111 protein-coding genes (1 of these 111 cut by a window edge) are annotated in these 110850 nt (G+C 62.0%); 56 read left to right on the top strand and 55 right to left on the bottom strand.

Going from position 1 to position 110850, the window contains the following annotated elements; translation table 11 throughout:
* A protein-coding gene (locus ABVN20_RS14525) for a DUF4105 domain-containing protein (RefSeq protein ID WP_368556416.1) crosses the window boundary here: on the top strand, window positions 1-1920 show its 3' portion. The gene continues 42 nt to the left of window position 1, outside the view; the window shows 1920 of its 1962 coding nt (coding positions 43-1962); its start codon lies beyond the left edge, outside the window; it ends in the stop codon at window positions 1918-1920.
* 52 nt (window positions 1921-1972) lie between these two features.
* Here the strand turns inward: ABVN20_RS14525 and ABVN20_RS14520 are convergent, their stop codons facing one another.
* From ABVN20_RS14520 to trpB, 3 genes are all read right to left on the bottom strand, one after another.
* Window positions 1973-2416, bottom strand: a complete 444-nt coding sequence (locus ABVN20_RS14520) for an anti-virulence regulator CigR family protein (RefSeq protein ID WP_368556415.1) — start codon at window positions 2414-2416, stop codon at window positions 1973-1975.
* A gap of 121 nt (window positions 2417-2537) precedes the next feature.
* Window positions 2538-3350, bottom strand: a complete 813-nt coding sequence (trpA, locus tag ABVN20_RS14515) for a tryptophan synthase subunit alpha (RefSeq protein WP_368556414.1) — start codon at window positions 3348-3350, stop codon at window positions 2538-2540.
* The gene (gene trpB, locus ABVN20_RS14510; protein ID WP_368556413.1) at window positions 3350-4576 is read right to left on the bottom strand and encodes a tryptophan synthase subunit beta; all 1227 of its coding nucleotides are present in this window, start codon (window positions 4574-4576) and stop codon (window positions 3350-3352) included. The genes trpA and trpB overlap by 1 nt, the downstream gene beginning before the upstream one ends.
* 123 nt (window positions 4577-4699) lie before the next feature.
* On the opposite strand from trpB, the gene ABVN20_RS14505 reads away from it, so the two are divergent.
* Window positions 4700-5593, top strand: a complete 894-nt coding sequence (locus ABVN20_RS14505; RefSeq protein WP_368556412.1) for a LysR family transcriptional regulator — start codon at window positions 4700-4702, stop codon at window positions 5591-5593.
* Here the strand turns inward: ABVN20_RS14505 and ABVN20_RS14500 are convergent.
* The gene (locus ABVN20_RS14500; RefSeq protein ID WP_192307344.1) at window positions 5590-5913 is read right to left on the bottom strand and encodes a YqjD family protein; all 324 of its coding nucleotides are present in this window, start codon (window positions 5911-5913) and stop codon (window positions 5590-5592) included. The two genes, ABVN20_RS14505 and ABVN20_RS14500, sit on opposite strands and share 4 nt — an antisense overlap.
* A 155-nt stretch (window positions 5914-6068) precedes the next feature.
* On the opposite strand from ABVN20_RS14500, the gene ABVN20_RS14495 reads away from it, so the two are divergent.
* Window positions 6069-6284 carry a dodecin gene (locus ABVN20_RS14495; RefSeq protein WP_368556411.1) on the top strand — a complete coding sequence of 72 codons (216 nt, stop codon included), beginning with the start codon at window positions 6069-6071 and terminating at the stop codon, window positions 6282-6284.
* Window positions 6285-6406: 122 nt separating this feature from the next.
* Window positions 6407-6631: a DUF1161 domain-containing protein gene (locus tag ABVN20_RS14490; protein WP_368556410.1), complete on the top strand. Its 225-nt coding sequence runs from the start codon at window positions 6407-6409 to the stop codon at window positions 6629-6631.
* 176 nt (window positions 6632-6807) lie between these two features.
* Here the strand turns inward: ABVN20_RS14490 and ABVN20_RS14485 are convergent, their stop codons facing one another.
* Window positions 6808-7809, bottom strand: a complete 1002-nt coding sequence (locus ABVN20_RS14485; RefSeq protein WP_368556409.1) for an LLM class flavin-dependent oxidoreductase — start codon at window positions 7807-7809, stop codon at window positions 6808-6810.
* Between the two features lie 238 nt (window positions 7810-8047).
* Between ABVN20_RS14485 and ABVN20_RS14480 the strand changes: the two genes are divergently transcribed.
* Window positions 8048-8479, top strand: coding sequence for an OsmC family protein (locus tag ABVN20_RS14480; RefSeq protein WP_368556408.1), 432 nt, complete (start codon window positions 8048-8050; stop codon window positions 8477-8479).
* 139 nt (window positions 8480-8618) lie between these two features.
* Entirely contained in the window at window positions 8619-8858 is a 240-nt protein-coding gene (locus ABVN20_RS14475) for a DUF1161 domain-containing protein (RefSeq protein WP_368556407.1), read from the top strand.
* A gap of 6 nt (window positions 8859-8864) precedes the next feature.
* On the opposite strand, the gene ABVN20_RS14470 is transcribed toward ABVN20_RS14475, so the two are convergent.
* Both ABVN20_RS14470 and ABVN20_RS14465 read right to left on the bottom strand, forming a co-directional pair.
* Window positions 8865-9284, bottom strand: coding sequence for a hypothetical protein (locus ABVN20_RS14470; RefSeq protein WP_368556406.1), 420 nt, complete (start codon window positions 9282-9284; stop codon window positions 8865-8867).
* Between the two features lie 40 nt (window positions 9285-9324).
* Window positions 9325-9747: a hypothetical protein gene (locus tag ABVN20_RS14465; protein ID WP_368556405.1), complete on the bottom strand. Its 423-nt coding sequence runs from the start codon at window positions 9745-9747 to the stop codon at window positions 9325-9327.
* A 60-nt stretch (window positions 9748-9807) separates the two neighbouring features.
* Between ABVN20_RS14465 and ABVN20_RS14460 the strand changes: the two genes are divergently transcribed.
* The gene (locus ABVN20_RS14460) at window positions 9808-10902 is read left to right on the top strand and encodes an aminopeptidase (RefSeq protein ID WP_368556404.1); all 1095 of its coding nucleotides are present in this window, start codon (window positions 9808-9810) and stop codon (window positions 10900-10902) included.
* 91 nt (window positions 10903-10993) lie between these two features.
* Here ABVN20_RS14460 and ABVN20_RS14455 read toward each other — a convergent pair whose 3' ends face one another.
* Window positions 10994-11644, bottom strand: coding sequence for an HAD family hydrolase (locus ABVN20_RS14455; protein ID WP_368556403.1), 651 nt, complete (start codon window positions 11642-11644; stop codon window positions 10994-10996).
* A 27-nt stretch (window positions 11645-11671) separates the two neighbouring features.
* On the bottom strand, window positions 11672-12217 hold the full coding sequence (locus ABVN20_RS14450) for a gamma carbonic anhydrase family protein (RefSeq protein ID WP_368556402.1): 546 nt from the start codon (window positions 12215-12217) through the stop codon (window positions 11672-11674).
* Between the two features lie 62 nt (window positions 12218-12279).
* On the opposite strand from ABVN20_RS14450, the gene prlC reads away from it, so the two are divergent.
* Window positions 12280-14358 carry an oligopeptidase A gene (gene prlC / locus ABVN20_RS14445; RefSeq protein ID WP_368556401.1) on the top strand — a complete coding sequence of 693 codons (2079 nt, stop codon included), beginning with the start codon at window positions 12280-12282 and terminating at the stop codon, window positions 14356-14358.
* Window positions 14355-14642 (top strand): YheV family putative zinc ribbon protein, encoded by a 288-nt coding sequence (locus ABVN20_RS14440; protein WP_368556400.1) that lies wholly within the window; start codon window positions 14355-14357, stop codon window positions 14640-14642. The genes prlC and ABVN20_RS14440 overlap by 4 nt, the downstream gene beginning before the upstream one ends.
* 45 nt (window positions 14643-14687) lie before the next feature.
* On the opposite strand, the gene ABVN20_RS14435 is transcribed toward ABVN20_RS14440, so the two are convergent.
* Both ABVN20_RS14435 and ABVN20_RS14430 read right to left on the bottom strand, forming a co-directional pair.
* Window positions 14688-15329 carry a tyrosine-protein phosphatase gene (locus tag ABVN20_RS14435; RefSeq protein ID WP_368556399.1) on the bottom strand — a complete coding sequence of 214 codons (642 nt, stop codon included), beginning with the start codon at window positions 15327-15329 and terminating at the stop codon, window positions 14688-14690.
* A 157-nt stretch (window positions 15330-15486) separates the two neighbouring features.
* Window positions 15487-15792 (bottom strand): hypothetical protein, encoded by a 306-nt coding sequence (locus ABVN20_RS14430; RefSeq protein WP_368556398.1) that lies wholly within the window; start codon window positions 15790-15792, stop codon window positions 15487-15489.
* Between the two features lie 222 nt (window positions 15793-16014).
* On the opposite strand from ABVN20_RS14430, the gene ABVN20_RS14425 reads away from it, so the two are divergent.
* From ABVN20_RS14425 to ABVN20_RS14415, 3 genes are all read left to right on the top strand, one after another.
* Window positions 16015-17073 carry a PA0069 family radical SAM protein gene (locus tag ABVN20_RS14425; protein WP_368556397.1) on the top strand — a complete coding sequence of 353 codons (1059 nt, stop codon included), beginning with the start codon at window positions 16015-16017 and terminating at the stop codon, window positions 17071-17073.
* Window positions 17074-17316: 243 nt separating this feature from the next.
* Window positions 17317-18048, top strand: a complete 732-nt coding sequence (locus ABVN20_RS14420) for a carbonic anhydrase (RefSeq protein ID WP_368556396.1) — start codon at window positions 17317-17319, stop codon at window positions 18046-18048.
* Window positions 18049-18139: 91 nt separating this feature from the next.
* The gene (locus tag ABVN20_RS14415; RefSeq protein WP_368556395.1) at window positions 18140-19666 is read left to right on the top strand and encodes a SulP family inorganic anion transporter; all 1527 of its coding nucleotides are present in this window, start codon (window positions 18140-18142) and stop codon (window positions 19664-19666) included.
* Between the two features lie 122 nt (window positions 19667-19788).
* Here ABVN20_RS14415 and ABVN20_RS14410 read toward each other — a convergent pair whose 3' ends face one another.
* Window positions 19789-20439 (bottom strand): hypothetical protein, encoded by a 651-nt coding sequence (locus tag ABVN20_RS14410; protein ID WP_368556394.1) that lies wholly within the window; start codon window positions 20437-20439, stop codon window positions 19789-19791.
* 371 nt (window positions 20440-20810) lie between these two features.
* On the opposite strand from ABVN20_RS14410, the gene coxB reads away from it, so the two are divergent.
* The 4 genes from coxB (at window position 20811) to ABVN20_RS14390 (ending at window position 25189) form a co-directional block, all read left to right on the top strand.
* The gene (coxB, locus tag ABVN20_RS14405; RefSeq protein ID WP_368556393.1) at window positions 20811-21938 is read left to right on the top strand and encodes a cytochrome c oxidase subunit II; all 1128 of its coding nucleotides are present in this window, start codon (window positions 20811-20813) and stop codon (window positions 21936-21938) included.
* Between the two features lie 82 nt (window positions 21939-22020).
* Window positions 22021-23607, top strand: a complete 1587-nt coding sequence (gene ctaD / locus ABVN20_RS14400; RefSeq protein ID WP_368556392.1) for a cytochrome c oxidase subunit I — start codon at window positions 22021-22023, stop codon at window positions 23605-23607.
* A 117-nt stretch (window positions 23608-23724) separates the two neighbouring features.
* Window positions 23725-24276 carry a cytochrome c oxidase assembly protein gene (locus tag ABVN20_RS14395; protein ID WP_368556391.1) on the top strand — a complete coding sequence of 184 codons (552 nt, stop codon included), beginning with the start codon at window positions 23725-23727 and terminating at the stop codon, window positions 24274-24276.
* A 25-nt stretch (window positions 24277-24301) separates the two neighbouring features.
* Entirely contained in the window at window positions 24302-25189 is an 888-nt protein-coding gene (locus ABVN20_RS14390) for a cytochrome c oxidase subunit 3 (protein ID WP_368556390.1), read from the top strand.
* Between the two features lie 64 nt (window positions 25190-25253).
* Here the strand turns inward: ABVN20_RS14390 and ABVN20_RS14385 are convergent, their stop codons facing one another.
* Entirely contained in the window at window positions 25254-25457 is a 204-nt protein-coding gene (locus ABVN20_RS14385; RefSeq protein ID WP_368556389.1) for a twin transmembrane helix small protein, read from the bottom strand.
* A gap of 71 nt (window positions 25458-25528) precedes the next feature.
* Between ABVN20_RS14385 and ABVN20_RS14380 the strand changes: the two genes are divergently transcribed.
* Genes ABVN20_RS14380 through ABVN20_RS14360 form a run of 5 tightly spaced genes read left to right on the top strand, consistent with a single transcriptional unit; the run spans window position 25529 to window position 29437 of the window.
* On the top strand, window positions 25529-26269 hold the full coding sequence (locus tag ABVN20_RS14380; RefSeq protein ID WP_368556388.1) for an SURF1 family protein: 741 nt from the start codon (window positions 25529-25531) through the stop codon (window positions 26267-26269).
* A complete protein-coding gene (locus tag ABVN20_RS14375) occupies window positions 26235-26828 on the top strand; it encodes a hypothetical protein (protein ID WP_368556387.1) in 594 nt (197 codons plus the stop codon). Before ABVN20_RS14380 ends, ABVN20_RS14375 begins: the two co-directional genes overlap by 35 nt.
* Before the next feature lie 10 nt (window positions 26829-26838).
* The gene (locus tag ABVN20_RS14370) at window positions 26839-27918 is read left to right on the top strand and encodes a heme A synthase (RefSeq protein WP_368556386.1); all 1080 of its coding nucleotides are present in this window, start codon (window positions 26839-26841) and stop codon (window positions 27916-27918) included.
* Window positions 27906-28805, top strand: coding sequence for a heme o synthase (gene cyoE, locus ABVN20_RS14365; protein WP_368556385.1), 900 nt, complete (start codon window positions 27906-27908; stop codon window positions 28803-28805). Before ABVN20_RS14370 ends, cyoE begins: the two co-directional genes overlap by 13 nt.
* Window positions 28802-29437: an SCO family protein gene (locus tag ABVN20_RS14360; protein ID WP_368556384.1), complete on the top strand. Its 636-nt coding sequence runs from the start codon at window positions 28802-28804 to the stop codon at window positions 29435-29437. The genes cyoE and ABVN20_RS14360 overlap by 4 nt, the downstream gene beginning before the upstream one ends.
* 185 nt (window positions 29438-29622) lie before the next feature.
* On the opposite strand, the gene ABVN20_RS14355 is transcribed toward ABVN20_RS14360, so the two are convergent.
* Genes ABVN20_RS14355 through ABVN20_RS14345 form a run of 3 tightly spaced genes read right to left on the bottom strand, consistent with a single transcriptional unit; the run spans window position 29623 to window position 32099 of the window.
* A complete protein-coding gene (locus ABVN20_RS14355) occupies window positions 29623-30393 on the bottom strand; it encodes a MetQ/NlpA family ABC transporter substrate-binding protein (protein ID WP_175375757.1) in 771 nt (256 codons plus the stop codon).
* 24 nt (window positions 30394-30417) lie between these two features.
* Window positions 30418-31092, bottom strand: coding sequence for a methionine ABC transporter permease (locus ABVN20_RS14350; RefSeq protein WP_368556383.1), 675 nt, complete (start codon window positions 31090-31092; stop codon window positions 30418-30420).
* Window positions 31092-32099, bottom strand: coding sequence for a methionine ABC transporter ATP-binding protein (locus ABVN20_RS14345; RefSeq protein ID WP_368556382.1), 1008 nt, complete (start codon window positions 32097-32099; stop codon window positions 31092-31094). Before ABVN20_RS14345 ends, ABVN20_RS14350 begins: the two co-directional genes overlap by 1 nt.
* Window positions 32100-32343: 244 nt before the next feature.
* Between ABVN20_RS14345 and katE the strand changes: the two genes are divergently transcribed.
* Entirely contained in the window at window positions 32344-34482 is a 2139-nt protein-coding gene (gene katE, locus ABVN20_RS14340; protein ID WP_368556381.1) for a catalase HPII, read from the top strand.
* A gap of 92 nt (window positions 34483-34574) precedes the next feature.
* Here the strand turns inward: katE and ABVN20_RS14335 are convergent, their stop codons facing one another.
* From ABVN20_RS14335 to zur, 4 genes are read right to left on the bottom strand one after another with little or no spacing between them, the layout of a single operon-like run.
* A complete protein-coding gene (locus ABVN20_RS14335) occupies window positions 34575-35291 on the bottom strand; it encodes a PA5502 family lipoprotein (RefSeq protein ID WP_368556380.1) in 717 nt (238 codons plus the stop codon).
* A gap of 37 nt (window positions 35292-35328) precedes the next feature.
* Window positions 35329-36117 (bottom strand): zinc ABC transporter permease subunit ZnuB, encoded by a 789-nt coding sequence (znuB, locus tag ABVN20_RS14330; RefSeq protein WP_192307312.1) that lies wholly within the window; start codon window positions 36115-36117, stop codon window positions 35329-35331.
* Window positions 36110-36877, bottom strand: a complete 768-nt coding sequence (znuC, locus tag ABVN20_RS14325; RefSeq protein WP_368556379.1) for a zinc ABC transporter ATP-binding protein ZnuC — start codon at window positions 36875-36877, stop codon at window positions 36110-36112. Before znuC ends, znuB begins: the two co-directional genes overlap by 8 nt.
* The gene (gene zur / locus ABVN20_RS14320) at window positions 36877-37359 is read right to left on the bottom strand and encodes a zinc uptake transcriptional repressor Zur (RefSeq protein WP_368556378.1); all 483 of its coding nucleotides are present in this window, start codon (window positions 37357-37359) and stop codon (window positions 36877-36879) included. The genes znuC and zur overlap by 1 nt, the downstream gene beginning before the upstream one ends.
* 66 nt (window positions 37360-37425) lie before the next feature.
* Here zur and ABVN20_RS14315 point away from each other — a divergent pair, with 66 nt between their 5' ends.
* Window positions 37426-38346, top strand: coding sequence for a zinc ABC transporter substrate-binding protein (locus ABVN20_RS14315; RefSeq protein WP_368556377.1), 921 nt, complete (start codon window positions 37426-37428; stop codon window positions 38344-38346).
* Window positions 38347-38472: 126 nt separating this feature from the next.
* On the opposite strand, the gene ABVN20_RS14310 is transcribed toward ABVN20_RS14315, so the two are convergent.
* The 3 genes from ABVN20_RS14310 to ABVN20_RS14300 all read right to left on the bottom strand — a co-directional run bounded on the left by ABVN20_RS14310 (window position 38473) and on the right by ABVN20_RS14300 (window position 40277).
* Window positions 38473-38748 (bottom strand): HU family DNA-binding protein, encoded by a 276-nt coding sequence (locus tag ABVN20_RS14310; protein WP_003213368.1) that lies wholly within the window; start codon window positions 38746-38748, stop codon window positions 38473-38475.
* A gap of 192 nt (window positions 38749-38940) precedes the next feature.
* On the bottom strand, window positions 38941-40089 hold the full coding sequence (locus ABVN20_RS14305) for an NAD(P)/FAD-dependent oxidoreductase (RefSeq protein WP_368556376.1): 1149 nt from the start codon (window positions 40087-40089) through the stop codon (window positions 38941-38943).
* A 20-nt stretch (window positions 40090-40109) separates the two neighbouring features.
* Window positions 40110-40277 carry a rubredoxin gene (locus ABVN20_RS14300; protein WP_186611382.1) on the bottom strand — a complete coding sequence of 56 codons (168 nt, stop codon included), beginning with the start codon at window positions 40275-40277 and terminating at the stop codon, window positions 40110-40112.
* A 201-nt stretch (window positions 40278-40478) separates the two neighbouring features.
* On the opposite strand from ABVN20_RS14300, the gene ABVN20_RS14295 reads away from it, so the two are divergent.
* Window positions 40479-41042, top strand: coding sequence for a chorismate lyase (locus ABVN20_RS14295; RefSeq protein ID WP_368556375.1), 564 nt, complete (start codon window positions 40479-40481; stop codon window positions 41040-41042).
* A complete protein-coding gene (gene ubiA / locus ABVN20_RS14290) occupies window positions 41042-41932 on the top strand; it encodes a 4-hydroxybenzoate octaprenyltransferase (protein WP_368556374.1) in 891 nt (296 codons plus the stop codon). The genes ABVN20_RS14295 and ubiA overlap by 1 nt, the downstream gene beginning before the upstream one ends.
* A 133-nt stretch (window positions 41933-42065) precedes the next feature.
* Here the strand turns inward: ubiA and ABVN20_RS14285 are convergent, their stop codons facing one another.
* Window positions 42066-42452 carry a hypothetical protein gene (locus tag ABVN20_RS14285; protein WP_368556373.1) on the bottom strand — a complete coding sequence of 129 codons (387 nt, stop codon included), beginning with the start codon at window positions 42450-42452 and terminating at the stop codon, window positions 42066-42068.
* A gap of 151 nt (window positions 42453-42603) precedes the next feature.
* Between ABVN20_RS14285 and phoB the strand changes: the two genes are divergently transcribed.
* The 3 genes from phoB (at window position 42604) to ABVN20_RS14270 (ending at window position 46118) form a co-directional block, all read left to right on the top strand.
* Complete coding sequence (gene phoB, locus ABVN20_RS14280) at window positions 42604-43293, top strand: phosphate regulon transcriptional regulator PhoB (protein WP_192307159.1); 690 nt, start codon at window positions 42604-42606, stop codon at window positions 43291-43293.
* Window positions 43294-43368: 75 nt separating this feature from the next.
* The gene (gene phoR / locus ABVN20_RS14275; RefSeq protein WP_368557709.1) at window positions 43369-44655 is read left to right on the top strand and encodes a phosphate regulon sensor histidine kinase PhoR; all 1287 of its coding nucleotides are present in this window, start codon (window positions 43369-43371) and stop codon (window positions 44653-44655) included.
* Window positions 44656-44777: 122 nt separating this feature from the next.
* Window positions 44778-46118 carry a hemolysin family protein gene (locus tag ABVN20_RS14270; RefSeq protein WP_368556372.1) on the top strand — a complete coding sequence of 447 codons (1341 nt, stop codon included), beginning with the start codon at window positions 44778-44780 and terminating at the stop codon, window positions 46116-46118.
* A gap of 54 nt (window positions 46119-46172) precedes the next feature.
* On the opposite strand, the gene ABVN20_RS14265 is transcribed toward ABVN20_RS14270, so the two are convergent.
* The 9 genes from ABVN20_RS14265 to ABVN20_RS14225 form a co-directional block, all read right to left on the bottom strand.
* Window positions 46173-47069: a peptidoglycan DD-metalloendopeptidase family protein gene (locus ABVN20_RS14265; protein WP_368556371.1), complete on the bottom strand. Its 897-nt coding sequence runs from the start codon at window positions 47067-47069 to the stop codon at window positions 46173-46175.
* 190 nt (window positions 47070-47259) lie between these two features.
* On the bottom strand, window positions 47260-48192 hold the full coding sequence (locus ABVN20_RS14260; protein ID WP_368556370.1) for a response regulator: 933 nt from the start codon (window positions 48190-48192) through the stop codon (window positions 47260-47262).
* Window positions 48193-48358: 166 nt separating this feature from the next.
* Entirely contained in the window at window positions 48359-49120 is a 762-nt protein-coding gene (gene phoU / locus ABVN20_RS14255; protein WP_368556369.1) for a phosphate signaling complex protein PhoU, read from the bottom strand.
* Between the two features lie 72 nt (window positions 49121-49192).
* Window positions 49193-50026 carry a phosphate ABC transporter ATP-binding protein PstB gene (pstB, locus tag ABVN20_RS14250; RefSeq protein WP_368556368.1) on the bottom strand — a complete coding sequence of 278 codons (834 nt, stop codon included), beginning with the start codon at window positions 50024-50026 and terminating at the stop codon, window positions 49193-49195.
* 143 nt (window positions 50027-50169) lie between these two features.
* Window positions 50170-51840 carry a phosphate ABC transporter permease PstA gene (pstA, locus tag ABVN20_RS14245; RefSeq protein ID WP_368556367.1) on the bottom strand — a complete coding sequence of 557 codons (1671 nt, stop codon included), beginning with the start codon at window positions 51838-51840 and terminating at the stop codon, window positions 50170-50172.
* A gap of 15 nt (window positions 51841-51855) precedes the next feature.
* Window positions 51856-53889 (bottom strand): ABC transporter permease subunit, encoded by a 2034-nt coding sequence (locus ABVN20_RS14240; protein ID WP_368557708.1) that lies wholly within the window; start codon window positions 53887-53889, stop codon window positions 51856-51858.
* Window positions 53890-54307: 418 nt separating this feature from the next.
* A complete protein-coding gene (locus tag ABVN20_RS14235) occupies window positions 54308-55309 on the bottom strand; it encodes a phosphate ABC transporter substrate-binding protein PstS family protein (protein ID WP_368556366.1) in 1002 nt (333 codons plus the stop codon).
* Window positions 55310-55475: 166 nt separating this feature from the next.
* Entirely contained in the window at window positions 55476-56426 is a 951-nt protein-coding gene (locus ABVN20_RS14230; RefSeq protein ID WP_368556365.1) for a homoserine kinase, read from the bottom strand.
* Between the two features lie 71 nt (window positions 56427-56497).
* Entirely contained in the window at window positions 56498-56788 is a 291-nt protein-coding gene (locus ABVN20_RS14225; protein ID WP_368556364.1) for a DUF2782 domain-containing protein, read from the bottom strand.
* A gap of 74 nt (window positions 56789-56862) precedes the next feature.
* Here ABVN20_RS14225 and polA point away from each other — a divergent pair, with 74 nt between their 5' ends.
* Window positions 56863-59679 carry a DNA polymerase I gene (gene polA, locus ABVN20_RS14220; RefSeq protein ID WP_368556363.1) on the top strand — a complete coding sequence of 939 codons (2817 nt, stop codon included), beginning with the start codon at window positions 56863-56865 and terminating at the stop codon, window positions 59677-59679.
* Between the two features lie 282 nt (window positions 59680-59961).
* On the opposite strand, the gene yihA is transcribed toward polA, so the two are convergent.
* Complete coding sequence (gene yihA, locus ABVN20_RS14215; protein ID WP_368556362.1) at window positions 59962-60606, bottom strand: ribosome biogenesis GTP-binding protein YihA/YsxC; 645 nt, start codon at window positions 60604-60606, stop codon at window positions 59962-59964.
* A gap of 190 nt (window positions 60607-60796) precedes the next feature.
* Here yihA and ABVN20_RS14210 point away from each other — a divergent pair, with 190 nt between their 5' ends.
* The 7 genes from ABVN20_RS14210 to ABVN20_RS14180 all read left to right on the top strand — a co-directional run bounded on the left by ABVN20_RS14210 (window position 60797) and on the right by ABVN20_RS14180 (window position 68121).
* Entirely contained in the window at window positions 60797-61087 is a 291-nt protein-coding gene (locus ABVN20_RS14210; protein WP_368556361.1) for a cytochrome c5 family protein, read from the top strand.
* 46 nt (window positions 61088-61133) lie between these two features.
* Window positions 61134-61745 (top strand): cytochrome c, encoded by a 612-nt coding sequence (locus ABVN20_RS14205; RefSeq protein ID WP_368556360.1) that lies wholly within the window; start codon window positions 61134-61136, stop codon window positions 61743-61745.
* A 199-nt stretch (window positions 61746-61944) separates the two neighbouring features.
* Window positions 61945-62586, top strand: a complete 642-nt coding sequence (gene dsbA, locus ABVN20_RS14200; protein ID WP_368556359.1) for a thiol:disulfide interchange protein DsbA — start codon at window positions 61945-61947, stop codon at window positions 62584-62586.
* A gap of 14 nt (window positions 62587-62600) precedes the next feature.
* Window positions 62601-63479: an endonuclease/exonuclease/phosphatase family protein gene (locus ABVN20_RS14195; RefSeq protein WP_368556358.1), complete on the top strand. Its 879-nt coding sequence runs from the start codon at window positions 62601-62603 to the stop codon at window positions 63477-63479.
* On the top strand, window positions 63476-65545 hold the full coding sequence (locus ABVN20_RS14190; RefSeq protein WP_368556357.1) for a diguanylate cyclase: 2070 nt from the start codon (window positions 63476-63478) through the stop codon (window positions 65543-65545). Before ABVN20_RS14195 ends, ABVN20_RS14190 begins: the two co-directional genes overlap by 4 nt.
* Window positions 65546-65648: 103 nt before the next feature.
* Window positions 65649-66431: an N-acetylmuramoyl-L-alanine amidase gene (locus tag ABVN20_RS14185; protein WP_368556356.1), complete on the top strand. Its 783-nt coding sequence runs from the start codon at window positions 65649-65651 to the stop codon at window positions 66429-66431.
* Between the two features lie 76 nt (window positions 66432-66507).
* Complete coding sequence (locus ABVN20_RS14180; RefSeq protein ID WP_368556355.1) at window positions 66508-68121, top strand: EAL domain-containing protein; 1614 nt, start codon at window positions 66508-66510, stop codon at window positions 68119-68121.
* Between the two features lie 6 nt (window positions 68122-68127).
* Here ABVN20_RS14180 and ABVN20_RS14175 read toward each other — a convergent pair whose 3' ends face one another.
* Both ABVN20_RS14175 and algB read right to left on the bottom strand, forming a co-directional pair.
* Complete coding sequence (locus tag ABVN20_RS14175; protein WP_368556354.1) at window positions 68128-69915, bottom strand: KinB sensor domain-containing domain; 1788 nt, start codon at window positions 69913-69915, stop codon at window positions 68128-68130.
* Between the two features lie 10 nt (window positions 69916-69925).
* A complete protein-coding gene (algB, locus tag ABVN20_RS14170; protein WP_368556353.1) occupies window positions 69926-71272 on the bottom strand; it encodes a sigma-54-dependent response regulator transcription factor AlgB in 1347 nt (448 codons plus the stop codon).
* 433 nt (window positions 71273-71705) lie between these two features.
* Here algB and ABVN20_RS14165 point away from each other — a divergent pair, with 433 nt between their 5' ends.
* From ABVN20_RS14165 to ABVN20_RS14145, 5 genes are all read left to right on the top strand, one after another.
* The gene (locus ABVN20_RS14165) at window positions 71706-71996 is read left to right on the top strand and encodes a hypothetical protein (RefSeq protein WP_368556352.1); all 291 of its coding nucleotides are present in this window, start codon (window positions 71706-71708) and stop codon (window positions 71994-71996) included.
* A 72-nt stretch (window positions 71997-72068) separates the two neighbouring features.
* On the top strand, window positions 72069-72233 hold the full coding sequence (locus tag ABVN20_RS14160) for a DUF1328 domain-containing protein (RefSeq protein WP_003177151.1): 165 nt from the start codon (window positions 72069-72071) through the stop codon (window positions 72231-72233).
* A gap of 2 nt (window positions 72234-72235) precedes the next feature.
* Window positions 72236-72700 (top strand): inhibitor of vertebrate lysozyme family protein, encoded by a 465-nt coding sequence (locus tag ABVN20_RS14155; protein ID WP_368556351.1) that lies wholly within the window; start codon window positions 72236-72238, stop codon window positions 72698-72700.
* A gap of 705 nt (window positions 72701-73405) precedes the next feature.
* A complete protein-coding gene (gene gltP / locus ABVN20_RS14150) occupies window positions 73406-74737 on the top strand; it encodes a glutamate/aspartate:proton symporter GltP (protein ID WP_368556350.1) in 1332 nt (443 codons plus the stop codon).
* Window positions 74738-74951: 214 nt separating this feature from the next.
* Complete coding sequence (locus tag ABVN20_RS14145) at window positions 74952-76181, top strand: nucleoside recognition domain-containing protein (RefSeq protein ID WP_368556349.1); 1230 nt, start codon at window positions 74952-74954, stop codon at window positions 76179-76181.
* Between the two features lie 139 nt (window positions 76182-76320).
* Here ABVN20_RS14145 and ABVN20_RS14140 read toward each other — a convergent pair whose 3' ends face one another.
* From ABVN20_RS14140 to ABVN20_RS14100, 9 genes are all read right to left on the bottom strand, one after another.
* Entirely contained in the window at window positions 76321-76944 is a 624-nt protein-coding gene (locus ABVN20_RS14140; RefSeq protein ID WP_368556348.1) for an ABC-type transport auxiliary lipoprotein family protein, read from the bottom strand.
* Window positions 76941-77879, bottom strand: coding sequence for an MlaD family protein (locus tag ABVN20_RS14135; RefSeq protein WP_368556347.1), 939 nt, complete (start codon window positions 77877-77879; stop codon window positions 76941-76943). Before ABVN20_RS14135 ends, ABVN20_RS14140 begins: the two co-directional genes overlap by 4 nt.
* Window position 77880: 1 nt before the next feature.
* Window positions 77881-78684 (bottom strand): ABC transporter ATP-binding protein, encoded by an 804-nt coding sequence (locus ABVN20_RS14130; RefSeq protein WP_368556346.1) that lies wholly within the window; start codon window positions 78682-78684, stop codon window positions 77881-77883.
* Window positions 78681-79829 carry an MlaE family lipid ABC transporter permease subunit gene (locus tag ABVN20_RS14125; protein WP_368556345.1) on the bottom strand — a complete coding sequence of 383 codons (1149 nt, stop codon included), beginning with the start codon at window positions 79827-79829 and terminating at the stop codon, window positions 78681-78683. Before ABVN20_RS14125 ends, ABVN20_RS14130 begins: the two co-directional genes overlap by 4 nt.
* A 55-nt stretch (window positions 79830-79884) precedes the next feature.
* The gene (locus ABVN20_RS14120; RefSeq protein ID WP_368556344.1) at window positions 79885-80913 is read right to left on the bottom strand and encodes a DUF5924 family protein; all 1029 of its coding nucleotides are present in this window, start codon (window positions 80911-80913) and stop codon (window positions 79885-79887) included.
* Window positions 80914-80997: 84 nt separating this feature from the next.
* Window positions 80998-82386: a M16 family metallopeptidase gene (locus ABVN20_RS14115; RefSeq protein ID WP_368556343.1), complete on the bottom strand. Its 1389-nt coding sequence runs from the start codon at window positions 82384-82386 to the stop codon at window positions 80998-81000.
* Between the two features lie 173 nt (window positions 82387-82559).
* Window positions 82560-84218, bottom strand: a complete 1659-nt coding sequence (locus tag ABVN20_RS14110; RefSeq protein ID WP_368556342.1) for a Na/Pi cotransporter family protein — start codon at window positions 84216-84218, stop codon at window positions 82560-82562.
* Between the two features lie 271 nt (window positions 84219-84489).
* Window positions 84490-85254: a TerC family protein gene (locus tag ABVN20_RS14105; protein WP_368556341.1), complete on the bottom strand. Its 765-nt coding sequence runs from the start codon at window positions 85252-85254 to the stop codon at window positions 84490-84492.
* An 84-nt stretch (window positions 85255-85338) separates the two neighbouring features.
* Entirely contained in the window at window positions 85339-86646 is a 1308-nt protein-coding gene (locus ABVN20_RS14100; RefSeq protein ID WP_368556340.1) for a CitMHS family transporter, read from the bottom strand.
* Window positions 86647-87041: 395 nt separating this feature from the next.
* Here ABVN20_RS14100 and ABVN20_RS14095 point away from each other — a divergent pair, with 395 nt between their 5' ends.
* Window positions 87042-87443, top strand: a complete 402-nt coding sequence (locus ABVN20_RS14095) for a GFA family protein (RefSeq protein WP_368556339.1) — start codon at window positions 87042-87044, stop codon at window positions 87441-87443.
* Here the strand turns inward: ABVN20_RS14095 and ABVN20_RS14090 are convergent, their stop codons facing one another.
* A complete protein-coding gene (locus ABVN20_RS14090; RefSeq protein ID WP_368556338.1) occupies window positions 87444-87770 on the bottom strand; it encodes a DOPA 4,5-dioxygenase family protein in 327 nt (108 codons plus the stop codon).
* Window positions 87771-87854: 84 nt separating this feature from the next.
* Here ABVN20_RS14090 and ABVN20_RS14085 point away from each other — a divergent pair, with 84 nt between their 5' ends.
* Window positions 87855-88526, top strand: a complete 672-nt coding sequence (locus ABVN20_RS14085; protein ID WP_368556337.1) for an NAD(P)-dependent oxidoreductase — start codon at window positions 87855-87857, stop codon at window positions 88524-88526.
* On the opposite strand, the gene ABVN20_RS14080 is transcribed toward ABVN20_RS14085, so the two are convergent.
* On the bottom strand, window positions 88513-89463 hold the full coding sequence (locus ABVN20_RS14080; RefSeq protein ID WP_368556336.1) for a LysR family transcriptional regulator: 951 nt from the start codon (window positions 89461-89463) through the stop codon (window positions 88513-88515). The genes ABVN20_RS14085 and ABVN20_RS14080 overlap by 14 nt on opposite strands.
* Window positions 89464-89577: 114 nt before the next feature.
* Here ABVN20_RS14080 and betC point away from each other — a divergent pair, with 114 nt between their 5' ends.
* From betC to ABVN20_RS14065, 3 genes are all read left to right on the top strand, one after another.
* Window positions 89578-91092 carry a choline-sulfatase gene (gene betC, locus ABVN20_RS14075; RefSeq protein WP_368556335.1) on the top strand — a complete coding sequence of 505 codons (1515 nt, stop codon included), beginning with the start codon at window positions 89578-89580 and terminating at the stop codon, window positions 91090-91092.
* A 16-nt stretch (window positions 91093-91108) separates the two neighbouring features.
* On the top strand, window positions 91109-92032 hold the full coding sequence (choX, locus tag ABVN20_RS14070; protein WP_368556333.1) for a choline ABC transporter substrate-binding protein: 924 nt from the start codon (window positions 91109-91111) through the stop codon (window positions 92030-92032).
* Window positions 92033-92190: 158 nt separating this feature from the next.
* Window positions 92191-93759: a SulP family inorganic anion transporter gene (locus ABVN20_RS14065; RefSeq protein WP_368556331.1), complete on the top strand. Its 1569-nt coding sequence runs from the start codon at window positions 92191-92193 to the stop codon at window positions 93757-93759.
* A gap of 120 nt (window positions 93760-93879) precedes the next feature.
* Here the strand turns inward: ABVN20_RS14065 and aroE are convergent, their stop codons facing one another.
* Together aroE and hemF are read right to left on the bottom strand one after the other, a co-directional pair.
* Window positions 93880-94701, bottom strand: a complete 822-nt coding sequence (aroE, locus tag ABVN20_RS14060; RefSeq protein WP_368556329.1) for a shikimate dehydrogenase — start codon at window positions 94699-94701, stop codon at window positions 93880-93882.
* 14 nt (window positions 94702-94715) lie between these two features.
* Entirely contained in the window at window positions 94716-95630 is a 915-nt protein-coding gene (gene hemF, locus ABVN20_RS14055; RefSeq protein WP_368556327.1) for an oxygen-dependent coproporphyrinogen oxidase, read from the bottom strand.
* A 180-nt stretch (window positions 95631-95810) separates the two neighbouring features.
* Here hemF and ABVN20_RS14050 point away from each other — a divergent pair, with 180 nt between their 5' ends.
* Window positions 95811-96788, top strand: coding sequence for an NADPH:quinone reductase (locus ABVN20_RS14050; RefSeq protein WP_368556325.1), 978 nt, complete (start codon window positions 95811-95813; stop codon window positions 96786-96788).
* An 81-nt stretch (window positions 96789-96869) separates the two neighbouring features.
* On the opposite strand, the gene ABVN20_RS14045 is transcribed toward ABVN20_RS14050, so the two are convergent.
* The 3 genes from ABVN20_RS14045 to ABVN20_RS14035 all read right to left on the bottom strand — a co-directional run bounded on the left by ABVN20_RS14045 (window position 96870) and on the right by ABVN20_RS14035 (window position 99688).
* Window positions 96870-97427 carry an L-threonylcarbamoyladenylate synthase gene (locus tag ABVN20_RS14045; RefSeq protein ID WP_368556323.1) on the bottom strand — a complete coding sequence of 186 codons (558 nt, stop codon included), beginning with the start codon at window positions 97425-97427 and terminating at the stop codon, window positions 96870-96872.
* 55 nt (window positions 97428-97482) lie between these two features.
* A complete protein-coding gene (dprA, locus tag ABVN20_RS14040; RefSeq protein ID WP_368556322.1) occupies window positions 97483-98583 on the bottom strand; it encodes a DNA-processing protein DprA in 1101 nt (366 codons plus the stop codon).
* Between the two features lie 79 nt (window positions 98584-98662).
* Window positions 98663-99688, bottom strand: a complete 1026-nt coding sequence (locus ABVN20_RS14035) for a LysM peptidoglycan-binding domain-containing protein (protein ID WP_368556321.1) — start codon at window positions 99686-99688, stop codon at window positions 98663-98665.
* A gap of 185 nt (window positions 99689-99873) precedes the next feature.
* On the opposite strand from ABVN20_RS14035, the gene def reads away from it, so the two are divergent.
* The 5 genes from def (at window position 99874) to ABVN20_RS14010 (ending at window position 104558) form a co-directional block, all read left to right on the top strand.
* A complete protein-coding gene (gene def / locus ABVN20_RS14030) occupies window positions 99874-100380 on the top strand; it encodes a peptide deformylase (protein ID WP_192307269.1) in 507 nt (168 codons plus the stop codon).
* Between the two features lie 68 nt (window positions 100381-100448).
* Window positions 100449-101408, top strand: coding sequence for a methionyl-tRNA formyltransferase (gene fmt / locus ABVN20_RS14025; RefSeq protein ID WP_368556320.1), 960 nt, complete (start codon window positions 100449-100451; stop codon window positions 101406-101408).
* Window positions 101405-102715 (top strand): 16S rRNA (cytosine(967)-C(5))-methyltransferase RsmB, encoded by a 1311-nt coding sequence (gene rsmB / locus ABVN20_RS14020; RefSeq protein WP_368556318.1) that lies wholly within the window; start codon window positions 101405-101407, stop codon window positions 102713-102715. The genes fmt and rsmB overlap by 4 nt, the downstream gene beginning before the upstream one ends.
* A 21-nt stretch (window positions 102716-102736) precedes the next feature.
* Window positions 102737-104110: a Trk system potassium transporter TrkA gene (trkA, locus tag ABVN20_RS14015; RefSeq protein ID WP_368556317.1), complete on the top strand. Its 1374-nt coding sequence runs from the start codon at window positions 102737-102739 to the stop codon at window positions 104108-104110.
* A 133-nt stretch (window positions 104111-104243) separates the two neighbouring features.
* Entirely contained in the window at window positions 104244-104558 is a 315-nt protein-coding gene (locus ABVN20_RS14010) for a tetratricopeptide repeat protein (RefSeq protein WP_368556315.1), read from the top strand.
* Here the strand turns inward: ABVN20_RS14010 and ABVN20_RS14005 are convergent, their stop codons facing one another.
* The 3 genes from ABVN20_RS14005 to ABVN20_RS13995 form a co-directional block, all read right to left on the bottom strand.
* A complete protein-coding gene (locus ABVN20_RS14005; RefSeq protein WP_368556314.1) occupies window positions 104559-104798 on the bottom strand; it encodes a PilZ domain-containing protein in 240 nt (79 codons plus the stop codon).
* A 73-nt stretch (window positions 104799-104871) separates the two neighbouring features.
* Window positions 104872-105759: a lysophospholipid acyltransferase gene (locus ABVN20_RS14000; RefSeq protein ID WP_368556312.1), complete on the bottom strand. Its 888-nt coding sequence runs from the start codon at window positions 105757-105759 to the stop codon at window positions 104872-104874.
* 40 nt (window positions 105760-105799) lie between these two features.
* Window positions 105800-106357: a DNA-3-methyladenine glycosylase I gene (locus ABVN20_RS13995; protein WP_368556310.1), complete on the bottom strand. Its 558-nt coding sequence runs from the start codon at window positions 106355-106357 to the stop codon at window positions 105800-105802.
* 81 nt (window positions 106358-106438) lie between these two features.
* Here ABVN20_RS13995 and glyQ point away from each other — a divergent pair, with 81 nt between their 5' ends.
* The 4 genes from glyQ (at window position 106439) to ABVN20_RS13975 (ending at window position 110844) form a co-directional block, all read left to right on the top strand.
* Complete coding sequence (gene glyQ, locus ABVN20_RS13990) at window positions 106439-107392, top strand: glycine--tRNA ligase subunit alpha (RefSeq protein WP_003187265.1); 954 nt, start codon at window positions 106439-106441, stop codon at window positions 107390-107392.
* A complete protein-coding gene (glyS, locus tag ABVN20_RS13985) occupies window positions 107389-109443 on the top strand; it encodes a glycine--tRNA ligase subunit beta (RefSeq protein WP_368556308.1) in 2055 nt (684 codons plus the stop codon). The genes glyQ and glyS overlap by 4 nt, the downstream gene beginning before the upstream one ends.
* Before the next feature lie 6 nt (window positions 109444-109449).
* Window positions 109450-109983 (top strand): D-glycero-beta-D-manno-heptose 1,7-bisphosphate 7-phosphatase, encoded by a 534-nt coding sequence (gene gmhB, locus ABVN20_RS13980; RefSeq protein ID WP_368556306.1) that lies wholly within the window; start codon window positions 109450-109452, stop codon window positions 109981-109983.
* Window positions 109984-110064: 81 nt separating this feature from the next.
* Window positions 110065-110844, top strand: a complete 780-nt coding sequence (locus ABVN20_RS13975) for a lysophospholipid acyltransferase family protein (protein WP_368556305.1) — start codon at window positions 110065-110067, stop codon at window positions 110842-110844.
* The last annotated feature ends 6 nt before the right edge of the window (window positions 110845-110850 follow it).

The raw sequence follows: 110850 nt of genomic DNA, 5'->3' as shown, positions 1-110850 counted from the left end.
CTGCTTGGCAATACGGCCCAGGCCGGCCTGCAACTGCGGCTCAAGACCGAAGGCCTGAGCCCCGCCCAACAACAGGCCAGCCAGGCATTGCTGGATGAGGCCATGCAAGCGTTGCCGCCGCGCTTCATCGAGCAACTGGACCGGCGTATCGACGTCGGCTGGACTGATGACATGCCGGGCAATGCCTATGGCCAGGCATCGCTGGTGTCCGAGCTGGACCTCAATCGCAACCTGCTCGCCAGCCTCACCGACGGCAGCGCCGCCCGCAAGAAAACCAATCGCCCCCACGGCACGGTGCGCCGCGAAATGCTGGCCACGGTGCTGCACGAACTGACTCACATCTACGACCGCTCGCGCCTGTGGCCGGCCGCCGAACGCACGCTGATCCAGCGCTGCACCCGGCGCAGCGACAGCTCCGGGTTGATCGGCATCCCCGATGAATGCCGTGGCCAATCCGACCGGCGCTTTACCTTGAGCGATGACCCACGCCTGCTGGACCTTGCCGGCTGGCCGCAATATGTCGGTCGGCGCGGCGAACGCGAACAACACAACCGCCAGATTGCCCGCAGCCCGGACATCTACGAGACGAGCAGCCCCAAGGAGTTCGTCGCGGTGAACATGGAGTATTTCCTCCTCGACCCGAGCTACGCCTGCCGCCGTCCTTCGCTGTACCGTTACTACAAGGAGCATTTCGGCTGGGCCCCGGCCGCCAAGGACACCTGCAGCCAATCCTACGCGTTCCTCAATGCCGGCAACGACTTCGCCAAACAGCCCCTGGGCCAGGTCGACCCGGAGCGGGTGTACGCCGTCGACTACCTGCTGGCCGAAGCCAACCAGAACTGGGTCAGCCGCTGGGGTCACAGCATGTTGCGCCTGGTGATCTGCGCACCGGGCCGGCCACGGGGCCCGGATTGCCGGCTCGACCTGGATCAGCACCTGGTGCTGTCTTACCGCGCCTTCGTCGGCGACGTGCAGCTCTCGAGCTGGGACGGGCTGGTGGGCAAATACCCTTCGCGCCTGTTCGTGCTGCCCCTGGCCCAGGTCATCGACGAGTACACCAAGACCGAACTGCGCAGCCTCGCCTCCGTGCCGCTCAACCTGTCACGCGAGGAAATCGAGGGCGTGGTGGAACACGCCGCGGAAATGCACTGGAGCTACGACGGCAATTACTTCTTCCTGTCCAACAACTGCGCCGTAGAAGGCTTGAAGTTGCTGCGCAGCGGCAGCAACAACGCCAAGTTGGTCGGACTCGACAACATCATGCCCAATGGCTTGCTGGAAGTGCTCAAGGGACGTGGCTTGGCTGACACCAGCGTGCTGGACGATCCGCGCGAGGCCCTGCGCCTGGGCTATCGCTTCGACTCTTTCCGCGACCGCTACCAGGCGATGTTCGAGGTGCTGAAAAAACACCTGCCGATCAAACAGGACAAGGTCGAAGACTGGCTGGCCCTGAAGGCGCAGGAACGCCGCCCATGGATCGAACAGGCCGACCTGCGCACCAGCGCCGCCCTGCTGTTGCTCGAACAGGCGGCCTTCCGCCAGCAATTGGTGCTGGCCCAGGACGAGGTGAAGCAGCGCTACCTCGGCGCCCGGGAATTGAAAAATGGCGGCATGGACAAGGCCAACGCGACCTTGCAGGAGATCCTCGCCAACAGCGGCTTCCTCAGTCGTCCGGCGGAGCTGCTGGATGCCGGCGGTTATGGTTTGCCACAGCCCAGTGAATGGCAGCGGCTGGAATCGGAAAGCAGCCTGCGGCAGAAACAGCTGCAGTTGCTCACCGGCGACCTCGACAAGCAAGTGCGCGAACTGCTCGAACCCAGCCGCGCCGCCGAGATGGCCGACAACGAAGCCAACCTGAAACAGGTGGGTGAACACCTGCGCAAACTGCACAAGGCGGCCGGCGGCCTGGAGCTGCCATGAAAAAAGGCTTCGCGGTCACCCCGCGAAGCCTTTTTTCTACCCGCTGTTTAACTCACAGCACGCCCTGAAGAATCTCATAGACGATCCCGGTGCCCACCGCGATCAGCACAATGTCAGCGCCGGCCCGGCGCCATTCGTACCCTTGGTAGTACGGCAGATGGCTCAGCGCGCGATTGTCCAGGCGCTCGCCGTAATAGCCATGCGGTAACGGCCGGCCGCGCTCCAGGTGAATGCCCGGCGGTGGCGGTGCACCACGCACGAAGTAGCCATGGTTATCGTGGATCACCTGGCGCACCGGGTCGAAGTCCCGTGGCGGAGGGCCGCCGCGATGATTGTCCTGCGGGCCGCGATGGTCATCGCCGCGATTGTCGTAATGGCCTTGCTGCGGACCGCCACGGTCGTGATCGTCGCGCTGATCGGCGCTGGCATTGAGCAACGGCGTGGCGCTAAGCATCAGCACACCCAGGCTCGCAATCAGACGTTTCGGCATTTTCATCGGGTCTTTCCTCACTGCACGGACAGCAAAAAGGGCCTCAGGATGAAGTCCTGAAGCCCTCGATCTTGCTGATTAGTCTGTGTCGCGAGGCGCTAATTCCTCTGTATCAGGAACTTTACTCTCAGCTGACGCGCGCCTTACGTACGCCGTCGGCCAACGCTGCACACAGGCTCAGCACGCCATCCACCGCCTGCGCCGGCGTCGATGCATTGGCGATGTGATCGATCAGCGCCGAACCCACCACCACACCATCGGCCAGGCGTGCGATGGACGCGGCCTGCTCGGGCGTACGAATACCGAAGCCGATGCTGATTGGCAGGTCGGTGTGGCGACGCAGACGCGCTACCGCTTCCTCAACGTGTTCCAGCGTAGCCGCGCCAGCACCGGTGACCCCGGCCACGGACACGTAGTAGACGAAGCCGGAGCTGCCGTTCAATACGGTCGGCAGACGCGCATCGTCGGTGGTCGGAGTGGTCAGGCGGATGAAGTCGATACCGGCAGCCTGGGCCGGGTCGGACAATTCGCCGTTATGCTCTGGCGGCATGTCGACCACGATCAGACCGTCGACGCCCGCCTCTTTGGCGTCGGCGATGAAACGCGGGACACCGTATTTATGAATCGGGTTGAAATAGCCCATCAGCACCAGCGGCGTTTCGTTGTTGTCCTTGCGGAACTCGCGCACCATCTGCAGGGTTTTCGCAAGGTTCTGCTTGGCCTCCAGGGCACGAATGTTCGCCAACTGGATCGCCGGGCCATCGGCCATCGGGTCGGTGAACGGCATGCCCAGCTCGATCACGTCGGCGCCGGCAGCGGGCAAGCCCTTGAGGATCGCCAGGGACGTGTCATAGCCCGGATCGCCAGCAGTGACAAAGGTCACCAGGGCCGCACGGTTCTGTTGCTTGAGTTCGGCAAAACGCGTTTGCAGGCGGCTCATCAGTGTTTCTCCTGCTGGGCTTGGGAGTTTTCCATGTGGTGCATCACGGTCTGCATGTCTTTGTCGCCACGTCCGGACAGGTTCACCACCATCAGGTGATCCTTGGGCAGGGTCGGTGCGCGCTTGAACACTTCGGCCAGGGCGTGGGCGCTTTCCAGTGCAGGAATGATCCCTTCCAGGCGGCAGCATTTGTGGAACGCGTCGAGGGCTTCGTCGTCCGTCACCGAGGTGTACTGGACGCGGCCGATGTCGTGCAACCAGGCGTGTTCCGGACCGATACCCGGGTAGTCCAGCCCCGCGGAAATCGAGTGGGCATCAATGATCTGGCCGTCGTCGTCCTGCAGCAGGAACGTACGGTTGCCGTGCAACACACCCGGCACGCCGCCGTTGAGGCTGGCCGCGTGTTTGCCGGTCTCGATACCGTGGCCGGCCGCTTCGACACCGATGATCTCGACACTCTTGTCGTCGAGGAACGGGTGGAACAGGCCCATGGCGTTGGAACCACCACCGATGCAAGCCACCAGGCTGTCAGGCAGACGGCCTTCCTGGGCTTGCAACTGGTCACGGGTTTCCTTGCCGATGACGGCCTGGAAATCACGCACCATCGCTGGATACGGGTGCGGGCCCGCGACCGTGCCGATCAGGTAGAACGTGCTGTCGACGTTGGTCACCCAGTCCCGCAGCGCTTCGTTCATCGCGTCCTTCAGGGTCCCGGTGCCGGCGACCACCGGAATGACCGTGGCGCCCAGCAATTTCATGCGGAACACGTTGGCCTGCTGACGCTCGATGTCGGTGGTGCCCATGTAGATCACGCACTCCAGGCCGAAGCGCGCCGCCACGGTCGCGGTCGCAACGCCGTGCATGCCGGCGCCGGTCTCGGCGATGATGCGTTTCTTGCCCATGCGTCGCGCCAGCAGGATCTGGCCGATGCAGTTGTTGATCTTGTGCGCGCCGGTGTGGTTCAGCTCTTCACGCTTGAGATAGATTTTTGCGCCGCCGCAGGCTTCGGTCAGGCGCTCGGCGAAATACAGCGGGCTCGGGCGTCCGACGTAGTCGCGCTGGAAGTAGGCCAGTTCTTCGTTGAAGGCCGGATCTTCCTTGGCCGCTTCGTATTCGCGGGCCAGGTCGAGGATCAACGGCATCAGGGTTTCAGCGACGTAGCGGCCGCCGAACGCGCCAAACAGGCCGTTGGCGTCGGGGCCGTTGCGCAGATTAGTCTGGGTCATGGGTCGCTCCGGTTGAATAGGTGAAAAGAAGCTTTTGCATAAAGTGGGCTTCACTCTACCCCTGACGCCCTGCGCTGAAAACCGATAAGATCGCCACAACCTGTCAGGAAAACTCACAGATCAATGAGCCACGACCTTCCACCGCTGAACGCCCTGCGCGCCTTCGAAGCTACTGCTCGCCTCAACAGCGTGAGTGCCGCTGCCGAACAGCTGCACGTGACCCATGGTGCGGTCAGCCGGCAGTTGAAGGTCCTCGAAGAACATTTGGGTGTCAGTCTTTTCGTCAAGGATGGACGCGGCCTTAAACTCACAGATGCCGGCATTCGCCTGCGGGACGCCAGCGGCGAAGCCTTCGAACGTTTGCGCAATGTCTGCGCCGAATTGACCCAAAGCACCGCCGATGCGCCCTTCGTGCTCGGCTGCTCAGGGAGCCTGCTGGCGCGCTGGTTCATTCCGCGCCTGGGGCGGTTGAATGCCGACCTGCCGGACCTGCGCCTGCACCTGTCGGCCGGCGAAGGCGATCTCGATCCCCGTCGCCCCGGGCTGGATGCGCTGCTGCTGTTCGCCGAGCCGCCATGGCCTGCGGACATGCAGGTGTTCGAGCTGGCCAGCGAGCGCATCGGCCCGGTCATGAGCCCGCGGTTCATCGGTTGCGAGCGCCTGGAACGTGCGCCGGCCGGCGCGTTACTGAGCGAGACGCTGCTGCACACCACCTCGCGCCCGCAGGCCTGGCCCAGTTGGGCACAACAAAACGGCCTCGACGCCAAAGCGTTGAAATACGGGCAGGGTTTCGAGCATTTGTATTACTTGCTGGAGGCCGCGGTGGCCGGCCTGGGTGTGGCGATTGCCCCGGAGCCGCTGGTGACCGAGGATTTGAAGGCCGGACGCCTGGTTGCGCCGTGGGGCTTCAGTGAAACCCCGGCGCAACTGGCGTTGTGGCTACCCAAGCGCGCCGCGGACGGGCGCGCCCGGCAACTGGCGCACTGGCTGAAAAACGAGCTGCGCCAGACGGATTAGTCGCGTTTGCACAACAGGTAAGCGGCCAGCAGCCCCAAGGCACCCACCGCCACACCGGCGGTCGTCCAAGGGTGTTCCTGGGCGTAGTCCCGAGTCGCGATCCCGGTTTCACGGGTTTTCACTTTGACTTCTTCATAGGCATCGCTGAGCAGATGGCGCGAGTGTTTCAGCGCGCTCTCGGCGTTGGCTTTCAGGGCCTTGAGGGTTTTACGCGACTCGTCCGAGGCGTCGTCTTTCAGGTTTTCCAAAGACTTCAGCAGACTCTCGATCTCGGCTTCCATGCTTTGCAATGAGGCTTTACGTAAAGAGGTGTTGGCCATGGTGGCTCTCCTGCATTGATGATGAGTGGCGTGTGTTGGTTGGGACTTCAGGGGTTCGAGAAAGTGCAGTAAATCTGAACTTCTGCGTGGGATTGGCCGCCAGAAGTAATACGAAAATCACTGCTAGGCTGTATTCACACCCAAGGAGAACGCCCATGACCGACCATCACACGTACAAGAAAATCGAGCTTGTCGGCTCATCCACCAGCAGCATCGAAGATGCCATCAACAACGCGATAGCCGAGGCTAACAAGAGCGTCAAGCACCTGGAATGGTTTGAAGTGACCGAGACTCGCGGGCACATCAGGGACGGCAAGGCCGCTCACTTCCAGGTGACACTCAAAGTGGGATTCAAGATTGCCAGCAGCTGAGTTTTGGCGAGTCTTCTGAACTTGCGCGCTGGCCGAGTGCCATAGGGAATGGCAAAGCGCTATGTGAGTGCATCCGGCCGATCGCTGGATGCTCCCTTTGATCCGACCAGGGAGTGCGACCGATGAAGCAGTTTATGTTGGCGTTAGGTTTGTTGAGTCTTGCAGGTACAGCGCTGGCTGAAGGCAAACCATGCGAGGAGTTGAAGGCTGAAATCGCGGCCAAGATCGACGCCAAGGGTGCGTCGAACTATTCGCTGGAAATTGTCGATAAAGGCACGGCGGCTGACGGAAAGGTCGTCGGCACCTGTGAAAGCGGTACCAAGGAAATCGTTTACAAGCGTGGTTGAGTGCGCTCAAAAAAAACCGACGCCATTGGCGTCGGTTTTTTTATTCCTGCTTTACCCCTGTAGGAGCGAGCATGCTCGCGATGATCGTGAGCACGCCGCTGGGTACCAGGTATCCCGCGTTATCGTTGACGTACATCGCGAGCAAGCTCGCTCCTACAGGGGGTTAGTGCGATGGCTTAGCCCTTCATCAACTGCGCCAGCAGTTCGTAGGAATGCACGCGGTCGCTGTGTTCATACAGGTCACAGGTGAAGATCAGCTCATCGGCCTGGGTCTGTTCGATCAGCACCTCCAGCTTGGCGCGAATTTTCTGCGGGCTGCCGACCATCGCCAGGCCGAGGAAATCCCCCACCGCTTGCTTCTCATGGGGCAGCCACAGACCGTCCATGGTTTTCACCGGCGGGCGCTGTACCAGGCTTTGCCCACGCATCAGCGCGAGAATGCGCTGATAGACCGACGTCGCCAGGTAATCGGCCTGCTCATCGGTGTCAGCCGCCACCAGCGGAACGCCGAGCATCACGTAGGGCTTGTCCAATACGGCTGAAGGCTTGAAGTGATTGCGGTAGATACGAATCGCTTCGTGCATCAGGCGCGGTGCGAAATGGGAGGCGAAGGCGTAGGGCAAACCACGCTCACCGGCCAATTGCGCGCTGAACAGGCTCGAACCCAGCAACCAGATCGGCACCTGGGTGCCCGTGCCCGGCATCGCGATGATGCGCTGGTCCGGTGTGCGCGGGCCGAGGTAGCGCACCAGCTCCGCGACATCTTCCGGGAAATCGTCGGCGCTGCCGGAGCGCTCGCGGCGCAGGGCCCGGGCCGTCATCTGGTCGGAACCGGGCGCGCGGCCCAGGCCCAGGTCGATTCGACCGGGATAGAGACTTTCCAGGGTACCGAACTGTTCGGCGATCACCAGCGGCGCATGGTTGGGCAGCATCACTCCACCCGAGCCCACCCGAATGGTCGACGTGCCGCCAGCCAGATAACCCAGCAACACCGACGTCGCCGAGCTGGCGATACCATCCATGTTGTGGTGCTCGGCGACCCAGAACCGGGTATAGCCGAATTTTTCGACGTGCTGCGCCAGATCCAGGGAATTGCGCAGCGATTGGGCCGCGCTGCCGTTCTCGCGCACCGGCACCAGATCCAGGGTCGAAAACTTGATATCGGACAGTCGTTTCATAAACCTGCTTCTCCAATTGGGCCGCAGGTTTTTTTGACGAACGAAAACCTGCCGAATGCATAGCGTGTTTCATGCAATGAGGGCATATACCCGAGTTTCAAGAGGCGCGTCGAAATTTCCTACGAAAACGGTAGGAAATATCAGATAGGGTGAACTTTGCATCAGCGGCTATCCTCAGAACCCTGAAAGGCAAACCACGAAGGCGCGGCATTTCGCGTCGGATTCTGAGGAGACAGGCATGGCTATTACCAAGAAAGCATCGGCGCATTGGGAAGGTGATCTGAAAACCGGCATCGGCTCGATTTCCACGGAAACCGGCGTTCTGCGGGAAGCGCCCTACGGCTTCAAGGCCCGTTTCGAAGGCGGCAGAGGCACCAACCCGGAAGAGCTGATCGGCGCGGCCCACGCGGGCTGCTTCTCCATGGCCTTCTCGATGATCCTCGGTGATGCCGGTCTCAAGGCCGACAGTATTGATACCAACGCCGAGGTGGTGCTGGACCAGGTGGACGGCGGCTTTGCGATCACCGCCGTGAAGTTGATCATGAAGGCGAAAATTCCTGGTGCCACCCAGGCGCAATTCGAAGAACTGAGCAATAAAGCCAAGGAAGGTTGCCCGGTGTCCAAAGTGCTGAATGCCAAGATCACTCTGGAAGCCACACTGGTCAGCTGATTCGCCTCGCCGCGACAGACGAATCGCAGCCTGCCACAGGCTGCGATTTTTTTGCGCTGAAACAAAACGCGGCCGGCGCGTTTGTGGTCGAATAAATGACAGCAACGAAAACGCGTGCTGCCTTAAAGGAGCTTCATCGATGAAACGTTTTGCCCTGGCGGTTATCTGCACTGCGCTGGCAACTTCGGCATTGGCCGCGCCCAAGGATTGCGAAGAACTGAAGAACGAGATCGAAGTGAAGATCCAGGCGAATGCCGTGCCTTCCTACACGTTGGAGATCGTGTCCAGGGAAGAGGCCGAGAAGCATGACATCGCCATGGTCGTCGGCACCTGCGACAACGGCACCAAAGCCATCATCTATCAGAAGAACGACCGCTGATCCGCCTCAGATGATGCAGTCGTAATCCCGATCTTCGGCGACGATTTCCCGCTTGGCGTTGTACAGCCGGGCGCTGGGCGTAAACGCCAGGGAGCGGCCTTCCAGCACGTACCGCTGACCCGCTTCGAAATGGTCGTAGCGGATGGTCAGGTAGCACAACCGCTCCACGGGCCCCGTCATCAGGCTGCCACCTCCGCCAAACACCTCGAAATCGAAGCGCACCCGCAACTCATGGCTGCCGGGGGTGACCTGGAAAAAACGCCCGTCGCGCAAGCGCTCGTTGTCCAGGCGTTCGGCCATCAACAACTTGCCACCGGGGGTGGGCGTGGCGAAGTCGACCCAGGCCATCTGTGGATTGGCCGCCGGCAGCGGGCTCTGGCAGCCGGCGAAGGCGCCAGCCGCGAGCAATAACAACAACCTGCGCATGATGAATGTCCCGAGGATTAGACATTCAGCATAGCGCCGATCAGGTCCGTTGGCAGCCCGCCGGGGTGCCCTGGCCTATCACTTTTCGCTGTTGATCATAGAGCTTGGCCCACGGTCGGAAGCCGATATTCCCGGCTTGTAGCTGATATTTCTCACCCGCATTGAAGCCGTTGAATTTCACGTTCAGCTGGCAATCGCGCCATAACGGCTCGGCGTCCGGGCCAATGTTGCCCGGCTCGACCGCGAACTGATAACGCACCTTGAGCTCGTGACTGCCGGGCTGCACCTCGAAGTAGCGTTTGTCCATCGAGTCCTGGTTATCGACCTTGAGCGCTTGCAACGCCGTGTCCTGCTGCGTTGAATCGAGGTCGATCCACGCTTGCGAGGGATCGTGGTGGGGTATTCCGAATCCTGCACAACCTGTCAGCATCAACAGGCTTCCCGTCAGCATCATCTTGCGCATAGCGGAGCTCCAGTCAGGCGGGATAGTCTTGCGGGCAGACTTTCCAGGGATGATTTTATTTTGATCAGGCCGCTTCCAAGCCTCGGGTTACTTGATCGCGTTTTGCGCGTTTTGTTTCCGGGCGCGCTGTTTTTATTGCTCCAGGGATGCAGCAGCGTCAGTTACTACGGCCAATTGGCCAATGGTCAGCTGCAATTGCTGCGGGCCCGGGAACCGGTATCCGAGGTGATCGCCGACCCCACCCGCGACCCCAAGCTGCGCGCCCACCTGGCCCAATCGCAGAAGGCGCGGACCTTCGCCAGCCAACGGCTGCATCTGCCGGATAACCTGAGCTATCGCCTTTACGCCGACATTGGCCGGCCTTTCGTCGTGTGGAACGTGTTCGCCACCCCGGAGTTCTCCCTGTCGCCACAAAACCATTGCTTCCCCATCGCCGGCTGTGTGGCCTACCGCGGTTACTACACCCAGAGTGCGGCCCGGGGCGAAGCGGCGTTGCTGCGAGTGCAAGGTATGGACGTGTCGATCGGCGGCGTCGAGGCCTATTCGACGCTCGGTTGGTTCAACGATCCGATTATCAGCTCGATGATGGGCTGGGGCGATGAACGGCTGGCAACGTTGATCTTTCATGAGCTGGCACACCAGCGGGTCTACGTGAAAGACGACACCGAGTTCAACGAATCCTTCGCCACGTTCGTGGAACAGGAAGGGACCCGGCAATGGCGCGCCTATCGCGGGTTGCCGCCAGACACAGGGCATCAGGCGCAACAACGGGACCAGTTCATCGAGCTGGTCCTGGCGACGCGCTCAAGGCTTGAACAGCTGTACGCGCAGCCGTTGGCAGTCGGGGAGATGCGCCAGCGCAAGGCCGAAGAATTCGAACGGCTGCGCAGCGAGTACCGTGCGTTGCGGGACAGTCAGTGGGCCGGGGATAAACGCTACGATGCGTGGATCAACGCGCCGCTGAACAATGCGCGGTTGTTGCCGTTTGGTTTGTATGACCAGTGGGTGCCGGCGTTTGCCGAGTTGTTCCGGCAACAAAATGGCGATTGGGTGGCTTTCTATGCCGCGGTGGAGAAGTTGGGGGGGATGGCGGTTGAGGAGCGTAAGGTGGCTTTGAAGGCTTTGGCTGGGGCAGACAAATCTGGCGGCTTGTAGGGCCCCATCGCGGGCAAGCCCGCTCCCACAGGGATTTGCATTGTTCACAAAACACATTGTGGGAGCGGGTTTGCCCGCGATAGCTTTCTGGCTAACGCCGCAAAAACGCCTGATGCATCTCCTCGAGCGTCTCAAAATGATAAGCCGGCGCCTCCGCACTCAACTCCTCACGACTGCCAAACCCATACCCCACCGCCGCCGCATCCAGACCGTTGCTACGCGCACCGATCAGGTCGTGTTTGCGGTCGCCGATCATCAGGGTGTCGGCCGGGTCCAGGCCTTCTTCGGCCATCAGGTGGGCGATGAGCTCGACTTTGTTGGTGCGCGTGCCGTCCAGCTCGCTGCCGTAGATCACCTTGAAGTGCCGGGCGAAATCGAAATGCCGGGCAATTTCCCGGGCGAAGACCCACGGCTTGGAAGTGGCGATGTACAACTGCCGGCCTTGCCCGCCCAGGGTTTCCAGCAGCGGCTTGACCCCGTCGAAAACCCGGTTCTCGTACAAGCCGGTGACCTTGAAGCGCTCACGGTAGAAATTCACCGCCTCCCAGGCCTTGGCTTCATCGAAGTCATAGAACTGCATGAACGCCTGCAACAGCGGCGGGCCGATGAAGTGCTCGAGTTTGGTCAGGTCGGGTTCGTCGATCCCCAGTTTGCCCAGGGCGAACTGGATCGAGCGGGTGATGCCCTCGCGCGGGTCGGTCAGGGTGCCATCGAGGTCGAACAAAACGGTCTGGTAATGCATGTTGAATCCTGTTTGGGTGCGCCGGGGTCAAGCCTGGTCGTAGCCTTCGGCCAGATGCAGGTCCTTGAGCTTCACGTAGTTCGCCGCACTGTAGGTGAAAAATGCCTGTTCCTTGTCGGTCAGCGGCCGGACCTGTTTCACCGGGCTGCCCACGTACAGAAAGCCGCTGTCCAGGCGCTTGCCCGGCGGCACCAGGCTGCCAGCGCCGATGATCACGTCATCGCCGACCACCGCACCGTCCATGACGATGCTGCCCATGCCGATCAGCACCCGGTTGCCGATGGTGCAGCCATGCAGCATGACCTTGTGGGCGACGGTCACGTCATCGCCAATCAGGCAGGGAAAGCCGTCGGGGTTGAAGGGCCCGGCGTGGGTGATGTGCAACACGCAGCCGTCCTGCACGCTGGTGCGCGCACCGATGCGGATGCGGTGCATGTCGCCGCGGATCACCGTCAGCGGCCAGACCGAGCTGTCCTCGCCGATTTCAACATCGCCGATCACCACCGCCGAACGGTCGACAAAAGCGCCCTTGCCCAGCAACGGCGTGTGATTCTGGTACTTGCGAAGGTTCACGATAGTGTTTCTCTCTGTCGCTGATAGCTGCGGTGAGCGTCGATTGTAATTAAGATGGCTGCATGTTTCTTCCAGCCAAGGTGTCAACTGTGAGCGTGAACAACCCTCTTTTGCAGTCCTACGACCTGCCGCCGTTCTCCGCGATCCGTGCCGAACACGTGCAACCGGCCATTGAACAGATCCTGGCTGACAACCGCGCCGCAATTATCGAGATTCTCAAAACCCAGGGCAAACAACCGACCTGGGCTGGCCTGGTGCTGGCGATGGACGAACTCAACGATCGCCTGGGCGCCGCCTGGAGCCCGGTGAGCCACCTGAACGCGGTGTGCAACAGCGCCGAACTGCGCGAAGCCTACGAGTCCTGCCTGCCGGCATTGAGCGCCTACTCCACGGAAATGGGCCAGAACCGCGAGCTGTTCCAGGCCTTCGAAGCCCTGGCCAACAGCCCCGAAGCCGCCGGTTTCGACGTTGCGCAAAAAACCATCCTGGAGCACTCGCTGCGTGACTTCCGCCTGTCGGGTATCGACCTGCCGGAAGCCGAGCAGAAGCGTTATGCCGAAGTGCAGAGCAAGCTTTCCGAGCTGGGCAGCCGCTTCTCCAACCAGTTGCTCGACGCTACCCAGGCCTGGACCAAGCACGTCACCGACGAAGCCGCCCTGGCCGGCCTCACCGATTCGGCCAAGGCACAAATGGCTGCCGCGGCCCAGGCCAAGGGCCTGGAAGGCTTTTTGATCACACTGGAATTCCCCAGCTACTACGCGGTGATGACCTACGCCCAGGACCGTGCCCTGCGTGAAGAAGTCTACGCCGCCTACTGCACCCGTGCGTCGGACCAGGGTCCGAATGCCGGCCAGAACGACAACGGCCCGGTCATGGAAGAGATCCTCGACCTGCGCCAGGAACTGGCCAGGCTGCTGGGTTTCGCCAGCTTCTCCGAACTGAGCCTGGCGACCAAGATGGCCGAATCCAGTGACCAGGTGCTCAGCTTCCTGCGCGACCTGGCCAAGCGCAGCAAACCGTTCGCTGCTCAGGACCTGCAACAGCTCAAGGCCTACGCCGCCGAACAGGGCTGCCCGGACTTGCAAAGCTGGGACAGCGGTTTCTACGGTGAAAAACTGCGTGAGCAGCGTTACAGCGTGGCCCAGGAAGCCCTGCGCGCCTACTTCCCGATCGACAAGGTGCTGGGCGGCCTGTTCGCCATCGTGCAACGCCTGTACGGCATCGAAATCACCGAGCAGACCGGCTTCGACACCTGGCACCCGGATGTGCGCCTGTTTGAAATCAAGGAAAACGGCCAGCACGTCGGCCGCTTCTTCTTCGACCTGTACGCCCGCGCCAACAAGCGCGGCGGTGCCTGGATGGACGGCGCCCGCGACCGTCGCCGCACTGCTGGCGGCGTGCTGCAGAGCCCGGTGGCTAACCTGGTGTGCAACTTCACCCCGGCCGACAGCGGCAAGCCTGCGCTGCTGACCCACGATGAAGTCACCACCCTGTTCCACGAATTCGGCCACGGCCTGCACCACCTGCTGACCCGCGTCGAACACGCGGGCGTGTCCGGCATAAATGGCGTGGCATGGGATGCGGTCGAGCTGCCGAGCCAGTTCATGGAAAACTGGTGCTGGGAGCCCGAAGGCCTGGCGCTGATCTCCGGTCACTATGAAACCGGCGAACCGCTGCCACAGGACCTGCTGGGCAAGATGCTCGCGGCGAAGAACTTCCAGTCCGGCCTGATGATGGTGCGCCAGATCGAGTTCTCGCTGTTCGACTTCGAGCTGCACGCCACCCACGGCGATGGCCGCAGCGTGCTGCAAGTGCTCGAAGGCGTGCGCGACGAGGTCTCGGTGATGCGTCCGCCGGCTTACAACCGCTTCCCCAACAGCTTCGCGCACATCTTCGCTGGCGGTTACGCGGCCGGTTACTACAGCTACAAGTGGGCCGAAGTGCTGTCGGCCGACGCCTTCTCCAAGTTCGAAGAAGAAGGCGTGCTCAACGCCGACACCGGTCGCGCATTCCGTGAGGCGATCCTGGCGCGCGGCGGTTCGCAGGAGCCGATGGTGCTGTTCGTCGACTTCCGTGGCCGTGCCCCGTCGATTGACGCACTCTTGCGCCACAGCGGCCTGAGTGAGGACGCAGCAGCATGAGTGAGGTGCCTGTGAAGACGAAAAAACGCTTCATCGCCGGGGCGGTCTGCCCGGCGTGCAGCGAGCCGGACAAACTGGTGATGTGGAGCGAGGACGACACGCCGCATCGCGAATGCGTGGCCTGCGGTTACGCCGATACCCTCAATGAACAAGGGCTTTCGGTGCCCAAGGAATTGGGGACGCGGGTCAACGTGACGGCCCTGAAGGCGCCGGACGCCAAGGTTCAGGCGGTGCAGTTTTTCCCCAATCCCAAGCTCAAGAAAAAGCCTGACGAACAGCACTGAGTGTCGTCATCACCTCCCACGGCGCAAGGCCGTGGGAGGCGCTGTTCACTCGACGTGGGCAGACTTGAACCAGTTCTTCATCGAACACGCGGCGAACGGGCTGGTGCTGCAATCGCCATTGGCCAGTGCCGTGCGTAACTTGTCGACATCGGCCTGCATCATGTAGCGAATGCTGTCCTTGAAGTGCTTGTTGTCGCCAAAGCCGCCCTGGGTCATTTCGCTCAGGGCATCTTCCTTGCTCCAACCCTGCACGACCACTCGATACATGGCAGCCATCAGGCCGGTACGGTCCGAACCATGCTTGCAGTGCATCAGCGCCGGCCCCTTGGTCTCGGCGGTCTGGATGGCGCGCAAAGCCTTGATGACGTCGGCATCGTCCACATGATTGGTCCGGTAAGGCAACTGCACGCGCTCGATGCCGGGCTTTGCCAGCCAATTCGAGTCGGACTCCGGCAAGAAGGTGATCACCGTGGCAATGCCGAGCTTTTCCAGTAACGGGACCGCTGCACCGTCTGGCAATGCGCTGCGGTAGAGGGTCGGGGACATCTGGAAAAGGTTGTAGCGAACCTCGACAGGCTGCGCCCACTCCGAGGGGTGGGACACGTCCGTGTCGTCAGCGAAGGCAGACGTCAGGTTGAACAAGGCAACCAGCGACAGGCACATCGCGGGAATGAAACGTGAAGACATACTGGGCGACCGTAGAGGGATGACGACGCCATATTGAGTCGCGGGCAGTCAAAGGACTGTTAGCGTCCTGTCAAAAGATCGTGAACAGTAAAACGCTGTCGCGCTTACTTGAAAGCGAGCCTGTATAAACTTCATACAGGCCCGCTCAATAACACCATCAAGGGTTGACGATGGCCGAATAAGCCGCCGCCAGGGCCAGCAGCTTTTGCTTGTCGTCATTATCAATGTCGCCGTCACCGTCGACATCACTCTTGAGGGTCTTGATATTGAAGGAACGGCCGCCATCGTCGGAGATCGCCGTCACGTAAACGTTATCTTCGAGCGTCTCCCTGACCTCTTCAGTATCAGGGTTCCAAATGGACTCCTTGCGAGCAAACTGCATGGAAACTTGTGCTTCCAGAGGATTCGTTGCGCTGGGCGCTAATAGTTGTAAAAAGATGCCACGCTGATTAAAGAAAGACATTTTCAAATTCCATTTGATTAGTAAGAACACGGAACTTCGTGCAAGTTGGATACTACTGATCAACCTAACTTTCCAGCTACTCGCTTTATGTTTCCCGCAGTTGCAACGCTGACAACTAACGAGGTCGCTTGACGCTCGGATATCGACCGGAACGCCGAACGGCACTGGCCGATTCACGAAGCCTCCGATACTGTATGCATATACAGATAAGAGTGTTACCCGATGAACACGCCTCTACCTCCCCGCGGTCGCGGCACCGCCACCAGCCCGCATAACCGCTTTGCGCCGAACCGTTCGGTGGCGCAGGACGACGGCTGGTATCAGGAAGCCCCGCTGACCCAGGGCACCGAAGTGCGAATCGAGACGGCAAAAACCATCATCACCCGCAACAATTCCCCTGACCTGCCCTTTGACCGCTCGATCAATCCCTACCGAGGCTGCGAACACGGTTGCATCTATTGCTACGCGCGGCCCAGCCATGCCTATTGGGACCTGTCGCCAGGGCTGGATTTCGAAACGCGACTGATCGCCAAGAGCAACGCCGCCGACGTGCTCGAGGAGCAACTGAGCAAACGCGGTTATCAATGCGCACCGATCAATCTGGGCTCCAACACCGACCCCTATCAGCCGATCGAACGCGAACACCGGATCACCCGCAAGACCCTCGAAGTGCTGCTGCGTTACCGTCACCCGGTGACGATCATCACCAAGGGCTCGTTGATCCTGCGGGACCTGGATCTGCTGGCCGAACTCGCCGAGCAACGCCTGGTGGCGGTGATGATCAGCCTCACCACCCTGGACGATGAACTCAAACGCATCCTTGAACCCCGTGCCGCCGCTCCCAAGGCGCGGCTGCGGGCGATCCGCGTGATGCGCGAGGCCGGCATCCCCGTGGGCGTGCTGTGTTCGCCGATGATCCCAATGATCAACGACTGTGAACTGGAAAGCCTGCTGACCGAAGCCCACGCGGCGGGAGCGCAAAGCGCGGCGTACATGATGTTGCGCCTGCCGCTGGAAGTGGCACCGTTGTTCGAGGAATGGCTGGCAGCCCACTATCCCCAGCGAGCCACCCATGTGTTGAGCCTGATCCGCCAGAGCCGGGGCGGTGAGCTCTACGACAGTCGGTTCGGCAGCCGGATGCGTGGCGAAGGGCCGTTTGCCGACCTGCTGGCACAACGTTTTGCCAAGACCATCAAGCGACTGGGGCTGAACCGGCGGGAGGGGTTCAATCTGGACTGCACGGCCTTTTGTCCGCCGGGTCGCCAGATGTCGCTGATTTGAGGACAATTGGCCTATGGTTTATGAGTGGGAACGCGCGAAAATTTCAGCCCGGTCACCTTTACCGTGATCTGGAACGCACGTTCTAGAGCCCTTGATTCAGTTTGAGTTAAGTTTCGGCGGCTACCTTGTTCATCGAGTGACTGACGGGTCGAGATTTCTCGCCTGGACGTTTTTTAAACAGCCACTGGCTTCACACCGGACAAAACGGGAAAATTCCCTGACTCCGCCAATGAGGAAGACTTCATGAGTGACAAGGATAAACAGCCTCTGGCTGCATCGGCTTCGGCCCCTCCTGAGGCGGAAACCGCCGATGCAGCGCTGCAACATATCGTTGACGGCTTTTTGCATTTTCATCACGAGGTTTTTCCGCAGCAGGAAGAACTGTTCAAGAAACTCGCCACGGCGCAATCACCGCGGGCGATGTTCATCACCTGCGCCGACTCGCGCATCGTGCCCGAGCTCATCACCCACAGCTCGCCGGGCGACCTGTTCGTCACGCGTAACGTCGGCAACGTCGTGCCGCCCTACGGGCAGATGAATGGTGGTGTTTCCACGGCCATCGAATACGCGGTACTGGCGCTGGGCGTGCAGCACATCATCATTTGCGGCCACTCCGATTGCGGTGCCATGCGCGCGGTACTCAACCCCGCCAGCCTGGAAAAGATGCCCACGGTAAAAGCCTGGCTGCAACATGCCGAAGTGGCCAAGACCATGGTGCACGACAACTGCAACTGCACCGACGAAAAAGAGACGATGCATGTCCTCACCGAGGAAAACGTCATCGCCCAACTGCAGCACTTGCGTACCCATCCCTCGGTAGCCTCGCGCATGGCGAACGGTCAACTGTTCATCCATGGCTGGGTCTACGACATCGAAACCAGCAAGATCAAAGCCTACGACGCGGAACAGGGTGACTTCCTGCCGCTCGATGGTAGCCGACCGATTCCGGTGGCGACGCCCAAAGCGCGCTTCTAACGCCTCCTAAAAATCCGTGTGGTTTGACGCCGGCCGCTGTTTCAGCGGTCTGGCCTTGCCACGCCTGAAGAAAACTTCGGGGAGAATCACCATGCGTGCAGCGCAACTCAAAGCTGTTCTGCCACGGGAGCTGTTGGCTTCGGTGGTTGTGTTCCTGGTCGCCCTGCCCCTGTGCATGGGCATCGCCATCGCCTCCGGGCTACCTCCGGCCAAGGGCCTGATCACCGGCATCATCGGCGGGCTGGTGGTGGGTTGGCTCGCCGGTTCACCCTTGCAAGTCAGTGGCCCCGCCGCCGGTTTGGCGGTGCTGGTGTTCGAACTGGTGCGCCAGCACGGTATCGCCATGCTCGGGCCGATTCTGTTGCTGGCTGGCTTTCTGCAACTGGTGGCCGGGCGCCTCAAGCTGGGCTGCTGGTTCCGGGTGACGGCGCCAGCCGTGGTGTACGGCATGCTCGCCGGGATTGGCGTGCTGATCGTGCTGTCGCAGGTGCACGTGATGCTCGATGCCGCGCCGCAAGCGTCCGGGCTGGATAACCTCGCAGCCTTTCCGGGGGCCGTCGTTCAGGCGCTGCCGTCCATGGGCTGGCAGGCCGGTCTGCTCGGGTTGTCGACGATTGCCGTGATGTGGCTGTGGGAGAAATTTCGTCCTCACACCCTGCGTTTCATTCCCGGTGCCTTGCTGGGTGTCGGGTTGGCCACTGCTGCCAGCCTGATCCTCGCCTTGCAGGTCAAGCGGGTGGAAGTCCCGGCCAATCTCGCAGAGGCCATCGACTGGCTGAAGCCTGCGGACCTGCTCAACCTCGCCGACCCGACCCTGCTGGTCGCGGCCCTCGCCGTCGCCTTCATTGCCAGTGCCGAAACCTTGCTGTCCGCCGCCGCAGTGGACCGCATGCACAGCGGCCAGCGCTCGGATTTCGACCGGGAACTGTCGGCCCAGGGTGTCGGCAACATGCTCTGCGGCCTGGTGGGCGCATTGCCCATGACCGGGGTGATCGTACGCAGTTCGGCCAACGTTCAGGCCGGTGCCTCCACCCGGTTTTCGACGATATTCCACGGCCTGTGGCTGCTGGCGTTCGTGTTGCTGCTGTCGAGCCTGCTGCAAAGCATCCCGGTGGCGAGCCTGGCGGGGGTGCTGGTCTACACCGGCTTCAAGCTGGTGGACCTCAAGGTGTTCCGCGGCCTGGGCCGTTATGGGCGGATGCCGATGTTCACCTACGCCGCCACGGCGCTGGCGATCATCTTCACCGACTTGTTGACCGGCGTGTTGATCGGCTTCGGCCTGACCCTGGTGAAACTGGCACTGAGGGCTTCGCGCTTGAAGATCAGCCTGATCGACTTGCCCGGCGACGGTGAAATGGAGTTGCGCCTGGTGGGTGCGGCGACCTTTCTCAAGGTGCCGGCGTTGACGCAGGTGCTGGGCACCATCCCGGCGGGTGCGCGGGTGCATGTGCCGCTCAACAACCTGAGCTACATCGATCACTCGTGCCTGGAGTTGCTGGAAGAATGGGGACGGGCCAATGCGGCCAAGGGGTCGAGGTTGTTGATTGAGTCGCGGGGGTTGAAACGCAGGTTGGAGGGGCGTGTGCGGACTACGGTCGGCGTCGGTTCGGCGGGATAACGACACCCTGTGGTCTCTGTGGGAGCGAGCCTGCTCGCGATGGCGATTGATCATTCAACATTGATGTCGATTGATATGACGCTATCGCGAGCAGGCTCGCTCCCACAGTTTTGTGCGTTTGATCAGACGGCAGTCTGATCCAGCTCAAGCCCCACACCCAAACGGCGCGACATGCACGGCCAGCGCTTCCAGGCGGCGCCGGTGTCCGGGCTGCTGAGTTTTTCACGGTAGGCTTCCACCGACTCCAGCGCGAAGCTTTCGTCGTCGAGCATGTTGTCCACCGCGTGGTGCACCACTTCATCCAGCTGGTTGGCAAATGCCTCACCGATCAATTGGTGGGCGATGAGGTTGGCGACAGTCATGTCCAGGGGGATCAGTGGCTGGCCAAAATGCTTGATGTACAGGTCGTTGACCTCTTCGACGAACCGATGCGCCAGGTAGGCCTCGTCCAGCAGGCTGTCGAGCCCGACGTGGCCCGCCATGATGCCCGGCGGCTGGAGGAAGTACTGTTCGGCGATTTTCAGCACCGGTTTGATCTGCGACTCGATGCCCGCTTCCCTGGCGACTTCATTGGCTGCATCCAGCAGATCAGGCACCTCATCAATGTAGGCGGCGACAAAACGGGTCAGCACGCCCTGGGCATCCGCCTCCGGCAATTGGATCGAGGGATGCAGTTGAGGCAGTTTGCTTTCCAGCTGACGGGTCAGCAGGCCGGTATCGGCTTCGTGTTGTTGGGCTTTTTGGATCTGCTCGCGCAATGCGGCGGTGTTCATGAAAACTCCAGGAAACAAAGGCAATGAAATAGGGAAGACATAACTTAGCTGGCTCACGAAAACGCTTAAGACGCATTTGTCATAATTGTTTCACCCTTGAGACGGCATAGTTATAACCATTTGCCACCACTCGTCTGCATCCTTCTCCATCCGGGACCTTGAACGCAAGTCCCAGCTGTTTCAGATGATTTACGCCCCCACATTGCGAGGTCGCACTCGCTGTCTATACTCGGATTTGAATGGAGTTAGCTGATGACGCCCGACTGCCCACGCAGCAAGGCCCGGCGATTCAAGTTCGTAGTCTGATGCAGCCGCTCCCTTGCCGCAGGTGAAAGCCGGCGGGATAACAAGAACGATAAGGGGAACCCGCAATGATGCGACATCCACAAGTCTGGATGGGCCTCCTGTTGTGGTCGATTTTCAGTCCGGCACACGCCGCCTGGACTGTGAATATGGCGCCTGGAGCGACTGAAATCAGTCACGCTGTGTTTGACCTGCACATGACCATTTTCTGGATTTGTGTAGTGATCGGCATCATCGTCTTCGGCGCCATGTTCTGGTCGATGATCCTCCACCGCCGCTCGACCGGGCAGGTGGCCGCAAAATTCCATGAAAGTACCACCGTCGAAATCCTCTGGACCATCGTGCCGTTCCTGATCCTGGTGGCGATGGCGGTTCCCGCGACGGCCACCCTGATCAAGATGTACGACGCCAGTGAGCCGGATATCGACATCCAGATCACCGGCTATCAGTGGAAGTGGCACTACAAATACCTGGGCCAGGACGTCGAGTTCTTCAGCAACCTGGCCACGCCCGCCGAGCAGATCCACAACAAGGAAGCCAAGGGCGAACACTACCTGCTGGAGGTCGACAAGCCGCTGGTGCTGCCGATTGGCGCCAAGGTGCGCTTCCTCGTTACCTCCGCCGACGTCATCCACTCCTGGTGGGTGCCGGCCTTCGCGGTCAAGCGCGACGCGATCCCCGGTTTCGTCAACGAAGCCTGGACCCGCATCGACAAGCCGGGCATTTACCGTGGCCAGTGCGCCGAGTTGTGCGGCAAGGACCATGGCTTCATGCCGATCGTGGTCGAGGTCAAGGAAAAGGCCGATTACGACAAGTGGCTGGGCGAACGCAAGGCCGAAGCGGCGCAGCTCAAGGAGCTGACCACCAAGGAATGGACCCTCGACGAACTCAAGGAGCGCGGCGACAAGGTCTACCACACCACTTGCGTGGCCTGTCACCAGGCCGAAGGCCAGGGCCTGCCGCCGATGTTCCCGGCACTCAAAGGCTCGAAAATCGCGACCGGACCGAAAGATGCCCATCTGAGCATCGTCTTCCACGGCAAGCCCGGCACCGCAATGGCGGCGTTCGGCAAGCAGCTCTCGGAAGTCGATATCGCGGCGGTGGTGACCTACGAACGTAACGCCTGGGGCAACAACAAGGGCGACATGGTCACTCCCAAGGAAGTGCTGGAGCTGAAACAGGCGGAAAGCAAATGACCCGGTCTATTGCACATCCAGGTAACCGGTCGGGGCAACGCGCCCTGACCTGCCCAGCCCAACTGTTCGCAGGAGACAAGCCATGAGCGCCGTCATCGATGACCATGGTCATGCCGACCACGCCCACGGCCCCGCCAAAGGCCTGATGCGCTGGGTGCTGACCACCAACCACAAGGACATTGGCACCCTGTACCTGTGGTTCGCGTTTTCCATGTTCCTGCTCGGCGGTTCGTTCGCGATGGTGATTCGCGCCGAACTGTTCCAGCCGGGGCTGCAAATCGTCCAGCCGGAATTCTTCAACCAGATGACCACCATGCATGGCCTGGTGATGGTCTTCGGTGCGGTGATGCCGGCCTTCGTCGGCCTGGCCAACTGGATGGTGCCGCTGATGATCGGCGCACCGGACATGGCCCTGCCACGGATGAACAACTTCAGTTTCTGGCTGTTGCCGGCGGCATTCCTGTTGCTGGTGTCGACGCTGTTCATGCCGGGGGGCGGGCCGAATTTCGGCTGGACCTTCTACGCACCGTTGTCGACGACCTACGCGCCGGAAAGCGTGACGTTCTTCATCTTCGCCATCCACCTGATGGGGATCAGTTCGATCATGGGTGCGATCAACGTGATCGCCACCATCCTCAACCTGCGCGCCCCCGGCATGACGCTGATGAAAATGCCGCTGTTCGTCTGGACCTGGCTGATCACCGCGTTCCTGCTGATCGCGGTGATGCCGGTGCTGGCCGGGTGCGTGACGATGATGCTGATGGACATCCACTTCGGCACCAGTTTCTTCAGTGCCGCCGGTGGCGGTGACCCCGTTCTGTTCCAGCATGTGTTCTGGTTCTTCGGTCACCCCGAGGTGTACATCATGATCCTGCCGGCGTTCGGCGCCGTCAGCTCGATCATTCCGACCTTCTCGCGCAAGCCGCTGTTCGGCTACACCTCGATGGTCTACGCGACGGCGAGCATCGCCTTCCTGTCGTTCATCGTCTGGGCGCACCACATGTTCGTGGTCGGCATTCCGCTGGTGGGCGAGTTGTTCTTCATGTACGCCACGTTGCTGATTGCCGTACCGACCGGCGTGAAGGTGTTCAACTGGGCCAGCACCATGTGGCAGGGTTCGCTGACCTTCGAGACACCGATGCTGTTCGCGGTGGCGTTCGTGATCCTGTTCTCCATCGGCGGCTTTTCCGGGCTGATGCTGGCCATCGCCCCCGCCGACTTCCAGTACCAGGACACCTACTTCGTGGTCGCGCACTTCCACTATGTGCTGGTGCCGGGGGCGATCTTCGGGATCTTCGCGTCGGCCTACTACTGGATGCCGAAGTGGACCGGGCACATGTACGACGAAACCCTGGGCAAGCTGCATTTCTGGCTCTCGTTCATCGGCATGAACATGGCGTTCTTCCCGATGCACTTCGTCGGCCTTGCGGGCATGCCGCGGCGGATCCCGGATTACAACCTGCAATTCGCCGACTTCAACATGGTGTCGTCGATCGGTGCGTTCATGTTCGGCACCACGCAGATCTTCTTCCTGTTCATCGTGATCAAGACCATTCGCGGCGGCCCGCCAGCACCGGCCAAACCGTGGGATGGGGCCGAAGGCCTGGAGTGGAACATCCCGTCGCCGGCGCCGTATCACACCTTCACCACGCCGCCGGAAGTGAAATGAACATTGACTGCCTGACATTAACCTCTGTGGGAGCTGGCTTGCCTGCGATGAAGCTGACGCGGTGTGCCAGATACGCCGCCATCGCGGGCAAGCCCGCTCCTACAGGGATTTCTGATCATGGCTGACTCGATTTCGCTGAAAAAACTGGTCACCCGCCTGCTGCTGGTGGTGGTGGCGATGTTTGTCTTCGGGTTTGCCCTGGTGCCGATCTACGACGTGATGTGCAAGGTCTTCGGTATCAACGGCAAAACCGCCGGGCAGTACGAAGGGGAGCAGATCGTCGATGCTTCGCGGCAGGTACGCGTGCAGTTCCTGTCGACCAATTCCGCTGACATGTCCTGGGATTTCTACCCCAAACAGGATGAGCTGACGACCAACCCCGGGGCGGTGAACGAGATGATCTTCATCGCGCACAACCCCACCGACCACCCGATGAGTGCCCAGGCCGTGCCCAGCATCGCGCCGAGCGCCGCGGCGGCGTATTTCCACAAGACCGAATGTTTCTGCTTTACCCAGCAAGTGCTGCAGCCCGGTCAACGGATCGAGATGCCGGTACGTTTCATCGTTGACCGTGACATGCCCAAGGATGTGAAGCACCTGACGCTGTCCTACACGCTGTTCGATATCACCGCCCGACATCCACCGGTAGCCGTAAACACTGGCGGTTGAGCGTGCCCGATAAGGAGAACAATAAATGGCAACTCATGAGCACTATTACGTACCGGCCCAGAGCAAGTGGCCGATCATTGCCACGGTCGGCATGTTCGTCACCGTGTACGGCCTGGCGACCTGGTTCAACGACCTGAAGGCCGCCCGGCCGGAATCCCACGGCCCACTGATCTTTTTCGTCGGTGGCCTGCTGCTCGCCTACATGCTGTTCGGCTGGTTCGGTACGGTGGTGAAGGAAAGTCGCGCGGGCCTGTATAGCGCGCAGATGGATCGCTCATTTCGCTGGGGCATGAGCTGGTTCATTTTCTCCGAAGTCATGTTCTTCATCGCCTTCTTCGGAGCGCTTTTCTATATTCGCCATGTGTCCGGGCCCGCCCTGGGTGGCGAGGGCAGCAAAGGCCTGGCCCATATGCTCTGGCCGGGTTTCGAGTTCACCTGGCCGCTGCTGAACAACCCGGACTCCAAACTGTTTCCGCCGCCCAAGGAAGTCATCAGCCCCTGGGGCCTGCCACTGCTCAATACCGTGCTGCTGGTCAGTTCCAGCATCACGCTGACGATCGCCCACCACGCGTTGAAAAAAGGCCATCGTGGCGCACTGAAACTGTGGCTGGCGATCACCGTGCTGCTCGGCTGCGCATTCCTTGGCTTCCAGGCGGAGGAATACCTGCATGCCTATAACGAACTGGGCCTGACCCTGGGTTCGGGCATCTATGGCGCGACGTTCTTCATGCTCACCGGCTTTCACGGTGCGCACGTGACCATCGGTACCATCATCTTGTTCGTGATGCTGATGCGCATCCTGCGCGGGCACTTCGACAACGAGCATCAGTTCGGTTTCGAGGCGGCGAGCTGGTATTGGCACTTCGTGGACGTGGTGTGGATCGGCCTGTTCGTTTTCGTTTATGTGCTTTGACAGCAGCTGCGAGCTTCGAGCTGCAAGCCTCAAGGTTGAAGCGCTTGCAGCTCGTAGCTCGTAGCTACCACGAAACGTGGGACACCAACTGACCGCTGAAAAAGCCCCAGGCGATCAAGCCGACGGTGATGGCGGCCAGGGCCACACGAACACTCAAGGCAATGACCAGGCGGTGCGAGCTGCTGTCGTCCTTGACCAGAAAAAACAGGCCGCTGAACAGGCTGACAACCGTGGCAATCAGCATCAGGACGATAGCTGCCTTGAGCATGGGGAACCTCCGGGGGGAAAGGCGATGCAGTTGAGTATAGCTATCGCGACCAACGACTTTCTGGCCACGCCATGAAGCGCTTCCGGCCGGGTGTCGTACCGACGGTGGTGGTGGCGCTGCTGTTGCCGCTGCTGGTGTCGCTCGGCTTCTGGCAGCTGAGTCGCGGCGCCGAAAAAACCGCGTTGCTGCACACCTACACCGAGCGTCGCGCCAGCGTCCCGATGGCCAGCGTCGAGCTGCAACACAGTCCCGACCCGGCCTTCCGCCGGGTGCGCCTGCATGGACAATTCGACGCCGCCCACAGCCTGCTGCTGGATAACCGCCAGCGCGATGGCAAGGTCGGCGTGGAAATACTGCAACCCTTCCAGGACCAGGCCACCGGGTTGTGGTTGCTGGTCAATCGTGGCTGGGTGCCGTGGCCGGATCGCCGTACGCCGCCGCAGTTCACCACACCTGCCCAGCCGCAGAACCTCGAGGCCTGGGTCTACGTTCCGCCCGGCGCGGCTTTCCAATTGCACGCCGACCCGACGACCAACACCTGGCCGGAACTGGTGACCGTCGTCGATCCGCCCAAGCTCTGGGCTGCGCTGGACCGTGAAGGGTTCGCCTACGAGTTACGTGAAGAAAGCGGCCCTGCGTCCTACCAGGCCGACTGGCCGGTGATCGCCACCGGCCCGGAGAAACACATCGCCTATGCCGTGCAGTGGTTCGCCATGGCGATCGCCCTGTTCGGCCTCTACATCTACCTCGGCTGGCACAACGCAAAGGAGAAACACCATGGGAGCGGCCATGAATCCACCCAGCATGTCTGAGGCAAAAGGACCGGTGAACCGGCGCAAGGGTCGCGTGCAGTTGTTGTTGATCCTGCTGGGGGTGATCGGGCCGATGATCCTGGCGACCGGCATGTACAAATTGCAGTTCTGGGTGCCAGATGGACGCAGCTATCACGGCGAACTGATCGGCAACGGTCAGACCCGCGCCGACCTCGGAGTGCAGGCGCAGGACGAACGCTGGCAATTGTTGGTGACTGCGCCGAAGGACTGCTCCGTGGACTGCCAGCAACTGGTGTATCTGGCACGGCAGATTCAGATCGGCCTGGGTCGCGACGCCTCGCGCGCCAGCCATGCACTGGCCGCCGCGCAACCGCTCAACAGCGACTATGAGGCCAAGCTCGGCCGCGAATACCCGCAGTTGCAACGCTACCCCATGGACCTGACCACGTTCAGCAAAACCACCGGCGACCAGAGCATGCCGCAACTGTGGATCATCGACCCGCACGGCAACCTGGTGTTGCGCTATGACCCGACGGTGAAAGGCAAGGATCTGCTCAACGACCTGCGCCATCTGCTGAAACTGTCGAACATCGGATAAGGGCATCGTCATGGCCAAACCTGGATTTCGCCTCGCGCTGTTTGCCACCCTGCTGGCGCTGGTCGTGGTGCTGCTCGGCGCCTACACCCGCCTGACCCACGCCGGCCTCGGCTGCCCGGACTGGCCCGGCTGCTATGGCTTTATCAGCGTGCCGAAAAGCGAAGCCCAACTGGCCCACGCCGAGCTGCATTTTCCCGACTCGCCCGTGGAAGCGCACAAGGGCTGGAACGAGATGATTCACCGCTACTTCGCCGGTACGCTGGGGCTGCTGATCTCGGTGCTGGCGGGGCGTGCCTGGGTCAATCGCCGCCATCCGGGACAACCGCTGAAGCTGCCGTTGTTTCTGTTGGCCGTGGTGATTGCCCAGGCCGCGTTCGGCATGTGGACGGTGACGCTCAAGCTGTGGCCGCAGGTGGTCACCGGGCATCTGCTCGGTGGTTTCGCCACGTTGAGCCTGCTCTTTCTGCTGACCTTGCGCCTGTCCGGCGTACTGCCGGCGCTGACCGTGCCCCGGCGCCTGCAATACTGGGCGACCGCCGGGTTGTTGCTGGTGATCCTGCAAATCGCGCTGGGGGGTTGGGTCAGTTCCAATTATGCCGCCGTGGCCTGCATCGACTTTCCCACCTGTCACGGCCAATGGCTGCCACCGGCCGATTTCGCCAACGGTTTCCACCTGACCCAGCACATCGGCCCCAACTACCTGGGCGGGCAACTGGACAGCGACGCACGCACGGCGATTCACCTGACTCACCGCATCGGCGCCTTGCTGGTCACCCTGGTGCTGTTGGGGCTGGCCTGGCAGTTGAAGGTCGTCGGCATGACACGCCTGGCCGCGCTGGTGCTGATCGCGCTGGCCACGCAGATCACCCTGGGCATCAGCAACGTGCTGTTTCACCTGCCGCTGCCGGTGGCCGTCGCCCACAACGCCGGGGGCGCAGCGCTGTTGCTGACCCTGGTGCTGGTCAATTACCACGCGCGCACCAGCCTGGTCCGGGTCAAGCAGCCAGCCTTCGAGCGCTGGCGCTTCAGCCCGCGTAAACACTGCGCCGCGCCCATTACAATAAAAGGAGAGATGCCATGGCGACTCTGACTGGCGCACGACACAGCCAGGCGATCTGGCGTGATTATCTGGAACTGACCAAGCCGAAAGTGGTGGTGCTGATGCTCATCACTTCGCTGGTGGGCATGTTCCTCGCGACCCGCGCCGGGGTGCCATGGACCGTGCTGGTCTTCGGCAACCTGGGCATCGCCCTGTGTGCCGGCGGCGCCGCGGCGGTCAACCATGTGGTGGACCGACGGATCGACGCCGTGATGGCCCGGACCCACAAGCGCCCCTTGGCCGAAGGCCGGGTTTCCCCGACGGCGGCGTTGACCTTCGCGCTGATCCTGGCGTTGTCGGGCCAGGCGTTGCTGCTGGCCTTCACCAACGCGCTCACCGCCTGGCTGACCCTCGCCTCCCTGCTCGGCTACGCGGTGATCTACACCGGTTTTCTGAAGCGTGCGACGCCGCAGAACATCGTCATCGGCGGCCTGGCCGGAGCCGCACCGCCACTGCTGGGCTGGACCGCCGCCACCGGCCACATCAGCGCCGAACCGTTGCTGCTGGTGCTGATCATCTTCGCCTGGACCCCACCGCACTTCTGGGCCCTGGCCATTCACCGCAAGGAGGAATACGCCAAGGCCGACATTCCGATGCTGCCGGTCACCCATGGCGAGCACTACACCAAGATTCACATCCTGCTGTACACCTTCGCCCTGCTGGCGGTCAGCCTGATGCCCTATGTGATCCACATGAGCGGCATGCTCTACCTGATTTGTGCGCTGGGCCTGGGCGCGAGGTTTCTGCAATGGGCCGTCGTGTTGTACCGTGGCACTCGACCGCACGCGGCGATCAACACGTTCAAGTACTCTATTTACTACTTGTTCCTGCTGTTTATCGCGCTACTCGTAGACCACTACCTACTGTTGAACCTATGACTCGAACCCAGAAAACCGTCTTCATCCTCGTCGCCCTGATCGCGCTGGTCATGGGCCTGACCATCAATAAAGTGCTGTCGAGCAAAGGCCAGGGTGACCCCACGGCGTTGATCGACGCCGGGATCATCCTGTTGCCGCAGAGCCGCACCTTGCCTGACGTGACCATGACCGATCAGGACGGCAAACCGGTGGCGGTCAACGAGCTGGAGGGCAAGTGGTCGCTGCTGTTCCTGGGTTACACCTTCTGCCCGGACATCTGCCCGACCACCCTCGCGCAACTGCGCCAGATCAAGAGCGAATTACCACCAGAGGCAGTGAGCAAACTGCAGATCATCCTGGTCAGCGTCGACCCCAACCGTGACACGCCCAAGCAGCTCAAGCAGTACCTGGGCTACTTCGACCCGCAGTTCCAGGGCCTGACCCCGGCCTCGGTGGACGACATCCAGAAACTGGCCAACGCCGTGAGCATCCCGTTCATTCCAGCCGACACCAGCAAGCCGAACTACACCGTGGACCACAGCGGCAATCTCGCGGTGATCGGCCCGGACGGCAAGCAACGCGGCTTCATCCGCGCCCCGCTGAACAACCAGAAGCTGGTGGCGCAGTTGCCGGTGATGTTGGAGCGTAAGTAAGCAATACATCTCCCCCTGTAGGAGCGAGCACGCTCGCGATGGACTTCAGAACACCGCTGGGCATCAGACCTCCAGCGTCATCGTTCACGTCCATCGCGAGCATGCTCGCTCCTACAGGAGGTCTGTATTGCAGGCACAAAAAAGGGGCGCATTCAATGCGCCCCTTTTTTGTTACGGCTCGGCAATCAGAACGCAGGCACCACGGCACCCTTGTACTTCTCGACGATGAAGGCTTTCACTTCCGGGCTGTGCAGCGCGGCGACCAGCTTCTTCATGTCTTCGCTGTCCTTGTCGTCAGGACGGGCGACCAGGATGTTCACGTACGGCGAGTCGCTGCCTTCGATGACCAGCGCGTCCTTGGACGGATCGAGCTTGGCTTCCAGCGCGTAGTTGGTGTTGATCAGCGCCAGGTCGACCTGGGTCAGCACGCGCGGGATGGTCGCGGCTTCCAGCTCACGGAACTTGAGGTTCTTCGGGTTCTCGGTGATGTCCTTGACGGTCGACAGGATGTTGTTCGAGTCCTTCAGGGTGATCACGCCAGCCTTGGCCAGCAGCAACAGCGCACGGCCGCCGTTGGTGGCGTCGTTGGGAATGACCACGGTCGCAGTGCTTGGCAGTTCATCGAGCTTCTTGTACTTGCTGGAGTACGCGCCCAGCGGCTCCAGGTGCACGCCGGCCACGGACACCAGGTTGGTGCCCTTGGCTTTGTTGAACTCATCGAGGTACGGCTGGTGCTGGAAGAAGTTGGCGTCCAGGCGTTTCTCGGCCACCTGCACGTTCGGCTGAATGTAGTCGGTGAAGACTTTGACCTTCAGGTCCACGCCTTCCTTGGCCAGGGCTGGCTTGACGAATTCGAGGATCTCCGCGTGCGGCACCGGGGTGGCCGCCACGGTCAGGGTGTCGGCGTGGGCGGAAAAGGCTGCAACGGCAGCGAACGCGACGAGTAGTTTTTTCATTCAGCTAACTCCTTGAGTACCCGCTTACTTGCGGGAGAAATGCACGACCAACTTATCGCCAACCGTTTGCAACACTTGAACCAGTACCAGCAACAACACCACGGTGACCACCATCACGTCGGTCTGGAAGCGCTGGTAACCGAAGCGGATCGCCAGGTCGCCGAGGCCGCCCGCGCCCACCACGCCGGCCATCGCCGTGTAGGAAACCAGTGTAATCGCTGTCACCGTAATTGCCGCGAAGATGCCCGGACGGGCTTCCGGCAGCAAGGCATTGGTGATGATCTGACGGGTCGTCGCGCCCATGGACTGGGTCGCTTCGATGATGCCGCGGTCCACTTCACGCAGGGCGGTTTCCACCAGGCGCGCGAAGAACGGCGTGGCCCCCACCACCAGCGGCGGAATCGCACCGGCGACACCCAGCGAGGTGCCGGTGATCAACACGGTGAACGGGATCATCACGATCAACAGGATGATGAAGGGCAGCGAACGCAGGATGTTCACCACCAGCGACAACATCGCGTAAATGCCTTTGGCTTCGAGCAATTGGCGCGGGCTGCACAGGAACAGCAGCACGCCCAACGGCAGGCCCAGCAGTACGGTGAACAGCAGCGAACCGCCGAGCATCAGCAGGGTGTCGCCGGTGGCCAGCCAGATTTCGAACCAGTCGATATTGGCGAAGAAACTTGTCAGGGCTTCCATCAGCGCAGCACCTCCATGTGGACGTCAGCCGCGGTGAAGCGGGCAAACGCCGCCTCCATGTCGCCGCCGGTGACCGCCAGGGTCAGTTGCCCGTAAGGGATGTCTTTGATGCGGTCGATACGACCGGCCAGGATGCTGTAGTCCACGCCGGTTTCCCGCGCGACGGTACCCAGCAACGGCGCGTAGGTCGCTTCGCCCTGGAAGGTCAGGCGTACGATGCGACCCGGCACATGAGCGAAATCGTCGCGCTGCTCGCCTTCGTCGATCTGCTCGTCTTCCTGGACAAAACGCTTGGTGGTCGGGTGCTTGGGATGCAGGAACACTTCGGCCACCGAACCCTGCTCGACGATCACGCCGGCGTCCATCACCCCCACCTGGTCGCAGACGCGACGGATCACGTCCATTTCGTGGGTGATCAGCACGATGGTCAGCTTCAGCTCACGGTTGATCTCGGCCAGCAATTGCAGGACGGATGCGGTGGTCTGCGGGTCGAGGGCGCTGGTGGCCTCATCGCACAGCAGGATCTTCGGCTTGGTTGCCAGGGCGCGGGCGATGCCGACACGCTGCTTCTGGCCACCGGACAACTGCGCCGGGTATTTCTTCGCATGGTCGGACAGCCCCACCCGCGCCAGCAACTCGGCCACGCGCTGGTCGATCTCGCTGCGCGACAGCTCGCCGGCCAGGGTCAGCGGCAACGCGACGTTGTCGGCCACGGTCTTGGAAGCCAGCAGGTTGAAGTGCTGGAAAATCATCCCGACCTGCTGACGGAAACGGCGCAGGCCATTGGCGTCGAGCGCGGTGATTTCTTCGCCGTCGACGATGATCTTGCCGCCAGTGGAATTCTCCAGGCGATTGATCAAACGCAGCAGGGTACTTTTCCCCGCACCGGAATGACCGATCAGGCCGAAGACCTGACCGTTCTCAATCGTCAGACTGGTCGGGTGCAGGGCGGGAATATCCTTACCGGCGACGCGGTAGGTTTTATGGACGTTTTGAAACTCGATCACGTAGCGAACCTTGTGGGGCGCGTTGGAATGGGATCAGCGGTTAGCCGGGCGCGCATTTTAGCCTGTCCGTATAGAGGTTATTAGCATTTATTCCGCATTCAACCTTCGATTTGGCAATAACACGACCGGAAGTCATAAAAAAGGAACGGCTAAAACCCTCATCAGTCACTGATTAACAACTCGATAAATGCCAGGTGCCGTGCCTGGACGCATGTTCCCACGTCTGACGAGGAGTTTACGACTGATGACTACCAAGAAACCTGCCGCCCCGAAAAGCGCACTGGCCGGGACCGAAACCCTGGATCGAGGCAACACCAATGCCAAGCTCGAAGCGCTTGAAGAATTCCGCGCCGACGCCACTCGACAGGCCCTGCGCACCAACCAGGGCGTGAAGATCGCAGACAACCAGAACAGCCTGAAAGCCGGCGCTCGTGGGCCGTCGCTGCTGGAAGACTTCATCATGCGTGAAAAGATCACGCACTTTGACCACGAACGCATTCCCGAGCGCATCGTTCATGCTCGCGGCACCGGCGCCCACGGTTTCTTCCAGACTTACGAGAACCATTCGGCGCTGACCAAGGCCGGTTTCCTGCAGGATCCCGGTAAAAAAACCCCGGTGTTCGTGCGTTTTTCCACGGTACAAGGCCCACGCGGATCCGGCGACACGGTGCGTGACGTGCGGGGTTTTGCCGTGAAGTTCTACACCGACGAGGGCAACTTCGACCTGGTGGGCAATAACATGCCGGTATTCTTCATCCAGGACGCGATCAAGTTTCCGGACTTCGTGCATGCGGTCAAACCCGAGCCGCACAACGAAATCCCTACGGGCGGCTCGGCCCATGACACCTTCTGGGATTTTGTCTCGCTGGTACCCGAAACCGCGCACATGGTCATCTGGGCCATGTCCGACCGCGCCATTCCGAAAAGCCTGCGCAGCATGCAGGGCTTCGGTGTGCACACCTTCCGGCTGATCAACGCCGAAGGCAAATCACGCTTCGTCAAATTCCACTGGCGCCCCACCGCCGGTACGTGTTCGCTGGTGTGGGATGAAGCACAGAAGCTCGCCGGCAAGGACACTGACTACCATCGCCGCGACCTCTGGGAAGCCATCGAGATGGGCGACTACCCGGAATGGGAGTTGGGCGTGCAGGTGGTCGAAGAGGAAAACGAGCACGCCTTCGAGTTCGATATTCTCGACCCGACCAAAATCATTCCCGAGGAAATCGTGCCGATCGTGCCGCTGGGCAAGATGACCCTCAACCGCAACCCGGACAATTTCTTCGCCGAAGTCGAGCAAGTCGCCTTTTGCCCGGGCCATATCGTGCCGGGGATCGACTTTTCCAACGATCCGCTGCTGCAAGGTCGGCTGTTCTCCTACACCGATACGCAAATCAGCCGACTCGGTGGGCCGAACTTTCACGAGGTCCCGATCAACCGTCCGCTGGCACCGTTTCATAATGGCCAACGCGACGCCCAGCATCGCAGCACCATCGACAAGGGCCGTACCTCCTACGAACCGAACTCCATCGACGGTGGCTGGCCGAAAGAAACACCGCCTGCGCCACAGGACGGTGGCTTCGAGTCTTACCCGGAACGCATCGACGCCGCGAAGATCCGTCAGCGCAGCGAGTCGTTCAGCGACCACTTCTCCCAGGCCCGCCTGTTCTTCCACAGCATGAGCCCGCACGAACAGGAGCACATCATCGCGGCCTACAGCTTTGAGCTGGGCAAGGTCGAACGCGAGTTCATCCGCGCGCGGGAAGTGAACGAGATTCTCGCCAACATCGACCTGGAACTGGCCAGACGTGTGGCCGAGAACCTCGGCTTGCCAGCACCAAAGGCCGGAACGGTGGATGTCCCGGCATCGTCCCTGGAGCGTTCGCCAGCGCTCAGCCAGGCCAATCTGCTGCCCGGTGATATCAAGACCCGCAAGGTCGCGATCCTGGCAGCCAACGGCGTCGATGGGGCCGCCATTGATGCGATGAAGAAAGCCCTGAAAGCCGAAGGTGCACACGCCAAGCTGCTGGGGCCGACATCGGCTCCGGTCAAGACGGCCGATGGCAAGGCACTGCCGGTGGATGCGTCGATGGAGGGATTACCGTCGATCGCCTTCGACGCGGTGTTCGTGCCGGGTGGCGCGGCGTCGATCAAGGTATTGAGCGGGGATGGCGTGGCGTTGCATTACCTGCTTGAGGCCTACAAGCACTTGAAGGCGATTGCCTTGCAGGGCGAGGCGAAGCAGTTGCTGGATGTGTTGAAGCTTGAGGCCGATGCCGGATTGATCGTCGGCGCGGATGCCAAGTTGGCCAAGGCGTTCATTGCGGCGATCGGGCAGCATCGGGTCTGGGAGCGGGAGCCGAAGGCCAAGGGGGTTCCGGCCTAGATTTGTATTGACTCGACTGGCGCTATCGCGGGCAAGCCCGCTCCTACAGCGATCATGAAATCCCTGTAGGAGCGGGCTTGCCCGCGATGCTTTCAGGGTTTACGCGGACTCAGGACAACCTGCGCCGGCACGCTGCGCAAAATTTGCTTCTGCAGGTTCAGGTCAAAATCCGCATCCAGCTTCTTCACCCGCTTGGTCAGCAAGGTCGCCAGCCACGGGTAGTCATCGGTGCGCGGCGCCTGGATGCTCACGTCACAGTCATAATTCACCACATCGGCGGCGATGGCGTCCAGTTGACGGCGAAGTTTGCTGATATCCGTGAGGTTCAACGCAACAGTGGTGCTTTCGGCCGTCGGATCAATGACTTTCGCCGCCGGCTTGGCTTCGGCCGCCTTGAGCGCTGCTTCGGCCTTGTCCAGCTCGGCCTTGCGCGCATTGACGATGGCGTTGTTAACCCCGCCGGTCAGCGCCGGAGCCTTGGGCATCAGCGCCCGCGCACGGCTCAAGGCGGTAGCGGCGGCATTGACGTCGCCCTTTTGCAGCACGATCTGGCTGCGCCGCAGATAGGCTTCAGCCAACTGCCGCTGGTACTGCTCGAGTGATTGATCGTTGGGGGTTTCGGCCTGCAAGGCCGCCAACTGGCCTTCAGCGGTCGCCAGTTCGCTGCTGGCAAGGCTTTGCTCGAGCTGCACGATGGCCGCAGCCCGCGCATCAGTGGCCTCGGTGGCCGCCGGTGGCGTGCTTTGGCAGGCACCCAGTAGCAGCGAAAACGCGACAAGGAGCAGATAACGGGAGGCGAACGGCTTCATTCCTGCGACTCTCTATTTGCGCAAAAAACGAGCAAGTCTACACCCCTCGACGGGGCAGGACAAAACTCAGCAGAAACAGTGCGGCCGCCGTCACCACGATTGAAGGGCCCGCCGGGGTGTCCTTGAACCAGGACAACGCCAGCCCGCCACACACCGCGAGCATGCCCAGCAGGCTGGCGCCCAGCGCCATCTGCTCGGGGGAACGGGCGTGACGCTGTGCCGCAGCCGCCGGGATGATCAGCAACGACGTAATCAGCAACACACCGACGATTTTCATCGCCACGGCGATCACTACGGCGATCAGCAACATCAGGGTCATGCGCAGCGCCGGCACCGGCAAACCTTCCACCCGTGCCAGTTCCTCATGCACGGTAATGGCCAGCAAGGGCCGCCACAGGGTCACCAGCAACACCAGCACCGCCGCGCTGCCGCCGAGAATCCACGCCAGGTCGGTGGGACTGATCGCCAGCAGGTCGCCGAACAGATACGCCATCAGGTCGATCCGCACTTCGTGCATGAAGCTTAGTACGACCAGGCCAAGTGAGAGCGTGCTCGGTGCGAGAATTCCCAACAGCGTGTCGGACGCCAGCGGTTGGCGCTGCTGCAAGGTCACCAGCAACACCGCCAGCAACAGGCAGCCGACGGTCACCGCCACCGTCGGGCTGACATCCAGCAGGAAACCCAGCGCCACGCCGAGCAATGCCGCGTGGGACAGGGTGTCGCCGAAATACGCCATGCGCCGCCAGACCACGAAGGATCCCAACGGTCCTGCGACCAGCGCCAAAGCCAGACCTGCAAGCAGGGCATACAGCAGAAAATCAGCCATGCTTGCAGCTGTCTCCGTGAACGTGGGGTTTGACCACCGAGCCATGCAAGTCATGGGCGTGGTCGTGGTGGTGGTGATAAATCGCCAGGCTCGGGGCGTTCTTGCCGAACAGCTCGACGAACGCCGGATCGCCACTGACCTGCTCGGGGTGGCCGGAGCAGCAGACGTGGCGGTTGAGGCAGACCACCTGATCGGTGGTGCTCATCACCAGGTGCAAATCGTGCGAGACCATCAACACGCCGCAACCGTGGCGATCGCGCAGACGGGTGATCAGGCTGTACAGCTCGGCTTGCCCGGCGACGTCCACGCCCTGCACCGGCTCATCGAGCACCAGCAGTTCCGGCTCGCGCAACAGCGCCCGGGCCAGCAGCACACGCTGCATTTCCCCGCCGGAAACGCTTTGCACGGGACTGTCGATCACCTGTTCGGCACCGACCTCCTTGAGAGCCGCCAAGGCGCGAGCGCGATCGACACCCGGCACCAGGCGCAGAAAGCGCAGCACCGACAGCGGCAGGGTCGGGTCCACGTGAAGTTTTTGCGGCATGTAGCCGATCCGCAGTTTCGGCTTGCGCCAGACACTGCCGCTGTCCGGCTTCAACAGGCCGAGCACCGCCCGCACCAGGGTGGTTTTACCGGCACCGTTGGGGCCGATCAGGGTCACGATCTGCCTGGGTTCGACGCTCAGTTCGATGTTATCCAGCACGTTTTGCCCGGCAAAGGTGACGGCCACCTGCTCGAGGCGGATCAGCGCGTTGCTCATCAAGCCCCCTGGCAACCCGAGCAGAGGCCGACCACTTCAACGGTCTGGCCTTCCACGACAAACCCGACATCCCTGGCGCTGGCGACAATCGCATCGCTGATGGACTTCTGTTCCAGCTCGATGGCGGCGTGGCATTCCCGGCAGATCAGGAACTGCCCCTGGTGCGCGTGCTCCGGGTGATTGCAGCCGACGAACGCGTTCAACGAGGAGATGCGGTGCACCAGACCGTTTTCCAGCAGGAAATCCAGCGCGCGGTACACGGTCGGCGGCGCCGCGCGACGACCATCCTGATCACTGAGCACTGCCAGGATGTCGTAGGCACCCAATGGCTTGTGGCTTTGCCACACCAGTTCCAGCACCCGCCGCCGCAGCGCGGTCAGGCGCAGGCCCTGGCGCGCGCACAGCGCATCGGCCTCGGACAACGCGCTGTGAACGCAATGAGAGTGGTCGTGGGGGCGGCTGGCAATCGGTGTAATAGGCATGAGCAGAGACGAGTTTTGTGAGAGACGTTATTATGTTACCCGTTCTTTCATCTTTGAGTGGTCATCGTGTCTCGACTTTTTTCCATCTTTGTCGCTTTTGTCGCAAGTTTTCTGTTCATCGGCACCGCCCACGCCGAGGTCAAGGTTCTCACCAGTATCAAGCCGCTACAGCTGATTGCCGCTGCGGTGCAGGACGGCGTGGCCATTCCGGAAGTGCTGCTGCCGCCCGGCGCCTCCCCGCATAACTACGCGTTGCGCCCATCCGACGTACGGAAGGTGCAATCGGTGGATCTGGTTTACTGGATCGGCCCGGATATGGAAGGTTTCCTGCCGCGTGTGCTGAAGGGCCGTACGCTGCCCAGCGTCGCCGTGCAGGAGCTGCCGGGGCTGAAGTTGCGTCATTTCGCCGAGGACAATCATTCCCACGCCGAAGAAGCCGATGAGCATGACCACGACCACCGCCCGGGCAGTCTGGATGCACACCTGTGGTTGTCACCGCTGAATGCACGAGTGATCGCCGCCAGAATGGCCGCCGACCTGAGCGCCGCCGACCCGGCCAATGCGCCGCGCTACCAGAGCAATCTCAAGGCCTTCGAGGAGCGCCTGGATGCGCTGGACCTGCGTCTGAAGGCGCGTCTGGCAGGTGTGGCCGGCAAACCGTACTTCGTGTTCCATGAGGCGTTCGACTACTTCGAAGACGCCTATGGCCTGAAGCACACCGGCGTGTTCAGCGTCGCCGCCGAAGTACAACCCGGTGCCCAGCACGTCGCGGCCATGCGCACGCGATTGCAGGAAGTCGGCAAGACCTGTGTATTCAGCGAACCACCACTGCGCCCGCGCCTGGCGGAAACCCTGGTGGCCGGGTTGCCGGTGAAGCTGGCGGAGCTGGATGCGCTGGGTGGCTACACGCCCGCGACGGCTCAGGGCTATGAGCAGGTGCTGGAAAAACTGGGGAATGACTTGGCAGGGTGCCTGGAGTCGCTCTGACTCGACAATGTCGGGCCCTTCGCGGCCAGGCCCGTATGCAGCGGCCACAAAAAATGGGCACTCAACCCTAGGTTGGCGTGCCCATTTTTCATCCCACTGACCCGTCAGGCGGGCAGTCGGTACGTGTTACGGATTGACGCTGTCTTTCAACGATTTGCCTGGCTTGAAGGCAACGGTGTTGCTGGCTTTGATTTTCACAGGCTCACCGGTTTGCGGGTTTTTGCCGGTGCGCGCGCCGCGGTGGCGTTGCAGGAAGGTGCCGAAGCCGACCAGCGTCACGCTGTCTTTACGGTGCAGGGCGCCGGTGATTTCTTCGAGAACGGCGTTGAGAACGCGGTTGGCCTGTTCTTTGGTGAGATCTGCTTTCTCCGCGATGGCCGCGGCGAGTTCTGGTTTACGCATAAGTGAAGCCCCTTTGACGGTTTTTTGTTGTTATGTCCGTGCTGCTCTCGTTGGAACAGCGCCCAAAGCGCCGCAGGTGCTCTAACCTGCGGCAGACGGGAGTGAGAATGGCACGCGCCGAGAGGCGGCGCCAGCCTGCGCGCGACGTTTGTAACAGGAAAAGAGGGGTGATTCCGACAGAACGCCCGTCATTTACGCCAGCAGCGGCGGAAGCTCTTTGTTCAGCGCCAGTTTTTCCATGACGGCCGTGCCGGTCAGGGCGTAACCGAGTAATTTGCCGGTAGCGTCGCGGCACAGCACCTTGACGTCGCCACCCTGCCCTTCGACCGTCCACACGCCCTCCGAACCCCGTGGCGGCGGCGACACCACCAAGGGGCAGACCGGCGTCTTGACGGTGATCGGCATCGCACCATAGCTCACCGCCGTGGGGTTGCCGGCGAGGGTCTGAGCCAGTGCTCTCGCACAGCTCATGAGGGGCATGACGTACAACAGATTCAGCCCGTCGACTTCGGCGCAGTCGCCCAGGGCGTAGATATTGGCGTGGGACGTCTTCAGGTGGCGGTCGACGACCACGCCGCGATTGACCTGCACCCCGGCCGCAGCCGCCAGGTCGATGCGCGGGCGCAGGCCGACAGCCGAGATCACCACGTCACAGGCAATGACCTGACCATCCGAGAGGTGCGCTTCCAGGCCATCGGCCACACGCTGCAAGCGGTTGATCACGGGCCCGAGGTAGAAGCGTGCACCGAGGCTTTCCAGCCCGGCCTGCACAGCCGCGGCAGCCGCCGGATGCAGCAGCATCGGCATGACTTGTTCGCACGGCGCCACCAACTGCACTTCGTGGCCGCCGACGATCAGGTCGTTGGCAAATTCGCAGCCGATCAGGCCCACGCCCAGTATCAGCACCCGGCGCTTGCCGGCAGCAAAGGCGCGAAAGCGTGCGTAGTCTTCGAGGTCGTTGATCGGGAACACGGCGTCTGCCGCGTCGCCCTCGATGGGCACCCGCACGGTTTCAGCGCCCCACGCCAGTATCAGGTCGCGGTAGTTGACCGCCTCTTCACCGATCCACAGGCGTTTGTGACCAGGGTCGATGCCGCTGATGCGGGTGTGGGTGCGAATTTCGGCCTTTAACTGCTCGGCCATGGCGCCAGGCCCCGCCATGCTCAGGCCATCGGCGTCCTTGTTCTTGCCAAAGCCGGTGGACAGCATTGGCTTGGAGTAGGAACGCCCGTCATCGGCGGTGATCAGCAACAGCGGGGTTTCGCCATCCAGCTTGCGAAACTCGCGGGCCAGGTTATAGCCCGCCAGGCCCGTGCCAACGATCACGACAGGTGCGTTCATGTCCTACTCCTTGTAAGTTCTCAGTTGATTTCGATCATTTCGAAATCCATCTTGCCGACGCCGCAATCCGGGCACAGCCAGTCTTCCGGCACGTCTTGCCACAGGGTGCCCGGCGCAATGCCGTCATCCGGCCAGCCTTCGGCTTCGTTATAGATCAGGCCGCAGACCACACATTGCCACTTTTTCATTCAGCTACTTCCTCAGGTTCAGGCTCATTGCCGGCGCGAACGGTCGATGGTTGCTGCGTTGCCGTCCGGCTCAGGGCGTTTTTGTACTGGTCGTGTCCGGCAGATGCAAGCCTGTTCGACGCACCGGGCCGCCACATCACTCAAAATGATTGGCTGACATGGTAAGCTCGCCGCCTCATTTGCTGCCAATAATGACTCACTGTGCCGCACTCAACGTCCCCCCGCACGGCCCCGCTCTGGCTCTCTCGCAGCCAGCTTGCTCCCCTCCCCGACGCTTCTACGCTGGACTGGCTCTTCGATGAAGGGTCGCTGACCCGCCGGCTGACGCGCCTGTCGAACGACGGCTTCAGTGTCACGCCGCTGTTCGAAGGCTGGCAAACCCTGCGCGCCGACGAATGCGCGGCGCTGGATCTGGCCGAAGGCAGCGAAGGTTGGGTGCGCGAGGTGTATCTGCGCGGCCACGGGCAAGCCTGGGTGTTCGCCCGCAGTGTGGCGGCGCGCAGCGCATTGCAGGGTGACGGCTTGCACATGGATGAGTTGGGCAGCCGCTCGCTGGGCGAGTTGCTGTTTTCCGACAAGGCATTCACGCGGCGCGCCATCGAGGTTTGCCACTATCCTCAGCAATGGCTGCCGCCCGAGTCCAGCGCGCCTGAATTGTGGGGCCGGCGTTCGCGTTTCGACCGGGGCGCCCTGAGCGTGCTGGTGGCCGAAATTTTCCTGCCGACCTTGTGGCGCGCCACCCGCGCCCATCCGGAGAACTGCTGATGTACCAGAGCCTGCTCAAGTCCCTGAATCGCTTGAACCCGCGGGCCTGGGATTTCATTCAACTAACGCGCATGGACAAGCCGATCGGCATTTACCTGCTGCTGTGGCCGACGCTGTGGGCGCTGTGGATTGCCGGCAAAGGTTCGCCGGCACTGGCCAACATCGTGATTTTTGTACTCGGCGTGGTCCTGACCCGCGCCGGCGGTTGCGTGATCAACGACTGGGCCGACCGCAAGGTCGATGGCCATGTGAAGCGCACCGAACAACGGCCACTGGTGAGCGGCAAGATCAGCTCCCGCGAAGCCCTGGTGTTTTTCGCCGTGTTGATGGGCGTGAGTTTCCTGCTGGTGTTGTGCACCAACGCGACGACCGTCTGGCTGTCGTTCGGCGGGCTGGCCCTGGCCTGCACCTATCCGTTCATGAAGCGCTACACCTATTACCCGCAGGTGGTGCTGGGTGCGGCGTTCTCCTGGGGCATGCCGATGGCGTTCACCGCCGAGACGGGTGAGCTGCCGGCGGCGGCCTGGCTGCTGTGGATCGCCAACCTGATGTGGACGGTGGGCTACGACACCTATTACGCAATGACCGACCGCGACGACGATTTGAAGATCGGCGTGAAGTCGACGGCCATCCTGTTCGGCGAAGCGGACCGGGTGATCATCGTGACGCTGCAGGGGCTGGCGCTGGCGTGCCTGCTGCTGGCGGGGTCGAAGTTCGAGCTGGGGGTGTGGTTCCACCTGGGACTGCTGGTGGCGGCGGGCTGTTTTGCCTGGGAGTTCTGGTACACCCGTGGCAAGGACCGCATGCGTTGCTTCAAGGCATTCCTGCACAACCACTGGGCAGGGTTGGCGATATTCGTCGGGATCGTGCTGGACTACGCATTACGTTGAACTCCACAAGCCCCTGTAGGAGCGAGCTTGCTCGCGATGAAGTCAAGGACACCAAGGTACGTCAGATACCCCGCATCATCGTTGACGCCCATCGCGAGCAAGCTCGCTCCCACAGGTTGTTTCTGGTGGACAGTTACATTTTCGGGCCTTGGAGGACGTGCCAGACGTCTTTCATTTTGTCACCGGTCTTGTCTCCCGGTGCCTTGTCCTTCACGAAGTAGTACAGCGGCTTGCCGTCATAGGCCCACTGCTTGCTGCCGTCGTCGCGCGTGATGATCGTCCATTGACCTTCGGCCTTGTCACCAGCCTCTGCCTTGAGCGGCGGCCAGTTTTCTGCGCATTGCCCGGTGCACACCGACTTGCCGCCCGTGTCCTTGTCGAATGTGTAGAGGGTCATGCCCTTGTGGTCTGTCATTACTCCGCCTTGCATCATCGCAGGCTCTGCCGCGAAGGCCATTGCCGGCACAGACAGGGCAGCTGCCAGCATCAGGGCTTTAAGGGATTGCGAGTAGTGAGTCATGGAAACCTTCTCTTGTGGTTGTCAGGATTCGGAATTAGAGAATAGTTCAGGATTGCTACAATCGCCGGGCAGTGAAATGTTGTCACACGACTGCAATAATTCCGTTATCTAATGCGGCGCAAGACAGTTAAATGACAAGAGGGTTATGGGCATGGTTGGCAGGAACATTCTGATCGTCGACGACGAAGCGCCTATCCGCGAGATGATCGCCGTTGCGTTGGAAATGGCCGGCTATGACTGCCTCGAGGCCGAGAACTCGCAGCAGGCCCATGCCATCATCGTCGACCGCAAACCGGACCTGATCCTGCTCGACTGGATGCTGCCCGGCACCTCCGGTATCGAACTGGCCCGCCGCCTCAAGCGCGATGAGCTGACCGGGGACATCCCGATCATCATGCTCACCGCCAAGGGCGAAGAGGACAACAAGATCCAGGGCCTGGAAGTCGGCGCCGACGACTACATCACCAAGCCGTTTTCCCCCCGTGAGCTGGTCGCGCGCCTCAAGGCCGTGCTCCGTCGCGCCGGGCCAACCGATGGCGAGGCACCGATCGAAGTCGGCGGCCTGCTGCTGGACCCGATCAGCCACCGCGTGACCATCGACGGCAAACCGGCCGAGATGGGCCCGACCGAATACCGCCTGCTGCAATTCTTCATGACCCACCAGGAACGCGCCTACACCCGTGGCCAGTTGCTGGATCAAGTCTGGGGCGGCAATGTCTATGTCGAAGAGCGCACCGTGGACGTACACATCCGTCGTTTGCGCAAAGCCCTCGGCGATGCCTACGAAAATCTGGTACAAACCGTGCGCGGCACAGGTTACCGGTTCTCGACCAAAGCCTGATCCGGACCGCCCGACAAGCTGACAAGGACGCGCGTTACCGTGAATCAAAACTGGCATGGCATCCTCATTCGCCACATGCTGCTACTGGTCACCGCCTGCCTGGCGATCGGCCTGATTACCGGTTATTACGGCTGGAGCCTCGCGGCAGGCCTGGGCCTTTACCTGGCCTGGACCCTCAAGCAATTGCTGCGTCTGCACGAGTGGCTGCGCCTGCACAAACCCGATGAAGCACCACCCGACGGCTATGGCCTGTGGGGTGAAGTGTTCGACAGCATCTATCACCTGCAACGCCGCGACCAACGGGTGCGCGGGCGCCTGCAAGCGGTGATCGACCGGGTGCAGGAGTCCACCGCCGCACTGAAAGACGCGGTGATCATGCTCGACACCGACGGCAACCTGGAATGGTGGAACCGCGCCGCCGAAACCCTGCTGGGCCTCAAGACGCCCCAGGACAGCGGCCAGCCGGTGACCAACCTGGTACGCCACCCGCGCTTCAAGGAATACTTCGAGCAGGACAACTACGCAGAACCCCTGGAAATCCCCTCGCCAACCAACGACCGCGTACGCATTCAGCTGTACATCACCCGCTACGGCAACAATGAACACTTGATGCTGGTGCGCGACGTGACGCGTATCCATCAGCTGGAACAGATGCGCAAGGACTTCATCGCCAACGTCTCCCACGAGCTGCGCACGCCGCTGACGGTGATCTGCGGCTACCTGGAAACCCTGCTCGACAACGTCGAAGAAGTGAACCCGCGCTGGAGCCGTGCCCTGCAACAGATGCAGCAGCAAGGCGGGCGCATGCAGACGCTGCTCAATGACCTGTTGCTGCTGGCCAAGCTGGAAGCCACCGATTACCCGTCGGACAACCACCCGGTGGTCATCGACGGTTTGTTGCAGTCGATCAAGAGCGACGCCCAGCAGTTGTCCGGGCAGAAGAACCAGCGCATCACCCTGGAAGCCGACGCGTCGATCAACCTCAAGGGCAGCGAGGCGGAACTGCGCAGCGCGTTTTCCAACCTGGTGTTCAACGCGGTGAAATACACCCCGGCCGAGGGCAACATCCGCATTCGCTGGTGGGGCGATGAACAAGGCGCGCACCTGAGCGTGCAGGATTCCGGCATCGGCATCGACAGCAAACACCTGCCGCGCCTGACCGAACGCTTCTACCGGGTGGACTCCAGCCGCAACTCCAACACCGGTGGCACCGGCCTCGGGCTGGCCATCGTCAAGCACGTGCTGCTGCGCCATCGCGCCCGCATGGAAATCAGCAGCGTGCCGGGCCACGGCAGCACGTTCACTTGCCACTTCGCCCCGGCCCAGGTCAGCAAAAGCCGGGCGATCAGCACCACGGACTGACACCGGCCAGCACGCGCCACTAGGCAATCGCCCGGTCAGCCGCTACATTGGCTGACTTGTGCCTGCCTTTCAGGCGCTGCTTTTTTCCCTTTTCGAATACACGGAAACCGCAAAACTCCATCATGGACCCTTCCCCTGGTTTGACCCTCGCGACACTCTTCGCCGACTTCGGCATGATTCTTTTTGCTTTTCTGCTGGTCCTGCTCAACGGTTTTTTCGTTGCGGCGGAATTTGCCATGGTCAAGCTGCGCTCGACCCGGGTCGAGGCCATCGCCGACAAGAACGGCTGGCGCGGGCACATCCTGCGCACCGTGCACAGTCAGCTCGATGCCTACCTGTCGGCGTGCCAACTGGGTATCACCCTCGCCTCCCTGGGCCTGGGCTGGGTCGGTGAACCGGCCTTCGCGCACATCCTCGAACCACTGCTGGAAGCCGTTGGCGTGCAGTCGGCCGAAGTGATCAAGGCGGTGTCGTTCTTCGCCGCGTTCTTCGTCATTTCGTACCTGCACATCGTGGTCGGCGAACTGGCGCCGAAATCCTGGGCGATCCGCAAACCCGAACTGCTGTCGCTGTGGACGGCCGTGCCGCTGTACCTGTTCTACTGGCTGATGTACCCGGCGATCTACCTGCTCAACGCCAGCGCCAACACCATCCTGCGCATCGCCGGCCAGGGTGAACCCGGCCCGCATCACGAACACCATTACAGCCGCGAAGAACTGAAGCTGATCCTGCACTCCAGCCGTGGCCAGGACCCCAGCGACCAGGGCATGCGCGTGCTGGCCTCGGCGGTGGAAATGGGCGAGCTGGAAGTGGTCGACTGGGCCAACTCCCGCGAAGACCTGGTGACGCTGGAGTCCAACGCGCCGCTCAAGGAAATCCTGGCGATGTTCCGTCGCCACAAGTTCAGCCGCTTTCCGGTGTATGACAGCGACCGCCAGGAGTTCGTCGGCCTGCTGCACATCAAGGACCTGCTGCTGGAACTGGCGGCCCTGGACCACATTCCCGAGTCGTTCAACCTGGCCGAGCTGACCCGCCCGCTCGAGCGCGTGTCGCGGCACATGCCGCTGTCGCAGTTGCTGGAGCAGTTCCGCAAGGGCGGCTCGCACTTCGCCCTGGTCGAGGAAGCCGACGGCAACGTCATCGGCTACCTGACCATGGAAGACGTGCTGGAAGTGCTGGTCGGTGATATCCAGGACGAACACCGCAAGGCCGAACGCGGCATCCTCGCTTACCAGCCGGGCAAGCTGCTGGTGCGCGGCGACACCCCGCTGTTCAAGGTCGAGCGCCTGCTGGGCATCGACCTCGACCACGTCGAAGCCGAGACCCTGGCCGGGCTGGTCTACGAATCGCTCAAGCGCGTGCCGGAAGAGGAAGAAGTGCTGGAGGTCGAGGGCCTGCGCATCATCATCAAGAAGATGAAGGGGCCGAAGATCATTTTGGCCAAGGTGTTGATGATCGATTGAGGGGCGCCCCTGTAGGAGCGAGCTTGCTCGCGATGAGGCCAGAACTGCCACCCCCTATTGTTTGCCCAACGCAAAATTGGGCAACACCCCCATCGGCTGCTTGAACTGATACGGAATCGACACCAGCCCCAGCCCGGTATTGCGCTGCACCACGAAATGCAGGTGCGGCCCGCTGCTGTTGCCGGTGTTGCCCGACAGCGCTAACGGGCTGCCCACCGACACCCGCTGCCCCTCGCGCACGCTCACCGAACCCTGCTTGAGGTGCAGGTACACGCCCATCGTCCCGTCATCGTGCAGCACCCGGACGAAATTGCCCGCCGGGTCATTGCCGCGCCCGTTCTGGGCATTTTCGGTTTTCACCACCACCCCGCCACGCGCCGCGATGATCGGCGTGCCTTCGGGCATGGCGATGTCCATGGCATAGCGGTTCTTCGGGCCGAAATGGCTGTACTGGCCGTTGTTGCCCTGGCTCAGGCGGAACGGGCCACCCCGCCAGGGGTAAGGGTATTGGTAGGCCAGCGCAGCCCCTGAGGGGTCGCCCAGCGAGTATTCGAACTTGGGAACGTAGGCCAGCGGCCTGTCAGCGTTCGCCGCCGTGAGCAACGCCAGGCGAATGCTGCTGCGGGCCGGCATGACCCGGCGAATCGGCCGGCTTGGCGCGCCGTTGACGTTCTGCAGCCCGGAAAAGCTCAGCTCGATTTCGACCGGCGCATACAGGTCGTTGCGCACATAGACGCTGTCGGCACCTTTCTTCTTGGAGATCACCAGATAAACCTGGCGCTCGAGGTGCTCGACCATGCGATCACGAAAGGTGAACACCTGGGCGCCCTTGGACGGGCGGTCGCTGTAGGAGACCACGCCATTGGCGTCGGTGGACTTGTAGATCGTCATGGCCGACGCCTGGGCGCCAGCCAGTAACAGACCGCAGAAAAACATCGAGCGCATGAGCATGGGCAGGATTCTGTCGAGTAATACCTGGGGATGAGCCTAGCAGCTGCAATGGACCAGGGTAGTCGGCAGAGGTTTCAAAGCGGTGTCGGTCGTATCGCGAGCAGGCTCGCTCCCACAGGTTTTTGGGTTCACTGATAACACTGTAGGAGCAAGCTTGCTCGCGATGAGGCCAGCTCAGGCAACGCGAAACTCAAGCACCCGGCACAAAATGCTTCTGCGCCGTACCCCGCGCGATCAGGCGCGACAGGTAATCGAGCTTCTGCGCATCCTTGTCGACGAAGCGGAAGGTCAGTTGCAGCCATTCGCTGTCGGGTTTCTGCTCATGGGCGACGATGGCGTGCAGGTAGCCGTTGAGGCGCGCGACTTCGGCGCTCTCGCCCTGCTCCAGGTCGAGCACGGCGCTGTCGAGCACCTGGGGCAGCGCTTCGGCACGCTTGACCACCAGCAGCGCTTCCTTGAGGCTCAGGGCCTTGATCACGCATTGCTGCACGCCATTGGGCAGACGCAGCTGACCCTGGCCACGACCGCCGGTCGCCGCCGATGCCGCGGGCGTTGGCGCCTTCACCGGCGGGCTGTTGAGCAAGCCACGGGACGGCGCAGCAGCGGGCGCAGGCGCCGCCGGAGCTGGCGCTGTTGCAACGGCCGCCACCGCCGGCTTGCCGCCGGTCAGAGCGCTCAGGGAATCGTTGCCGATGGCTGAATTCATTTTGGTCGGTGCGCTGTTCATCAAGGTGTCGAGTTTGCCGACCTTGTTCAGCGCCTGCTTGACCTTGGTCAACAGTTGTTCGTTGGTGAACGGCTTGCTGACGTAACCGGAAACACCGGCCTGGATCGCCTGGACGACGTTTTCCTTGTCGCCGCGGCTGGTCACCATCACGAACGGCATGGTCTTGAGGTTGTCTTGTTCGCGGCACCAGGTCAGCAGTTCCAGGCCGGACATTTCCGGCATTTCCCAGTCACACAGGACCAGGTCGAACGCTTCGCGCGCCAGCAAGGCCTGGGCCTTTTTGCCGTTAATGGCGTCTTCGATGCGAATGCCCGGGAAGTAGTTGCGCAGGCACTTCTTCACCAGGTCACGAATGAACGACGCATCGTCCACGACCAACACACTGACCTTACTCATCCATCACCCCTTTAAAAAATCCTGGCAAGCATACCGCTTTACTGATGGCACTTCGCCATAAACCTTCAGTCACGCCGGGACTTTTCGTTCGCGGGTGCTGCTGTCCGATCCTGCCCGTAAACAAAAACGCCCGGCCAAAAAGACCGGGCGCTTTACTAGGGCAATCTTATTTATCGTCAGCTTCGCCCGGAACATTAGCGGATTCGCCACTTGTGCCTTCAACTTCTTCCTTCATGCGCTTGAGGCCCATGTGGCGCACATCGGTGCCGCGCACCAGGTAGATCACCAGCTCGGAAATGTTGCGGGCGTGGTCGCCGATGCGCTCCAGCGAACGCAGCACCCAGATGATGCTCAAGACCCGCGAGATAGAGCGCGGGTCTTCCATCATGTAGGTGGCGAGCTCACGCAGGGCGGTCTTGTATTCGCGGTCGATGATCTTGTCGTATTGCGCCACCGACAACGCCAGGTCGGCGTCGAAACGGGCAAAGGCGTCCAACGCATCACGCACCATGTTGCGCACCTGGTCGCCGATGTGGCGCACTTCGACGTAACCACGCGGCGCTTCGCCTTCCTCGCACAGCTGGATGGCGCGGCGGGCGATCTTGGTCGATTCGTCGCCAATGCGCTCCAGGTCGATCACCGACTTGGAAATGCTGATGATCAGACGCAGGTCGGACGCGGCCGGCTGACGACGGGCCAGAATGCGCAGGCACTCTTCGTCGATGTTGCGTTCCATCTGGTTGATCTGTTCGTCGATCTCGCGCACCTGCTGGGCCAGGCCGGAGTCAGCCTCGATCAGCGCGGTGACCGCGTCGTTGACCTGCTTTTCCACCAGCCCGCCCATGGCCAGGAGGTGGCTGCGCACTTCCTCGAGCTCGGCGTTGAATTGCGCGGAAATGTGATGGGTAAGGCCTTCTTTACTAATCATTGTTGGCGTCCTTGGGGCGTCCGGTAAGGTGCGGTGGACCGCAGCGTCAGTTCAGTGAACAACCACGATGGCCTAGCCGTAACGACCGGTGATGTAGTCTTCGGTCTGCTTCTTCGCCGGATTGGTGAACAGGGTATCGGTGTCGCCGAATTCCACCAGTTTGCCCATGTACATGAACGCCGTGTAGTCGGAAACCCGAGCGGCCTGTTGCATGTTGTGCGTCACGATGACGATGGTGAACTTCGATTTCAGCTCGTAGATCAGCTCTTCGACCTTCAGCGTGGAGATCGGGTCGAGTGCCGAGCACGGTTCATCGAGCAGCAGCACTTCCGGTTCCACGGCGATGGTACGGGCGATCACCAGACGTTGTTGCTGACCACCGGACAGGCCCAGTGCCGAATCATGCAGGCGATCCTTGACCTCGTCCCACAACGCCGCGCCTTTCAATGCCCACTCGACGGCTTCGTCGAGCACGCGCTTCTTGTTGATGCCCTGGATGCGCAGGCCGTACACCACGTTCTCGTAGATGGTCTTGGGGAACGGGTTGGGCTTCTGGAACACCATGCCGACGCGACGACGCAGCTCGGCGACGTCTTCACCCTTGCGGTAGATGTTGTTGCCGTAGAGGTTGATTTCACCTTCCACGCGGCAGCCATCGACCAGATCGTTCATGCGGTTGAAGGTGCGCAGCAGCGTGGACTTGCCGCAGCCGGACGGGCCGATGAAGGCGGTCACGCGCTGTTTCGGGATGTTCATGCTGACGTCGAACAGCGCTTGTTTCTCGCCGTAGAACAGGCTCAGGCCCGGTACTTCGATGGCCACGGTTTCCTGTGCCAGGTCCAGGCTCTGCTTGTCGCGACCCAGGGCAGACATGTTGATGCCGTGGGAATGGGTTTCGTGCTGCATGGGAGGCTCCCCTGTGCTGACAAATTCGGTTCGTTTTTTGTGGGAGCGAGCCTGCTCGCGATGGCATCACTGCGGTTTGATGGATAAACCGCGTTGCCGGAAATCGCGAGCAGGCTCGCTCCCACACAGAAATCAGTGCTGCATCAGCTATCCAATGCTTTGTATTTTTCCCGCAGGTGGTTACGGATCCACACGGCCGACAGGTTCAACGTCGCGATCACCAGCACCAGCAGCAGCGCCGTGGCGTACACCAGTGGCCGTGCCGCTTCGACGTTGGGGCTCTGGAAGCCGACGTCATAAATATGGAAGCCCAGGTGCATGATCTTCTGGTCCAGGTGCAGGTACGGGTAGTTGCCGTCCAGCGGCAGCGACGGCGCCAGTTTCACCACGCCCACCAGCATCAACGGCGCTACTTCGCCCGCGGCGCGGGCCACGGCGAGGATCATGCCGGTCATCATCGCCGGGCTGGCCATTGGCAGCACGATCTTCCACAGGGTTTCAGCCTTGGTCGCACCGAGGGCCAGCGAGCCTTCGCGCACGGTCCGCGGAATCCGCGCCAGGCCTTCTTCGGTGGCCACGATCACCACCGGCACCGCCAGCAGCGCCAGGGTCAGGGACGCCCAGAGCAGGCCCGGCGTACCGAAGGTCGGTGCCGGCAGCGCTTCGGGGAAGAACAGACGGTCGACCGAGCCACCCAGCACGTAGACGAAGAAGCCCAGGCCAAACACGCCATAGACGATCGCCGGCACACCGGCCAGGTTGTTCACCGCGATGCGGATCACCCGGGTCAGCGCGTTCTGCTTGGCGTATTCACGCAGGTACACCGCCGCCAGTACGCCGAACGGGGTGACGATCATCGCCATGATCAGGGTCATCATCACGGTGCCGAAGATCGCCGGGAAGATCCCGCCTTCGGTGTTGGCTTCACGCGGATCGTCGCTGAGGAATTCCCAGACCTTGCTGAAGTAGAAACCGACCTTGGTCAGGGTGCCCATGGCGTTCGGCTGATAGGCGTGAACCACCTTGCCCAGGCCGATTTCGATTTCCTTGCCGTTGGCATCACGGGCCGTTAGCGCGTCACGGTTGAACTGCGTGTGCAGATCGCTCAGGCGCGCTTCAATTTCCTGGTAACGGGCATTGAGTTCGGCACGCTCGGATTCCATGTCCGCTTGCGCCGCCGGGCTCAGCTTGCCTTCCAGTTCCAGTTTGCGGCCGTGCAGACGAATGCGCTCCAGGCCCGAGTTGATCGCGCCGATGTCGGACTTCTCGATGGTCTTGAGCTGGGCGGCGAGCTTGTTCACCCGGTCGATCCGCGCTTGCAGCTCCGGCCACGCTGCTTCGCCTTCAGCGACGACCTTGCCGTCCTGCTTGACGTTGACCAGGTAACCGTAGAAGTTGCCCCACTCACGACGCTCGATGGCCATCAGTTCCACAGGCGTGGTCTGGTTGGTCAGCCAGTCGCCGACGATCCAGGTGAAGTCGTTGCCGTTCAGGTCTCGGTTGCCGACCTTGATCAGCTCACGGGTCATGAACTCCGGGCCCTGGTCGGGCACCGGCAGGCCAGCGCTTTTCAGGCGCGCACGCGGCACTTCTTCTTTCTGCACCACTTCGCCGACGACCAGGTGCTGGCCCTGGCCGGGCACGTCGTAGCTGGCGTGAATCAAATCGGCCGGCCAGAAGTGACCCAGACCACGCACGGCAATCACCGCCAGCAGGCCAATGGTCATGATGACCGCGATGGACACCGCGCCACCGCTGATCCAGACACCGGGGGCGCCGCTCTTGAACCATCCTTTCAGGGAGTTCTGTTTCACAGACTTCTACCTTTCTTAAAGCGACGAGTATTTCTTGCGCAGACGCTGACGAATCAGTTCCGCGAGGGTGTTCATGACGAAGGTGAACAGCAGCAGCACCAGCGCCGAGAGGAAGAGCACGCGGTAGTGGCTGCCGCCGACTTCCGACTCGGGCATTTCCACGGCGACGTTGGCCGCCAGGGTGCGCAGGCCTTCGAACAGGTTCATCTCCATCACCGGGGTGTTGCCGGTGGCCATCAGCACGATCATGGTTTCGCCGACCGCACGGCCCATGCCGATCATCAGCGCCGAGAAGATGCCCGGGCTGGCGGTGAGGATCACCACGCGGGTCATGGTCTGCCACGGCGTGGCGCCCAGGGCCAGGGAACCCAGGGTCAGGCCACGCGGTACGCTGAACACGGCGTCTTCGGCGATGGAGTAGATGTTCGGAATGACCGCAAAACCCATGGCCAGGCCGACCACCAGAGCGTTGCGCTGGTCGTAGGTGATGCCCAGGTCGTGGGAGATCCACATGCGCATGTCGCCGCCGAAGAACCAGTTCTCCATGAACGGGCTCATGTACAGCGAGAACCAGCCCACGAACAGGATCACCGGGATCAGCAGGGCACTTTCCCAACCGTCAGGGATTTTCAGGCGTACAGACTCAGGCAGGCGGCTGAACGCAAAACCGGCGATCAGGATGCCGATCGGCAGCAGCATCAACAGGCTGAAGATGCCCGGCAGGTGCCCTTCCACATACGGCGCGAGGAACAGACCGGCGAAGAAGCCGAGGATCACCGTCGGCATCGCTTCCATCAGCTCGATCACCGGCTTGACCTTGCGGCGCATGCCCGGGGCCATGAAGTACGCGGTGTAGATCGCAGCAGCTACGGCCAGCGGTGCGGCCAGCAACATGGCGTAGAACGCAGCTTTCAGGGTACCGAAGGTCAGCGGCGACAGGCTCAGCTTCGGTTCGAAGTCGGTGTTGGCCGCGGTCGATTGCCAGACGTATTTAGGCTCGTCGTAGTTCTCGTACCAGACCTTGCTCCACAGCGCGCTCCAGGAGACTTCCGGGTGCGGGTTGTCGAGCAGCAGCGGCTTGATCTGCCCGCCCGCTTCGACGATCACGCGGTTGGCCCGTGGCGACAGGCCGAACAGGCCCTGGCCGTCCACCACCTGATCCACCAGCAAAGTGCGGTGCGCGGTGCTGTGGAACACGCCGAGCTGGCCGGCGGCGTCCAGGGCGATGAAACCCTTGCGGCGCTCTTCGGCGGTGATTTCGACGATAGGCGTGGTGCCCATCTGGAAGGTGCGGATCTGCTTCAGGCGTTGTTCGCCATCGGTGTCGCGGGCCATGAACCACTGGGCCAGGCCGCCCTTGGAGTCACCGATGATCAGCGAGATACCGCCCACCAGCTGAGTGCTGGCAGTGACTTGCGCTTCGCCGTTTTCCAGCAGCTTGTAACGACCGTTGAGGCTCTTGTCGCGCAGGCTGAACACGTCGGCCTGGGCGCGACCGTTGATCACGTACAGCCACTGCTGACGCGGATCGACGAAGATCTGTTTCACCGGCTCGGTCATTTGCGGCAGCTCGATGCGCTTCTGCTCGTTGGTGACTTCGCCCGTCATCATGTTCTCTTCGCTGGTCAGCGACAGAACATTGAGCTGCGAACCGGTGGAGCCCACCAGCATCAGCGTGGTATCGGTAGCATTGAGACTGACATGCTCCAGCGCCCCGCCCGCCTCGTTCAGCGTGATCGGCGCTTCGCCGTACGGGTACTCGATGGCCGGGGTGATGGTTTTCTTGCCATCGGGGTAGCTGACTTTATACGTGTGGCGGAACACCAGCGCCTGACCATTGGACAGGCCCACGGCCACCAGCGGATGACCTGGCTGATCTTCGCCGATGGAGGCGACGCTGGCGCCGGCTGGAACCGGCAGATCGACGCGCTTGAGCTCAGCGCCACTGTCGATATCGAAGAACAACGCCTGGCCCTTGTCGGAAACCCGCATGGCCACCTGGTTCTGTTCTTCCAGGGAGATCATCAACGGCTTGCCGGCGTCCTGCATCCAGGCGGGGGTAATAGTGTCCTTGGCGGTCAGGCTGGCACCCTGGAACAGGGGCGCGACGACGTAGGCCAGGAAGAAGAAAATCAGGGTGATCGCACCCAGTACGGCGAGGCCGCCAACGAGCACATACCAACGGGTCAGGCGATCTTTCAGCGCACGAATGCGGCGCTTGCGTTGCAACTCAGGCGTATTGAAATCAATCCGCTTGGGGGGATTTGTAGTCATGTTGGAATTGGCCAGATCATTCATGCGCACACCCTAGCGATCCTGTATGACAGAAAGATGACAATGCAGTGACGCGACAAATCCGCCGCAGGCGCTAGCCAGCAGTGGATTGAAATTTGAAGTGTATGGGGGCGGCTATTGCTTACTGCCGCCCCCATTTGAGTCCGGTGGGGTTCACCCCGGACTCAGTTTGTTACTTCTTTGCGACTTCAGCGCCGCCTTCCTGCAGACCCAGGTCAGCCAGTGCTTTGGCAGCAACCTTGGCTGGAAGTGGGATGTAGCCGTCTTTCACAACCACTTCCTGACCTTGCTTGGACAGAACCAGCTTCACGAACTCGGCTTCCAGCGGGGCCAGAGGCTTGTTCGGAGCCTTGTTGACGTAAACGTAGAGGAAGCGGGACAGAGGGTACTTGCCGTTCAGGGCGTTTTCTTCGCTGTCTTCGATGAACTCGGTGCCGCCTTTCTTGGCCAGGGCCACGGTTTTCACGCTGGCGGTTTTGTAACCGATACCCGAGTAACCGATGCCGTTCAGCGAGGAGCTGATCGACTGTACGACCGAAGCCGAACCTGGTTGCTCGTTCACGTTAGCCTTGTAGTCGCCTTTGCACAGGGCTTCTTCCTTGAAGTAGCCGTAGGTGCCGGATACCGAGTTACGGCCGAACAGTTGAACTGGCTTGTTGGCCAGGTCGCCGGTCACACCCAGGTCGCCCCAGGTTTTCACGTCGGCTTTAGCGCCGCACAGACGAGTGGACGAGAAGATCGCGTCGACTTGTTCCATGGTCAGGTGCTGGATCGGGTTGTCCTTGTGGACGAATACAGCCAGGGCGTCCACGGCAACCGGGATAGCGGTTGGCTTGTAACCGTACTTCTGCTCGAAGGCAGCCAGTTCGGTGTCCTTCATCTTGCGGCTCATGGGACCTAAGTTGGAGGTGCCTTCAGTCAGCGCAGGTGGCGCGGTGGCGGAGCCAGCGGCCTGAATCTGGATGTTTACGTTCGGGTATTCTTTCTTGTAGTTCTCAGCCCACAGGGTCATGAGGTTGGCCAGGGTATCGGAGCCGACGCTGGACAGGTTGCCCGACACACCGGTGGTCTTGGTGTAGCTCGGGATAGCAGGGTCAACAGCGGCAACTGCGTTGGCAGTCGCAACGCCAGCAGCGACAAAAGTCATTGCCGCCATCAAACGCTTCAGTTTCATGCCTTACTCCTAGCAGATAGGTGTTTTAAGTCGGGGCCAAGTATCGGCAGGCCATGTGAACACTCTATGGCTGAAATATGACAATTGGATGAAAGGCCACTATGGCTCCGGGCAGGCGGCTCAGCTGATTTGCATCGTCGAAACAGCGCCCGGAGCGTACCCGCGCCTACAGGGCGAAAGGCAGGGGTGTGCTGATCTTCTGCCGCTGTGCCAGGCGCAACTGGAACTCCATCGGATCGTGAATCAACACGTCCTGCCCGGCGAAGGACTCGGCAGCGATCAAGCGCGACAGCCAGAAGCGCACACAGGCTACTCGCAGCATGGTTGGCCACAGCTCCGCTTCGGCGGCGGTGAAGGGCCGCAGCGCCGCGTAGGCACCGAGCAGCGCACGGGCACGCGGGCCGTCGAGCAGGCCGTCGTCGTCCGAGCACCAGTCATTGAGGGCGATCGCCACGTCGTAGAGCATCGGGCCGGAGCAGGCATTGTAGAAGTCGATCAGCCCGGTCAGGTGGGTGCCTTCGAACATTGCGTTGTCGCGGAACAGGTCGGCGTGGATGTTGGCCCGTGGCAGCGCGAGGATTTTCGCTTTCTGCTGGGTGATTTCGTCCAGCGCCCGTTGCAGCAGGTCGCTCTGCTCGGCGTTCAGATGCGACAGCAGTTGGCTGCCCTCTTCCAGCATCCAGTCGAGGCCACGATCGGTCTTGCGCTTGATCATGTTGGCCTGGGTCGCCAGGTGCAGGTGACCGAGCAGCTCGCCGACCTGGGCGCAGTGCTGGGCGTTGGCTTGCTTGACGTGTTTACCGGCCAGGCGCGGTTGCAGCAGCGCAGGCTTGCCGGCCAGCTCGCGCAGGGCGACGCCGTCGGTGGTGCGCAGGGCGTAGGGCACCGGCAAATTGGCTTCGTGCAGCACGTCCAGCAGCTCGATGAAAAACGGCATCTCCTGCACCGGGCCGCGCTCGACCAGGGTCAGGACGAATTCGCCCTGCTCCAGGCTGATGAAGAAGTTGGTGTTTTCGCTACCGGCGGCGATCCCCTGGAAATCAAGCAGGCGGCCGAGCCCGTATGGGGCGAGAAAGGTTTCCAGCTCGGGCCGAGCCAGCGGGGTGAACACAGACATGTTTTAACTGCCAGTACGGGCGCCGCCAGGGGGCGAGCGCCGATTGAAATTAAGAAACTACGTGCGGGAAGCTATTTCCATTCGAAAATCTTCCACGACGGAATCAGCATATCCGGCTGATCCGAGCGGATGAAATTACCGTCCGATCCATCGGCGCGCACCAGAAAATACGGCTTGCCACCTTTCGGTGTGACCTGAATGGCGTACAGGAAGCCATTCTGGCGGTACTCCTTGATCGTATTATCGCCTTCCGTGCGAATGGTGACATCCGGCTCAGGCGACGGCGCATCGTCCGCCGCCATGACGGCGACAGGAGAGATCGCAAACAAGCCAGCCAGCAACAGGCGATTTAGTGTACGCATGATAACCTTGTCCCTTTGTCGTCAACGGTCCCGCTATTCTAGCGCCGGACCCGCCGAAAAGGTTGATCCTGCTCATGAGCCAAGCGCCCCTCGTCCTGGTGGACGGTTCTTCATATTTGTACCGCGCCTTTTTCGCCCTGCCACCTTTAACCACCTCCAAAGGTCTGCCGACCGGTGCGGTCAAAGGTGTGCTGAACATGCTCAAGAGTCTGCGCAAGCAGTACCCGGACAGCCCCTTCGCCGTGGTGTTCGACGCCAAGGGCGGAACCTTCCGCGATGAAATGTACGCCGAGTACAAGGCCAACCGCCCGAGCATGCCCGACGACATGCGCGTGCAGATCCAGCCGCTGCACGACAGCGTCAAGGCCCTGGGCTTTCCGCTGCTGTGCGTCGAAGGCGTCGAAGCCGACGACGTGATCGGCACCCTGGCGCGCAGCAGCGCCGCCGCTGACCGGCCGGTGATCATCTCCACCGGCGACAAGGACATGGCGCAGCTGGTCGATGGCCACATTACCTTGGTCAACACCATGACCGGTAGCGCGCTGGACGTTGAAGGCGTGAAAGAGAAATACGGTGTCGCTCCCGAGCAGATCATCGACTACCTGGCGCTCATGGGCGACTCTTCCGACAACATCCCGGGCGTTCCGGGCATTGGCCCGAAGACCGCTTCCGGCCTGCTGGTGGGCGTCAACGGTGGCCTGACCGAGCTGTATGCGCAGCTCGACATCGTTCCGACCCTGCCGATTCGCGGCGCGAAAACCCTGCCGGCCAAGCTCGAAGAGCACAAGGAAATGGCGTTCCTGTCCTACGCGCTGGCGACCATCAAGGTCGACGTGCCGCTGGACGTCGAGCTCGACGACCTGCAAATGGGCCCGCAAGACCCGGCCAAGCTGACCGAGCTGTATGAGCTGCTCGAATTCAAGAGCTGGCTGAACGACCTGCAACGCGATGCCAAGCGCGTCGAACTGAGCACCGCCGCCGAACCTGAGCCGGTGATCGACCTGTTCACGGCCAGCGAAGGCCTGGCCGATTCGCCACCGCCGGCGCACACCAGCGAAACCCGTTACGAGACCATCGTCGATCAGGCACGCTTCGACGTCTGGTTGCAGAAGCTCAAAAACGCCAAGCTGATCGCTTTTGATACTAGGACCACCAGCGGCGACGCACAACAGGCGCAGCTGGTGGGCGTGTCGTTCGCGGTCCAGACCAACGAAGCGGCCTACGTGCCACTGACCCACTCCTACATTGGCGTGCCAGAGCAGCTGGATCGTGACACGGTACTGAAAGCCCTCAAGCCGCTCCTCGAAGACCCAAGCAAGCTCAAGGTCGGCCAGCACACCAAACTCGACATGAACATCCTGGCCAACTGCGCCATCGGCGGTGATCCGGCAAATGGCATCACCGTGCGTGGCATCGCCTTCGACACCATGCTCGAATCCTACGTGCTCAACTCCACTGCCACTCGCCACGATATGGACAGCCTGGCTCAGAAGTACCTGGATCAAACCACTGTGAGCTTCCAGGACATCGCCGGCAAAGGCGCTAAGCAATTGACGTTCGATCAGATCGCCCTGGAGCAGGCCGGCCCTTATGCCGCCGCAGTGGCCGATATCACCCTGCGCCTGCATGAAGCGCTGTTCGACAAGCTGTCCGCCATCCCGAGCCTGGCCAGCGTACTGACCGACATCGAAATCCCGCTGGTACCGGTGCTGGCGCGCATCGAGCGCCAGGGCGCGTTCGTCGATGCCGCGCTGCTGGGCGTGCAGAGCATCGAACTGGGCGACAAGATGGTCGCGCTGGAGCGTGAAGCCTTCGAGATTGCCGGTGAGGAGTTCAACCTGGGCTCGCCCAAGCAACTGGGGGTAATCCTCTACGAGAAACTCGGCCTGCCGGTGTTGAAGAAGACCGCCACGGGCCAGCCGTCCACCGCCGAAGAGGTGTTGGCCAAACTGGCCGAGGAAGACTACCGGCTGCCCAAGGTGCTGATGGAATACCGTTCCATGAGCAAGCTCAAAAGCACCTACACCGACCGCCTGCCAGAGCAGATCAACCCGCGCACCGGGCGTATCCACACCTCCTATCAACAGGCGGTGGCGTCCACCGGGCGCCTGTCCTCCATTGATCCGAACCTGCAGAACATCCCGGTGCGCACTGCCGAAGGGCGACGTATCCGCCAGGCTTTCGTGGCCCCGACCGGTTATAAGCTGCTGGCGGCCGACTATTCGCAGATCGAGCTGCGAATCATGGCCCACCTGTCGCAGGACGAAGGGTTGATGAATGCCTTTCGCAACAATCTGGACGTGCACACCGCGACGGCCGCCGAGGTATTCAAGGCAGAGCTGGCCGACGTGACCTCCGACCAACGGCGCAGCGCCAAGGCGATCAACTTCGGCCTGATCTACGGCATGGGCGCGCAGAAGCTCGGCAAGGACATCGGTGTCGACACCAAGACCGCCAAGGCCTATATCGACACCTATTTCACCCGCTATCCCGGCGTGCGTCAGTACATGGACCGCACCCGCGCCCAGGGGGCGGAACAGGGTTACGTTGAGACGTTCTTCGGCCGCCGCCTGTACCTGCCGGAAATCAACTCCAACAAGCCGCAGGAGCGTGCCGCCGCCGAGCGCACGGCGATCAACGCGCCGATGCAGGGAACCGCAGCAGACATCATCAAGAAAGCCATGGTGGCTGTGGATAACTGGCTGACCAGCTCGGGGCTGGACGCCAAAGTCATCCTGCAGGTGCACGACGAACTGGTGCTGGAGGTGCGCGAGGATCTGGTCGAGCAGGTGAGTGAGGAAATTCGCCAGCACATGAGCCAGGCGGCGACCCTGGATGTGCCGCTTCTGGTGGAGGTTGGGGTGGGAAACAACTGGGATGAAGCCCACTGATCCCCTTTTTCAGGGAAATTTTGCCGCGGCATAGTGTCGCGGCAGCTCAAGCAGGCACTTATTTCGGAAAACCATCCGCCTTATTACAAATGGTTTTTGAACCTCTGGAACTAAACCTGTGAACCACGACTCAGAGTAACTGAATGGCTGGTGAAGCCGTTCAATGCTCCTATGTTGTGTTAAGTGTTGGCAGATATTCGGACCCCGCCCTAGCGGTCCGGAACTTGAACCCCGGAACTTCCCCCTCCCCATAAGAAGTCCGGGGTTTTTTTTGCCTGCGATTTACTCCTCGACAGGCTCCGCGCCCTTGTCCGCCAGTTCCAGCCAGCCCGCCAGTACAGTGTAGGCCTCTTCCAGGCCCATGCGTTTTGGCGCCGAAAACAGCTGGATGGTGATCGTGTTGCCCCAGCCTTTGCGGATCTCGGACTGCACCTTGAGCAGGGTATTTTTCGCCGCGCCGTAGGTCAGCTTGTCCGCCTTGGTCAGCAGGATGTGCATCGGCATGCCGCTGGCCACGGCCCAGTCGAGCATCAGCAGGTCGAAGTCGGTCATTGGATGACGGATGTCCATCATCAGGATCAGCCCTTTGAGGCTCTCACGCCCACCCAGATAGGCTTCCAGGTGGCGCTGCCAGTGCTGCTTGAGCGGGATCGGCACTTTCGCGTAGCCGTAGCCCGGCAAGTCGACCAGACGGCGATCATCGTCTAGCTTGAAGAAATTGAGCAGTTGCGTGCGACCCGGCGTTTTCGAAGTCCGCGCCAGGCTGGCATGGGTCAGGGTGTTCAGCGCGCTGGATTTACCGGCGTTGGAACGCCCGGCGAAGGCCACTTCGAAGCCTTCGTCGTCCGGGCATTGGTCGACTTTGGCAGCGCTGAGCATGAAGGTGGACTGTTGGCACAGGCCGAGGATGGGGTTTTTGAATTGCATGGGATTTCCGATGTGGGCGGCGTCAGGGAGGGGACGCGGCAGCGTGTCTCTTCCGTTTCAGTAGCGCCAGTATATAATGCCGCAGATTTTGTGTGCGCTTTGTCCCAGCGTAGGATGAAGTTCACGAGAGCGATTGACCTTGATTGCGCATTAGAACGCAGAACGCTCTCAACCCTGAAAAGGTCGTTTTATGACGAAATGGCTGCTGGTCGCCGGAGTACTGATACCGCTTTACAGCGCTCAGGCTACACAGGATCCGGAAGCTGTGTACAACCGTGTTTGTGGTGCCTGTCATTCTGGCCAACTCCCATTGGCGCCTCGCAAGGGCGATCAGGAAGCTTGGACGCCGAGGTTGGCGAAAGGTATGGAGACGCTGGTGCAACACGTGACCCAGGGTTTCAAGGCGATGCCGCCGCGTGGTTTGTGCATGGACTGCAGTGCCGAGGATTACCGAGCCATCATCCAGTGGATGAGCGAGTGATTCCGGTCCATAACTCTTTAACCCTTAGCCGTAGTTGGATTAGCTGATGAACAAATTGATCGTGAGTCTGCTGTTGACCGTGGGGATCTCCGGCATAGCCCATGCTGCAGGTGACGCAACAGCTGGCCAGGCGAAAGCCGCAGTCTGTGGTGCCTGTCATGGCCCGGATGGCAACAGCATGGCGCCTAACTTTCCGAAACTGGCAGGTCAGGGCGAACGTTACCTGACCAAGCAGCTGCACGACATCAAGTCCGGCAAACGCACGGTACTGGAAATGACCGGCCTGCTGACCAACCTGAGCGACCAGGACATGGCCGACATCGCCGCCTACTTCGCCAGCCAGAAAGGTAGCGTGGGCGCCGCCGATCCTAAAATCGTGGCTCGCGGTGAAGCACTGTTCCGTGGTGGTGACCTGGCCAAGGGCCTGCCAGCCTGCACCGGCTGCCACGCTCCCAACGGCGCGGGCAACGCCGCTGCCGGCTTCCCGCACCTGGGTGGCCAGCACGCTCAATACGTTGCCAAACAGCTGACCGATTTCCGCAAGGAAGAAGGCGGTCGTAACAACGACGGCGACGCTAAGCCAATGCAGAGCATTGCCAAGCGCATGAGCGACGAAGACATCGCCGCAGTGTCCAGCTACATTCAGGGCCTGCACTAAGACGGCGAATCGGGCGGCGTGCCGGGCTTACATCTCCGGTTACGTTAACGCTCCATTAATCTGTCGCAACAAGTATAAAAAGGGTGGCTTCGGCCGCCCTTTTTTGTGGCCGCTGCCGTTACACTACAGAACTCGAGCCCGCACAGACCTGTCTGAAAACAGGTCGCGCGAGGCGACCCAAATTCTCCAGGAGTAAAGCATGCGTAATCTGATCATCAGCGCCGCACTCGTCGCTGCCAGCCTGTTCGGCATGACTGCCCAAGCCGCCGAAACCCATCCCGACTCGTACGTTGAACTGGCCAACCCGGTTCCGGTCGCAGTGCCTGGCAAAATCGAAGTGGTGGAGCTGTTCTGGTACGGCTGCCCGCATTGCTACGCCTTTGAGCCGGTGATCAACCCGTGGGTCGAGAAGCTGCCTTCGGACGTCAACTTCGTCCGTATCCCGGCCATGTTCGGCGGCCCATGGGATGCCCACGGCCAGATGTTCCTGACCCTGGAAGCCATGGGCGTGGAGCACAACGTTCACGCGGCGGTGTTCAACGCTATTCAGAAAGAACACAAGAAGCTGGTCGACAAGAACGAAATGGCTGACTTCCTGGCCACCCAGGGCGTAGACAAGGACAAGTTCCTGGCCACCTTCGACTCTTTCGCCATCAAGGGCAAAATCGTTCAGGCCCGTGAGCTGGCCAAGAAGTATCAGATCACCGGCGTTCCCACCATGATCGTCAACGGCAAGTATCGCTTTGACATCGGCTCCGCCGGCGGCGCCGAACAAGCGCTGCAACTGGCCGACCAACTGGTCGATAAGGAACGAGCGGCCAACAAGGCTGCGTCCAACTAAGCGCGGCGACCGCCATGCGCCGCTGGGGAACTGAACGCGTCGTCGGCCTGCATGATCCGCGGGTCAACGACCATCACCTGGAATCCACGGGCCTGCCCGCAGACAGCCGTCTGCGCTTGCTCAGCTTCAACATCCAGGTCGGTATCAGCACCGAGCGGTATCGGCACTACCTGACCCGAGGCTGGCAGCACCTGCTGCCGCACACCGGGCGTGCCGACAATCTGCAAAAGATCGGCAATCTGCTGGGCGACTTCGATCTGGTCGCCTTGCAGGAAGCCGATGGCGGCAGCCTGAGGTCAGGCTACGTCAATCAAGTGGAACACCTGGCCCAACTCGGCGCCTTCCCCTACTGGTACCAGCAACTCAATCGCAACCTCGGTCGCCTCGGCCAGCACAGCAATGGCGTGCTCAGCCGCCTGCGCCCGTGGGCCATCGAAGACCATCCGCTGCCGGGGCCCAAGGGTCGCGGGGCGATCCTCGTGCGTTTCGGCGAAGGTCCCGAAGCCATGGTGGTAGTGATGATGCACCTGGCACTCGGCGCTCGTACCCGCAGCCTGCAACTGGCCTACATTCGCGAGTTGATCGGCGATTACAAACATCAGGTGCTGATGGGTGACATGAACACCCACGCCAATGACCTGCTGCAAAACTCCCCGTTGCGCGATCTCGGCCTGCTGGCACCGCAACTGGAAGCGACGTTCCCCAGCTGGCGCCCACAGCGCTGCCTGGACCACATATTGCTGAGCCCGACGCTGACACTGGAAAAAGTCGAAGTGCTGGCTCAACCCATTTCCGATCACCTGCCGGTCGCGGTAGAGATTCGTCTGCCGGGTTCGCTCACGGCCGATGCATTGCCCGCGTTGAGTCCTGCCCTTCGCGGAACCCATGAATGAGCGACGAAACACAGCGCTGGAAAGAGAAATACCTCAAGAGCATCGAACAACAGGAAAAGCTCGAGCGCCGCTGGGACGCACGGCTCGACCTGTTGCGACGCGGGCTGGTGCGCAGCACCCTGGCGGCAGAAGGCACCGACCGCGCGGTTGACCAGTGCATGAAGGAAATGCGCGACATCATCCGCACCGATGAAATGGACGCGGGCCTGGCGGCATTGCTGCCGCGCCTGGAAAAAGCCGTGCTCGATTCCGAGCAGCGCCGCGAAACCCGGGTCAACCAGACCAGCGCCGCGCTGAATGCGCTGGTGACCCAACTGCAAACCTTGCCGTTGCCCAGGGACGTTGCCCGGCCGCTGAAAAAATTCGCCAAGACCCTCGACTCACGCGTCAGCCAGGCCCGCGAGATGCCACTGCTGCTCGGAGAGCTGAGCGGGTTGCAAGGCAAGGCCTTGAATCAGCTGGAGCATCCGGAAGAGCCAGGGCGGCCGGGGTTGCTGCAACGCCTGTTCGGCCATCGCGAAAATGAGGAAGCCCCCTCGCCGGCCGCCGTTGCCGAAGTGCCCGTGCAAACTGCGGCGCGCGATGCAGAGATCGACGAGCCGCCTGAAGCGCAAGCCCTCGCGCCAGCACCGGCAACGGTCGAGCCCGCGCCGAAGGTCGAAGTCTCTGTCCCGACGCCATCACTCGAACAGCCGGCCGAGACCGCGCCACAAGCCGTGCAAGAGCGCCCCGTAACAGCGCCGCCCGCTGAAGTCGTGGCATTCGTTCCACCGGTGCATGAGCCTGAGCCAGCCCCGCCTGCACCAACGCCGGAGCCGGCGGATGCACAGCTGCCAGAGGCTGTGCCGGCTGAGCCAGTGCCCTCGGCCCCGGTACAGGACAACCCGGACGAACTCACCCCCGAGGTGTTTCTCGACCGCCTGCCGCTGCCGCCGGCCATGGCCCAGGCATTGGCCGCCATCGACCCGGAGCAACCCGAGCACGACATTCTGTACGCGCTGCCCGATTCGCCGGAGCCGTCCTACAGCTCTGTTGCCAAGCACATCGAAGACACCCTGCTCGGCCTGCTGGACGACCTGTCGCTGCCCGAGCGTCATCGGCCGCAAGCCGAGGCCATGCGCGATCGCCTGCAAAACGGCTTGAACTGGTACGAGTTGCTGCCGATTCTCGACGACCTGGCGACGTTGATGCTGGCCATCAACGACAGCGGCCAGCATGAATTCGAAGTCTATCTGCAACAGCTCAACGAGCGGCTCGAGTCGTTCCAGAGCAACCTCAAGGCGGCCAGCGACGGTCACGCCGACAACCTCTCGGCATCCCGGGAAATGGACACGCAGATCCGTGAGCAGGTCGATGGCTTGCAAAGCAGCGTGCAGGAAGCCGCAGACCTCGACGATCTCAAGCACGTGCTGGAGAACCACCTCGAAGGCCTGCTCGGGACCATGGACCAGCACCAGAAGCAACGGGACGAACGCGAGCAGGAAGTCTCCGCCCGCCTCAAGGGCCTGGCCGAACGCGTGGCGCACATGGAACAGGAGGCGATGGGCTACCGCGAGCACCTCGAGGAGCAACGCCAGAAAGCCTTGATCGACCCGCTGACCAGCCTGCCCAACCGAGCGGCCTGGAGCGAACGGCTGGATTACGAAATCGGCCAATGGCAGCAACACGGCAATACCTTGCTGCTGGCGATTCTCGACCTCGATCACTTCAAGCGCATCAACGACAACTACGGGCACCTGGCGGGCGACAAGGTGCTGAAAATCATCGCCAGCGTGTTGCGCAAACGCCTGCGCGGCACCGATTTCATCGCCCGCTTCGGCGGTGAAGAGTTTGTCCTGCTGATGCCGGGCACCGTTGCGGCGGTGGGGGCGAAACTGCTGGAAAAGCTGCGCGCGTCCATCGAAGCCTGCCCGTTCCACTTCAAGGGTGAGCCGGTGACCATTACCGTTTCGATGGGGGTGACGGCCTTCAGGCCGGGTGAGCACAGCGATCTGGTGCTGAAAAGAGCCGATCAGGCGCTGTACCGCGCCAAACATGCCGGTCGCAACCGCGTCGAACTCGGCTGACCGGCCATTTGTCCCATTTTGTTGAAATGGGCCGGGTTCGGCGTCAAAGCGCAATGCAGTACGTTACACTGTTGCATTACTGTCTTTGCGCGTTGTCTTTGCCATGAAATATCTCGCCCTCATTGCTTCGCTGATCCTGCTGTCCGGTTGTGCCAGCGGGCCGAAGTTCGACACCAGCCACCCTTCGGCCAACCACGACAACCGCGTTCAGTTCGTGGTGGTTCACTACACCTCTGCATCACTGCAACGTTCGCTGCAACTGCTGACCCACGGCGAAGTCAGCAGCCATTACCTGATCGGCGACGACAAGGATGCCACCATCTTCAAACTGGTCGATGAAAGCCAGCGTACCTGGCATGCCGGCGAGAGTGAATGGCAAACCCGCACCTGGCTCAACTCCAGCTCCATCGGCATCGAGATCGTCAATCCGGGGTTCAAGGAAACGCCGGACGGCAAACGCTACTGGTACCCCTACAGCGAAGCCCAGGTACAGTCGCTGATCGTCCTGCTCAAGGACATCAGCAAACGCAACAACATCAGCCCACGCAGCATCATCGGGCACAGCGACATCGCCCCGCTGCGCAAGCTCGACCCTGGCCCCCTCTTCCCCTGGAAACGCCTGGCAGCCGAAGGCCTTGGCGTCTGGCCGAATGAGCAGGCCGCGGCCCGCCAGCAGGCGCAGTTCAGCGCGCAATTACCGAGCGTCGGCTGGTTCCAGGAGCAGTTGGCCCGCTTCGGCTACACCACGCCGCAGACCGGTGAACTGGACGTCGCGACGCGCCACGTGATCGCCGCTTTCCAGATGCGCTTCCGCCCTTCGCGCTTCGATGGCCTGCCCGATGCGCAAACGGCAGCGATGCTTCAGGTGTTAAATCAGACAAAATAATGACGGCCGCCCGACGGTCAGCACCTTTTCTCAATCTGCAGCTATAACTCATTGGTAATCCTTCGGATATCCCAATATGCCCGCTGCTCGAGAGACCCTTCGTAGCTGGTTTTATCGCCCCTGGTTTTTGGCGATGCTGGCTGCTGTCTTGAGCACAATATTGCTGATGGCGGGCAGCATGTTCGTCGCGCTGAATCAGATTCAGCAGAACGAAAGCCGGGAGATGAACGCCCAGGGTGAACGCTTCCTGGCGCGCCTCGAGCAACTGTTCGGCCAACTGCGTGAGAGCCTCGACGACCTCGAGGCCCAACCGTTGCGCACCTGCAGCGACGAAATGGTCGCCACCCTGCAGCAGGTCACGTTCAATTATCGTTTCGTGTACGAAGCCGCCTTCATGGACGGTTCGCGCATCTGCTCCAACCGGCCACGCCAGGAAGGCTTGTCGATGATTCGGCCACCGGACATCAAGGACCCGGGCTACAGCTATTGGTTGAACACCTCCACCGAACCCGACGAAAACCGTGCCGCGCTGATGCTCGGCCGCGGCAATTTTCGCGTCGCCACCTCACGCGGACATTTGACCGACATGGTCGATCTGTCGCCCGGCAGCAGCCTGCTGGTCGTGCTCGATCACGGTAAGCGCGCCATTCCGGTGCTGGGCACCGAACAGGCCTGGCCCCCGACCGAGGCCTGGCCTGCGGATCGACGCGATGCCCTGCAAGTCACCCAGACTCGCCTGATTTATCGCATGCCCACCGATAACCCCGAATACCAATGGGTGCTGATCAGCCCGCGCACCGGCCAGCATGTACCCACCGCCTGGTGGTGGCTGGGCCCGGCCAGTGTCATTGCCGGCCTGTTCGTGGGCTTCATGGTGTTTCTGCTGGTGCGCCAGCGCCAGTCGCTGGATGCCGAGTTGGCCGGCGCAATACGCCGCGGGGAATTGCAGGTGCTGTACCAGCCCATCTTCAATCTCGACAACCGCATCTGCGTCGGCGCTGAAGCCCTGCTGCGCTGGCGTCGACCCGACGGAACCCTGACCAGCCCGGACCTGTTCATTCCGATGGCGGAGAACACCGGCCAGATCCGGCAGATGACCGACTTCGTCCTGCAACGCCTGCTCGAACAGCTGGGCCATTTGCTGCGCGCCAACCCGCAACTGTACATCTCCGTCAATCTGGCGGCGTGTGATGTGATGGTGCCGCGCATCGGCCAGGTGATGGCAAGGTTGTTGACCCTGCACCGCGTCGCGGCTCGACAGATCGCGTTCGAAGTCACCGAACGCGGCCTGATTGATGTGGTGGTGGCGCGGGAAAACCTCCAGGCCTTGCGCGATGTCGGGCATCAGGTGTTGATCGACGACTTCGGCACGGGCTATTGCAGCCTCGCCTACCTGCAAACCCTGCCGGTGGATTGCCTGAAAATCGACAAGGCGTTCATCGACGCACTGGGGCACGACGCGGCCAGCAGCGGCGTGGCGCCCCACATCATTCACATGGCCCAGGCGTTGCAACTCAAGGTGATTGCCGAAGGCATCGAGCACGAAGCCCAGGCGGCGTTCCTGAGCAGCGAAGGGGTGAAATTCGGTCAGGGCTGGCTGTTCGCCCATGCGCTGAGCGCCGTGCAGTTCATCGAACTGATCACCCGTGGCCGACGCCTGGCCGCCCGGCGCCTGGATGACGAAGCCTGAGGCGAATCAGACCGCCAGCGCCATGTAGAACTGCGTGCCCTGCCCCGGCCGCGAGTAAACGCCCATCCGCCCGCCGTGCAGTTGCACGATCTCCTTGCACAGTGCCAGGCCCAGGCCTGCGCCGCCCTTCTTGCGTCCCACCTGCACGAACGGCTCGAAGATCCGTCCCTGCTGGCCGTAGGCGATACCTTCGCCATTGTCTTCGACGCTGATGATCACCCGTTCGCCATGGCGCCGGGCCTGCAAGCGGATCTGGCCATCGGCGCCGGTGTGGCGCAAGGCGTTGTCGATCAGGTTGTCCAGCACCCGGTCCAATTGCGGCTGGTCGGCCTGCAACCGTGGCAGCGGCTCCTGCAATTCCACCAGCAAGTCGATGCCTTTGGCTTGCGCTGCTTCGGCGAATCGCAGACGAGCCTGCTCCAGCAAGTCCTCGATGGAGCACGGTGCCAGGGTGAGTTTCTGCAATCCGTTCTGGTAGCGGGAGAAATTCAGCAGGTCGTTGATCAGCTGCATCAGGCGCTGCATTTCTTCGTTGACCGTGTCCAGCAGATCGGCTTCGCGCGAGTCTGCGGCGAACTGCGCGCGTTCACGGAACAGGCCGAACGCCATGTGCATGCCAGTGACAGGCGTGCGCAGTTCATGGGAAGCCCGCAACACGAACTCGCTGCGCACCCGTTCGAAGGCGCGCTGCTCGGTGACGTCGTGCAACACCATCACCGCACCGAGGATATGGCCCTGGGTATGGCTGACCGGCGTCAGGCTGTAGGTGATCAAGCGGGATTCGCCATCGACCTCGACACTCAGGTCCTCGGGCACTCGCTCCAGCGTGCCGCCGCGCAAGACCAGTTGCAGCTGCTGGTCCAGCTCCGGGCGCTCGAGCGCCGAGCCCAGCCCTTTACCGAGAAAGTCGGTGTCCCAGCCCAACTGGCGCTGCGCCACCGGGTTGAGGTGTTCCAGGCGCCCATCGCGGTCGATCATCAGCAGGCCGTCGTCGATACTGTCGAGCACGGCCTGCAAGCGTTGCTGGCCGGCCAGCAGCTCATCGACATTGGTGGCCTGATGCTCTCGAAGGGCCTCGGCCATGACGCCGAATCGCTTGGTCAGCTGATTGATTTCCACGGCAGAGGACACCGGCAGCGTCACCTCGAAGTTGCCCTGGCCGATGTTGTCGGCAGCCTTGGCGAGGGCTTCGATCGGTTCACCGAAACGCCGGGCAATCGCCTGTGCAGTGATGAAGCCGATGATCAGCACCGCCAACCCGACCAGACCGATCAGGCCGGCGATCAGCAGCGCCCGCTCCCGGGCCTGGCGCTGCATGTTGCTGATGTTCTCCAACGCATGCTTGTGCTCGCTGATCAGGCCGTTGCGCAATACGTTGAATTTTTCCGTGAGGTCTTCGTTGCCGCTCAACACATGGGTGGGGTCGTCCGACTCATTGAGGGCCTTGAGGAAGTCCTGGTAATCGGTCTTCGCCTGCAGGAAACCGTACTGGCGCCCCTCGCCCTGATCATGGGCGATGCCCTCCTCCAGCAAGGCGAAATAGCGCTGCTTGGACGCCTCGAAGGCCGCCTGGTCGGGCTTGTCACCCATCATCAGAATCAATTGGTCGCCCAGGGTCTGGCGCAACTTGAGGCCCAGGTCGAGGGTGATGAAGTTGTTACGCACCAGCGCTTCCTGGGTCCCGGCCATCTGCATCACGCTGACCATGCCCAGCAACAGGCCCAGCAGCGCAACGGTGATCAGTGCGGAAATACTCAGGAACAGCCGAGTACGCAACTTCATCGCCAGTTTCATCAGGCAGGACTCACAGGTTGTATTGCTTGCGTTTGCGGTACAGCGTTGACGCGTCGATACCCAACGTCTTGGCGGCCTGATCCAGCGTACCGGCGGTGGCCAGCACGGCACCGATGTGAGCTTTCTCCAGTTCATCCAGGCTCAGCGCCGCGCCGATTCGCGGCGCATTGTTGGCGGGGGTTTCGGCCATGCCCAGGTGACTGAGTTCGACACGTTCCTGCGGGCAGATGATGCTTGCCCGCTCCACCACGTTGCGCAATTCGCGGATGTTGCCTGGCCAGCGGTAACTCAGCAGCGCTTCGCGGGCGTCTTCACTGAAGCCGCGCGCCGGGCGGGCGTATTCTTTGACGAAACGCGCCAGGAAGCGGTCTGCCAGGTTCAGAATGTCTTCGCGGCGTTCGCGTAGCGGTGGCAGGTGCAAGGTGATGACGTTCAGGCGATACAGCAAGTCTTCGCGGAAGCGACCGTCGCGCACCATGTCTTCCAGGTTGAGGTTGGTGGCGGCGAGGATACGCACGTCAGCGCGGCGGGTGACCGGGTCGCCGACGCGCTCATATTCCTTGTCCTGAATGAATCGCAGCAACTTTGGCTGCAATGTCAGGGGAAAATCGCCGATCTCGTCGAGAAACAGGGTGCCGCCATCGGCCTGATTGACCCGCCCGAGGGTGCTTTCGCTGGCACCGGTGAACGCGCCACGGCTATGGCCGAACAGTTCGCTCTCCATCAGCTCAGCGGTCAGCGAGGGACAGTTGATAGTGACGCAGGATTTCTTCGCGCGTTTGCTCCAGCCGTGAATGGCCTGGGACAGTTCGCCTTTACCGGTGCCGGACTCACCAAGGATCAGAATGTTGGCATCGGTACTGGCCACCTGACGAGCCGTCTCGAGCACGACTTTCATGGCCGGGCTGTGGGAGTCCAGGCCGTCCTTGGGTTTGCGCACCTCACCTTCCAGCGCCTCCAGCCGCGCCGACAACTGTCGCACTTCCAGCTGCTTGGCGGTCGCCAGGCGCAATTGATCCGGGCTGCATGGCTTGACCAGATAATCCGCGGCCCCCGCCTGAATGGCGTCCACGGCGGTGTCCACGGCCGAGTGCGCGGTGACGATCACCACCCGCATCCACGGCGCCTGGATGCGCATCTGCGCCAGGACGTCGAGGCCGTTGTCTTCACCCAGGCGCAAATCGAGGAAACACAGGTCGAACACCTGACGCTGCAACAACGCATCGGCCTGGGCCGCGCTGTTGGCGGTGGCGACGCTGTAGCCTTCGTCTTCGAGGCAATATCGGAACGTTCGCAGGATGGCAGACTCGTCGTCCACCAGCAGAATGCGGCCCTGATGCTCGGTGGCAGATTCCATTTTCCTACGCTCCTTAAAGAATGATCTTGGTTAGTCCCGGAAAAATCGGGCAAGTTGCATGGTTTATTCTGGTCGATTCCGGCCACGTCCGGATAAATATCTGCGCGAGCCAAATCCAATCGTCTGATTTCGTTATTTTTTTATCGTGCTGGCGATTTTCAGGTCGGCCTGCCTCCCCTTCAGACATCTGCGCCCCCTGCGCAATTCAAAAAATAAGAAAGCTCCTACGAATTTATCGTGCATTTCGCACGACCATCAATGGGCCATCGTGCAGGATGCGTCCGATCTATTTTTCACGACAATTACAACTCATTGATTAATAACGATTTTTTATCGGTAAAAAGCTGGCATGCAGGCTGCAATAGCTCTCTTATCCGGGGCAGAACCTTCGCCCCTCAACAAGAAATCACCACAGTGTGGGAGGAGCTTCAGGATGAATCGCCAACGTGCCGCCCAATTGCGTATCTCGCCACTGCATATCCAGCAGGGCCTGTTCGCGCTCCTGGCGTTGTTGATCACCCTGATCGGCGGCCAGCAATTGCTGAGCTGGCAACTGAGCCAGCAGCCGGAGGCACCGCGCGTGTCCTTCCAGTATCCGACCCAGACCCATTTCAGCGCCGTGCGCGGCACGCCCGCCGATAACAACTCAGCGATGCGCATGGTGGACGTCGACCAGGCACAGCCTCTGGATGAGATGCCACGTCAGGAACGCTGGGTGTTTTGAATAAAAGAACTTGGCGCGCACAGCACGCCGGGACCTGCGCAAGACCTTTAAATAGAAGTAAGGAGAATCACCATGTTGAGCTGGGCAATTACATTCCTGATCATTGCCATCATCGCCGCCGTTCTGGGCTTCGGTGGTATCGCGGGCACCGCCACGGGTATCGCCAAGATTCTGTTCGTGGTGTTTCTGGTGATGTTCATCGCCTCGTTCTTCTTCGGCCGTCGTGGTCGGGGTTGACGATGAACGCTTCATTGAAGGCGCTGGCCGCCGCCCTCCTTCTGGGCGGTAGCGCCATGGCAATGGCGGCCAATGATGGCCAGGCGCGGGTCAATGAGCTGTTGAGCTCCGACCCGCAGTTCCACGACACCTGGCAAGGCGTGGTGAAAAAGGAAGAACGCCTGCCGGAATGGGTGATGAACCTGTCCGGTGACGCCGAGCAAATGAATACGGTGCAGGAAGATGGTGACAACTATCTGGTGGGGCCGCTGTGCGAAAGCCGTGACACGTGCAAAAGCGATCGCCTGATTGTGGCTGTCAGCCTGGACAGGAAGGATGCCTACGCCATGCTGGTCAAAGTGCCTGCGGGATTACCGGCGGACAAGTCGCCAACGCGACATGCCGACTACCGGTTCCTCGGCAAGCCGGACCAGGGCATGCAGGATCTGTTGATGGAACAACTGAAGAAAGATCCGAACTGGTACTGAATCTGTCACATGAAAGAAGCAACATTGCTTCTCTCTGATGCGTCGCCCGAGGAAGGCTGGCGCATGACCAAGGGGTCGGGACGTTCTGCCTGTTTCAGGGGCGGAGTGACCTACGGGTACATGGAGTGCCTGCGAAAGGGCCGGGTCAGGAAAAAGCTGCGACGCAAGTTCGCCGTCCACTGATGGTGCGACGGACTTGCGAAGGGCTTGCACGTTTATCCCCGGGCGACCTGTTCAGGTATCGCCGCACAATCTCCCCCTCCACTCGAAATCTCACCGGCACTCTTCGTCCGGCTGTTTTCCCATGACCGTACATCGAGAAAAAAGCGCTCTATTTCGCGACGTTTTGTCGCTGCTCGCTGTGGGATTTTTCAGAAAAAACGCTGTCGGACAATTGTTCAAAAAATAGCCAACCACCTCGGAGATGGCCGGTTCACGGCACTTCATTCGCCAAAATGTCACCTTCGAACCATTTGCGACGTCGCTTTTAGCTAAGAAACCTCATGCCGATTCGGTATGGGGTAGTCGTTTACGGCATTAGACGCCGCTTCCCCGCATCGGAATAGTTGCGCCTTTTTTCAGCTGCCAGAGAGCCACAAAAACGCTCCGGGGCACCTTATACGGGGGCGGATGCACGCCACTTTTCGCCACAAGCGAGCCGGTTTGCGCATCCAGTCCGAGTCAAACTGAAGTAAGGGTAAAGATATGAAGAAGGCAAAGCTCAGCCTCGCCTGGCAGATCCTCATCGGTCTGGTGTTGGGGATTGCAATCGGTGCGCTGCTCAACCACTTCAGTGCCGAAAAGGCCTGGTGGATCAGCAACGTCCTGCAACCGGCAGGCGATATCTTTATCCGTCTGATCAAGATGATCGTGATCCCGATCGTCATTTCCTCGCTGATCGTCGGCATCGCCGGTGTCGGTGATGCGAAGAAGCTGGGCAGCATCGGCCTGAAAACCATCGTCTACTTCGAGATCGTCACCACCATCGCCATCGTGGTCGGCCTGCTGCTGGCCAACGTGTTCCATCCGGGCGCCGGCATCGACATGAGCACCCTGGGCACCGTCGACATCTCCAAGTACAAGGCCACGGCGGCGGAGGTTCAGCATGAACATGCGTTCATCGAAACCATCCTCAACCTGATCCCGTCCAACATCTTCGCGGCCATGGCCCGCGGTGAAATGCTGCCGATCATCTTCTTCTCGGTGCTGTTCGGCCTGGGCCTGTCGAGCCTCAAGCCCGACTTGCGCGAGCCTCTGGTCAACATGTTCCAGGGCGTGTCGGAAAGCATGTTCAAGGTCACCCACATGATCATGAACTACGCCCCGATCGGCGTTTTCGCCCTGATCGCGGTGACCGTGGCCAACTTCGGCTTCGCCTCCCTGCTGCCGCTGGCGAAACTGGTGATCCTGGTTTACGTCGCCATCGCCTTCTTCGCCTTCGTGGTGCTGGGCCTGATCGCCCGCCTGTTCGGCTTCTCGGTGATCAAGCTGATGCGCATCTTCAAGGATGAGCTGGTGCTGGCCTACTCCACCGCCTCCTCGGAAACCGTGCTGCCACGCGTGATCGAGAAGATGGAAGCCTACGGCGCACCCAAAGCCATCTGCAGCTTCGTGGTGCCGACCGGCTACTCGTTCAACCTCGACGGTTCGACGCTGTACCAGAGCATCGCGGCAATCTTCATTGCCCAGCTCTACGGCATCGACCTGTCGATCAGCCAGCAACTGCTGCTGGTGCTGACCCTGATGGTCACCTCCAAAGGCATCGCCGGCGTGCCGGGCGTGTCCTTCGTGGTGCTGCTGGCCACCCTGGGCAGCGTGGGTATTCCGCTGGAAGGCCTGGCGTTCATCGCCGGTGTGGACCGCATCATGGACATGGCGCGTACCGCCCTGAACGTGATCGGCAACGCCCTGGCCGTGCTGGTTATCGCCCGTTGGGAAGGCATGTACGACGACGCCAAGGGCCAGCGCTACTGGAACTCCCTGCCGCACTGGCGCAGCAAGGAGAAGCTGCCGGTGGGTGAAGTCTCCAACAGCTGATCGCAGATCCCCGATCCCGATCCCCTGTAGGAGCGAGCTTGCTCGCGAAGCGGTGTGTCAGTCGGCATTGATAGAGACTGATACACCGCCATCGCGAGCAAGCTCGCTCCTACAGAGTAATCGCAGCATCCTCCAACAAACCCCGGAACATTCCGGGGTTTGTCGTTTCTGGCCACCCCGCTATCATTCGCGCATCTTCTGGGGGATTTGACTGATGCTTAATGGCCTGTGGCTTGGCTTCTTCATCGTGGCCGCCGTGTCGGCGCTGGCGCAGTGGCTGGTGGGCGGCAACGCGGGGATCTTCGCGGCGATGGTGGAAAGCATCTTCGCCATGGCCAAGTTGTCGGTCGAGGTCATGGTGCTGCTGTTCGGCACCCTCACCCTGTGGCTGGGGTTTCTGCGCATCGCCGAAAAAGCCGGGATCGTCGAATGGCTGGCCAAGGCCCTGGGGCCGCTGTTCCTGCGCCTGATGCCGGAAGTGCCGCCCGGCCACCCCGCCATCGGCCTGATCACCCTGAACTTCGCCGCCAACGGCCTGGGCCTGGACAACGCCGCCACGCCCATCGGCCTCAAGGCCATGAAGGCGCTGCAGGAGCTCAACCCCAGCGACACCATCGCCAGCAACGCGCAGATCCTGTTCCTGGTGCTCAACGCCTCCTCGCTGACCCTGCTGCCAGTGACGATCTTCATGTACCGCGCCCAGCAAGGCGCGCCCGACCCGACGCTGGTGTTCCTGCCGATCCTGCTGGCCACCAGTTGCTCGACCATCGTCGGCTTTCTCGCCGTGGCGTTCATGCAACGCCTGCGGGTCTGGGACCCGGTGGTGCTGGCCTATCTGATTCCCGGCGCGCTGATTCTCGGCGGCTTCATGGCGTTGCTCGGGACGATGTCGTCGGCGGCGCTGGCCGGGCTGTCGTCGATCCTGGGCAACCTCACGCTGTTCGGCCTGATCATGCTGTTCCTGGTGATCGGCGCGCTGCGCAAGGTGAAGGTCTACGAGGCGTTCGTCGAAGGCGCCAAAGAAGGCTTCGACGTGGCCAAGAACCTGTTGCCGTACCTGGTGGCGATGCTCTGCGCGATTGGCGTGCTGCGTGCGTCCGGGGCGCTGGACTTCGGCCTCGACGGCATTCGTCACCTGGTGGAGTGGGCCGGCTGGGACACGCGCTTCGTCGACGCGCTGCCCACGGCGATGGTCAAACCGTTCTCCGGCAGCGCCGCCCGGGCGATGCTGATCGAAACCATGAAGACCTCCGGCGTGGACAGCTTCCCGGCGCTGGTGGCGGCGACGATCCAGGGCAGTACCGAAACCACCTTCTATGTGCTGGCGGTGTACTTCGGTGCCGTGGGCATCCAGCGCGCCCGGCATGCGGTGGGCTGTGCGTTGCTGGCGGAGTTGGCGGGGGTGTTGGGGGCGATTGGGGTTTGTTATTGGTTCTTCGGTTGATCAACGCATTTTGACCATTACCCCCTTACCCCTGTGGGAGCGAGCCTGCTCGCGATAGCGGACGGTCAGCCAACATCAATATTGAAGGGAACCCATCGCGAGCAGGCTCGCTCCCACAGGGATGGGTTCCAACATGGCCTTACGGGCGCGCAGGCGCCACTTTCTGCCCTTGCTCCACCGCCCAGTCCACCACCTGCGCTGTCAGCTGATCACTGGCCCGGCCAAACCCGGTCACCACCGACGGCACCGCAACATCGCTCAAGGGCTGGCGCACTTCGAAGCGGCGGCTGGCGAGGATGCGTTGGTCATAGCCGCGCACCAGCAGCGCATCCAGGCGCACCACCACGCTGGCCGCCGTGCCCTGGTATTCGGTCTGGAAGGCTTGCAGGGTGCCGCCCAGTTCCAGGTCCGCCTGGAAATTGCTGTCGTCGGTGCTCAGCAACGACACCCGGCCGTCATGCTGGAAACCATCGAGCAGGCGGTTGCGCAGCAGCTCCGGCGCCGGGTCGCTCCAGCGTGTGGCTTTGTAGCTGCTGATCAGGTCGCCCTGGGGAATCACCGCGATGTTGCGACTGTTCAACGCCTCGCTGGCCTGCGGCTTGCTCAGGCGCAGCGACCAGGCTTGCGTGTTGCGGTGGCTGGCGGCTGCGCTGGTCTGCGAAGAGGGCAGGCGGTACACATCGGACGGCTCGGCCTTGGGCAGGATCGAGCAGGCGCTGGTCAATGCGAAGGCGCCGAGGAGGGCAATGTGGCCGAGCTTCATGGCGTGAATTCCTTGTTCTTGTCAGTGCCCAGCAGGTAACCGCTGGGGTTGGCTTCCAGGCGCTGGGAGATGGCGCGCAACGACGTCAGGGTGTCGCGCAGCTCCCGCACCGCCGGGGCCAGGCCGTTGAGGCCCTGCATGCCGTTGTTGAGTGAGTCCTGATTGCTGCTGAGCAGCTTGTTGATGGTTGCGCTGCTCTGTTCCAGCGACTTCATCGCCTGCTCGGCGCTGCCGAATGCCTGCTTGCCCTTGTCGTTGAGCAAGCCATTGGCGTTGCGCATCAGGGTCGTGGTCTGTTCCAGCATGGCGCTGGCCTGCTTGCCCACCGACGTCAGTTGCTGCATCGCCAGGCGGATATCGCCGCGTTGCTCGGCAAGGGTCCCGGTGGTTTGTTCCAGGTGCTCCAGGGTCTTGCCGATGCGTTCGACGTTTTCGCTGGAGAGCAGCAGATTGGCGTTGTGCATGAGCATGTTCACGCCGGTCATCAGGTCGTTGCTGTCATTGAGCAGGCGGGCGATGGGCGAGGGCGAGGCGACGATGGTCGGCAGCTCACCGTCCTTGCCCTTGAGCGCCGGGCTCTGCGGGGTGCCGCCGCTGAGCTGGATGATCGACGTGCCGGTGACCCCGGTCAGCGCCAGCTTGGCCTGGGTGTCTTCCTTGATCGGCGTGTCGCCGCCCAGGCGGATGCGCGCCAGCACCCGACGCGGGTCGTTCGGGTCCAGGCGCAAGGTCACCACATCGCCGACCTTGATCCCGCTGTATTGCACCGAACTGCCCTTGGACAGGCCGCTGACCGCCTCGTTGAAGACCACCTCGTAGTCCTTGAACTCGGTGTCGACGCTGGACTTGGCCAGCCACAGGCCGAAGAGCAGGGCGCCGGCGACGACGATCACCGTGAACAGGCCGATCAACACATGATGGGCTCGGGTTTCCATGTCAGACCTCTTTCAACTGTTGGGCAGCGCTCAACGCCGCGCGGCCGCGGGGGCCGTGGAAATATTCGTGAATCCAGGCGTCGTCGGTTTCCGAGACGACATCAATCGGGCCCGCCACCAGCACTTTCTTCTGCGCCAGCACCGCCACGCGATCGGTGATGGTGTAGAGGGTGTCCAGGTCGTGGGTGATCAAAAACACACTGAATCCCAGCGCATCGCGCAGGGTCAGGATCAACTGATCGAAAGCCGCCGCGCCAATCGGGTCGAGGCCGGCGGTGGGTTCGTCGAGAAACAGGATGTCCGGGTCCAGGGCCAGGGCCCGGGCCAGCGCCGCGCGCTTGATCATCCCGCCGGACAGCGAGGCGGGGTACTTGTCGGCGGCGGACAGCGGCAGGCCGGCCAGCGCCAGTTTCACCGCCGCCAGGTGCTCGGCGTCCTCACGGCTCAGGCCCGCATGTTCGATCAGGGGCAGGGCGACGTTTTCGGTCACGGTCAGCGAAGAAAACAGCGCGCCTTTCTGGAACAACACGCCAAAGCGCCGCTCGACCAGCGAGCGCTCATGCTCGGAGAGGGTGGGCAGGTTCTTGCCGAACACCTTGACCATGCCTTCGCTGGGTTGGCGCAAGCCGACAATGCTGCGCAACAGCACCGATTTACCGCTGCCGGAACCGCCGACCACGGCGAGGATCTCGCCCTTGTTCAAATCCAGATCGAGGTTTTCGTGCACGCTCTGGCTGCCAAAGCGATTGCACAGGCCCCGCACTTCGATCACCGCCTCCGAGGGCGCACGCGCTAGACGACTCACCAGCCCATCTCCATGAAAAACAGCGCGGCCACGGCGTCGAGCACGATCACCACGAAGATCGACTGCACCACGCTCGACGTCGTATGGGCGCCAACCGACTCGGCACTGCCGCTGACCTTGAAGCCTTCCAGGCAGCCAATGGCGGCAATGAGGAACGCGAAGATCGGCGCTTTGACGATCCCCACCAGGAAGTGCTGAACGCCGATGTCCGAATGCAGCAGGGACAGGAACATCGCCGGGGAAATATCCAGCGACAGGGCACAGACCACGCCACCGCCAATGATCCCGGAGATCATCGCCAGGAACGTCAGCATCGGCAGCGCCACCAGCAGCGCCAGCACCCGCGGCACCACCAGCAGCTCCATGGGATCGAGGCCGATGGTACGGATGGCGTCGATTTCTTCGTTGGCCTTCATCGAGCCGATCTGCGCGGTGAAGGAGCTGGCCGTACGGCCGGCCATCAGGATCGCCGTGAGCAGCACGGCGAATTCACGCAGGAAGGAGAACGCCACCAGGTCCACGGTGAACACCGTGGCGCCAAAATTGGCCAGCACCGTCGCACCGAGGAAGGCCACCACCGCACCCACCAGGAACGTCAGCAGAGCGACGATGGGCGCGGCGTCCAGGCCGGTCTGCTCGATGTGCGCGACCATCGGTGTGATCCGCCAGCGCCAGGGCCGGAACAACCCGCGAAACAGGGTCTCCAGAATCAGGCCGACAAAACCCAGCAGTTGCAGGGTGTCTTGCCAGACCGCATCCACGGCGCGGCCAATGCGGGTCAACAGTTGGATGCCGACGCTGATCTCCGCTTCCTTGATCGGTACGCAGAAGTCCGTCATCGAGCGGTACACCGTCTGCATCAGCGCTCGGTCGGCGGCGGACAAGGTGCAATCGGGGTGCTCGGCGGATCGGCCGAGGCGTTGCGAGCCGAGCATCTCCACCAGCAACGAAGCACCGGCGGTGTCGAGCGCGCCGAGGCCGTTGAGGTCGATGTGGGTGTTGTCGTCGTACTGACCCCGCAGCTTTTCGCACGCCTGCTTGAGGGTGGCGTAATGGGCGAGCGTCCAGTCGCCCACGACCCGCAGTTGCGCAGGGGTGTGCGAGGCGTCCATCAGGGCACTGCCAGGGGTTGTGCTGCTGGTCATAAGCTCCGTGCTTGTTCGGCTGTTACGCAAAAGCTACGTAATAGCACGAACCACGTTACTTTTCTTTGGTCGGTGTGCTGTCTGTGATGGTAAAACGCAGCACGCCAATCAACTGACCATCCTCGGTCAGCACTCGAACCTGCCAGTCGCCCGCCGGGTTGCCGGGGAAGTTCTGCTTGTGGGTCCAGGCGCGGTAGCCTTCCTTGCGCCCGCCGTGGATGTCGAGGGCGATGCGGTCGACTTCCTTACCGTTGAACTGCCACACGTGATAAATCCGCTCGTCCAGGCCACGGGGGGCGTTGATGGCGGTGTAGGCGTACAGCCCGCCGCCACGAATCTGCTCGGCGCTGACTTCCTTGAGGCTGTCGCCAGGCGTGCGGTCCTGCAGCTGCGTGCTGATCGCCACGCTGGTCATCCAAAGCGTGGCAGGCGGCACCCACGAGCGCAGCACCCAGCCCAGGGCGCCGATGCCCACGGTGATGCACAGAATCGCCAGGGCGTTACGCACGGTGCGGATCGGAAAGATCGACGCCAGGCTGGGGAACGACAGGATCACCGCCGTGCCCAAGGCCAGCTTGAAGCTCTGCGAAGTGGTCAGGTGCAGGATGACGGGCAGGGCGGTCAGCAGCGCGGCGAACAGTGTCAGCGTGTGCAGTGCCAGGAACGCCCAGCGCCGGGGCGCCAGCCATTTGTAATACAGCGGGTCGGTGATCGAGATCAGCGCGGCGAGGCCCAGCAGCCCGGTAAAAAATAACTGGCCGCTGTTCCAGGTGGTGGTGATGAAAAAGAATGGCAGGACGAAAAACAGACTTTCCTGGTGGATCATCTGCGTCGCGTAGCGCAGTAGCGGCTGGGGAATTTCCCGCTTGAACACGCGGGTGAACAGCTGGGTCAGGCTGTTTTCCAGCATCAGCCAGATCCAGCTCAGCACCATGATCACGGTGATCCAGGTGGCCAGGCCCTGCTGGCGATCGACCAGCATGAAACTGGCGACCCCGGAGATGAAACCGCCGAGCGCGATGACCCCAGGGTAGCGCTTCATCAGTTCGAGGATGCGCTGTACGTACAAGGTCAGGGTCGGCATTCGGCGATTCGCATAAGTCGTAGGAAAAAACCCCGACAGGTTACCGCCCGCGGGCCGGCGTGGCGAGCCGATCCTGTCGCGCGGCTACGGCGCTCGCCGCGTTCTGGTGTGCCATTGCCAGCCCAACAGCACCAGTACGATCAGGCCCAGCCCGGCGGCCACCACCATCAGGAACTGATCGTCACTGAGCAGCGGTTTCTCGATGCGCAGGTAACCCGGTTGCATCAGCAGTTCGCGCATGGCCTTGTTCGCCTGCGCCAGCGTCACGCCGGCCAGCTCCCGGGCGGGGTTGGTGAAGCGGCCATCCTCGTAATCGCCCAGGGCGCTCCAGTAGTAATCGGCCAGTGCGCTGTTGCCTTGCACCGCCCAGGCCTGGCGGGCGATGGCCGCCTGTTTGAGGCGGTTGAAGGTGTCGGCGTCGAGGCCGTTCTTGAGCAGCCCGGCCTTCAGTTCGTCGAGTGCCTGGGTGGCCTTGGCCACGTCGTCACGCTCAAGCTCGGCGTTGAGGCTCATGAAGCCCACCCCGCCAAACACCTCGCGTTCGGCCGAAGGGCCGTAGGACAGGCTGTGCGCCAGGCGCAACTGGCGGTAGAGCGCCCAGTCGAGATAGTCCTTGAGCAGGTCGAAGGTGGCGTCGTTGACGTCGTCCAGCACCGGCTCCGGCACCAGCCAGTGCAGCTTGGCCGAATCGCCGACCAGGCTGCGATTGAGGGTGCGCTCATGGGCGGCGCTGGCCAGGATCACCGGCAAAGGCGGGTGCTCGCTCGGCTCCACCGCCTTGAGCGAGCCCCAGGCGCGTTCCAGGTAGGCGGGCAGGAAACGCTCGAGGTCGCCGACCACGATCAGGGTCATGTTGTTCGGCGCGTACCAGGCCTTGCGCACGTCCTCCAGTTGCTCACGGGTCAAGTGATCGACTTCGGCACGCTCCGGGCATCTGAGGCCCAGTTCCACCGCCAGTTGATTGCTGGTGGTGTGGCCCAGGTCCTGGCGGTCCAGCCAGCGTTGCAGGTGCGTGTAATGGCCGCCGTCCTCGCGCTCGACCACCTGCTTGGCGGCGTTGATCGCATCGTCGTCGATGCGCGTCTGGGTCAGCAGCGCCAGCAGCAGGTCGAGGACCTTGCGCTGGTTTTTCGCCGGGGCTTCGATGACGAAGGTGGTGTCGGCGTTGCTGGTGTAGGCATTCCACTCACCGCCCAGCGCCTGCATGCGCTCTTCCAGGCCACCTTCGCCGGTGGCGTCGATGCCGCTGAACAGCAGGTGTTCGAGCAGGTGTGGCAACTCCTTGTCGGCACAACTGAAGTCATCGAGGCCGACACCGACCACCAGCCGAATCGCCACATGCCCGCGCTCGCTGCCGGGCTTGAGCAGCAATTGCAGGCCGTTGCGCAGCGTATAACCCTCGACCTGGAAACGATCCAGGGCGAACGAGGGAAGGGAGCCCAGCAACAGGCAGGCGAACAACAGGCAACGCATAACGAGCTTCCGGGCAGTCAGTCAGAGATCCGTTTCGTCAGTCAGGGCCTCATCGCGGGCAAGCCCGCTCCCACAGGGGTTATCTGGTGTTCACAACACCTGTGGGAGCGGGCTTGCCCGCGATTGGCCTTAAGGCCGAACCCAAGTAACTGACTGATCACTGTGCCAGACGTTCAAGGCGAATGTGTGATGTCAGCCAAATCGTCGACCATGAGTGCGCCGGTGTCGGAGCTTTCCAACACCACGTAGGCACTGGTGCAGAACAGCGAACTCAGGCGCTTCATGTCGGCGATCAGTTCCAGGTGCAGCGAACTGGTCTCGATACTTTGCACGATCTTACGTTGCAAGCGGCTGACGTGGGCATGGGCCAGGCGGCGTTCCTGTGCGCGGAAGCGACGTTTTTCGCGCAGCAGCTGGCGGGCGCTTTCCTTGTCGGCGCTGAGAAACACCGACAGGCCCAGGCGCAGGGTGGCGATCAACTGGCTTTGCAGCCCCGCCAACTCTTCCAGGCCGACCTCGGAAAACGAGCGGCGCTGCGCGGTTTTCTGCTGCTGGACCTTGCGCAGCATGCGTTCGATCAGGTCGCTGGCCAGCTTGAGGTTGATCGCCAGCTCGATGATTTCCGCCCAGCGCCGGCTGTCCTGGTCACTCAAGTCCTCGCGGGGCATCTGCGCCAGGTAGAGTTTGATCGCGCTGTACAGCGCCTCGACATCATCGGTCAGGCGGCGGATTTCCTGGGTCACGGCGGTCTGCTTGCCCTGGAGCACGTCGAGCATGGCTTCGAGCATGTGGTCGATCAGGTCGCCCATGCGCAAGGTTTCCCGGGAGGCATTGGCCAGCGCCAGGCTGGGGGTGACCAACGCGGTCGGGTCCAGGTGCCGGGGTCTGGCCATGCCGTTGGCCTGGGGTTTTTCCGGCAGTACCCAGGCGCAGAACCTGGCCATCGGCGCCACGGTGGGCAACATCAGCAGGCAACGCACCGAGTTGTAGAGCAGGTGGAAGCCGATGACCATTTCCTGCGGGCTGAAATCCAGGCTGTCGATCCAGTGCACCAACGGGTCGAGCACCGGGATGATCAACAGCAGGCCGATCAGTTTGTACAACAGGCTGCCCAGCGCCACCTGGCGCCCGGCGGGGTTCTGCATGCTGGTGCTGAGAAACGCCAGCACGCCACTGCCGATGTTGGCGCCGATCACCAGGCCCAGGGCCACCGGCAGGCTGATCACCTTGGCCCCGGCCAGGGTTGCGGTGAGCAGCACGGCGGCCAGGCTGGAGTAGGAAATCATGGCGAACAGCGCGCCCATCAACGCATCGAGCAGGATGTCGCCGGTCAGCGAGGCGAAGATCACCTTCACGCCCTTGGCGTGGGTGATCGGGTCAGCCGCTTCGACGATCAGTTGCAGCGCCAGGATGATCAGCCCCAGGCCGATGGCCACGCGGCCCATCTGGCCCAGGCGGGTCTGCTTGCGCGACAGGAAGAAAATCACCCCGAGGAAGATCAGCAGCGGCGACAGCCAGGACAGGTCGAAGGTCAGCACCCGGGCCATCAGCGCCGTACCGACATCGGCGCCGAGCATGGTCACCAGGGCCGGGGTCAGCGCCATCAGGCCCTGGCCGACGAAAGAGGTGACCAGCATCGCCGTGGCGTTGCTGCTCTGGACCATGGCCGTCACCGCGATCCCCGACAGGAAGGCCAGCCAGCGCTTGGACATGTTCTGCCCGATGACATGGCGCAGGTTGGAACCGTAGACCCGCAGGATGCCGGTGCGGACGATGTGCGTGCCCCAGATCAGCAAGGCCACGGCGGAAAGCAGATTGAGCAGGGTGAGCATACAGGCCCCCTGTGGTGATCGCGCCCCAAAGGGGCAAGTTGAAAGTACTGCGCGAATTTCTACGTCTTGTACTTAAGCTGTAGTTGCCTAATGGCGTGGGCGCCAGCATGGCATAGCTAAAGAGAGGATTGAAACAAAAGTGTCATGAAAATGACTTGATCTCCTGTAGGAGCGAGCTTGCTCGCGAAGCGGTGTGTCAGTCGGCATCAATATCGCCTGACACACCGCCATCGCGAGCAAGCTCGCTCCTACAGGGGAGTTGCGGTCCGGGTTATTGGCCCGGAATATCCTTGCGCAGCTTCACCGGGTCCTGGTTTTTCTTGCGGGCGATGGCGGTGCGCATCTTGATGTTGATCGCTTCCACGGCCAGCGAGAAGCCCATGGCGAAGTAGACGTAGCCTTTTGGCACATGAACGTCGAAGGCTTCGGCAATCAGCACGGTACCGACCACCAGCAGGAACGACAGCGCCAGCATTTTCAGCGACGGGTGCTTGTCGATGAACTCGCTGATGGTGCCCGAGGCCAGCATCATCACCAGTACGGCAACGATGATCGCTGCGACCATGACCGGCACGTGGGAGACCATGCCGACGGCGGTGATCACCGAGTCCAGCGAGAACACGATGTCGATGATCGCGATCTGGATGATGGTGTAGAGGAAATTGCCGCCCTTGCCACTTGGCTCGTCGCTGCTTTCGTCTTCGCCTTCCAGCGCGTGGTACATCTCCTGGGAGCTTTTCCACAGCAGGAACAGGCCACCGAAGAACAGGATCAGGTCACGCCCGGAAATGCCCTGGCCGAACACTTCGAACAGGTCGGCGGTCAGGCGCATGACCCAGGTGATCGACAGCAGCAACAGGATCCGCGTGACCATGGCCAGTGCCAGGCCGAAGATGCGGGTGCGCGCCTGCATGTGCTTGGGCATGCGGCTGACCAGGATCGAAATCATGATGATGTTATCAATACCCAGGACGATTTCCAGGGCGGTCAGGGTGAAGAAGGCAACCCAGATCTCAGGGTTGGTCAGCCATTCCATGTGTATTCCTTTGAGCGTGTGTTAAACCACGAAAAGTCCGGGCTTCATCATCAAAGCCAGGACTTTTCAGGGCAAGTCTTGGGCTTATAGAGTGCTGAACAGCGGGAAAATCCCCATCAGCAACGCGGCAACCAGTATGCACATGCACACCAGCACTGCCCATTTCAGGGTGAAGCGCTGGTGATCACCGAAGTCGATACCGGCCAGGGCCACCAACAGGTAGGTCGATGGTACCAGCGGGCTCAGCAAGTGGACGGGCTGACCGACGATCGAGGCACGTGCCATTTCCACCGCGCTGATGCCGTAGTGGCTGGCTGCTTCGGCGAGCACCGGCAAGACACCGTAGTAGAACGCGTCGTTCGACATGAAGAACGTGAACGGCATGCTCACCAGCGCGGTGATCACGGCCAGGTACGGGCCGAGGAAATCCGGGATGACCGCCAGCAGGCTCTTGGACATCGCATCGACCATGCCGGTGCCCGTCAGGATACCGGTGAAAATGCCCGCCGCGAAGATCAGGCCGACCACTGCCAGCACACTGCCGGCGTGGGCCGCGACACGATCCTTCTGCTGTTGCAGGCACGGGTAGTTGACGATCATGGCGATACTGAAGGCCACCATGAACAGCACCGGCAGCGGCAACAGGCCGGCGATCAGGGTGCACATCAACGCCAGGGTCAATGCGCCGTTGAACCAGATCAGCTTCGGACGGCGGGCATCGGGGAACTGCGAGACGCTGATTTCGCTGTGGTCGATTTCATCGCCCACCAGGTGCAGCTCACCCAGACGTGCACGTTCACGCTTGCCGTAGAAGTAGGCGATGGCCAGGATCGCCACCACACCGGCAACCATCGCCGGGATCATCGGCACGAAGATCGCCGACGGGTCGACATGCAGCGCACTGGCGGCACGGGCGGTCGGGCCGCCCCAGGGGGTCATGTTCATCACGCCACCGGCGAGGATGATCAGGCCCGCCATGATCCGCGGGCTCATGCCGATGCGGCTGTACAGCGGCAGCATCGCGGCCACGCAGATCATGTAAGTGGTCGCGCCGTCACCATCGAGGGAAACGACGAGCGCCAGGACGGCGGTACCGACCGAAACTTTCAACGGGTCGCCCTTGACCATCTTGAGGATCTTGCGCACGGCCGGGTCGAACAGGCCGGAGTCGATCATCAGGGCGAAATACAGAATGGCGAACATCAGCATCACGCCGGTCGGCGCGAGCTTGGTGATGCCTTCGAGCATCATCGGGCCGATTTTCGGGCCGAAACCACCGAACAGGGCGAAGATGATCGGGATGATGATCAGGGCGATCAGCGCGGACAGGCGCTTGGTCATGATCAGGAACATGAACGTGATGACCATGGCGAAGCCAAGGAAAGTCAGCATGGGAATACTCCAGGCGTAGCGCGGCTAGGGAATGGGCGAACCGGTTGGGTCAGCGCAGAACGGGAAGCGCGAGGCGTACGGGCGGAGTGATGGCGAAGCGGCGGGTAGTAAAGGACATCAGGGTCACCATTGTTGTTGTTTAATGGGCTGTGCGAGTGCTGAAACACTGGCATTGGCCGACCGGTCTGTTGCCGGTAGTGGGGCGATCCTAATCGGGGAAGCTTTCAGCCAGCTTTCGCCTGTGAAAGCGGCGACCGGATGTGTAACCGGTCGTCGGGCAGTGAAATCGCGTCGAGGCCATCGCGAGCAGGCTCGCTCCCACAGGGTTTGCGCCGCATCTGTGGGAGCGAGCCTGCTCGCGATGGATTCACTGAATAACATCTGGAGAAACTAAAATGGCCGACACCCACACCGGCGGCTGCCACTGCGGCCAGCTGCGCTACCAGTTCAGCGGCCCATTACACGACATCGCCCACTGCCACTGCTCGATCTGCCGACGAGTCAGCGGCGGGATCGTCACCACCTGGATCACCGTGCCGGCCTCGGCCTTCGAATGGCTCGCAGGCACACCGGCGCAGTACGACTCTTCCGCCAGTTGCGTCCGCTACTTCTGTCGGAACTGCGGGGCGCAGCTCGCCCTGGTGACCCGGCTCAGCCCGGACAGCATCGACCTGACCATCGCCACCCTCGATCACCCGGAGCTGGCGCCCGCCGAGCGGCATATCTGGACCGACAGCCGCCTGCCCTGGTTGCACCTGGACGAGCACCTGCCGGGGGAAGCCGAAGAAACCCTGTGATCAGAAAATAGACAGGTCCAGCGGGCGGATCGCGCCCATCCAGATCGCATGCTCGGTGTGGTCGAGCAGATCGTTGCCGGTGTCCGGGTGCAGGAATACCACCAGGCCCTTGCGGTTAAGCGCCAGCCACGGCAACACCTCGCCAATCAGGTCCGGGTCGAACGCCAGCTGGCAACTCCAGTCCGGGTGCGGGCCGACCAGGCGTTCGTGCACGCGGCCCATGCGCAGCGGGAACTCGCGAGTAGCTTGTTCACACAGCGCCCGCGCCTGATCGACGGTTTCCGCATCGAAATACACGTGGGCGTGATAGCCCTTGATCTGCTGCATCGCATTCCCTCCAAAACCCGTTCGAACCCTCACCGTTTTTCACATGTCACACGCCATATACGTGGGAAAGTGTGGAGATCAGCCATGAAAAATGCCGAAACCCCGGTGGTAAAAGTGGTGCTCTATGGTGCCATGAGTAGCCTGGGCAGTGCGCTGATGGCTGAAATGCTACGGCGCCAGCATGAAGTGATCGCGATTCTCGATGAACTGACGGCCCTGGCACCGCGCCCCGGCCTGCGCGCCAAGACCGGCGACCTGTTCGACGCCGAACGCGTGAAGCAGAGCGTCGCCGGCTGTTCGGCGGTGATCTGCCTGCTGGATGCACCGGGTCTGCCGTTCAACAGCGAACACGTGGAAAAAACCATCGTGCCCGGGCCGGTCGAGCAGGTGCTGGCGGTGGATGCCTTGATCGACGGTTTGCAAGCGGCGGGCATTGCGCGACTGTTTCTGGTGGGAGATTTCGAGGTGCTGGACGACCCGGAAATCGAGGATCAACTGCAACGCCACGCCGCCGAGGAAATCCGCGAGGCCCTGCAGAGCAGCCCGCTGCAATGGACGCTGATCGACGCCCCCCGTGGCGTCGCCGGGCTGACCATCGAACACTTCAGCCAGGTCAGCAGCAGCCTGGAACCAGGGCTGGCCGAACCGCTGGAGCGCCTGAGCCGGGTCGCCACCGGGATCGCCGACGAACTGCGGCTCAACCTGCATGTGGGCGAGCACATCAGCTTCGTCGGCACCGACCCTACACCGCAATAGACGGCAGCGTCAGGCCTTCGAGCGATTGTGCGCTGCTGGCCTGCTCGGCCATCAACCAGTCAACGAACTGCTGAATCAGCGCACCACGGCGTTTGCGTGGCGGCAGGACCACGTAATAGCCCTGGCGGGACATCACCGTCTCGGCAATCGGCCGACACAACAAGCCCTGCGCCAGCAAGTTATCCACAAGGTGCCGCCAGCCAATCGCTACGCCCTGGCCGCCAATCGCCGCTTGGATCAGCAAGGTGTAATTGTCGAAACGCAACTGCCCGGGCGCCGGCGGCGAACTGATGCCCAACTGGCGGAAGACCCCGCTCCAGTCGAACCATTTGCTTCTGTTTTCACCGCGCAGGTGCAGCAGTGGCAATTCCAGCAAGGCCTGCGCCGGCAAGGGCAGGGTGCGATCCGCCAACAGCTGCGGGCTGCACACCGGGAACACCTCTTCGCTGAACAACCAATGGCTTTCGCCCTGCTTGAAGCGGCCGTCACCGAACAGCACCGCCACGTCGATATCGGTACGCAACATGTTCAGGCTGCGCTCGCTGGTGACCAGGCTGACATCGACATGCGGGTTGGCTGCATGGAAGCGGTGCAGACGCGGCATCAGCCAATAGGCGGCGAAGGCGAAATCGGTGGCGACCTGCAGCACCTCGTGCTGCTTCTGTGCACTGATTGCGCTCAAACCTGCGTCGATATTCTGCAAACCGAGCTGAACCTGCTCGAACAGGATCGCGCCGGCCTCAGTCAGTTCGATACCGCGATAAATGCGGTCGAACAGCCGGGTGGCGAGCTGATCTTCCAGACGCTTGATCTGCTGGCTGATTGCCGGCTGCGTGGTGCCCAGCTCCACCGCGGCGGCGGTAAAGCTGCGCTGGCGGGCCGCGGCCTCGAAAGCGCGCAGCAGGTCCAGAGACAGGTCACCCAGGGCGTCATACATAAGCTGTGCTTATCCTAGTCATTGTCTGGCATGGGCTTTACCACAAACGGCATGGAATCCATCCTCGATTGCAGCACTCTCGCATAAATATTCACTATGGAATGCCGCGATCACATGAAGCGCAAGAACATTCTTTTCATCATGGCCGATCAAATGGCCGCGCCAATGTTGCCGTTCTACGGCCCTTCGCCCATCAAACTGCCCAATCTCAGCCGCCTCGCCGCCGAAGGCGTGGTGTTCGATGCCGCCTACTGCAACAGCCCGCTGTGTGCGCCGTCGCGTTTCACCCTGGTCAGCGGCCAGTTGCCGAGCAAGATCGGCGCCTATGACAACGCCGCCGATTTCCCGGCCGACGTGCCGACCTACGCCCACTACCTGCGCCGTTTGGGCTATCGCACCGCGCTGTCGGGCAAGATGCATTTTTGCGGCCCGGACCAGTTGCACGGCTACGAAGAACGTCTGACCAGCGACATCTACCCGGCCGACTACGGCTGGGCGGTGAACTGGGACGAACCGGACGTGCGCCCGACCTGGTACCACAACATGTCCTCGGTGCTGCAAGCCGGCCCGTGCGTGCGCACCAACCAGCTGGATTTCGACGAAGAGGTGGTGTTCAAGGCCCAGCAGTACCTGTTCGATCACGTCCGCGAGGACGGCGACCAGCCGTTCTGCCTGACCGTTTCGATGACCCACCCGCATGACCCGTACACCATTCCCAAGGCGTTCTGGAACCTGTACGAGGACGCCGAGATCCCGCTGCCGCAGACCCCGGCGCAAACCGACCTCGACCCGCATTCCCAGCGCTTGCTCAAGGTGTATGACCTGTGGGAAAAGCCGCTGCCTGTGGATAAGATTCGTGATGCACGCCGGGCGTACTTCGGTGCTTGCAGCTATATCGACAGCAACGTCGGCAAACTCCTGCAAACCCTCGAGGAAACCGGGCTGATCGACGACACCATCATCGTTTTCTCGGGCGATCATGGCGACATGCTTGGCGAGCGCGGGCTCTGGTACAAGATGCACTGGTTCGAGATGTCCGCCCGCGTGCCGATGCTGATCAGCGCGCCGGGGCAGTTCGGCGCCGGGCGAGTCAGCGCCGCAGTGTCCACCGCCGACCTGCTGCCAACCTTCGTCGAGCTGGCCGGCGGCTCGCTGGAGCCGGGCCTGCCACTCGATGGCCGGTCCCTGGTGCCGCACCTGCAAGGGCAGGGCGGTCATGACGAGGTGTTCGGCGAGTACATGGCCGAAGGCACCACCAGCCCGTTGATGATGATTCGCCGCGGCGCCTACAAATTTATCTACAGCGAACAGGACCCTTGCCTACTCTTCGACGTACACAACGATCCGCGTGAGCTGGAAGAACTCAGCCAGTCGCCGCAACATCGCCCGCTGTTCGAGGAATTTCTCGCCGAAGCACGGGCCAAATGGGATATCCCGGCGATCCACCAGCAGGTGCTCGCCAGTCAGCGGCGTCGGCGTTTCGTCGCCCAGGCGCTGACCCTCGGCAAGCTGAAGAGCTGGGATCACCAGCCGCTGGTGGACGCCAGTCAGCAGTACATGCGCAACCATATCGACCTCGACGACCTGGAGCGCAAAGCACGTTATCCACAACCCTGCCAAAACCAATAATGTTAAGGGGAAGTCCATGCAAAAGTTATCCACAGTACTGACGGTCGGTCTGCTGGCTCTGGGCAGTGCGTCGGCGTTTGCCGACGCGAGTAGCTGCCAGACGGTGAAGCTGGCCGACCCTGGCTGGAGCGACATCGCCGCGACCAACGCCATCACCGGGTTTCTGCTGGACGGCATGGGCTACAAGGCCAAGGTCGACACCCTCGCGGTGCCGATCACCTTTGGCGGGTTGAAGGACGGCCAGGTCGACGTATTCCTCGGTAACTGGATGCCGGCACAGCAGGGCTTCTATGACAAGTTCGTGGCCACGGGCGACGTCACGCAACTGGCGAAGAACCTCGACGGCACCGAGTTCACCCTCGCCGTACCGGACTACGTGTGGGACGCGGGTGTGCATAACTTCGCCGACCTGAACAAGTACGCCGACAAGTTCGACAAGAAGATCTACGGCATCGGCTCCGGCGCACCGGCGAACATTTCGCTGCAGGACATGATCAAGAAGAACGACTTCGACATGGGCCAGTGGAAACTGGTGGAGTCCAGCGAGCAGGCGATGCTGGCCGAAGTGTCGCGGGCCGTGAAGAAGCAGAAGTTCGTGACCTTCCTCGGCTGGACCCCGCACCCGATGAACGTGCAACTGAAAATGCATTACCTCAAGGGCGGCGAGAAGTACTTCGGTGACACCGGCACCGTGCACACCCTGACCCGCAAGGGCTACGCCGAGGCCTGTCCGAATGTCGGCAAGCTGCTGACCAACCTGAGTTTCACCCAGGACATGGAAAACAGCATCATGGCCGACGTGGCCAACAAGAAAATGACCAACGCCGATGCGGCCAAGGCCTGGATCAAAGCCAACCCGGCGGTGCTGGACAAGTGGCTCGATGGCGTGAAGACCGTGGATGGCAAGGAGGCGTTGCCGGTGGTCAAGGCCAAGCTTTAACACCGCGAGAAGCTCGCGAGCAGGCTCGCTCCCACACTGGGTCAGTGTCGTACACAAAACCTCTGTGGGAGCGAGCCTGCTCGCGATGGTTTTTACCCTTGCACTGTCGGATTTGACGCACCACCCTGTTGCACTCATGTTCACCGCCGAGAGGACCCATGGCCCTTCCAAGCCGCCATTCACTCTTCCCCTTCCTCAGTTGGTTGCCCCGGCAAACCCGCGCCAGCGTCGGGCGTGACCTGATCGTTGGCTTGAGCGGTGCCATTCTTGCGTTACCGCAGTCGATTGCCTACGCCCTGATCGCCGGTCTCCCACCGGAGTACGGCCTGTATGCCGCGATCATCCCGGTGTTGATCGCCTGCCTCTGGGGTTCGTCGTGGCACCTGATCTGCGGTCCTACGGCGGCCATCTCGATTGTCCTCTACGCCAGCGTCAGCCCCCTGGCCGTGCCGGCGTCCAAGGACTACATCACGCTGATCCTGCTGCTGACCTTCCTCGCCGGGATTTTCCAGTGGCTGCTGGGCTTGCTGCGGTTCGGCGCCCTGGTGAATTTCGTCTCGCACTCGGTGGTGCTGGGCTTCACCCTCGGCGCGGCGATCGTCATCGCCATCGGCCAAATGCCCAACCTGCTGGGGCTGGACCTGCCCAGCCAGGCCACGGCGCTGGGCAGTTTCATGATGCTGTTCCACCACTTGGGCGAGGTCGATCGTCCTTCCCTGGCATTGGGCCTGGCCACGGTGGTGGTCGGTGTGGTGCTGAAGATGCTGTTGCCGCGCTGGCCGACCTTGCTGATCACTCTGGTGCTGGGCGCGCTGGTGGTGTGGCTGTGGCCGTCGATGTTCGGCCATGTCGGCCTGGTCAGTGCCTTCGTCGGTCGGCTGCCACCCTTCAGCCCGTTGCCGCTGGATCTGGACCTGATCCTGCGCCTGTTGCCCAGCGCCGTGGCAGTGGGGATGCTCGGGCTGGTCACCAGTCTGTCGATTGCCCGCTCGTTGTCGACGCGTTCGCAGCAATTGCTCGACGCCAACCAGGAAGTGCGTGCCCAGGGCTTGTCGAACATTGTCGGGGCGTTTTTTTCCGGGTCCTTGTCAGCCGGTTCCTTCACGCGCTCGGGCCTGAGCTTCGAAGCCGGCGCCTGCTCGCCGCTGGCGGGGATTTTTTCGGCGGTGTGGGTGGCGCTGTTCGCCATCTTCGGTGCCCACCTGATTGCGCACATTCCGATTCCGGCCATGGCCGGCAGCATCCTGTTGATCGCCTGGGGGCTGGTGGATCATCGCGGCATCCGCGCTTTGCTGCGGGTCAGCCGCGCCGAATTCGTGGTGATGGCGCTGACCTGCGTCGCCACGCTGTTGCTGGAGCTGCAAACGGCGATCTACGCCGGGGTGCTGGCGTCGCTGTTCTTCTACCTCAAGCGCACCTCGCAACCCCGGGTGCAGCATTGGCGCGACGGCGACGAAGACATTCTGCGGGTCGGTGGCTCGATCTTCTTCGGCGCCAGCCATTACCTGCAAGTGCGCCTGCAACGCATGCACGGCGCGCGCGTGGTGATCGAGGCGCAGCAGATCAACTTCATCGACTATTCAGGGGTGGAGATGCTGCACCAGGAAGCACGCCGGCTGCTGCGCCAGGATCGCAGCCTGACGCTGCGCGGGGCACGGCCGCCGGTGGTGGAGGAGTTGAGGAAGCTGGAGGGGGCGGAGAAGTGTCCGATACGGTTTGAAGACTGACCGTTTACCCTCTGTAGGAGCGAGCTTGCTCGCGATTGCGGTGAATCAGTCAGTACTTTCTTAACTGACCCACCGCGATCGCGAGCAAGCTCGCTCCTACAGGGATTCGGGGAATCCGGTTCAGGCAGCCAACTGCCGCCGCAACTCCGCCAGCACCGGCGCGGTGTCCGGGCGGACGCCGCGCCACAGGAAGAACGCCTCGGCTGCCTGTTCGGCGAGCATGCCCAGGCCATCCATCGACACTCCTGCACCCTGTTGCGTCGCCCAGCGGCAGAACGCGGTCGGCTCCTTGCCGTACATCATGTCGTAGCACAGGGTCTTGCCCGGCTCGATGAGGCTGCCGGCAATCGGCGGTACGTCACCGGACAGGCTGGCCGATGTCGCGTTGATGATCAGGTCCACCGGCTCGCGCAGCCAATCGAAACCACTGGCCGACACCGGCCCCAGGTCGGCGAACAGCTCGGCCAGCAGCTCGGCTTTTTCCACGGTGCGGTTGGCGATGATCACCGAGGCCGGCTGTTCGGCCAGCAGCGGCTCCAGCGCGCCGCGCACCGCGCCACCGGCGCCGAGCAGCAGGATGCGCTTGCCCTTGAGGCTGAACCCGGCATTGACCGTCAGGTCGCGTACCAGCCCGGCGCCGTCGGTGTTGTCGCCCAGCAGGGTGCCGTCGGCGAGCTTGCTCAGGGTGTTGACCGCACCGGCCCGCTGCGCACGGGGGCTCAGGCTGTCGGCCAGGCGAAACGCCTCTTCCTTGAACGGCACGGTCACATTCGCCCCACGCCCTTCAAGGAAAAAATCCCGGGCAAACGCGGAAAAATCATCGAGTGGCGCCAGCGACGTGCTGTAGTCCAGTTGCTGGGCCGTTTGCTCGGCGAACAGACGATGGATCATCGGCGACTTGCTGTGGCCAATCGGGTTACCGAAAACGACGTAGCGGTCCATCAGTGTTCCTCGTTTCAGGCCTCGGCCAACCAATCGCGATCTTGCAGGAAGTACTCGGTCAGGCGCGCTTCTTCGCTGCCTGGCTCGGCTTTCCAGTCATATCCCCAACGCACTTGCGGCGGCAGCGACATGAGGATCGACTCGGTACGCCCGCCCGATTGCAGCCCGAACAGGGTGCCGCGGTCGTACACCAGGTTGAACTCGACGTAGCGGCCGCGACGGAATTCCTGGAACTCGCGCTGCTTGGCGGTGAAGGCGTCGTGCTTGCGGCGTTGCACGATCGGCAGGTAGGCGTCGATGTAGGCGTCACCGATGGCGCGGATGAAGGCGAAGCAGGTGTCGAAATCCCACTCGTTCAGGTCATCGAAGAACAGGCCGCCGATGCCGCGCGGTTCGTGGCGATGCTTGATGTGGAAGTAGCTGTCGCACCAGGCCTTGTAGCGCGCATAGACATCCGGACCGAACGGCGCGCAGGCCTGCTCGGCGACACGGTGCCAGTGCACGCAATCTTCGACATTGCCGTAGTACGGGGTCAGGTCGAAGCCACCGCCGAACCACCAGACCGGTTCTTCGCCTTCTTTTTCCGCGATGAAAAAGCGCACGTTGGCGTGGGAAGTCGGCACCTGTGGGTTGTGCGGGTGGATCACCAGCGACACGCCCAGGGCTTCGAAGCCGCGCCCGGCCAGTTCAGGGCGGTGAGCGCTGGCGGACGGTGGCAGACCGCTGCCGAACACGTGGGAGAAGTTCACGCCACCCTTCTCGATGACGGCGCCGTTCTCGATCACCCGGGTGCGACCGCCGCCACCGGCAGCCCGTGTCCAGGCGTCTTCGACAAACTGGGTCGCGCCGTCTTCGGCTTCAAGCGCGGCACAAATGCGGTCTTGCAGATCGAGCAGGTAGGCTTTTACGGCCTCGGTGCGGGTCGTCATGTCTTCACCTTGAATCAGGGCAAAACTACGCGGCGCTCCTGCAGGGCAGCGGCCGGCGCAAATGGGCGCGTAGCATAACATCGCGCAAGCCTGCGTCGCTGTTGACGAAGATCAAGCATAGGAGTCCGATAGGGGGCTTGGCATTTCAATCCTGGTAATCAAGACCCAAGGAGAGTTCTGATGGCAAAGCGTGTCCAGTTCCGCACCCATGGCGGGCCCGAAGTACTCGAGTACGTGGATTACCAACCGGCCGAGCCCGGCCCGCAGCAGGTGCGCGTGGCCAACAAGGCCATCGGCCTGAATTTCATCGACACCTACTTCCGCAGCGGCCTGTACGCGCCGCCGTCCCTGCCCTCTGGCGTGGGCTCGGAAGGCGCCGGTGTGGTCGAGGCCGTGGGCAGCGCCGTGACCCGCTTCAAGGTCGGCGACCGCGTGGCCTACGGCAGCGGCCCGCTGGGCGCCTACAGTGACCTGCACATTTTGCCGGAGGCCAACCTGGTGCACCTGCCGCAGGCGATCAGCTTCGAGCAGGCGGCCGGGGTCATGCTCAAGGGCCTGACGGTGCAGTACCTGTTGCGCCAGACCTATGAACTCAAGGGCGGCGAAACCATCCTGTTCCACGCCGCGGCCGGTGGTGTAGGTTCCCTGGCCTGCCAATGGGCCAAGGCCCTGGGCGTGAAGCTGATCGGTACGGTCAGCTCGCCGGAAAAAGCCGCGCTGGCCAAAGCCAACGGCGCCTGGGCGACCATCGACTACAGCAAGGAAGACGTCGCCCAGCGGGTACTGGAACTGACTGACGGCAAGAAGGTGCCAGTGGTGTACGACGGCGTCGGCAAGGACACCTGGCTGACCTCACTGGACAGCGTCGCGCCGCGCGGGCTGGTGGTGAGTTTCGGCAACGCTTCCGGGGCCGTGGACGGGGTGAATCTGGGGATCCTGTCGGCCAAGGGCTCGCTGTACGTGACCCGGCCGACGCTGGCGACCTACGCCAACAACGCCGAGAACCTGCAACGCATGGCCGATGAGCTGTTCGAGATGATCATCAGCGGCAAGCTGAAGGTGGACATCAGCCAGAAGTATCCACTGGCGGAGGCGGCGAAGGCGCAGACCGAGTTGTCGGCGCGGCGGACTACCGGGTCGACCATCCTGCTGCCTTGAGGTCCCCATCGCGAGCAAGCTCGCTCCTACAGTTCACAAACCTGTAGGAGCGGGCTTGCCCGCGATGAAGGCACTGCGGTCTCAAGCCGGACGAATCACATTCCCGGTGGCCAGATCACGAATCAGGCTCGGGTTCTTGCGCCCGCCCAGGTTGCCGCCCATCACCCAATCGACCTGCCCACGGAAATACTGCTCGATGCGCAGCCGCGTGCGTGCCGCCGGTTTGCCCTGCGGGTTGGCCGAGGTGGACACCAGCGGCCCGACCAGCGCGCACAGGTCGCGCACCAACGGGTGATCGCTGACCCGCAGCGCCACGGTGTCGTGCACGCCGGTAATCCACTCGGGCAGCAGGTTCTGGTGGGGCACCAGCCAGGTGTTCGGGCCGGGCCAGGTACTGGCCATGCGATCCATCCACAGCTCGGGGAAATCCTCGAAGAGAAAATCGAACTGGCGGATGTTGTCCGCGACCAGGATCAGGCCCTTGTCCACCGAACGGCCCTTGATCAGCAGCAGGCGTTCCACCGCTTCTTCGTCCCACGGGTCGCAACCCAGACCCCAGACCGCCTCGGTTGGGTAGGCAATCACCGCCCCTGCGCGTACGGCTTGCGCGGCTTGTTGCACACGCCAACTGTTGACCATGAATAAACTCTCCGGAATTAGGCTCTGGGCAGTTTACCGATCTTCCCTGTAAAACCTAGCTTACCCGCGCAAACCAGCGGCCATTTTCGCAGATCGCCCGGCCTTCCATTTCCAGTTCGGTCAATGCCGCCAGCACTTTGGACAGGGCCCAGCCGCTGCTGACGGCCAGACCTTCGCTGGTGTGGGGTGCCGCGTGCAACAGCGCCAGCAGCGGATGACTGGCCGGCGGCGCCTGCGTCGCTGACGAGAATCGTTGCCAGCCGCGAAGGGCTTCGAGGATGTGCTCGATGGTTTCCACCAGCATCGCGCCGTCGCGGATCAATTGATGGCAACCCTTGGCGCCGGGGTGATGGATCGACCCCGGAATCGCGTACACCTCTCGACCTTGCTCCGCCGCCAGCCTTGCCGTGATCAATGAACCACTGGCCACACTGGCCTCGACCACCAGTACGCCGAGGGACAGGCCGCTGATGATGCGATTGCGCCGGGGAAAGTTGCTGGCATGGGGGCCGGCATCCAGCGGAAACTCGGAAACCACCGCGCTGCCCGAAGCGATCATCGCGTCCGCCAGCCGACGATTGCGCTGTGGATAAAACTTTTCCAGGCCGGTGCCCAACACGCCGATCGTATGCCCACCGACATCCAATGCGGCCTGGTGCGCCGCCGCGTCGATACCCAACGCCAGGCCACTGGTGATGACAAAACCGGCACTGGCCAGGCTGCGGGAAAACGCGCTGGCGGTGTCCATGCCCGGTCGCGACGCGCGACGACTGCCGACCATCGCCAGTTGCGGTTTTTCCAGGATGGTGGGATCGCCAGCGACAAACAGCAGCGGCGGTGCAGCATCGATTTCCCCCAACAGCGCTGGATAGTCAGGCTGGTCCCACATCAACAAATGCTGGCCCGGACGCTCTAGCCAGCGCAATGCGTGGCTGGCGCCGTCACGCACCTCGGCACTGCGTCGGGCATCCGCGCAGGTGGCAGGCAGGCCCAGCGACCGCCAGGCGCTGGCCGGGGCGCCGATGGCTTTGGAGGCCGAGCCGAAGGCTTCGAGCAGTTTGCGAAATCGCGCCGGGCCGAGTTCCGGCAGACGGTGCAGGCGCAGGCGGGCTTCCAGTTCCGCAGGGGAAACCGGTGTAACGGCAATTTGTGACATGGATCATCCTTGATCGTTGTGAGTCCCTTCGCAGCGGGAACAAGCTGTGGATAACTCTGTTGACAAGTTGTGAAGCTGGCTAAGGATTGCGCACCTTGTCGAGCACCGCCAAAGAGCGCGTCGCGTTGAGCACCAACCCATAACTGAGCTTGTCGTAGGTGCGGAACACCATCAGCAAACCGGCACGCTCATCGGGAATCTTCACCGGCTGGCCGGTGACCCGGTCGCGCACGGTTTCGCCGGTTTTCATCACCACCAGCACATTGCCCTCGGCCAGGCCATCACGCTGGCCCTTGTTCAGCGTGACCACGTCCAGCGCACCGATCTGGGTGACCCCGCGCGGCACGTCAATAATCAGGCCGTTGATCTGGCTGGCCGGCGCACTGGGCATGAATGTCGAGTTGATCGAACGCTCTTCGCTGCTGAACAGGCGATCGCCCAGGCGCACTTCCTGGGTGGTGCGTTGCAGGGCGAGGGTGGCGACATCGCCTTCAGTGGCGACCACCTCGCCACCACCGATGTCATCGGCGTTGATCCCCAAGAACTCCTTGCTCTCGGGGTCGGTGTAGACCTTGCCCTGGCGGAAGATGCCGTAGACCGGGTGCTCCTGGTCGAAATGGCCACGGGCGAAAATGCGGTCACCGGTGCCGCTGAGCACCCGTTCGGCATCGCCGGCGACGATGTAGGGCGCCTTGTCGAAATCCTCGACCTCGTCGACGATGCGGTTGCTCAGCAGGAAACTGTTGATGGCCTGCAGCGGAATGCTCGGGATCGCGTCGGCCACCGGTGAGCTGCGCACCCGCGGCGAGAGCTTGATGGTGCCCCTCGACGCGCCGCGATTGAGGGTCAGGCGCGGCTGGCCATCGACGTAGACCAGCGACAGCACGTCGCCGGGATAGATCAGATTGGGGTTCTGGATCTGCGGGTTGACCTGCCACAGCTCGGGCCACTTCCAGGGCTCGCGCAGGTATTTGCCGGAGATGTCCCAGAGTGTGTCACCGGCCACCACCGTGTATTGCTGTGGAAAACCTTCCCTGAGCTGCACTTGCCCGTGCGCGAAACCGGCCGAGGCCAGGAGGAGCAGGGCGAGTAGTGATTTCCTCATGCGGTGAATCCCTTTATTATGTGCGTTCGCGTGAAACGCCAGAGCCTTCGTGGCCCGCTCCCTGCTCGTTATTGAGACCTTCTCATTACTAAGAAAGGGAGCTACGTTTTACAACGGTAGCCGGCATCTCCAGACCCGCCAGGCCATCGACCCGACTTTACCTCACACGTGCATCAGTTGAGCTTATGGCCATTTTAGACATCCTCGAATTCCCCGACTCGCGCCTGCGCACTATCGCCAAACCTGTGGCCGTAGTGGACGACGAAGTACGTCAGTTGGTCGATGACATGTTTGAAACAATGTATGAAGCGCCAGGCATCGGCCTCGCCGCGACCCAGGTCAACGTGCACAAACGTATCGTCGTCATGGACCTCTCCGAAGACCGCAGCGAGCCGCGGGTGTTCATCAACCCCGAGTTCGAACCCCTGACCGACGAGATGGAGCAATACCAGGAAGGCTGCCTTTCGGTACCTGGCTTCTACGAAAACGTCGATCGCCCGCAGAAGGTCAAGATCAAGGCCCTGGACCGCGACGGCCAGCCCTATGAGCTGATCGCCGAAGGCCTGCTCGCGGTGTGCATCCAGCATGAATGCGACCACCTCAACGGCAAATTGTTCGTTGACTACCTGTCCAGTCTCAAGCGCGACCGGATCAAGAAGAAGCTGGAAAAGATCCATCGCCAGAACGCTTGATGCCCTCCTTTCAAAGGCTTGCTGCGGCAAGCCTTTTTCTTTTGCAATCGCTTTGAAGAGAGTTCCCCATGACTGAGCCACTGCGCATCGTCTTTGCCGGCACCCCGGAATTCGCCGCCGAACACCTCAAGGCCCTGCTCGACAGCCCTTACGAGATCGTCGCCGTCTACACCCAGCCGGACCGCCCGGCAGGCCGCGGGCAAAAGCTGATGCCCAGCCCGGTCAAGCAGTTGGCGCTGGAACACGGCATCCAGGTGTTGCAGCCGCCGACCCTGCGCAACGAAGAAGCCCAGGCGGAACTCGCCGCGCTCAAGCCGGACCTGCTGGTGGTGGTCGCCTACGGCCTGATCCTGCCGCAGGTGGTGCTGGACATCCCGCGCCTGGGCTGCATCAACAGCCATGCTTCGTTGCTGCCGCGCTGGCGTGGCGCTGCGCCGATCCAGCGCGCCGTCGAAGCCGGTGACAGTGAAAGCGGCGTGACGGTAATGCGCATGGAACTGGGATTGGACACCGGGCCGATGCTGCTCAAGGTCGCCACTCCGATCAGCGCCCAGGACACCGGCGGCAGCCTGCACGACCGCCTGGCGCAAATCGGCCCGCCGGCCGTGATCGAGGCCATCGCCGGCCTCGCCGCAGGGACCCTGCAAGGCGAAGTGCAGGACGACAGCCTCGCCACCTATGCGCACAAATTGAACAAGGACGAAGCGCGCATCGACTGGAATCGCCCGGCCATCGAGCTGGAGCGCCTGGTGCGCGCCTTCAACCCATGGCCGATCACCCACAGCACGCTCAACGGCGAAGCGCTGAAAGTGCTGGCCGCCAGCCTCGCGCCAGGCAAGGGCGCGCCAGGGGAAATCATTGCCGCCAGCAAGGACGGGCTGATCGTCGCCTGTGGCGAGCAGGCGCTGTGCCTGACCCGCGTGCAATTGCCCGGGGGCAAGGCGCTGAATTTCAGCGACCTGTTCAACAGCCGCCGTGAGAAATTCGCCGTCGGGACTGTGCTGGGTCAAACGGCGGACGCGCAATGAACCCACGTCTGGCTGCCGCCAAGGCACTGGCTGCCGTGCTCAGCGGCAAAGCCTCGCTCAACAGTTCGCTGCCCACGCAACTGGACAAGGTCGAAGACCGTGATCGCGGTTTCACCCAGGACCTGGCGTTCGGCACCGCCCGCTGGCAGCCCCGCTTGTCGGCACTGGCGGCCAAGCTGTTGCAGAAACCGTTCAAGGCCGCCGACGCCGATGTCGAGGCGCTGCTGCTGGTGGGGCTCTATCAACTGTTCTACAGCCGCGTGCCGGCCCACGCCGCCATCGGCGAAACGGTCGGTTGCGCCGACAAGTTGAAGAAACCCTGGGCCAAGGCCCTGCTCAACGCCGTGCTGCGCCGCGCCCAGCGTGAGGGCGAAGCGCTGCTCGGCGAGCTGGAGCACGACCCGGTGGTGCGCACCGCCCACCCGCGCTGGCTGCAAAAGTCGCTGAAAGCGTTCTGGCCAGAGCAATGGGAAGCCATTTGCGCGGCGAACAATGCCCACCCGCCGATGATCCTGCGGGTCAACCGTCGCCATCACAGCCGCGACGCCTACCTGGCATTACTCAGTGAGGCCGGCCTCGCCGCCACCGCCTGCGTGTTTAGCCGCGACGGCATCCTGCTCGAAGCGGCCACCGATGTGCGCAGCCTGCCGGGCTTCGCCGAAGGCTGGATCAGCGTACAGGACGAAGCGGCGCAACTGGCCGCCGACCTGCTCGACCTCGCCCCCGGCCAGCGCGTGCTCGACGCCTGCTGCGCACCGGGCGGCAAGACCTGCCACATCCTCGAAGCCGAACCGGCACTGGCCGGCGTGGTGGCGGTGGACCTCGAGGAAAAACGTCTGGTGCGGGTGCGGGAAAACCTTGAACGCCTGGGCTTGAGCGCCGACCTGATCGCCGCCGACGGCCGCGACACCGCCACCTGGTGGGATGGCAAACCATTCCAGCGCATCCTGCTCGACGCGCCTTGCTCGGCCACCGGCGTGATCCGCCGCCACCCCGACATTAAGCTGACCCGCCAACCGGAAGACATCGTCGCCCTGGCCCAGCTGCAAGGTGAATTGCTCGACGCCCTGTGGAAAACCCTCGAAGTCGGCGGCATTCTGCTGTACGCCACCTGTTCCACGCTGCCGACCGAGAACACCGAAGTGATCGAAGCCTTCCTCGCCCGCACGCCAGGCGCCCGCGAGCTGGACCTCGCCACCGCCGCCGGCCTCAAGCAACCCCATGGTCGCCAGTTGCTGGCCCAGGAAGGTGGCCACGACGGTTTCTACTACGCCAAGCTGATCAAGATCGCCGCCGCGCGCGGTTAACCGGTTTAAGGGAGTGACTGGATGAAAATCATCATCCTCGGCGCAGGGCAGGTCGGCGGTTCGCTGGCGGAACACTTGGCCAGCGAGGCCAACGACATCACGGTGGTCGACACCGACGGCGATCGCCTGCGCGACCTCGGCGACCGTCTGGACATCCGCACCATCCACGGCCGCGGCTCGTTGCCGACGGTGCTGCGCCAGGCCGGCGCCGACGATGCCGACATGCTGGTGGCGGTGACCAACAGCGACGAGACCAACATGGTCGCCTGCCAGGTCGCCCACACCCTGTACCACACGCCCACCAAGATCGCCCGGGTGCGTGAAGCGTCCTACCTGACCCGTCCCGAACTGTTCGACAACGAAGCGATTCCGGTGGACGTGCTGATCAGCCCGGAGCAGGTGGTCACCAACTACATCAAGCGCCTGATCCAGTACCCCGGCGCGTTGCAGGTGATCGACTTCGCCGAAGGCAAGGCGCAGCTGGTGGCGGTCAAGGCCTACTACGGCGGGCCGCTGGTGGGCCAGCAACTGCGCCAGTTGCGCGAACACATGCCGAACGTCGAGACCCGCGTCGCCGCGATTTTCCGCCGTGACCGGCCGATCCTGCCGCAAGGCGACACGGTGATCGAAGCCGACGACGAAGTCTTTTTCATCGCCGCCAAGGCGAACATTCGCGCGGTGATGAGCGAAATGCGTCGCCTCGACGAGAGCTACAAGCGCATCGTCATCGCCGGTGGCGGACAGATCGGCGAACGCCTGGCCGAAGCCATCGAAAGCCGTTACCAGGTGAAGATCATCGAGATGAGCCCGGGCCGCTGCCGCCATCTCTCCGATACCCTGGACAGTACTGTGGTGCTGCAAGGCAGTGCCTCGGACCGCGACCTGCTGCTGGAAGAGAACATCGCCGACGCCGACCTGTTCCTTGCCCTGACCAACGACGACGAAGCCAACATCATGTCGTCGCTGCTGGCCAAGCGGCTGGGGGCGAAGAAGGTGATGACCATCATCAACAACCCGGCCTACGTCGACCTGATCCAGGGCGGCGACATCGACATCGCCATCAGCCCGCAACTGGCGACCATCGGCACCTTGCTCGCCCACGTGCGACGTGGCGATATTGTCAGCGTGCACTCATTGCGCCGCGGCGCGGCCGAAGCGATCGAGGCCATCGCCCATGGCGATGCGAAGTCGAGCAAGGTGATCGGCAAGGCCATCGAGAACATCGGCCTGCCGCCGGGCACGACCATCGGCGCGATCATTCGCGACGAAGAAGTGCTGATCGCCCACGACGACACGGTGATCGCTGCCGGGGATCATGTGATCCTGTTCCTTGTGGATAAAAAGCACATTCGCGATGTGGAGAAGCTGTTCCATGTGGGGTTGAGCTTCTTCTGACCCGAGTTTTTTGCTGGATCGGCCGGCCTCATCGCGAGCAAGCTCGCTCCTACAGGTACAGCGGTGTCCTTGTAGGAGCGGGCTTGCCCGCGATAGCGGTATCAAAGTCACCGACACAACCAGGAAACCCACCATGATCGAATCACTGGAAAAAATGCTCGCCAAGGGTGTGGACAACGCCCTGCTGCGCTTCGGCCTGGGCAAGGGTTATCTGGATTTGGGTGAGCATGACAAGGCAGCCGAGCACTTCGCCCGCTGCGTGGAGCTGGACTCCAAGTACTCGGCGGCGTGGAAGCTGTTGGGCAAGGCCCGTTTGGGGCAGGAGGATTACCCCGGCGCGCGCCAGGCCTGGGAGCAGGGCCTGGAGGCCGCCCGTGCCCATGGCGACAAGCAGGCGGAAAAGGAAATGACGGTGTTCCTGAAAAAGCTCGAGCGTCAGGCACGCTGATCAGAGGTACCGCAGGCCGATGCCCTCGGCATCCACTTGCACCACTTCCATCTTCACCCGCGGCGCCCCTGTGGGTAAGTCTTGCACCTGGCCGTAGACCACCGCGCCCTTGGCCAGCGTCGACAAGGTCGGGTGCTTGACGTAAACGCCCGTGGTCGAAAGGTTGCGGGTCTGGCCCAGGCATTCGCCGAAGCTTTCATGGCAGATCTTGATGCGAAACGACTTACGGTGTTCGGACATCTATTGCGCCCTTTCCTCAACAGCTGTGGATAAACCTTGACCCAAGGTTATCCACAGATCGTGCCAAATAGACTCAATACCAGCGTGCCTCGCCCGGCGGACGCTTCTTGAAGCGTTTCATGCTCCACATGTACTGGCTCGGATACGCCCGCACATAACGCTCGACCACCTGGCTCATGGCCGCGCAGGACGTCTCGGTATCGGTGCTGTACATGGCTTCGGGCGCAGCTTCAAGGATCACTTTGTAGCCCGAACCGTCCGGCAGGCGCAGTGCATGCAGGAACACGCCGACTGCCTTGCCGCCGGCCAGCATGTTCGGCACGAACTTGCTGGTCAGGGCCTGGGTGGCGAAGAACGGCACGAAGATCCCGGCGGATTCGGCCGGTTCCGGGTCCGCGGGGATGCCCACTGCACCACCTTTGCGCACTTCCTTGATGACACTGAGGATGCCTTCCTTGGTGGAGGCAGCGACCTTGTTGCCCAACTGAACCCGTTGTTTCTGCAGCAATTCGTCCACAGCCTTGAGCTTGGGCGGTCGGTAGAAAATGATCGGCTTGCACTGGCTGCAATAGAAGTGGTTGAGCACTTCCCAGTTGCCCAGGTGGCTGGTGATGCCGACCACGCCCTTGCCGGAGGCGAGGGCGTCCTTGAGGATGTCGAGACCTTCGACTTCGCGCACCAGGTCGATGGAGCGCTGCGCCGGCCAGATCCACGCGCAGGCGCTTTCGGTCAGCGACTTGCCGATGTCCTTCAGGCTCTGGCCGACCAGGCGCTCACGCTCGGCGGGGTCCATCTCGGGAAAACACTTGGCCAGGTTGATCCGCACCACGTCGCGGGAACGGTTCGGGGTTTTCCACATCACCCAGCCGATGGCCGAGCCCACTGCCTGCACGGCCCGCCACGGAAGCAGGGCAAACAGCCGCAGAGCGCCTACCAGCAAGGCGCCTTTAAACTTATCCACAGGTCACTCCATATCTTGTGCTGTGTGCGAGGCGGCCATTCTAACCGGCGTTGGAAAGGATGGCGTAGCGATCGCAATCACGGGTGTGGTCCATGACCATTCCCGAGGCCTGCATCAAGGCATAACAGATGGTCGGGCCGACGAAGGTGAAGCCGGCTTTCTTCAGGCCCTTGCTCATCGCCTGGGCCTCGGGCGTGATCGCCGGCACTTCGCTGCGGTCCTTGAAATGATTGATTCTGGGCACGTTATCGACGAAGGACCAGAGCAACCCCACCGGGTCTTCCAGCGCCAGCCAGGCCTGGGCATTGCGCCGGGCGGCGTTGAGTTTGAGGCGATTGCGGATGATCCCGGGGTCGAGCATCAATTGCTCGATGTAGGCGTCGCTCATCTGCGCCACGCGCTGCGCGTCGAAGCCGAACATCACCTGGCGGTAGTGCTCGCGTTTGCGCAGCACGGTGATCCAGGACAGCCCGGCCTGGAACCCTTCGAGCAAAAGCAACTCGAACAAACCCTGCGCATCCCGCAGCGGCGTGCCCCACTCCTGATCGTGATAAGCCATGTACAGCGGATCTTCGGTACACCAAAAGCAGCGTGGCATAAGGCTCCAGGGGGCGTGCGCAGCCATGAATCGGGTATACTCCCGCTCTTTAAATCGCAGCCCAAGAAACAGGTGAATTTCGTGAGCCAGCCTACGCCAGCCGTGCGTACCTTCCAAGACTTGATCCTCGCCCTCCAGCAATACTGGGCCGAGCAAGGTTGCGTGGTACTTCAGCCCTACGATATGGAAGTAGGCGCCGGGACTTTCCACACCGCCACGTTCCTGCGCGCCATCGGCCCGGAAACCTGGAACGCCGCCTATGTGCAGCCCAGTCGTCGCCCGACTGACGGCCGCTACGGCGAAAACCCGAACCGCCTGCAGCACTACTATCAGTTCCAGGTGGTCCTGAAGCCGAACCCGGACAACTTCCAGGAACTGTACCTGGGCTCCCTCAAGCATGTCGGCCTGGACCCGCTGGTCCACGACATCCGCTTCGTCGAAGACAACTGGGAATCGCCGACCCTGGGCGCCTGGGGCCTGGGCTGGGAAGTCTGGCTCAATGGCATGGAAGTGACGCAGTTCACGTACTTCCAGCAAGCGGGCGGCATCGAGTGCTACCCGGTGACCGGCGAGATCACCTACGGCCTGGAACGCCTGGCCATGTATCTGCAAGGCGTGGACTCGGTCTACGACCTGGTCTGGGCTGACGGTCCGTTCGGCAAGGTCACCTACGGCGACGTGTTCCACCAGAACGAAGTGGAACAGTCGACCTACAACTTCGAACACGCCAACGTCGACAAGCTGTTCGAACTGTTCGACTTCTACGAAAGCGAAGCCAAGCGCCTGATCGAGCTCGACCAGCCGCTGCCGTTGCCGAGCTATGAAATGGTGTTGAAGGCTTCCCATACCTTCAACCTGCTGGATGCGCGCCGGGCGATCTCGGTGACTGCGCGTCAGCAATACATCCTGCGTGTGCGCACCCTGGCGCGTTCCGTTGCGCAAGCCTACCTGCTGGCTCGCGCCAAGCTGGGCTTCCCGATGGCGACCCCTGACCTGCGTGACGAAGTACTGGCCAAGCTGGAGGCTGCACAATGAGTGCTCAAGATTTCCTGGTTGAACTGGGCACCGAAGAACTGCCACCCAAAGCCCTCAATACCCTGGCCGAAGCGTTCCTGGCCGGTATCGACAAAGGCCTGCAGGCTGCCGGCCTGAACTACGAGACCAAGACCGTCTATGCCGCGCCACGTCGCCTGGCGGTGCTGATCACCTCGCTGGCCACCCAGCAGCCTGATCGCAGCATCAATCTGGACGGCCCGCCACGCCAGGCGGCGTTCGATGCCGACGGCAACCCGACCCAGGCCGCCCTGGGCTTTGCCAAGAAGTGTGGCGTCGAGCTAAGCGAAATCGACCAGAGCGGTCCGAAACTGCGCTACAGCCAGAACATCGCTGGCAAGCCGACCGCGAGCCTGCTGCCGACCATCGTCGAAGATTCCCTGAACGACCTGCCGATCCCCAAGCGCATGCGCTGGGGCGCCCGCAAGGAAGAATTCGTTCGTCCGACCCAATGGCTGGTGATGCTGCTCGGTGACCAGGTCATCGACTGCACCATCCTCGCGCAGAAGGCCGGCCGCGACTCCCGTGGCCACCGCTTCCATCACCCGGAAAACGTACGCATCGGTTCGCCGTCCAGCTACCTGGCCGACCTGCGTGGCGCCTACGTGCTGGCCGACGCCAACGAGCGCCGCGAGATCATCAGCAAGCGCACCGAAGAGCTGGCGACCCGCCAGGAAGGCACCGCAATCGTGCCGCCGGCACTGCTCGACGAAGTGACCGCGCTGGTCGAATGGCCGGTGCCGCTGGTGTGCTCGTTCGAGGAACGTTTCCTCGACGTGCCGCAGGAAGCGCTGATCACCACCATGCAGGACAACCAGAAGTACTTCTGCCTGCTGGATGCCGACGGCAAGTTGCTGCCACGTTTCATTACCGTGGCCAACATCGAAAGCAAGGACCCGCAGCAGATCATCGCCGGTAACGAGAAAGTGGTCCGCCCACGCCTGACCGACGCCGAGTTCTTCTTCAAGCAGGACAAGAAGCAGAAGCTGGAAGACTTCAACCAGCGCCTGCAGAACGTGGTGTTCCAGGAAAAACTCGGCAGCGTCTACGACAAGGCCGAGCGCGTTTCCAAACTGGCCGCCTACATCGCCGCGCGCATTGGCGGCAACGCCTCCTGGGCGGCCCGCGCCGGCCTGCTGTCCAAGTGCGACCTGGCGACCGAGATGGTCGGTGAGTTCCCGGAAATGCAGGGTGTTGCCGGCTACTACTACGCCGTCAACGATGGCGAGCCGCAAGACGTTGCCCTGGCACTGAATGAGCAGTACATGCCGCGCGGTGCCGGCGCCGAGCTGCCTGCGACCCTGACCGGTGCCGCCGTGGCCATCGCCGACAAGCTCGACACCCTGGTGGGTATCTTCGGCATCGGCATGCTGCCAACCGGCAGCAAGGACCCGTACGCACTGCGCCGTGCCGCGCTGGGCGTGCTGCGCATCCTGATCGAGAAACAACTGGACCTGGACCTCAACGACGCCGTGGCTTTCGCCGTGAATGCCTTCGGTGCCAAGGTCAAGGCGGCCGGCCTGAACGAGGCGGTGCTGGAGTTCATCTTCGACCGTCTGCGTGCTCGTTATGAAGACGAAGGCGTCGACGTGGCCACCTACCTGTCGGTTCGCGCCCTCAAGCCGGGCTCGGCCCTGGACTTCGACCAGCGTGTGCAAGCGGTGCAGGCGTTCCGCAAATTACCGGAAGCTGCCGCCCTGGCGGCGGTGAACAAGCGGGTGTCGAACCTGTTGAGCAAAGTGGAAGGCTCGGTGCCGACCGTGGTGGAAGCCAAGTACTTCGACAACGCCAACGAGTTCTCCCTGTACTCGGCGATCCAGCAGGCGGACCAGGCTGTGCAGCCAATGGCCGCGGCCCGTCAGTACAGCGAATCGCTGGCACGCCTGGCCGCCTTGCGCGAGCCGGTGGACGCGTTCTTCGAAGCGGTGATGGTCAACGCCGACGACGCCAACGTGCGCGCCAACCGTTACGCCTTGCTGTCGCGCCTGCGTGGGCTGTTCCTTGGCGTTGCCGACATTTCGTTGCTGGGGTAAGTCTGTTTGAAACTGCTGATTCTCGATCGGGACGGGGTGATCAACTACGACTCCGACGCTTACATCAAGTCGGTGGCGGAGTGGATTCCGCTCCCCGGCTCGATCGAAGCCATTGCGCAGTTGAGCAAGGCCGGCTGGACGGTAGCAGTCGCTACCAACCAGTCGGGCATCGCTCGCGGCTATTACGACCTCGCCACCCTGGACGCCATGCACGAGCGCTTGCGCACGCTGGTGGCGCAGCAGGGCGGTGAAGTCGGGCTGATCGTCTACTGCCCGCACGGGCCGGACGAAGGCTGTGATTGCCGCAAACCCAAACCCGGAATGTTGAAAACCATCGCTGCACATTACGACGTGCCGCTGACGAATCTCTGGTTCGTCGGCGACAGTCTCGGTGACCTGGAGGCCGCCAAAGCCGTCGATTCTCAGCCCGTTCTGGTGAAGACCGGAAAAGGCGAGAAGACGCTAGGCAAGACCCTGCCAGTGGGCACCCTGATTTTTGACGATCTTGCGGCGATTGCCGCAGAACTTATCCACAATTAGAGCGCTTTCGAGTTCCTGACCAGGGATTGTTCGGGAGTGCGCTTTATATAGACGGGCAAAGCCCGCACGGTAAACGTCACCATGTCGATACTGCAGGCCATCAGAATCTTTCTCTTTTACCTGCTGCTGGGCACCAGTTCCTTGCTCTGGTGCAGCCTGAGCTTTTTTATCGCGCCGTTTCTGCCATTCAAGGCGCGCTACCGATTCATCAACGTGTACTGGTGCCGCTGCGCCTTGTGGTTGAGCAAGGTGTTCCTGGGCATCAGCTATGAAGTCAAAGGCGCCGAGAATGTGCCCGAGCAGCCCTGCGTGATTCAAGCGAACCACCAGAGCACCTGGGAAACGTTCTTCATCTCGGCCTATTTCGAGCCGTTGAGCCAGGTGCTCAAGCGTTCGCTGCTGTATGTGCCGTTTTTCGGCTGGGCCATGGCCATGCTGCGACCGATCGCCATCGACCGCGACAACCCGAAAGCCGCGCTCAAGCATGTGGCGAAGAAGGGCGACGAACTGCTGAAGGATGGCGTCTGGGTGCTGATCTTTCCGGAAGGCACCCGGGTGCCGTATGGCAGTATTGGCAAGTTCTCCCGTGGCGGCACGGCATTGGCGGTCAATGCCTCCCTTCCGGTGCTGCCGATCGCGCATAACGCCGGCAAGTTCTGGCCGAAAACCGGCTGGGCGAAGAAGCAGGGCGTGATCACCGTGGTCATCGGCGCACCGATGTACGCCGAAGGCAGCGGTCCTCGCGCCATTGCCGACCTCAATGACCGCGTGCAGGCCTGGAACGAGCAAATGCAGCGTGAAATGGGTTCGCTCCCGCCGGCTGCGCATGCCCCTGAAAGCGGCAATCAGCTGCCGGCCTGATATCTG

Origin of the sequence: Pseudomonas sp. MYb118 (genome assembly GCF_040947875.1) — a bacterium.
In the GTDB taxonomy this organism is placed as follows: domain Bacteria; phylum Pseudomonadota; class Gammaproteobacteria; order Pseudomonadales; family Pseudomonadaceae; genus Aquipseudomonas.
Note: the sequence above shows the minus strand (reverse complement) of the source record. Positions and strands in the feature narration are given on the sequence as shown.

Coding starts and splice junctions, on each gene's coding strand:
- ABVN20_RS14415 (WP_368556395.1), top strand. CDS start 18,140: ATGCGTGCAGCGCAACTCAAAGCTGTTCTGCCACGGGAGCTGTTGGCT.
- ABVN20_RS14155 (WP_368556351.1), top strand. CDS start 72,236: ATGAACGCTTCATTGAAGGCGCTGGCCGCCGCCCTCCTTCTGGGCGGT.
- ABVN20_RS14010 (WP_368556315.1), top strand. CDS start 104,244: ATGATCGAATCACTGGAAAAAATGCTCGCCAAGGGTGTGGACAACGCC.
- rsmB (WP_368556318.1), top strand. CDS start 101,405: ATGAACCCACGTCTGGCTGCCGCCAAGGCACTGGCTGCCGTGCTCAGC.
- ABVN20_RS14490 (WP_368556410.1), top strand. CDS start 6,407: ATGAAGCAGTTTATGTTGGCGTTAGGTTTGTTGAGTCTTGCAGGTACA.
- ABVN20_RS14270 (WP_368556372.1), top strand. CDS start 44,778: ATGGACCCTTCCCCTGGTTTGACCCTCGCGACACTCTTCGCCGACTTC.
- ubiA (WP_368556374.1), top strand. CDS start 41,042: ATGTACCAGAGCCTGCTCAAGTCCCTGAATCGCTTGAACCCGCGGGCC.
- ABVN20_RS14090 (WP_368556338.1), bottom strand. CDS start 87,770: ATGCAGCAGATCAAGGGCTATCACGCCCACGTGTATTTCGATGCGGAA.
- ABVN20_RS14185 (WP_368556356.1), top strand. CDS start 65,649: ATGAAATATCTCGCCCTCATTGCTTCGCTGATCCTGCTGTCCGGTTGT.
- choX (WP_368556333.1), top strand. CDS start 91,109: ATGCAAAAGTTATCCACAGTACTGACGGTCGGTCTGCTGGCTCTGGGC.
- ABVN20_RS14420 (WP_368556396.1), top strand. CDS start 17,317: ATGAGTGACAAGGATAAACAGCCTCTGGCTGCATCGGCTTCGGCCCCT.
- ABVN20_RS14235 (WP_368556366.1), bottom strand. CDS start 55,309: ATGAAACTGAAGCGTTTGATGGCGGCAATGACTTTTGTCGCTGCTGGC.
- ABVN20_RS14135 (WP_368556347.1), bottom strand. CDS start 77,879: ATGGAAACCCGAGCCCATCATGTGTTGATCGGCCTGTTCACGGTGATC.
- coxB (WP_368556393.1), top strand. CDS start 20,811: ATGATGCGACATCCACAAGTCTGGATGGGCCTCCTGTTGTGGTCGATT.
- katE (WP_368556381.1), top strand. CDS start 32,344: ATGACTACCAAGAAACCTGCCGCCCCGAAAAGCGCACTGGCCGGGACC.
- dsbA (WP_368556359.1), top strand. CDS start 61,945: ATGCGTAATCTGATCATCAGCGCCGCACTCGTCGCTGCCAGCCTGTTC.
- yihA (WP_368556362.1), bottom strand. CDS start 60,606: ATGCAATTCAAAAACCCCATCCTCGGCCTGTGCCAACAGTCCACCTTC.
- ctaD (WP_368556392.1), top strand. CDS start 22,021: ATGAGCGCCGTCATCGATGACCATGGTCATGCCGACCACGCCCACGGC.
- ABVN20_RS14395 (WP_368556391.1), top strand. CDS start 23,725: ATGGCTGACTCGATTTCGCTGAAAAAACTGGTCACCCGCCTGCTGCTG.
- ABVN20_RS14520 (WP_368556415.1), bottom strand. CDS start 2,416: ATGAAAATGCCGAAACGTCTGATTGCGAGCCTGGGTGTGCTGATGCTT.
- ABVN20_RS14110 (WP_368556342.1), bottom strand. CDS start 84,218: ATGCTCACCCTGCTCAATCTGCTTTCCGCCGTGGCCTTGCTGATCTGG.
- ABVN20_RS14480 (WP_368556408.1), top strand. CDS start 8,048: ATGGCTATTACCAAGAAAGCATCGGCGCATTGGGAAGGTGATCTGAAA.
- ABVN20_RS14035 (WP_368556321.1), bottom strand. CDS start 99,688: ATGAGGAAATCACTACTCGCCCTGCTCCTCCTGGCCTCGGCCGGTTTC.
- polA (WP_368556363.1), top strand. CDS start 56,863: ATGAGCCAAGCGCCCCTCGTCCTGGTGGACGGTTCTTCATATTTGTAC.
- ABVN20_RS14370 (WP_368556386.1), top strand. CDS start 26,839: ATGGCCAAACCTGGATTTCGCCTCGCGCTGTTTGCCACCCTGCTGGCG.
- ABVN20_RS14385 (WP_368556389.1), bottom strand. CDS start 25,457: ATGCTCAAGGCAGCTATCGTCCTGATGCTGATTGCCACGGTTGTCAGC.
- ABVN20_RS14500 (WP_192307344.1), bottom strand. CDS start 5,913: ATGGCCAACACCTCTTTACGTAAAGCCTCATTGCAAAGCATGGAAGCC.
- gltP (WP_368556350.1), top strand. CDS start 73,406: ATGAAGAAGGCAAAGCTCAGCCTCGCCTGGCAGATCCTCATCGGTCTG.
- ABVN20_RS14265 (WP_368556371.1), bottom strand. CDS start 47,069: ATGCTCATGCGCTCGATGTTTTTCTGCGGTCTGTTACTGGCTGGCGCC.
- trpA (WP_368556414.1), bottom strand. CDS start 3,350: ATGAGCCGCCTGCAAACGCGTTTTGCCGAACTCAAGCAACAGAACCGT.
- ABVN20_RS14210 (WP_368556361.1), top strand. CDS start 60,797: ATGACGAAATGGCTGCTGGTCGCCGGAGTACTGATACCGCTTTACAGC.
- ABVN20_RS14475 (WP_368556407.1), top strand. CDS start 8,619: ATGAAACGTTTTGCCCTGGCGGTTATCTGCACTGCGCTGGCAACTTCG.
- ABVN20_RS14045 (WP_368556323.1), bottom strand. CDS start 97,427: ATGGTCAACAGTTGGCGTGTGCAACAAGCCGCGCAAGCCGTACGCGCA.
- ABVN20_RS14095 (WP_368556339.1), top strand. CDS start 87,042: ATGGCCGACACCCACACCGGCGGCTGCCACTGCGGCCAGCTGCGCTAC.
- ABVN20_RS14455 (WP_368556403.1), bottom strand. CDS start 11,644: ATGCATTACCAGACCGTTTTGTTCGACCTCGATGGCACCCTGACCGAC.
- trpB (WP_368556413.1), bottom strand. CDS start 4,576: ATGACCCAGACTAATCTGCGCAACGGCCCCGACGCCAACGGCCTGTTT.
- ABVN20_RS14085 (WP_368556337.1), top strand. CDS start 87,855: ATGAAAAATGCCGAAACCCCGGTGGTAAAAGTGGTGCTCTATGGTGCC.
- ABVN20_RS14375 (WP_368556387.1), top strand. CDS start 26,235: ATGGGAGCGGCCATGAATCCACCCAGCATGTCTGAGGCAAAAGGACCG.
- ABVN20_RS14380 (WP_368556388.1), top strand. CDS start 25,529: ATGAAGCGCTTCCGGCCGGGTGTCGTACCGACGGTGGTGGTGGCGCTG.
- znuC (WP_368556379.1), bottom strand. CDS start 36,877: ATGAGCAACGCGCTGATCCGCCTCGAGCAGGTGGCCGTCACCTTTGCC.
- ABVN20_RS14125 (WP_368556345.1), bottom strand. CDS start 79,829: ATGACCAGCAGCACAACCCCTGGCAGTGCCCTGATGGACGCCTCGCAC.
- phoR (WP_368557709.1), top strand. CDS start 43,369: ATGCTGCTACTGGTCACCGCCTGCCTGGCGATCGGCCTGATTACCGGT.
- betC (WP_368556335.1), top strand. CDS start 89,578: ATGAAGCGCAAGAACATTCTTTTCATCATGGCCGATCAAATGGCCGCG.
- ABVN20_RS13975 (WP_368556305.1), top strand. CDS start 110,065: ATGTCGATACTGCAGGCCATCAGAATCTTTCTCTTTTACCTGCTGCTG.
- algB (WP_368556353.1), bottom strand. CDS start 71,272: ATGGAATCTGCCACCGAGCATCAGGGCCGCATTCTGCTGGTGGACGAC.
- ABVN20_RS14350 (WP_368556383.1), bottom strand. CDS start 31,092: ATGGAAGCCCTGACAAGTTTCTTCGCCAATATCGACTGGTTCGAAATC.
- pstB (WP_368556368.1), bottom strand. CDS start 50,026: ATGCAGCACGAAACCCATTCCCACGGCATCAACATGTCTGCCCTGGGT.
- ABVN20_RS14140 (WP_368556348.1), bottom strand. CDS start 76,944: ATGAAGCTCGGCCACATTGCCCTCCTCGGCGCCTTCGCATTGACCAGC.
- ABVN20_RS14390 (WP_368556390.1), top strand. CDS start 24,302: ATGGCAACTCATGAGCACTATTACGTACCGGCCCAGAGCAAGTGGCCG.
- ABVN20_RS14440 (WP_368556400.1), top strand. CDS start 14,355: ATGAGTGAGGTGCCTGTGAAGACGAAAAAACGCTTCATCGCCGGGGCG.
- ABVN20_RS13995 (WP_368556310.1), bottom strand. CDS start 106,357: ATGCCACGCTGCTTTTGGTGTACCGAAGATCCGCTGTACATGGCTTAT.
- ABVN20_RS14175 (WP_368556354.1), bottom strand. CDS start 69,915: ATGAAACTGGCGATGAAGTTGCGTACTCGGCTGTTCCTGAGTATTTCC.
- trkA (WP_368556317.1), top strand. CDS start 102,737: ATGAAAATCATCATCCTCGGCGCAGGGCAGGTCGGCGGTTCGCTGGCG.
- ABVN20_RS14005 (WP_368556314.1), bottom strand. CDS start 104,798: ATGTCCGAACACCGTAAGTCGTTTCGCATCAAGATCTGCCATGAAAGC.
- ABVN20_RS14225 (WP_368556364.1), bottom strand. CDS start 56,788: ATGCGTACACTAAATCGCCTGTTGCTGGCTGGCTTGTTTGCGATCTCT.
- ABVN20_RS14485 (WP_368556409.1), bottom strand. CDS start 7,809: ATGAAACGACTGTCCGATATCAAGTTTTCGACCCTGGATCTGGTGCCG.
- cyoE (WP_368556385.1), top strand. CDS start 27,906: ATGGCGACTCTGACTGGCGCACGACACAGCCAGGCGATCTGGCGTGAT.
- ABVN20_RS14260 (WP_368556370.1), bottom strand. CDS start 48,192: ATGAGTAAGGTCAGTGTGTTGGTCGTGGACGATGCGTCGTTCATTCGT.
- ABVN20_RS14310 (WP_003213368.1), bottom strand. CDS start 38,748: ATGCGTAAACCAGAACTCGCCGCGGCCATCGCGGAGAAAGCAGATCTC.
- ABVN20_RS14100 (WP_368556340.1), bottom strand. CDS start 86,646: ATGCTGACTTTCCTTGGCTTCGCCATGGTCATCACGTTCATGTTCCTG.
- ABVN20_RS14115 (WP_368556343.1), bottom strand. CDS start 82,386: ATGCGTTGCCTGTTGTTCGCCTGCCTGTTGCTGGGCTCCCTTCCCTCG.
- zur (WP_368556378.1), bottom strand. CDS start 37,359: ATGCCTATTACACCGATTGCCAGCCGCCCCCACGACCACTCTCATTGC.
- ABVN20_RS14160 (WP_003177151.1), top strand. CDS start 72,069: ATGTTGAGCTGGGCAATTACATTCCTGATCATTGCCATCATCGCCGCC.
- ABVN20_RS14355 (WP_175375757.1), bottom strand. CDS start 30,393: ATGAAAAAACTACTCGTCGCGTTCGCTGCCGTTGCAGCCTTTTCCGCC.
- aroE (WP_368556329.1), bottom strand. CDS start 94,701: ATGGACCGCTACGTCGTTTTCGGTAACCCGATTGGCCACAGCAAGTCG.
- ABVN20_RS14205 (WP_368556360.1), top strand. CDS start 61,134: ATGAACAAATTGATCGTGAGTCTGCTGTTGACCGTGGGGATCTCCGGC.
- ABVN20_RS14165 (WP_368556352.1), top strand. CDS start 71,706: ATGAATCGCCAACGTGCCGCCCAATTGCGTATCTCGCCACTGCATATC.
- ABVN20_RS14305 (WP_368556376.1), bottom strand. CDS start 40,089: ATGAACGCACCTGTCGTGATCGTTGGCACGGGCCTGGCGGGCTATAAC.
- hemF (WP_368556327.1), bottom strand. CDS start 95,630: ATGACGACCCGCACCGAGGCCGTAAAAGCCTACCTGCTCGATCTGCAA.
- ABVN20_RS14465 (WP_368556405.1), bottom strand. CDS start 9,747: ATGCGCAAGATGATGCTGACGGGAAGCCTGTTGATGCTGACAGGTTGT.
- ABVN20_RS14430 (WP_368556398.1), bottom strand. CDS start 15,792: ATGTCTTTCTTTAATCAGCGTGGCATCTTTTTACAACTATTAGCGCCC.
- ABVN20_RS14285 (WP_368556373.1), bottom strand. CDS start 42,452: ATGACTCACTACTCGCAATCCCTTAAAGCCCTGATGCTGGCAGCTGCC.
- ABVN20_RS14360 (WP_368556384.1), top strand. CDS start 28,802: ATGACTCGAACCCAGAAAACCGTCTTCATCCTCGTCGCCCTGATCGCG.
- ABVN20_RS14410 (WP_368556394.1), bottom strand. CDS start 20,439: ATGAACACCGCCGCATTGCGCGAGCAGATCCAAAAAGCCCAACAACAC.
- ABVN20_RS14470 (WP_368556406.1), bottom strand. CDS start 9,284: ATGCGCAGGTTGTTGTTATTGCTCGCGGCTGGCGCCTTCGCCGGCTGC.
- ABVN20_RS14435 (WP_368556399.1), bottom strand. CDS start 15,329: ATGTCTTCACGTTTCATTCCCGCGATGTGCCTGTCGCTGGTTGCCTTG.
- znuB (WP_192307312.1), bottom strand. CDS start 36,117: ATGGCTGATTTTCTGCTGTATGCCCTGCTTGCAGGTCTGGCTTTGGCG.
- ABVN20_RS14300 (WP_186611382.1), bottom strand. CDS start 40,277: ATGAAAAAGTGGCAATGTGTGGTCTGCGGCCTGATCTATAACGAAGCC.
- phoU (WP_368556369.1), bottom strand. CDS start 49,120: ATGATTAGTAAAGAAGGCCTTACCCATCACATTTCCGCGCAATTCAAC.
- glyS (WP_368556308.1), top strand. CDS start 107,389: ATGAGTGCTCAAGATTTCCTGGTTGAACTGGGCACCGAAGAACTGCCA.
- ABVN20_RS14180 (WP_368556355.1), top strand. CDS start 66,508: ATGCCCGCTGCTCGAGAGACCCTTCGTAGCTGGTTTTATCGCCCCTGG.
- ABVN20_RS14120 (WP_368556344.1), bottom strand. CDS start 80,913: ATGCCGACCCTGACCTTGTACGTACAGCGCATCCTCGAACTGATGAAG.
- dprA (WP_368556322.1), bottom strand. CDS start 98,583: ATGTCACAAATTGCCGTTACACCGGTTTCCCCTGCGGAACTGGAAGCC.
- ABVN20_RS14145 (WP_368556349.1), top strand. CDS start 74,952: ATGCTTAATGGCCTGTGGCTTGGCTTCTTCATCGTGGCCGCCGTGTCG.
- phoB (WP_192307159.1), top strand. CDS start 42,604: ATGGTTGGCAGGAACATTCTGATCGTCGACGACGAAGCGCCTATCCGC.
- fmt (WP_368556320.1), top strand. CDS start 100,449: ATGACTGAGCCACTGCGCATCGTCTTTGCCGGCACCCCGGAATTCGCC.
- ABVN20_RS14080 (WP_368556336.1), bottom strand. CDS start 89,463: ATGTATGACGCCCTGGGTGACCTGTCTCTGGACCTGCTGCGCGCTTTC.
- ABVN20_RS14190 (WP_368556357.1), top strand. CDS start 63,476: ATGAGCGACGAAACACAGCGCTGGAAAGAGAAATACCTCAAGAGCATC.
- ABVN20_RS14495 (WP_368556411.1), top strand. CDS start 6,069: ATGACCGACCATCACACGTACAAGAAAATCGAGCTTGTCGGCTCATCC.
- ABVN20_RS14425 (WP_368556397.1), top strand. CDS start 16,015: ATGAACACGCCTCTACCTCCCCGCGGTCGCGGCACCGCCACCAGCCCG.
- ABVN20_RS14105 (WP_368556341.1), bottom strand. CDS start 85,254: ATGGAATGGCTGACCAACCCTGAGATCTGGGTTGCCTTCTTCACCCTG.
- ABVN20_RS14050 (WP_368556325.1), top strand. CDS start 95,811: ATGGCAAAGCGTGTCCAGTTCCGCACCCATGGCGGGCCCGAAGTACTC.
- ABVN20_RS14065 (WP_368556331.1), top strand. CDS start 92,191: ATGGCCCTTCCAAGCCGCCATTCACTCTTCCCCTTCCTCAGTTGGTTG.
- ABVN20_RS14195 (WP_368556358.1), top strand. CDS start 62,601: ATGCGCCGCTGGGGAACTGAACGCGTCGTCGGCCTGCATGATCCGCGG.
- ABVN20_RS14240 (WP_368557708.1), bottom strand. CDS start 53,889: ATGCAGGACGCCGGCAAGCCGTTGATGATCTCCCTGGAAGAACAGAAC.
- prlC (WP_368556401.1), top strand. CDS start 12,280: ATGTTTCTTCCAGCCAAGGTGTCAACTGTGAGCGTGAACAACCCTCTT.
- ABVN20_RS14230 (WP_368556365.1), bottom strand. CDS start 56,426: ATGTCTGTGTTCACCCCGCTGGCTCGGCCCGAGCTGGAAACCTTTCTC.
- def (WP_192307269.1), top strand. CDS start 99,874: ATGGCCATTTTAGACATCCTCGAATTCCCCGACTCGCGCCTGCGCACT.
- ABVN20_RS14335 (WP_368556380.1), bottom strand. CDS start 35,291: ATGAAGCCGTTCGCCTCCCGTTATCTGCTCCTTGTCGCGTTTTCGCTG.
- ABVN20_RS14505 (WP_368556412.1), top strand. CDS start 4,700: ATGAGCCACGACCTTCCACCGCTGAACGCCCTGCGCGCCTTCGAAGCT.